The organism is Pseudonocardia zijingensis, from assembly GCF_042657305.1.
Taxonomy (GTDB): domain Bacteria; phylum Actinomycetota; class Actinomycetes; order Mycobacteriales; family Pseudonocardiaceae; genus Pseudonocardia; species Pseudonocardia zijingensis.
In genome coordinates, this window is sequence record NZ_JBHSKO010000023.1 from 55,780 (window position 1) to 142,038 (window position 86,259).

The window sequence follows — 86,259 nt, forward strand, 5'->3', positions numbered from 1 at the left end:
GAACCGGCCTGCGCGGCGGCGTCGCCGAGGTGCTTGCGCATGCCGGCGTGCACGAGGTGGGTGGCCGAGTGCGACCGCGAGACGGCGCCGCGCCGGGTGGTGTCGACCTCGGCCTGCACCGTGGCGTCCACGAGGGCCTCGCCCTCGCTGACGGTGCCCCGGTGCACGATGAGGCCCGGCACCGGCGACTGCACGTCGTCCACGTCCACGGTGAACCCGTCGCCGCGGATCCAGCCGGTGTCGGCCAGCTGCCCGCCGCCCTCGGCGTAGAAGGGCGTGCGGTCGAGCACGACCTCCACCTTCGTGCCCGCGCCCGCGGCGGGCACGCCCACCCCGTCGACGACGAGCCCGACGACGCGGGCCTCGGAGGTGAGGTCGGTGTAGCCGAGGAACTCGCTGCCACCGGCCGCGTCGAGCACGGCGCGGTAGACGGAGGCGTCGCCGTGGCCGACCTTGTGCTTGGCGGCGTCGGCCTTGGCGCGGGCGCGCTGCTCCTCCATCAGGGAGCGGAAGCCCTGCTCGTCGACCGACAGACCGGCCTCGGAGGCCATCTCGAGCGTGAGGTCGATCGGGAAGCCGTAGGTGTCGTGCAGCTGGAAGGCCTTGTCGCCCGCAAGCTGGGAGCCACCGGCCTGCTTGGTGGCCGCCACGGCGGTGTCGAAGATCCGCGAGCCGGCCGTGAGCGTGGCGAGGAAGGCCTCCTCCTCGGCGCGCACGACCGCGGAGATCCGCTCGAAGTCGGTGACCAGCTCCGGGTAGGCCGGCGCCATCGCGTCGCGGACCACCTCGGCGAACGAGTGCAGGACCGGCTCGTGCACGCCCAGCAGCCGGGCCGAGCGCACGATTCGGCGCAGCAGGCGGCGCAGCACGTAGCCCCGGCCCTCGTTGGACGGGGTGACCCCGTCACCGATGATCATCACGCCCGAGCGGGCGTGGTCGGCGATCACGCGGAACCGCACGTCGTCGGTGTGATCGGCGCCGTAGCGGCGGCCCGAGAACTCCTCGGCGCGGGCGATCACCGGCCGCACGAGGTCGGTCTCGTAGACGTTGTCGACGCCCTGGAGCAGGTAGGCCACCCGCTCGACGCCCATGCCGGTGTCGATGTTCTTCTTCGGCAGGCTGCCGATCGGCGGGTACCCCTTCTTCGGGGAGAGCTCACCGCGCTCGTCCTGCATGAAGACGAGATTCCAGATCTCGAGGTAGCGGTCCTCGTCGGCGACCGGGCCGCCCTCGCGGCCGTGCTCCGGGCCGCGGTCGAAGTAGATCTCCGAGCACGGGCCGCCGGGACCGGGCACGCCCATGTCCCAGTAGTTGTCCTCGCCGCCGCGGCGCTGGATCCGCTCCTCCGGCAGGCCGGCGATGCGGCGCCACAGCTCGATCGCCTCGTCGTCGTCCTGGTAGACGGTGACCCAGATGCGGTCCGGGTCGAAGCCGTACCCGCCCGCGTCCTGGCTGCCCGTGACCAGGTTCCAGGCGTGCTCGATCGCGCCTTCCTTGAAGTAGTCGCCGAAGGAGAAGTTCCCGGCCATCTGGAAGAACGTGTTGTGGCGGGTGGTCCTGCCGACCTCGTCGATGTCGCCGGTGCGCACGCACTTCTGGATCGAGGTGGCCCGTGGGTAGGGCGGCGGCACCTGGCCGAGGAAGTACGGCTTGAACTGCACCATCCCCGCGTTGACGAAGAGCAGGTTGGGGTCGTCGAGGATCAGCGAGGCGCTGGGCACGCGGGTGTGGCCCGCGGCGACGAAGTGGTCGGTGAAACGACGGGTGATCTCGTGGGTCTGCACGGTTGGCTTCCAAGGGTCGAACGGGAGGCAGGTGCCGGCTCGCGGTCAGTCTCCCGCAGCGAACGGGACGCGGAACGGCAGGGGGACGGCGCGCGGGCGCGCGCGGTCAGGCCCCTGCCCTGCGCGCTCGCGGGCGCGGCGTGGGCCGGGCGGGCGGCGCGGGCTCGGCCAGCGCGTCGGCCACCGTGGGGACGTGGGTGCCGGTGCGGCGTTCGACGAGGTCGGCGAGCTCCTGCTCCCGCTCGGTCATCCCGGCGCGCACCTCGGCGCCGAACGCGCCGAGGCCCGCGCCCAGTTCCCGCAGGCCCTCGGCGATGTTCGCCCCGACCCCGGCCGGGGTGAGGGCGTGGGCGGCCTCGGAGGCCCGCCGGGTGGCGTACACACCGACGGCGAGCCCGAGGCCGAGCCAGAACAGCCTCCTCACCGCCGGCGCCCCTTCCGCGGCCGCGAGTGGGCGCCCGCGTCGCGACCGGCGCGGCGAGCCTTGATCGCCTTGTTCACCCCGTAGCTGAACGCCGCCGCGCGGACGAGCGGGCCGCCGAGCGTGGCGGTGAACAGCGAGGTGAGCACGGAGACGTTGCTCGACACCGTGCGCGCGTTGGACGTGATGCCGTCGACCCGCTCCAGCTGCGTGTTCACCTGGTGCAGCGTGGTCTGGGCGTCGCGCAGCAGCGGGTCGCCGCCCTCGTGCGCCTTGCGGATCGCGATGGTGGCCTCGTCGAGCGTGCGCCCGAGCTTGAGCAGCGGGACGGCCAGCAGCAGCACGAGGACCACGAAGGCCCCCGCGGCGACGAGAGCCGCGATCTGGCCAGCCGACACGGAGCCTCCCCGAGCACTTGCGATCGCCGGTGTGTGATCCGCGCCAGATTACTCCCCGACGGCCCGAATGCGCGGTCAGGGCGCGCCGCCCGCAACCGGACGGCCACGCCCCGTCACCCGTCCGCGCAGGGCCGGTGGGTCACTCCTCGTCGTCCTCGTCCACGTCCGCGTCGCCCGCCGTGACGACCTGGCGGCGCAACCGGTTGAGCGCACGGTGCTGCGTGACGCGCACCGCGCCCGGCGTGGACCCGACCGCCGCGGCGGTCTCCTCGGCCGAGAGCCCGACGGCGATGCGCAGCACGAGCACCTCGCGCTGCCGCGGGGTGAGCAGGTGCAGCAGCGCCCCGAGCCGCTCGGTGAGCTCGACCTGCAGGAGGTGCTGCTCCGGCCCGTCGTGCGCCAGCGGCGTGTCCGGCACGTCGGGGACCGGCTCCGACCGGTTGCGCCCGATCGCCCGGAACGCGTCGGTGACCTTGTGCGCGGCGATGCCGTAGACGAACGCCCGGAACGACAGCCCGCGCAGCGTGTAGCCCGGCAGGGCGTTGACGACGGCGAGGCAGACCTCCTGGGCGACGTCGTCGGCCGAGCCCATGACGGTCTCGTGCCTGCCCAGCCGGGCCCGGCAGTACCGCAGCACCAGCGGGTGGATCTCGGCGAGCAGCCGCTCCCGTGCGCGCGGCTCGCCCGCGATCGCGGCGCGCAGGAGGCCCTCGAGCAACTGGGGGTCGGTCTCCGCGGCGGAGGCGCCGAGCACCGGCACCGCGGGATCGGGCAGCGACAGCGCGGTCTGGTCGACGACCGGTGCGGCGGCGACGGCGGCTTCGGCGTCGGCGGCCACGGCGAAGGCGGTCATCGTGCGACTGCCGGGACGACCGCGGCGTCGAGCCGGCGGGAGCTGTCGAAGAAGTGGTGGGCCAACAGGATGGACGCGATCATTCGGGTTCCCCTCCCCTGCGCCGGCGGCGCCCCGCCGGCGGCTGCGCGCCCCCCGGTCGGCTGGAGGTCGCGTACTGCGTTCGTGCTGTGCGGGTGCGCGTGTTACTGCCCGGCTCCCGCGGCCGAGAGGAGTCCGAATTGCCCGACCGAGCCTGCTGCGTCCCCCGACCGCGGCTGGTCTTTCCGGATCCCCTCGACTGCTCCGATCGTCGCCGTGCCCTGCGGTGATCGAAGTCGTTCGACGTTCAATCACGGAGTTTGGGTCCAACCCAAGTTGGAGTCAAGAGCAGTTCGGCCTGAAAAGGGTTACGCTGCGCCGGATGGCAGTTTCGAACCCCGCTCTGCCGGACGAGCCGCGCGCCCGGGCGGCCCGGACGAAGCGCGACCGCACCCGGCGGGCGCTGCTCGACGCCGCCGACGCGACGTTCGGCAGCCGGGGGTGGGCCCACACGCGGATGGAGGACGTCGCGGCGGCCGCAGGGGTCAGCGCAGCCACGGCATACAACCACTTCCCCTCCAAGCACCTGCTCGTCGGATGCGTGTACGCACCGCTCGTGCTCCCACTGCTGTCCGAGGCCGAGCACGACATCGCCACCGGACGGTCGGTGGTGGCCGCGCTCACCGACCAGGTCAGGGCCCTCGCGCGGATCAGCCAGCGCAACCGGAAGCTCACGGCGGCCTTCTGGTCGGCCGTGGAGGAGTACACGATCAAGGTCTCGGCGCCGCCCAACCCCGACGACGATGTCGACCCGCGCACGCTCGCGCCCGTGCCCACCCCGCTGCGCAAGCTCGTGGAGCACGGTCAGCGCACGGGTGAGCTGCGCCCGTTCCCGAGCGCGCTGGAGGTGAGCGGGATGGTGGTGAACCTGCTGCTGCTGCGCAGCATCAACCGGCCCGACGAGCCCGCGGAGCTCACGGCGGAGCTGCTGCTCACCGTGCTGTTCGGGATGCTGCGCCCCGAGCTGCTCACCGAGGCCGGCGTGGACGGGCGGCCGTTCCGCCGCCCCACCTGAACGGCCCGATCGGCACCGTCCGGTGGGACGGCCCGACCGGGCCCGGGCTCAGGCCCGGCTCTTGCGGCCGGTGACCTTGTTGTAGACCACCAGCACGATCACCGCGCCGATGATCGAGCCGATCCAGCCCGCGGGGTCGAACCCGCGCAGCCCGCCGGTGAGCAGCCCGAAGATCAGGCCGCCGACGATGGAGCCCACGCAGCCGAGGACGATGGTGCGCACGATGCCGATGTCGTCCTTGCCCGGCACCAGCGCGCGGGCGATGTAGCCCGCGACCAGCCCGAACACGATCCAGCCCACGATCGTCCAGAACATCCGGTTTTCCCCTCTCGGCCGATGCGCCGCCGAGCCTACCGGGGGAAGATCAGCTCTCCGCCAGGTCGGCCAGCGCACCCGCGAGCGCGTCCACCGCGAAGCGGATCTCGTCCTCGGTGACCACGAGCGGCGGCGACAGCCGCACGGTCGACCCGTGGGTGTCCTTGACCAGCACGCCGCGCCGCGCCATCGCCTCGCTCACGGCACGCCCGGCGCCCAGGCGTGGGTCGACGTCCACGCCGGCCCACAGGCCCGCGCGGCGCACCGCGACGACGCCGTGGCCGACGAGCCCCGCCAGCCGGTCGCCGAGCACCGCACCGAGCCTGCCGGCCGCGGCCAGGACACCCCCGGGCCCCTGGTCGGTGAGCAGGCCCACCACCGCTCGGCCCACCGCGCACGCGAGCGGGTTGCCGCCGAAGGTGCTGCCGTGCTGTCCCGGCTGCAGCACGCCCAGCACCTCGTCGTCGGCGACCACCGCCGAGAGCGGCAGGATCCCACCGCCGAGCGCCTTCCCGAGCACGTACACGTCGGCGTCGGTGCCCGCGCCGCGCGTGGCGAGGACGTGCCCGGTGCGGCCGAGCCCGGACTGCACCTCGTCGGCCACGAACAGCACGCGGGAGGCGTCGCAGATCGCGCGGACGGCGGCCAGGTAGCCCGCGGGCGGCACGATCACGCCCGCCTCGCCCTGCACCGGCTCGAGCAGCACGGCCACCGTGTCCGGGGTGACGGCCGCGGCGAGCGCGTCGCGGTCGCCGTAGGGCACCACGTCGAAGCCGGGGGTGAACGGGCCGAACCCGCCGCGCGCGTCCGGGTCGGTGGAGAAGCCGACCACGCTGATGGTGCGGCCGTGGAAGCCACCGGCGGCAACGATGATCCGCGCCCGGTCCTGCGGCACGCCCTTGACCTCGTAACCCCATTTGCGGGCAACCTTGAGCGCGCTCTCGACGGCCTCGACGCCGGTGTTCATCGGCAGCACCCGCTGCTTGCCGATCAGCTCCGCGAGCTCCGCGCAGAACGGGCCGAGCTGGTCGTTGCCGAAGGCCCGGCTGGTGAGGGTGAGCCGGTCGAGCTGCCGGTGCGCCGCGGCCACCAGGTCGGGGTGGCGGTGGCCGAAGTTGAGGGCGGAGTAGCCGGCGAGGCAGTCGAGGTAACGGCGCCCCTCGACGTCGGTGACCCAGGCGCCCGCGCCCTCGGCCACGACCACGGGCAGCGGGTGGTAGTTGTGCGCCGAGTGCTCGAGCACGAGCTCCTCGTGCGCCTCGGTGGCCGACCGCATCAGCGTCATGAACGCACCTCCAGCGTGCAGCACTTCGGTCCGCCGCCCCCTTTGAGCAGCTCTGACAGGTCGACGGGAGCGGGCTCGTACCCGCGCTCGCGCAGCGCGGCGGCCAGCCCGGTGGCCTGTGCGGGGAGCACGACGTGCCGCCCGTCGCCCACGGCGTTGAGGCCGAGCACGGCGGCGTCGGCCTGCTCCGCGACCACGGCGTCCGGGAACCGCGCCCGCAGCACCTCCCGGGACGCCGCGTCGAAGGCCTCGGGCAGCCAGGCGATCGTCGCGTCGTCGAGCACGGCGATCGCCGTGTCCAGGTGGTAGAAGCGCGGGTCGACCAGCCGCAGCGGCACCACCTCGCGCCCCAGCACCGCCGCGGCCTCGGCGTGGGCGCGCGGGTCGGTGCGGAAGCCGTGCCCGGCGAGCACGACGTCGCCGACGACGAGGAGGTCACCCTCCCCCTCGTTCACGAACTCCGGTCCGACGACGGGGTAGCCCGCGGCCTCGAACCAGGCGCGGTAGGCGCCGGCCTCCGCCGCACGCTCGGGGTGGCGGAACCGCGCGCCGAGGACCTTGCCGTCCACGACGGTGGCGCCGTTGGCCGCGTACACCATGTCGGGCAGGCCCGGGACGGGATCGATCAGGTCGACGCGGTGGCCGAGGTCCACGTAGGTCTGCCGCAACTCCTCCCACTGCGCGAGCGCACGGTCGCGGTCGACGGGCTCGCCGGGCCGCATCCACGGGTTGATCGCGTAGCGGACCTCGAAGTGCTCGGGGCGGCACATGAGGTAGTGCCGGGGGCGGGCGATTCGCTCGCCGGTGGTGGCCGCAACCGGCCGGGGCAGGACGCTGGTCACATGATCAACGGTAGGAACGGCGACGGGCGCCGGCAATCGCGGAATGCTGACCGCTCGCGGTGGATCGTTGCGTGTTTCCGTGGGATCACGCACGATCCCTGCGCAATCGTCAGGGGGTGCCGAACCCGGCGTCCTCCAGGGTCTTCCTCCCGAACTCCCCCGTCGCCAGCGCGACGAACGAGGCTGCGAGCTCGGGCTGCGGCGCACTCGACAACGCCGCGATCGGGTAGTCGTTCACCGCCTGATCCGCCTCGGGGAAGGCGACCCCCTGCACGGAGTCGCCTGCCGACCGGACGTCGGTGACGTAGACGAGCCCCGCGTCGGCGTTACCGGTGGACACCTTCCCGAGCACCGACCGCACGTCCGGCTCCTCGCTCACCGGGCTCAGCGTCACCCCGGTCGCACGCTCGATCTTCTCCGTGGCGGAGCCGCAGGGCACCTGCGGTGCGCACACCACCACCGTGACGTCCGGCCTGGCGAGGTCGGCGAACGTGGCGACGCCCTTGGGATTGCCGGGCGGGGTGGCGATCTGCAGGACGTTGGTGGCGAACGGGGTGGGCTCGCCCGCGACCTGGCCGGCGTCGACGACGGTGGTCATCGTGGACTCGTTCGCGGCCGCGAACACGTCCGCCGGCGCCCCGTTCACGATCTGCTGGGCCAGGTCGGACGAGCCTGCGAAGTTCAGGCGCACCTCCACGCCCGGGTTCTCGGTCTCGAACTGCGCCTTCAACGCCGTGAACGTGTCGGTGAGCGAGGCCGCCGCGAAGACGTTGAGCTCCCGCGTCTCCGGCGCCGCCCCGCCGCATCCGGACAGCAGCGCCACCACCACGGCGGCGAGCAGCACCTGCAGTCGCGTCCGCACGATCAACCTCCCTCGCTCGCACCTTCTCCGCATCCGCGGAGATGCACAGCGAATCTTCCCGCATCTGCACGTCACGAGAGTCCATCGCCACGCAGTCGAGACGGGGATCACCGGTGGGTCCCGTCAATGCGGGGGCGGGGCGGACGCGCGGCGCAGCAGCGGCGAGAGGACGAGCACCGACTTCGTCCTGGCCACGAACGGCTGGGCGCCGATCTGCTCGAGGACCTGCTCGAAGTGGCGCATGTCGGTGGCGACGATGCGCAGCACGGCGTCGGCGTCCCCGGAGACGGTGCTGGCGTCGACGACCTCGGGGAAGCGGTCCACGGCCCGGCGGATCACGGCGGGCGCGGTGCTGTTGCGGCAGTACAGCTCGACGTAGCCCTCCACCGTCCAGCCGAGGGCGCTCGGGTCGAGCCGCACCGTGAAGCCGGTGATGGCCCCGCCCGCGCGCAGCCGGTCGACGCGCCGCTTCACCGCCGACGCCGAGAGACCGATCCGCGCGCCCACCTCGGCGTAGCTGCGGCGCGCGTCCTCGACCAGCAGGGCGATGATCTCGGTGTCCAGGTGGTCCAGCTGCACGCGGACATCGTCCCCCGCACGGGGAGGGCGTGGCGCGGCAGGATGGCGGGCATGTACCGGGTGGACTCCGAGGTCGGCGCCCTGCGCGAGGTGATCCTGCACCGGCCGGGCCTCGAGCTGAAGCGCCTGACGCCGGGCAACAGGGACCGGCTGCTGTTCGACGACGTGCTGTGGGTGGCCCGCGCGCAGGAGGAGCACGACCGGTTCGCGGCGCTGCTGCGCGAGCGCGGCGTCGAGGTGCACCTGTTCGGGGACCTGCTGCGCAGCACGCTGGAGATCCCCGAGGCCCACAAGTACGTGCTCGACCGCATCTTCGACGACCGCGTGTACGGGCCGCTGGCCATCGACGCCCTGCGCAACTGCTTCGACGCGATGGACCCCGTCACGCTCACCGACCACCTCGTCGGCGGGATCACCAAGCGCGAGGTGCTGGACCGGATCCCGGAGCCGCGCTCGATCGCGTTCCACGTGCTCGAACCCGACGACTTCGTGCTCGAGCCGCTGCCCAACCACCTCTACACGCGCGACACGTCGGCGTGGCTCTACGGCGGGGTTGCGATCAACAGCATGCGCAAGAAGGCCCGCATGCGCGAGACCGTGCACTACGAGGCCGTCTACCGCTGGCACCCGCTCTTCGCGGGCGCGGACTACGCCGTGTGGTCCGCGGGCACGGTGAACGGGCCCGCCACCACCGAGGGCGGCGACATGCTCGTCCTCGGCGGCGGCGCGGTGCTGGTGGGCCTGTCCGAGCGCACCACCCCGCAGGGGGTGGAGCGGCTGGCGCGGCGGCTGTTCGCAGGCGGCGAGGTGGACCGCATCGTGGCGCTGCGCATGCCGCAGGCGCGCGCGTTCATGCACCTCGACACGGTGCTCACGATGGTCGACCCGGAGACGTTCACGCAGTACGCGGGGCTCGGGATGCTGCCGGCGTACACGATCCGGCCCGGTGACAGCGAGAAGGAGCTGCACCTCACCGATCACCGGCCCGAGGACATGCACCGCGCCATCGCCGAGGCGCTGGGGCTGCCCTCGATCCGCGTGCTCACCCCGGAGCAGGACGTCCACTCCGCGGAGCGCGAGCAGTGGGACGACGGGTGCAACACCCTCGCCGTGGCCCCGGGGGTGGTGGTCACCTACGAGCGCACCGTCACCACCAACCGGTTCCTGCGCCGCCACGGCATCGAGGTGATCGACATCCCGGGCGGCGAGCTGGGCCGCGGCCGTGGCGGGCCGCGGTGCATGAGCTGCCCGATCGTGCGCGAGGCGGCGTGAGGGGAGCGGCGCACCACCCGGCCGGGTGATCGTCGGCCACCCGGGAGCGCCATGGTCGTCGCGAAACGGCGCGGGCGCGCGCACCCCGCAGCATGATCGTCCGGGTGAGGATGCCGCGCCCCGCCCCGACCCGAAGCCCGCTCCGGTACGCGCTGCGCGCCACGGCCACCTGGTCCGCGGTGGCCGCGCTGGCACTGCTGCCCGCCGCCCCCGCACCCGCGGTCGAGCTCGTGGGCGCCGCCGCCCCGGAGCAGCCCGTGGGGCGGATCGCGCTGGCCGCCGACGGCAACCAGCACGACGAGGACGACTGGGCCTCCTCGGCGATGACGCTGGCGATCCTCGGCCACGGGGGGTTGCAGCGCAACGTCGTGAACTACATCTACAACAACCACATCTGGGACTCCGACGACCGGCACCGCCGGAACATGACCGAGAGCGTGCTGGAGGCGGGCAGGCGCTTCGGGTTCGACACCTCCCGCTTCTACGACGGGGCCGACCCCGGGGCGCTCGCCGCGGGCGTCGCGGCGCTCACCCGCGAGATCAACGCCTCCGGCCCGGGCAACGAGCTCACGATCGTGCTGGCCGGGCCGATGGAGACCACCTGGATGGCCCTCGACGCCGCGAACCCGCAGGCGCGCAGGCACGTGCGGTGCGTGTCGCACGGCGACGGCACCTTCAACCAGACCCACGGCCGCACCGACCACGACGGCCACGACTACGACGACGTGCTCGAGCTCGGGTGCCAGCGGGTGCAGATCCCCGACCAGAACGGCAACCTCGGCCCGACCGACCTGTCCGACTGGGACTACCTGAACGAGCTGGGCCCGGACATGCAGTGGCTGCGCTCGCGGCTCGAGGTGGCCGAGAAGGGCGACGTGTCCGACGCGGGCATGGCCTACTTCGTGATGACCGGCGACGAGCGCGTCACCCGCTCCGAGCTGCGCGAGTTCCTCTCCTCCCCACCGCCGGGGCGCTCCGCCTGAGGAGGTTCGGCCAGGATGGGCCGGGTGAGCGCCCTGCCCGACGGCGTGCCGGCACTCGACGGTGCGCTGCACACCGACCTCGCCACCCGCACGCGGTTCGCCACCGACGCCGGGCGGATCGCCACCGCGCTCCCGGCCGCCGTGCTGCGCCCCGGCTCGGCCGCCGACGTCGCCCGCGTGGTGCGGTACTGCCGGCGCCACCGCATCCCGATCGCGGCCCGCGGCCTGGGCAACACCACCGGCGGGCAGTCGCTCGTGGCCGGTGGTGTGGTGGTCGACGCCCGCGCGCTGTCCGGCATCCGGTCGATCACGCCGTCCGCCGCCGTGGTCGGGGCCGGCACCACCTGGCTGGAGCTGGCCCGGGCCGCCGCAGGCCACGGCCGCGCGATCCCGGCCGCCACCGGCTACCTCGACCTCACCGTCGGCGGCACGCTCTCCGTGGGCGGCGTGCCGCCCGCCGTCGCCGCCGGCGCCCAGGTCGACCACGTCCACGAGCTGGAGGTCGTCACCGGGGACGGGGAGCTGCGGCGGTGCTCGCCCGCGGCCGACCGCGACCTGTTCGAGGCCGTGCTCGCGGGGCTGGGCCGGTTCGGGATCATCACCGAGGCCGTGGTGGGCCTCGGGCCCGCCCCGGCGACGGTGCGGGGCTGGTCGATCCCCTACACCGACCAGGGCGCGTTCTTCGCCGACCTGCGCACGCTCGTGCGGCGCGGCGAGGTCACCGAGGTCTTCGGCGACTGGTGGCGCCCGGGCGAGGCGGGCGAGGTGCACCACCTCAACGCGTTCGCGTTCGCGGGCACCGAGGGCCCACCCGGCACCGCCCACGTCCTGCGCGGGCTCACCGCCGCCCCGGCCGCGGCCGAGGTCCGGGAGTCCGGCTACCTCGAGCACGTCACCCGCATCGACACGGCCGTCGCCGACCTGCGGGCGGCGCTCGGGTGGGACGCGCTCGTCAAGCCCTGGGTCACCACGTGGCTGCCGGACTCGCGGGTGGAGGAGGTGGTCGGCGCCGTCCTCACGGGCCTGACCCCGGCCGACGTCGGCACCGGCGGATTCGTGCTGCTCTACCCGCACCGGCGGGCGGCCCTCACGCGGCCGTCGCTGCGGCTGCCCGCGCCCGACGCCGGCGACCCGGACGGCAGCGATCTCGTGCACCTGTTCACCCTCATGACCGCGGGCCCACCGGGCGCGAACGCCGCGTTCGCGACCGCGATGGCCGAGCGCAACCGGGCGCTGCTCGACCGCGCCCGCGCCGCGGGCGGCACCCGCTACCCGATCGGCACGGTCGCGTTCGGCCCCGCGGACTGGCGTGCGCACTACGGCGAGCGGTGGCACGAGCTGGCCGCGCTGCGCCGCCGCTACGACCCCGCGGGCATCCTCACCCCGGGCCACGGGGTGTTCCCCGGGTGAAAGGGGCGGCGCCACCGACGATCCCCGGCTATCGTCATCCGGTGCATTCCGTCGCGGAACAAACTCCGGCATCCGCCGACTGGAGCGCGCTCGACGGCAGCCACCAGCGGGTGGCGGTCGAGGTCCTGCGGTTCGGCCCGCTCCCCCGCGCGCAGCTCGCCCGCAGGCTCGGCCTGTCCCCCGGCTCGCTCACCCGGCTCACCCGCCCGCTCGTGGACTCCGGGCTGCTCGTCGAGGGCGGCCCGGACAGCGGCCCGAAGGACCACCCGGACCAGGTGCGCACCGGGCGCCCGTCGCTGCCGCTGGACGTCGGGCCCTCCCCCCACCGCTTCCTCGGCGTGAAGATCACCGGCGACGCGCTGTTCGCCGTGGTCACCGACCTGCGCGCCCAGGTGCTGGCCGAGCACACCCGCCCGCTGCCCGGCACCGACCCCGACGCCGTCGTGGGCGCCGTCGCCGACGTCGCGCGGCTGCTGCGGGCCGACCACCCCGACGTGGCCGGGCTCGGCGTCGGCATCGGCGGGTTCGTCGTCGAGCGCCGCGACGTGGCCCGCGCCCCCTTCCTGCGCTGGCAGGAGCGCGTGCCGCTCGCCGGCCTCCTGCAGGGCGCCACCGGCCTGCCCGCCGTCGTCGACAACGACGTGCGGGCCCTCACCGCGGCCGAGCACTGGTTCGGGGCGGGCCGCGAGGTCTCGTCGATGCTCGTGATCACGATCGGCACGGGCGTCGGCTGCGGCATCGTCGTGCACGACCTCGTGGTCGAGGGCGCGCACGGGGGCGGCGGGTCGATCGGCCACCGCCCGGTGCTGAGCTCCGTGGTGTGCGAGGACGGCCACCGCGGCTGCGCGCAGGGCCTCGTCTCCTCCGGTGCCATCTCCGGCGCTGTCGCGCAGGCGCTGGGCCGCCCGGTCGGCTACGCCGAGGCCCTGCGCCTCGCGGCCGAGGGCCACCCGGCCGCCCGCCGCGTCGCCGACGACGCCGCCGGGGCGCTCGGCGTGCTCGTGGCCGACATCGCCAACCTCATCGACCCGGAGCTCGTGATCCTCACCGGCGACGGCATCGGCCTGCTCGACGTCGCCCGGCCCGCGCTCGACGCCGCGCTCGCGGAGAACCGCAAGGCGCCGCTGGGCCCGCTGCGGATCGACGTGCGGCCCTTCCCGTTCACCGAGTGGGCGCGCGGCGCCGCCGCCGTGGCGGTCCAGGAGCACGTGCTGGGCCGCTCCCGAGCCGTCAACCCTGCATGAACTAACCCTGCGTGAACAGGGCGTTGACCTGCTCGTTGGCCGCGGTGAGCGACGACGGGTCGGCGCTGCCCGCCATCACCCGCTCCATCGCCGACTCCATGATCGAGTCGACGTCGGCGGCGTGGTGCGCCGCCGGGAACGGGAACGCCGTGCCCTCGTGCAGCTGCCGGGTGAACGGGGTGATGTCGAGGCCGTGCGCCCCGATCGTCGCCTCCGCGGTGGGCACCACGGACGCGATCGCGGGTACCACCACGCCGCCCCGCGCCACCATCTCCTGGCACTCCGGCGAGGCGAGGTAGCGCACCCACTTCCACGCCGCTCCCTTGTTCGGGGAGCCGGCCGCGATCGAGTCGGCGAGCGAGTTCGTCATCGCCGCCCGGTGCCCCTGCGGGCCGATCGGGGTGGGTGCGGTGGCCAGCTCGATGCCGCCCAGCTTCGCGAACGTGCTGATGTTCCACGACCCCTCGGAGACCAGCGCGACCCGCCCGGCCTGCATCAGCTGCGACAGCTCGGTGCCGACCGACTGCTCGACCGGCGGCATGTAGCCCTTGTCGATCAGGCTGCGCCACCAGGCCACGGTCTCCTGGAAGCGCGGGTCGTCGTAGTTGAAGCGGGTGCCCCACAGGGGCTTGTCGGTGTGGCTCCAGCCCAGCGTCGCGGTGAGGAACGACCACTGCGTCTGCCCCGACCCGCCGCCCGGCGGGTAGTCGATGCCCAGCCCGTAGGTCTCGACGTTGCGGGGGTCGAAGCCCGGCTCGTCGCCGCGCACCCCGTTGCGGTCGACGGTGAGGCGCGCGAGCACGTCCCCGTAGGTCCCGCCGTCCTGCGGGTTCCAGGTGAGGTCCTGCATCTGCTCGGGCGTGATGCCGGCCTCGCGGGCCATCGCCGCGTTGTAGAACAGGCCGACCGCGTCGAAGTCCTTCGGCAGGCCGTAACGCCGGCCGTCGTCCCCGACCCAGAGGTCGCCCGTACCCTCGACGTACTGCGCGAGGTCGGGCCCGTCGCGGGCGATCAGGTCGTCGAGGGGCTCGATGAGCCCGCGCGTGGTGTAGTCGCCGTACTTGGACGTGTGGTCGACGAACACGTCGGGCGCGGAGTTCGCCACGAACGCCGTGAGCAGCCTGCCCCAGTAGTAGTCCCACCCGACCTGCTCGATCGCGATGTCGACGTCCGGGTTGCGGGCCTCGAAGTCGTCTGCGCACCGCTGGTAGGCGGGCAGCTGGTTGGCGTCCCACATCCAGTAGGTGACCTCGCCGGTCTCGTCCCACCCGCCCGAGTCCGCGGGCGGGCGCTCGGCGGCGCACCCCGGCGCGAGTGCGAGGAGGAGGGCGGTCGCGGCGACCGTGAGCCTGCGCTTCATTTGATCCCCGAGAAGCCGATGGAGTCCACGATCCTGCGCCCGAAGGCGATGAACAGCAGGAGCACCGGGAGCGCCGCGATCAGCGTGGCGGCCATGAGGCCCGGCCAGTCCGGGTTGCCCTGCGGCGTCTGGGCGCGGAACACCCCGAGCGCCACGGTGAGGGTGCGGACGCTGCGCTCGCTGCCCACCAGCAGCGGCCAGAAGTACTCGTTCCACGCCTGCACGTACTGCAGCAGCGCGAGCGTGGTGATCGGGCCCCAGCTCATCGGCACGATCACCCGGAAGAACGTGCGCACGTGCCCCGCGCCGTCCAGCCGGGCCGCCTCCTCGATCTCGCGGGGGATCCCGAGGAGGAACTGGCGCAGGAAGAACACCGCGAACGGCGTCATGAAGAAGAACGGGAGCACCAGCGCCGCGTAGGTGTTGACCAGCCCGAGGTCGCGCATCAGCAGGAAGTTGGGCAGCTGGGTGAAGATCGGCGGCACCATGAGCGCGGTGAGCACCACGAAGAACACGGCGTCGCGGCCCGGCCAGCGCATCCGGGCGAACGCGTAGGCGGCCAGCGCACCGAAGAACACCTGCCCGGCCGTGATCAGCGCCGCCACCAGCACCGAGTTGCGCAGGTAGACCCAGAAGTCCACGGCGGAGCCGGTGCCGCCCTCCGCCTGCGCCTCCTCCAGCGTCGCGAGGCCCAGGACGCGCCGGAACGCACCCCAGGTGAAGTCGACCGGGAGCCAGGACGAGCCCGCCGTGGCGAGCGTCGTGCCGTTGGACAGCGCGGTGCGCAGCATCCAGTAGAACGGGAACAGCGTGATCAGGACGATCACGACCAGGCATGCCCAGGCCAGCACCCGCCCGGGGGTCAGGCGGCCCGCCTCCTGCGCGGGCACGCGGCCGGTCGGGACGGCGGCGTCGACGGCGACCATCTCGGGCTCCTCAGTCCTCAGGAGAGGTCCGACTCGTTCGCCCGCATCAGCCGCAGCTGCACGAAGGCGATCACGGACAGGATCACGAGCAGCACCACCGACACGGCCGAGGCGTAGCCGTAGTCCAGGCGCTCGAAGGCGAGGTCGAAGATGTAGTACTGGATCACCCGCGAGGCGTCGGCGGGCCCGCCCATCGTGGTCACCGCGACCGTGTCGAACACCTGGAACGAGCCCACCACGGTGATCACCAGCACCAGCGCGAGCACGGGCCGCAGCAGCGGCAGCGTGATCCGCCAGAACATCTGCCACTCGCTCGCGCCGTCCACGCGCCCGGCCTCGTAGAGCATCCGCGGGATCATCACGAGGCCCGCGAAGATCAGCAGCGCGGTGTAGCCGAGGTGGCGCCAGGTGTTCACGAACGCGATCGTCGGGATCGCCCAGGCCTCGCTGCCGAAGAACGAGATCGGGCCGAGCCCGACCCAGGACAGCACCTGGTTCACGATCCCGATCTGCGCGTCGAGCATCCAGAACCACAGCAGCGCCACCACGACGTTGGCCACCAGGTAGGGCATCAGCACGAGGCCCCGGATCACCACCGAGCGCGTGAGCCGGTGCAGCAGCACCGCGAGCAGCACCGCCAGCACGGTCTGGAAGCCGATGTTGAGCACGACGTACCAGACCGTCACGGCCATGGCGTTCCAGAAGGTCTCGTCGGCCAGCAGGCGCTGGTAGTTGGCGAGGCCGACGAACGAGGTCTCGGAGAAGAACGTGTAGTCGGTGAGGCTCAGGCCCAGGCCGCGCAGCGACGGCCACAGGTAGAACACGACGAAGCCGAAGATCGTCGGCGCCACGAACCCGAGCGCCACCCAGGTGTCGCGGCGGCTGCGCCGGGTGCGCGTAGCCGCCGCGGGCGCCTCCGCCACGGGCGCCGCGACGGCCGAGGTCACGGCTCCACCTCGGTCGCACGCAGGAGCAGCAGCTGCTCCGGGTTGAGCGCGGGTGCGCGCAGCCCCGCCCCGGCGAGCACCCGTCCCGGCAGCTCCACGCCGCGGGCGAGCCAGCCGGGCGCCTGCCGCTGCCGCAGCACGGGGCGGTCCCCCGGCGGCTGCACGGTGACGCGGTAGCGCCGGTCCGGGTCCAGGCCCGGCAGGCGCAGCCGCCCCGGCACGGCCGTCAGCGGCGTGGCCAGCTGCACGAGCGCGTAGAGCGCGTCGGAGCGGTCCCGCGCCACGGCCCCGTGCAGCGCGAACGACGGGTCGTGCTGGTCGGCCCGCACCATCGTGCCGGTGTGGATCAGTCCGCGGACGTCCTTGTAGAGCTGCACCCACGCGGCGAGCTCCTTGCGCTCCTCCGGACCGGTGGTCGTGACGTCCCACTCGATGCCGAACGAGCCGAAGAGCGCGGTGCCCGCGCGGAAGGACAGGTCGTGGGTGCGCGCGGTCGAGTGCGACCGCGGCGCCGCGACGTGCGCGCCGATCAGCTCGGGCGGCAGCAGCTGCGTGGTCCACCGCTGGATCTGCTGACGTTCGAGGGGGTCGGTCATGTCGCTGCCCCAGACCCGGTCGGTGCGCTCCAGGATCTCCAGGTCCACCCGCAGACCACCCGACGAGCAGGACTCGATCTCCACGCCCGGGTGCCGCGCCCGCAGCTCGTCGATGAGGCGGTAGACGGCCACGGTCTGTGCGTGCACGCCGGGCACCCCGGACGGGCCGTGCCCCGCATCCACCAGGTCGCGGTTGTGGTCCCACTTCAGGTAGTTGATCGGGTACTCGGTGAGCAGCGCGTCGAGCCGCTCCAGGATGTAGGCGTACGCGTCCGGGTGGGCGAGGTCGAGCACCTGCTGGTGCCGCGACGGGATGGGCATCCGCCCGCCCGTCCGCAGGATCCAGTCGGGGTGGGCGCGGGCGAGGTCGGAGTCGGGGTTGACCATCTCCGGCTCCACCCACAGCCCGAACTCCATGCCGCGCTCGCGCACCTCGCGCACCAGCGGGTGCAGCCCCTCGGGCCAGACCCCCTCGTCGACGTACCAGTCGCCCAGGCCCGCGGTGTCGTCGCGGCGGTGGCGGAACCAGCCGTCGTCGAGCACGTAGCGCTCCGCGCCGACGTCGGCCGCCACACGCGCGAGCTCGACGAGCCGCTCGAGGTCGTGGTCGAAGTAGACGGCCTCCCACGTGTTCATCACGACGGGACGCGGGTTGGCGGGGTGGTGGGGCCGGGCGCGCAGCATCGTGTGGAACCGGGCCGCGACGCCGTCCAGGCCCGCGGTGCTGTGCGCGGCGTACACCCAGGGGCCGGTGTAGGACTCCCCCGCAGCCAGCCGCACCTCGCCGGGCAGCAGCAGCTCCCCGCCGCCCAGCACGGCCGCCCCGGTGGAGAGGCGCTCGGCGTAGCTCACGTGGTTGCCGCTCCACGCGACGTGGACGGCCCAGACCTCGCCCGCGGCGAACCCGAAGCCCGCCGCGCCCGCGGCCAGGATCAGCGGGGCGTCCGGGCCGGTGCGGCCGCGGCGGTTCTCCCGCGAGTGGACCCCCACGACGAACGGCGCCCGCTGCGGCGCCCGCTCGCGCCCCCAGCGCCCGGCCATGTCGAACAGTTCCGTGGCCTCCGGCGGCACCGGCAGGGTCACGCCGAGCCCGTCCACCACGAACGGCTCCGCGGGCGCGTCGCCCGGCACCTCCACCGTCGCGCGCTGGCGCAGCACACCGGAGGCGAGCAGCTCCACCTCCAGACGCACCCGCAGGCCCGCCTCCGCGTCGTGGCCGGTGGCGCGCACCCGGCCGCCACCCGCGGCCGAGTGCTCGACGTCCAGGTCGGTGAGCGTGAACAGCGGCGACCACGCCTGCCCGGCGCGCTGGCCCGCGAGCCCCGGCCGGCCGTTCCAGCCCGCGGCGTGCTCGGCGAGGATCCCGGCGCGGGTGACCTGGTCGAGGTCGTTGGGCACGGTGGCCGCCGCGGCGGCCTGCCCGAGCTCGACGAGGTCGGCGGGGGTGAGCTCGCCGAGGTCGGCTCCCCAGTGCAGCACCGCGGGCAGGCGGCCCCCGGCCGTCCCGAGGACCACGCTCACCCCGGCCGCCCGAAGGTGGACCGGGTCTGCCGGGGGCTGGCTCATCGCACGCTCCGTTCACGACGTCGTGGGCGAGTAAGTTCTACGGCAGAACTATCGAGGCGTCAAACGGAGGGGGGCCCGCCGACGGACGGAGGCGGGGGGCGAGGCCCCGGAGGTTCAGGAAAGCCACATTGAGGGCCGCTCCGGCCCTGAATGTGGCTTTCCTGAACTCCCCCCGGGAGGCCCGCCTAGCCCTCCCGGACCTCGTCGGCGAGGCGGTCGAGCACCGCCACGAAGGTGTCGCGCTCCCCGGGGCTGAGGTCGGCGAGGAACTCCGCCTCGACGGCCCGGATCGCCTCCCGGCAGGAGGCCGCGAGCTCACGGCCGGCCGCTGTGAGGGCGACGACGCGGTTGCGCCGGTCGGCCGGGTCCGGCGTGCGGCGGAGCAGGTCGCGGGCCTCGAGGCGGTCGAGGATCGGGATGAGGCGCGTCTTGTCGCGCCCGACGGCCGCGGCGAGCTCCGACTGGGTGGGGGCCGGGCCGCGCTCGAGCGTGGTGAGGACGGCGTAGTCCCACATCTCGACGTCGTGCGCCCGCAACACCGGCTCCTCGGCCTTGATCATCGCGCGGGCGAGCCAGGCGAAGGCCGCGCCCAGGTCGTGCCGCTGCTCGCCCACCCGGAGACGATATCTCTTGACCAATGATAAACAGCGGTAGATTATCTACGCATGAAGAAGATTCTCGCACTGCACCGGCGGTCCGTGGAGGGCATCCGCCCCGTCCTCGCCCCGATCGGCCTCCCCGACCTCGACCGCCCCACCCCGTGCGCCGGCTGGGACCTGCGCGCCCTGCTCGAACACATGACCGGCCAGGACCACGGGTTCGCGCGCGCCGTCACCGCGACGCGCACGGGTGCCGAGATCGACCCCGGCGCATTTGCCCCCCGCCCGCTCGATCCCTCCCCGGCGGCCACCCTCCGCGCGGGCCTCGACGACGTGGTGGCCGCGTTCGCCGCGGGCGCCGCCGGCCCCGTCCCGATGCCCGAGTTCGGCGCGCAGCTGCCCCTGGACGTCGTGGTCCAGATGCACCTCGTCGACACGCTCGTGCACGGGTGGGACGTCGCGGCCACGCTGGGCGTCCAGGACGACTACGCGGCGCGGCTCGACGCCGAGGTGGTCGGCGCGGCACTCGCCATGTGCGAGCAGATCCCGGACGACGCGTCGCGCGAGCGTGCGGGCGCCCCCTTCGCACACGCGCTCCCGGCCGCGCGGGACGCGGATGCCTGGACCTGCGTCCTCACGTCGCTGGGCCGCGACCCGGCGTGGACGGCAGGCAGCCTGGTGGGGTAGCCGGGCCGGACGACGGTTCAGCCGGTCAGGGGCGCTCCCCGCGCACGACGCGCCGCAGCCGGGGCAGCCGCTCGGCGAGCGCGCGTTCGGCACCGCGGGTGGTGGGGCGGTAGTAGTCGCGGCCCACGAGGCCGTCGGGCGGGTACTGCTGGGCGAGCACGCCGTCGGGGTCGCCGTGGGGGTAGCGGTAGCCCACCGCGTTGCCGAGCTTCTGGGCGCCGGCGTAGTGGCCGTCGCGCAGGTGCGGGGGCACCGCGCCCGCCGCGCCCGCGCGCACCTCGGCCATGGCCTCGTCGATGCCGGTGATGACGGCGTTCGACTTGGGCGCGGTGGCGAGGTGGACGGTGGCCTGCGCGAGTGCGAGCCTGCACTCCGGCAGCCCCACCAGCTGCACGACCTGCGCCGCGGCCACGGCGGCCTGCAGCGCGGTGGGGTCGGCGAGCCCGATGTCCTCGCTGGCGTGCACCATCAGCCTGCGCGCGATGAAGCGCGGGTCCTCCCCCGCCACCAGCATGCGGGCGAGGTAGTGCAGGGCGGCATCGGGGTCGGAGCCGCGGATCGACTTGATGAACGCGCTGATCACGTCGTAGTGCTGGTCGCCCTGGCGGTCGTAGCGCACCGTGGCCTCGGTGACGGCGCGCTCCACCGCCGCGACGTCGATCACGGCGTCGGGTGCGCCGGTGCCCGTGACGCCGTCGGCAGCCGCCTCCAGCGCGGTGAGCGCACGCCGGGCGTCGCCGCCCGCCAGCCGGACCAGCGCGTCCTCGGCGTCGGGTGCGAGCGACACGCTGTCGCCGAGCCCGCGCGGATCGGTGACGGCGCGGCGCAGCAGCGCGCGGACGTCGTCGTCGGTGAGCGACTGCAGCTGCAGCACCAGCGACCGCGACAGCAGCGGCGACACCACCGAGAACGACGGGTTCTCCGTGGTGGCCGCGACGAGCAGCACGAGCCGGTCCTCGACCGCGCCGAGCAGGGCGTCCTGCTGGGTCTTGGAGAAGCGGTGCACCTCGTCGATGAACAGGACGGTCTGCTGGCCCAGGTGGTCGCGCCTGCGGCGGGCGTCGTCGATGACGGCGCGCAGCTCCTTGACGCCCGACGAGAGCGCCGACAGCGCCACGAAGTGGCGGCTCCCGACCCCCGCGAGCAGCCGCGCCATCGTGGTCTTGCCGGTGCCGGGCGGGCCGTAGAGCAGCACCGACGCCGCAGCTCCCCCCTCCACGAGCCGCCGCAGGGGGGCGCCGGGGCGCAGCAGGTGGCCCTGCCCGACCACCTCGTCCAGCGTGCGCGGGCGCATGCGGACGGCGAGCGGCGCCGTGGCGCGCGCCCCGGCGTCCTCGGCCGGCGCCGCCTCCGGCTCGCCCAGCTCGAACAGCCCGTCGGCCTCCGTACTCATCCCGTCCAGCCTGCCACCCGCGTCCGACAACCTTCCCGGGCGGCCCGTTTTTGATCTTTCCGTGTCGGGGAAGAGCCGTGGTCAACGCCCGCCGCCGTCGCGTAGACCGGCGAGAGCCAGTCGAGGGGGGGCGCATGACGGGATACCGGCGGATCGCGACCGAAGAGGCCTTCGCCCCGCCGGAGTTGCTGCAGCTCTACCGCGGCCTGCTGCGCGACGGCGACGGCGACGTGCCGCGCGACCGCGGGTTCGAGAGCCTCTGGGGCTTCTACCTCGGCAGCGCGGCGGAGCGGCCGCGCGCCGTGGTCCGCAGGCTGACCGACCTCGGGGCCGGGCGCATCGCCGACATGGACGCCGCCGGCATCGACCACCAGGTCCTCGCGCTGACGGCACCCGGCACGAACGTCCTCGACGCCCCCACCGCCCGCACGATGGCCACGCTCACCAACGACATGGCCGCGCAGGCCGTGCGCGACCACCCCGACCGGTTCACGGCGCTCGCCACGGTGGCGTGGCAGGACGCCCTCGACGGCAACGCCGACGCGGCGGTGGCCGAGCTGGACCGCGCCGTGCGCAGGCTCGGGATGTGCGGCGTGATCGCCAACTCGCACGTGCAGGGCACCTACCTCGACGACCAGCGGTTCTGGCCCGTGCTGGAGGCGGCGGAGCTGCTCGACGTGCCCGTCTACCTGCACCCGAACACCCCGAACGACCGGATGGTCGAGCCGCTGCACGAGGCGGGCCTCGACGGTGCGATCTACGGGTTCGCCGTGGAGACCGGCATGCACCTGCTGCGGATCGTCACCTCGGGGGTGTTCGACCGGTTCCCGCGGCTGCGGCTGGTGGTCGGCCACCTCGGCGAGGCGCTGCCGTTCTGGCTGCCGCGCATCGACCACTTCCACGCCGCCCAGGTCGCGTCCGGCCGCTACCCCGCGATGAAGGCGCTGCAGCTGCGGCCGAGCGACTACCTGCGCCGCAACGTCTGGTACACGACGAGCGGGATGGCCTGGCAGCGCGGGATCATGTTCGTGCGCGAGGTGGTGGGCCCCGACCGCGTGCTCTACGCGATGGACTACCCGTACCAGTACGAGCCCGACGAGGTCCGCCACCAGGACGAGCTCCCTCTCGACGCGGCGGCGAAGCGCGAGTTCTTCGAGGGCATCGCCACGCGCCTGTTCCACCTCACCGTCTGACCGCGTCCCGCCGCGCCTCCCCCACGGCCGTCGGGCTCCCGTGGGACGGTCGGCCCGTCAGCGGAAGGAGACGGCGATGACCCTCTCGTGGCCCAACCACCCGATCACGCTCGAGGAGTGGGAGGCACTGCCGGAGGACTCGGCGAACAAGCTCGAGGTCGCCGAAGGGATGCTCGTGATGTCGGCCAGACCCCTGTCGCGACGCCAGAAGGCAGCAACGCGTCTCGAGACGGCGCTCGACGACCAGTTGCCGCAGGAACTCACGGGTCTCACCGTCGTCGAGGTGCTGATCGCACTCGACCCGCTCACGATCCGGGCACCAGACGTGCTCGTCACCCGTACAACGCTCTTCGAGACCGACCCACCTCGGTACGAGGCCGCCGAGGTGCTCCTCGGCGTGGAGATCCCTTCCACCGGTACCCGGCGGATCGACCGCGTCCTGAAGTTCTCCGAGTACGCCGAGGCCGGCATCCCGCAGTACTGGATCGTCGACCTCGACGAACCCACCAGCCTGCTTGCCTACGTGCTGGCCGACGGCACCTACGAGCTGTCCGGCGGGCACACCGGCAAGGCCGACCTCGACGTCGCGGGCCACCGGGTCCAGATCGACCTCCCCGCCCTCACCCGCCGCGAGCGGGAGCGCTCAGCCGAAGCGGACGTGCCGCAGGCTCACCGCGTAGCGGCGCAGCCGCCGCCGCACCCGCCCGTCGAGGTTCGGCGCGATCGGCAGCCCGGCGGACGCCGCGATGCGCGTCGCGACGTCGGGCACGGGCAGGTGGTCGGTGCGGATGTGCTCGGTGAACTCGGGCGCCCGGAGCCGGTCGAGGCACTCGTCGAGCTTGGCCACGGCGAAGCTGTCCCGCTTCACCCCGCGCCCCCACCCGCGCTCGCGCAGCCGTGCCAGCACCGTGGCCCGCTCGGCCAGCAGTGCGAAGTGGCGCACCTCGTGCCCGTCCTCGCGCAGCCGCCCCACCACCTCGTCGAAATAGCCGGGGTGCACGAGCGTCATCGGCGCGATCACCGGCCCGTCGTGCTTGCGGAGCACCAGGTCGAGCACCTCCCGCACCCCGATCCGCCACGCCGTGAGGTCCTGGAAGTCGCCGCGCAGCGGGCGCGGGGTCATGCGGTGCAGGCCGAAGCCGACGTCCTCCGGGTCGCACACCACGCTCCCCGGCATCCGGCGGTGCAGCTCGTACGCGGTCTGCGTCTTCCCGCCACCGAACGGCCCGTTGATCCACAACAACACCCGCCAGACCCTAGGGGCTCTCAGCATCCGGGAATCGGGTTCCGCATCCCAGGATCCGTCCGGCATGCTCGGGGCGGGTCCCACCCGGCCCGCCGCTCCGCTCGCCCTGCCGACCCAGGACGACCGTTCTCCTGGATCTCCGCTGGACCTCTCCTGCATCGGCACCGCGAAGGCGACCCGCATGACCCTCACCCTGTCCGCACGGCTGCGCGACGTGCGCGGCTCGGCCATCCGCGACCTCCTCGCCCTCACCGCCCGCCCCGAGGTGATCTCCCTGGCGGGCGGCCTGCCCGGCACCGACCTGCTCCCCCGCGAGCGCATCGCCGCCGCGCTCGCCGAGGCGATGACCGATCCGGCGGCCGTGCAATACGGCGAGACCGCCGGCCTGCACCGGCTGCGTGAGGCCGTGGCGGCGCACGAGTCGGGCCGGATCGGGCGCCCCGTCGGCGCCGGCGACGTCGTCGTGACCAGCGGGTCCCAGCAGGCGCTCGACCTCCTGGCGCGCGCGGTGCTCGACCCCGGCGACGCCGTGGTGGTCGAGGACCCGGTCTACGTCGGTGCGCTGCAGGTGTTCCAGGCCGCGGGCGCGGCGCTGCACCCGGTGCCCGTGGACGCCGACGGCATGGCCGTCGACGTGCTCGCCGAGCGGCTCGCCGCCGGCCTGCGGCCCCGTCTGGTCCACACCGTGTCCAGCTTCCACAACCCGCGCGGGGCCACGCTCACCGCGCCGCGCAGGGCGCTGCTCGCGCAGCTCGCCGAGCGCTACGGCTTCCTCGTGGTGGAGGACGACCCGTACGGGCTGCTGGCCTTCGACGGCCCGCCTCCGGTGCCGGTGGCCGCCCACGGCGATCGGGTCGTGCGGCTGGGCAGCGCGTCGAAGGTGCTCGCCCCCGCGCTGCGGGTCGGCTGGCTCACCGGGCCGGCCGCTCTGTGCGCCGCCGTGGAGCGGCTCAAGCAGTGCACGGACCTGTGCTCGTCCAGCCTCACCCAGCTCGTCACGGCCGACCTGCTCACCGACGAGGCCTGGTTCGCCGGGCACCTCGACGGGCTCCGCGCAGCCCTGCGCGAGCGCGCCAGCGCGCTCACCGGCGCCGTGTCGGCGGAGTTCGGCGACACCGTCACCTGCTCCGTCCCCACCGGCGGCATGTTCTGCTGGCTGGAGTTCACCGACGGCACCCGCCCCGCCGACCTGCTGCCGGGCGCGCTGGACCACGGCGTCGGCTACGTGCCGGGCACGGCGTTCGCCGTCGGGCAGGACCTCTCCGCGGCCGCACGGCTCTGCTTCGCCTCGAACGATCCCGCCCGGCTGCACACGGCCGTGGCTCGGCTCGGCGCGGCCCGGCGCGCCGCAGCGTCGTAGGGTTCCGGCGTGCGCGAGATCCTCGAACTGCTGGAGCGCGACGCCCAGCTGTCCCACGACACGATCGCCACGATGACCGGGCTGCCGGTCGCCGAGGTCAGCGAGGCGATCGCCGGCTGGGAGGCGTCCGGGGCGATCCGCCGCTACAAGGCCGTGGTCGACTGGGACCTCGTCGACGAGGACCCGACCAGCGAGAACGTCACCGCGTTCATCGACGTCTCGCTCGCCCCCGCCCGGGGGGTCGGGTTCGACGACGTCGCGGCCCGGATCGCGCGGTTCGACGAGGTGCGCAGCGTGTACCTCGTGTCCGGCAGCCACGACCTGCGCTGCACGGTGAACGCCCGCACGATCCGCGCGGTGTCCGACTTCGTCTCCCAGAAGCTCTCGACGATCGACCGGGTGCAGTCGACCGCCACCCACTTCGTCCTGAAGACCTACAAGCGCGACGGTGACGCATTCACCCCGCAGGAGGCCGACCACCGGCTGCCGGTGACCCCGTGAAACCGCTCAACAGCGTGATCGCCGCCTGCCCGCCGTCGGGCATCCGGCGGTTCTTCGACATCGCCGCCGAGATGGACGACGTGATCTCGCTCGGTGTCGGCGAGCCCGACTTCGTGACGCCGTGGCGGGTGCGCGAGGCGGGCATCTACGCGCTCGAGCAGGGCTACACCACCTACACGTCCAACGCCGGGCTGCCCCGGCTGCGCGAGCTGATCTGCGCCGACCTCGCGGCGCGCTACGGCGCCGCGTACGACCCGGGCACCGAGTGCCTGATCACCACCGGGGTGTCGGAGGGCCTGGACCTCGCGCTGCGCGTGCTGCTCGACCCGGGCGACGAGGTGATCGTCCCGGAGCCCTGCTACGTGGCATACGAGCCGTGCGTCGCGTTCGCGGGCGGCACCCCGGTGCGGGTGCCGACCCGGCCCGAGGACGGCTTCGCCGTCGACGCGGATCTCGTCGCGGCGGCGATCACGCCGCGCACGAAGGCGGTGCTCATCGGCTCGCCCGCCAACCCGACCGGGGCCGTGCAGCCGCGGGAGGCCCTGGAGGCCCTCGTCGCGCTCGCCGAGGAGCACGACCTCTACCTCGTGTCCGACGAGATCTACGCCCGGCTCACCCACGTGGGCGCGCACACCTGCCTCGGCGCGCTCCCCGGTGCCCGCGAGCGCACCGTGGTGCTGGGCGGGTTCTCCAAGGCACAGGCGATGACGGGGTGGCGCGTGGGCTGGATCTGCGCTCCGGCCCCGGTGGCCGAGCTGGCCGTGCGGGTGCACCAGTACACGATGCTGTGCGCGCCGCACATCTCCCAGCTCGCGGCGGTGGAGGCGCTCTCGGCGCCCGACGACGAGGTCGACGCCATGGTCGCCGACTACGACCGGCGCAGGCGCGTGTTCGTCAAGGGCCTGCGCGAGACCGGCCTCGACTGCCCGGAGCCCGGCGGCGCGTTCTACGCGTTCCCGTCGATCCGCTCCACGGGGCTGGACTCGGAGACGTTCGCCGAGCGGCTGCTGCACGAGGAGCACGTGGCCGTGGTGCCCGGCAACGTCTTCGGGCCGTCCGGCGAGGGCCACGTGCGCTGCTCCTACGCCACGGCCCTGCCGCTGCTGGAAGAGGCCCTCGTGCGCATCGACCGGTTCGTCCGCAGACAGCAGGGACCCCAGTAGTCGGACGTCCACGGAGCGTAACCGTCACCACGGCTTCACCGGTCTGCAACTCTGGCCCGGGAGCCTCGGCGACATGGACAACGCCGCACAAGACAGCACCGCCTGCCCGCTGTGCGCGCTCGAGCGCACTCCGGCCGATGCCGCCGGACTCGCCTGGAGCAGCCAGCACGAGCTCGACGGTTCGATCACCTGGATCTGCCCCACCTGCACCCGGGCCCAGCTGTGGCGGATCGAGTCGCTGCTCACCGTGGCCTCGCCCACCGCACCCGTGGCCCCACTGCCCATGCGGCCCGCCGCCTGATCACCCTGCTCGATCGACCGCCCCGTGGGGCAGCGCCGCCCGCGGGCTGATCCGTCCTCAGGCCACGGAGCGGAAGGCCGGGTAGAGCGGCAGGGTGCCCGGCGCGTCCGGGAACCGCTTCGCGAGCGCCCCTGCCACCGCGACGCCGAGCTCGGCGGTGGCGGGCAGCCCGCCTTCCTCCGCGGACCGGGCCATCTCACGCCAGTAGTGGCCCAGCGCGCTGCTGATGCGCGGGGAGCGGGTGGCGTCCGGGCCGATCGGGCGGTCGCGCTCCCGGATCCGCGGCAGGAGCCACCACGTGGTGAGCCACACCCACAGCAGCTGCGCGTGCAGCAGCCTGCGCTCGAGCACGACGGGTTCGTCCAGGTCGGGCCAGACCGGGGCGATCTCGTTGCGCCACGCCTCGAGCATCGTGTCGGCCAGGCCGGCGGGCAGGGCGAAGCTCGCCTCGCAGCCCGGGAACGGCACGCGGAAGTAGGCCGCGTCCAGCGCGACGTCGCGGAAGCAGCCCCACTCGAAGTCGACGAACCGGACGCCCCGGCTGGTGACGAGGTTGTTGTCGGGGCAGGTGTCGGACGGGCTGAACGCGCGGTAGCGGGTGCCACCGAGCAGCCGGGCCGTCTCGTGGGCCTCCAGCACAGCCGCGGACGAGGCGTCGACGCCGAGCTCCCGCGCGAGCAACGCAGGCCCCTTGGCCAGGGCGACGCGCGCGTCCTCGGCCACCGGGTCGCGCCAGGCGCGCTCACCCAGCCGCCGCAGCAGCGCGCCGAAGTCGCCCTCCCGCCCCGCGGTGGCGGCCTGCATCCGGCCGAGCGCCCGCGCCCAGCTGAGCATGTTGCTGCGCGCGGCGGCCGGATCCGGCCCGAAGAGCTTGTCGGCGAGCGTGGAGCTGCGGCCCAGGTCCTCCAGCACCAGCAGGCGGGCCTGCTGGTCGTGGGCGATGAGCACGGGACTCGGGCGCGCGTCGGCGGGGAGCGCGGTGAACAGCTGGCAGCTGGCCACCTCGTAGTGGAAGGGGTCGGGCCGGTCCGGCTCGGGCTCGCCGAGGTAGTGCTTCACCACGATCGTGCGCGGCAGCGAGAACGGGTTGCGCGCCAGGCGGGCGCGCGCCACCACCGACCGCTCGCTGCCCCCGAGGTCCTCGGGATCCGCGAGCACCACACCGGCGCCGGACCGGCGGGTGAGCAGTCGCTCGGCAGCAGCCAGCGCAGTGAGCACCGGCCTGGGGAAGCTGCCCAGGTCGCGAACCATCGTGTCGACCCTACCCCGCAGACAGCTTCCGTCTGCCCTGCCGCGATCTGCTTCTGGCGAGCAGGAGCACGGCGGCGGCCGCGACGACGATACCGAAGAGGTTGACGGCGAGCTGGACCCCGGACTGCATCGCCTGCACGTAGCGACCTTCCACCAGCGCCACGGAGGCGAACGCCGCGGCCGGCACGGTGGTGACCGAGATGAACACCCCGACCAGGGTGGCCGACTTCGCGGAGGTCAGCGACAACATGCCGGCCGCACCGGCGAGCAGCGCGACGATCAACGAGAACGGGCCCACCTCGTAGATGAACCCGACCTGGTCGAGGTCGGCCAGGTCGGCGGTGGACAGCAGGCCGACCGCGTCGAGCAGCAGCGAGGCCAACGCCGTGATGGTCATGGCGAGCGGGAAACCCACGGCCAGCGCGACCGCCCCGCGCCGCACCAGGTCGCCCCGGCGCAGGACGAGACCCACGGCGACGGCCGCGAGCGGCCCGAACTCCGGCCCCAGCACCATCGCGCCCACGACGGTGACCGGCGAGTTCGTGATCGCGCCGATCGCGGCGAGCAGGCAGGCGATGGTCAGGAACATCTGGTAGGTCACGGAGAGCCGGGACTCCTCGCCCGTGCGGGCCACGACCTCGTCCCAGATGACGGCGTCCTGCGGGTCGCCGGGCGCCGCCTCCTCCGCGGCGTCGCCCGCGTCGGACAGGCTGGTGTCGATCACCTCGAGCGTGACGCCACCCGCCCGGTCGACACCCAGCGCGCCCAGCCTGCCGAGCAGGTCATCGGCCACCTCGCGCGCGACGTCGGCCTCCACCAGGTCACCGGACGGCTGCACAGCGACCCCGGGCAGCATCGTGACGTGCGTGGCGCCCGGTTCGGCCACCAGCAGGTCACGCACCGCCTCCGACCGGTCCGGCGGCACGATCACCCTCATGTGCAGCACGGGACCACCCCCGCGGCTGCACCGCTCACAGCTTCGTGGGCGGCTCGTCCGCGGCCGGGGACGCGGCCGCGGCAGCGGGCGGCGGCACCGCGTCGACACCCGCCTCCTTGCGCTGCTCGGGCGTGATCGGCGCGGGCGCCGCGGTGAGCGGGTCGTAGCCGCCGCCGGTCTTCGGGAAGGCGATCACGTCGCGGATCGACTCGCCGCCCGCCAGCAGCATGCAGGTGCGGTCCCAGCCGAACGCGATCCCGCCGTGCGGCGGCGGGCCGTAGGCGAACGCGTCGAGCAGGAACCCGAACTTCTCCCGCTGCTCCGCCTCGTCCATCCCGAGCAGCGCGAACACCCGCTGCTGCACGTCCGAGCGGTGGATACGGATGGACCCGCCACCGATCTCGTTGCCGTTGCAGACGATGTCGTAGGCGTAGGCCAGTGCCTTGTCCGGCGCCTCCTCGAACCGGTCGAGCCACTCCGGGTTCGGCGAGGTGAACGGGTGGTGCACCGCGGTCCAGCCGATCTCGTTGCCCTTGTCGTCGCGCACCCGCTCGAACATCGGCGCGTCGACGACCCACACGAACGACCACGCGCTCTCGTCGACCAGGCCGCACCGGCGGGCGATCTCGCCACGGGCGGCGCCGAGCAGGTCCCGCGCGTCCGACGGGTGACCGGCGGCGAAGAAGATCGCGTCGCCCGGGGCGGCGCCCACGGCCTTCGGCAGCCCCTCGCGCTCGGCCTCGGACAGGTTCTTCACCACCGGGCCGCGCTCGCTCACGGTGCCGTCGTCGTCGACCAGCACGTACGCCAGGCCGCGGGCCCCGCGCTGCTTGGCCCACTCCTGCCACGCGTCGAGCTGCTTGCGCGGCTGCGACGCCCCACCCGGCATGACGACCGCACCGACGTAGGGCGCCTGGAACACGCGGAACGAGGTGTCGGCGAAGTAGTCGGTGAGCTCGGTGAGCTCCACGCCGAAGCGCAGGTCGGGCTTGTCCGAGCCGTAGCGGGCCATCGCCTCGGCGTAGGTGAGCCGCGGGATCGGGAGCGGCACCTCGTAGCCCGCGAGCTCCTTCCACAGGGCCGCGACGATCGACTCACCCAGCTCGATCACGTCGTCCTGCTCGACGAAGCTCATCTCGATGTCGAGCTGCGTGAACTCGGGCTGGCGGTCGGCGCGGAAGTCCTCGTCGCGGTAGCAGCGGGCGATCTGGTAGTAGCGCTCGGTGCCCGCCACCATCAGCAGCTGCTTGAACAGCTGCGGGCTCTGCGGCAGCGCGTACCAGGAGCCGGGACGCAGGCGCGCGGGCACCAGGAAGTCACGCGCCCCCTCGGGGGTGGAGCGGGTGAGCGTGGGCGTCTCGACCTCGACGAAGTCGCGCTCGTGCAGCACCGTGCGCGCGATCCGGTTGGCCTCGCTGCGCAGCCGCAGCGCGGCGGCGGGGCCGCTGCGGCGCAGGTCCAGGTAGCGGTGCTTCAGGCGGATCTCCTCGCCGGTGTCGCCGCTGTGCTCGTCCAGCGGGAACGGCAGCGGCGCCGACTCCGACAGCACGGTGAGCTCCGTGGCCGTGACCTCGATCGCGCCCGTGGCCAGGTCGGGGTTCTCGTTGCCCTCCGGGCGGCGCACGACCTCACCGGTGACCTGCACGCAGAACTCCGCGCGCAGCCGGTGGGCGCGCTCGGCCATCTCGCCCTCGCGGAACACCACCTGCGCCGATCCCGACGCGTCGCGCAGGTCGATGAAGATCACGCCGCCGTGATCGCGGCGGCGCGCCACCCACCCGGCGAGTGTCACGGACTGTCCGGCGTGGTCGGCACGCAGAGTGCCGGCGGGGTGGCTGCGCATCACGACCGAGAAGGCTATCCGGAACAGGCCAGCGGGTTTCCCGCACCCCGCTACAGGAGCGCGAGCTGTTCGGCCGGAGGGGTGCGCGCCCCCTCGACCGTGGGTGTGCGGGGCATGCCCACGCCGCGGTCGAGGCCGTGGCTGCGCAGCAGCGGGCGGACGCGCTCGGCCAGCGCCCGCCGGTACTCCGCGTGCACGTACGCACCCCGGCGGTAGAGCCGGGCGTAGGGCTCGACCAGGCCCGGGTGCTCCCGGGCGAGCCAGGCCAGGAACCACTCGCGCGTGCCGGGGCGCAGGTGCAGCGCGAGGACGCTCACCCCGCTCGCCCCCGCCGCCGCGATCTCGGCGAGCAGCGCGTCGAGCGCCTCGGCCGAGTCGGTGAGCAGCGGCAGCACCGGCGCCACCATCACCCCGCAGTCGAGGCCGGCGTCGGCGATGCGGCGCACGAGCTCCAGCCGCGCCGCCGGGGACGGGGTGCCCGGCTCGAGCCGGGACTGCAGCGACCGGTCGAGCAGCGCGATCGACACGCCCAGCGAGACCGGCACGTCGGCGGCCGCCGCGGCCAGCTGAGGGAGGTCGCGGGCGAGCACCGTGCCCTTGGTGAGCACGGAGAAGGGCGTGCCCGAGCGCGCCAGCGCCCCGATGATCCCCGGCATCAGCCGGTAGCGGCCCTCCGCGCGCTGGTAGGGGTCGGTGTTGGTGCCCATCGCCACCGGCTCCCCCGCCCAGCGCGGCGACCGCAGCTCGCGCTCGAGCACCCGCGCCACGTTGACCTTGACGACGATCTGGTGGTCGAAATCGGCGCCCGCGTCGAAGTCGAGGTAGGTGTGCGTGTTGCGGGCGAAGCAGTAGGTGCACGCGTGCGTGCACCCCCGGTACGGGTTGACCGTCCACGTGAACGGCATCCGCGAGGCACCCGGCACCCGGTTCAGCGCCGACTTGGCCTCCACCTCGTGGAACACCGTGCCCGCGAACTCCGGCACGCGCACCGACCTGAGCAGCCCGCGCATGCCCGGCAGGACCGGCGCGGCCCCGAGGCCCTCGTCGAGCACCTGCTGCCCGCTCCACCGGAATTCCGCAGCCATGCCACCATCGAACACCTGTTCGACTCCGTGCGCAAGCCGGTCGCGATGCGCGAAGCTGCCCCCATGACTCGCACGTTGGTGGTGATGGGGGTGTCCGGCGTCGGCAAGAGTTCGGTGGCCGCCGAGATCGTGGCGCGCACCGGCTGGGCTTTCGTCGAGGGCGACGACCTGCACCCGGAGGCCAACCGCGCCAAGATGGCGGCCGGCACGCCCCTCGACGACGACGACCGCTGGCCGTGGCTGCGCCGCATCGCCGCCTGGATCGGCGAGCAGGAGGCCGCGGGCCGCGACGCCGTGGTCACCTGCTCCGCGCTCAAGCGCAGCTACCGCGACCTCCTGCGCGACGGGCACACCTCGGTGCGGTACGTGCACCTGCTCGCCTCCCGGTCCCTGCTGCAGGCCCGCGTCGACAACCGCCGCGGGCACTACATGCCCCCCGCCCTCCTCGGCAGCCAGCTCGCCACGCTCGAACCGCTCGACCCGGACGAGCCCGGCTTCGGTGTCGACACCGACCGCTCCCCCGCCGACATCGCCGACGACGTGCTCGCCCACCTCGCGGACGGCGACCGGACCAGCGCCGATGCGCCGAGCGGCGGAGGGCGCTGACGATCGCACCCCACGACCGCTCACCCGCAGCCGACGGGCCGGTGGCCGCGCGACGCCCACCGGCGACAGGACGGATCGGGCGAACCGCCCGCTTGCGTTGCAAGACTGTGACCCGTGCCTGCTGACGAACCGGACGAGCCCACCGGGGCGGTGCGGGGCCGACGCCCACCGGGTCGGCACCGCACCGACCGTCCCGACGCCGCCCCGCGCACCCCGGAGGTCGGGTTCCCCGCCGTCCACCGGCCCGGGCAGCGGCCGCCCGACCGCCCCCGGCACGCGCGCGGCGGCGACCGGTACACCGCGCGCGGAGGGTCCAGCGGTGGCGGGGCCGCCTGGGACGACCCTGCATGGAACGGGGCGGCCCGGAACGACGCAGCCCCGGACGACGCAGCGTGGAACGACCCGACCTGGGATGACGCACCGTGGACCGGCGAGCAGCCCCGGAGCGACCGGCTCGGGGACGAGCAGCTCTGGGACGACCGGCGCGGGGACGACCGGCCCGGGGGCGGGGACGATCACGATCGGGGCCTCACCCGCGTGCGTCGCGACGCCGCCCCACCACCCGGGAGCCGGATCCAGGACGCCGACCCGTACGCCGGGCCACTCCCGGCCGATCCCCAGCCCGCTCCGCCGGGCCGGTCCACCGCCCGCCGGGCCGTCCCGGACCGGTACGCCGCCCCGTCCGGCGACCAGGCGGACGGGTCGTACGCAGCCGATCCGCACCCCGCCGAACCCTTCGCCGCCGAACCGCAGCCGGCGCCCCCGGGCCGGTCCGCGTTCCGCCGGACCGCCCCCGACAGCCACGCCGCCGAGAGCTACGGCCAGGCGGACCGCGACCGGCCCCGCGACGAGCCCCATGGCGCTGCGCTGTTCTCGCCCGATCCCCACGCCGCCGACCAGCAGCCGCCACCCCCGGGCCGAACCCCGGACGACCGCGCCGCCGAGCGGTACGCGGCCGCCCCCGGCCGCGACCAGCCCGGCGATTCCCGCGCCGATGGCGCGTACTCCGGCGAACCGCCGGGCCGGTCCACTTCCCGCGGGGCCGGCCGGTACGAGGCGTACGCGGACGATCCCTACCGCGACCAGCCCGCCGACCCGGGCGACGTCGACCCCTACGCCCTCGAGCGGCCGGGACGGCCCGCCTCCCGCCGGGGCACCCCCGACCGGAGCGCCGGTCCCACCGGCGAAGACCCGGTCGAGGCGTACCCAGCGGATCCGTTCCGCGACCGGTCCGCCGTCGCCCATGACGGCGACCCGTACGGCGCACCGCAGTCGGCGTCCCCGGGCCGATCCACGCCCCGCCGGGCCACCTCCGCCGACCAGGCGGACCACGCCGCCGAGGGGCACCCGCACCGCGACCGGCCCCGCGACGACGACGTGTACGGCGAGGAGCTCTTCGCGGCCGATCCCCACCCCACCGAGCAGCGGCCCGCACCCCCGCACCGGAACGCCGGCGACCGCGCCGACGAGGGGTACGCGACTGCCCCGTACCGGGACGGGCCCCGCATCCCCCGCGACGACGACCCGTACGCCGCCGAGGCGGAACCCGTTCCCCCCGGCCGGACCGCCTTCCGCCGGGCCGACCCGTCCGGCGACCCCGCGGACGAGGGGTACCGGCCCGACGTCCCCCGCGAGGACGACCGCGTCCCGGGTGGGGAGCGCGGCGCCGCACCTCCCGGGCGGGGACGGCCGGGACCCCCCGCGGGCCCGGTACTGCCGGCGCTGCCGGACCGCAGGCCGGGCGACCCGCCGGGTGCGCCGGCGGAGCTGTTCGTGGAGACCACGGCCGAGACGCCCGCCCTCACCCCCGAGCTCCTGAGCCGGCACGCCAACTCGCTGAAGCGGCAGGCCCCCGCCGACGAGCCGGCGCCGGAACCGGCACAGCCGGAACGCAAGCGGGTGCTCGGGGTGCCGCTGCCCGCGCTGCCCGGGTGGGCCGGGCGGCTGCTACCGGGTGCGCAGGCCGGGCAGGACGCCCACGGGCACGGCCACGGGCACGGCCCCGCCCGGCCCGCGGGGCGGCGGGTGCGCATCCTCATCGCGGCCCTGCTGGTGCCGTGTGCGCTCGCCACGCTCGCCGGGCTGGCCCTGCTCTGGCCCACCGGTGGCCCGCCGGCCACGGCGCAACCGATCGGCCAGGACCTGGTGCACGCGCAGGTCACGGCCACCCGCATCGCAGACTGCTCGGGCGGCGACGGCTCCGGCGGCTGCGTCGCGCTGGTCGTCCACATGGCCGATGGACCGCGGGCAGACCGCGACCTCGTGCAGATGGTGCCGATCGAGCCGAGCACCCCGGAGTTCGTCGTGGGCGACCAGGTCGTGCTGGCGTGGTCGGGCGCCGACCCGGACGAACCGGGCTCCTACCAGGTCGTGGACTTCCAGCGCGACGTGCCGCTGGCCTGGCTCGCCGGCCTGTTCGCCGCGGCGGTGCTCGTGCTGGGGCGGTGGCGCGGCCTCGCCGCGCTCGCGGCGCTCGGGCTCAGCTTCGTGGTGCTGCTGTTCTTCGTGGTGCCCGCGATCCTCGCGGGGCGCGACCCGCTGTCCGTCGCGGTGGTCGGGGCCTGCCTGATCATGTTCGCGGTGCTGTACCTGACGCACGGGCCGTCCGCGCGCACGTCCACCGCCGTGCTCGGCACGCTGCTGTCGCTCGCGCTCATCGGGGCGCTCGGCGCAGGGTTCTCCGCCGCCGCGGACCTCACCGGCCTCGACGACCAGACGACCAACCTCATCGCCACGCTCGGTACCGGCGTCGACGCCCGCGGGCTCCTGCTCGCGGGGGTGGTGATCGGCGCGCTCGGGGTGCTCGACGACGTCACCGTCACCCAGACGAGCGCGGTCTGGGAGCTGCGGTACGCCAACCCGGAGCTCGGGGCCCGGAGCCTGTTCACGTCGGCGATGCGGATCGGGCGCGACCACGTCGCGTCCGCCGTCAACACCCTCGTGCTGGCCTACGCCGGTGCCGCGTTGCCGCTCCTGCTGCTGTTCTCGTTGTCCGGGCGTGGGTTCGGCGACGTCGTCACGTCACAGGAGGTGGCCACCGAGATCGTGCGCACCCTCGTGGGCAGCATCGGGCTGGTCGCATCGGTGCCGATCACCACCGCGCTCGCGGCCGCCGTCGCCTCCCGGGAGGCGGTGCGGCCGGCCTCCGCGTGAACCGCACCACGCGGACAACGCTTGCCCGAACGTCGTCCAGCAGTGATCCTCGACCCGTGACTCCCCTTTCCGTTCAGCTCTACACCGTGCGCGAGCTGCTGGCCGAGGACCTGCCCGGCACCCTCGACCGGCTCGCCGCGCTGGGACTCGCCCACGTCGAGCCCTTCCGGCTCACCGACTACGCGGCGCAGCTCGGTCCCGCGCTCGCGGCGAGCGGGCTGACCGCGCCGACGGCCCACCAGCACGTCGTCGGCACGGGAGCGGAGGACGAGATCTTCGCCACCGCCGCCGAGCTCGGCGTGGCCACCGTGTTCGACCCGCGGATCGACCGGGAGCGCTTCGAGACCGCGGACGGGGTGGCCGCGGTGGCCGACGACCTCAACGCCGCGGCGGCCGTCGCCGCCCGGCACGGGGTGCGGATCGGCTACCACAACCACGCCCAGGAGCTGGAGATCCTCCACGACGGCACACCGGCCTTGGAGCTGCTCGCCGAGCACCTCGGCGACGAGGTGGTGCTGGAGGTCGACACCTACTGGGCCGCCGTCGGCGGGCAGGACCCGGTGGCCCTGCTGAAGCGGCTCGGGGACCGGGTCACGGCCGTGCACGTCAAGGACGGGCCGGCCACGCCCGACCCGATCGACCAGGTGGCGGTCGGGCAGGGCGGCCTCCCCGTGCGGGAGATCCTCGCCGCGGCCCCGCAGGCGCTGCGGGTCGTGGAGCTCGACGACACGCGCGGCGACCGCTTCCAGGCCGTGGCCGACAGCTGCGCGTGGCTGCGCGCCGAGGGCCTGGCATGAGCGCGAACGGCTCGGGGCCGGTGCGGGTCGGCGTCATCGGCGCCGGCGTGATCAGCACCGAGTACCTGCGCAACCTCACGGCCCTGCCCGACCTCGACGTCCGCGCGGTCGGCGACCTCGACCCGGAGCGGGCCCGCGCGCAGGCGGCCGCCTTCGGCGTGCCGCGCGGCGGCCCGGTCGCCGACGTCCTGGCCGACGACGCGATCGAGCTCGTCGTCAACCTCACGGTGCCGCAGGCCCACGTCGACGTGGCGCTGCAGGCGCTCGCCGCGGGCAAGCACGTGTGGAACGAGAAGCCGATCGGGCTGGACCGCGAGAGCACGCGCACGCTGCTCGACACGGCCGGTGCGAGGGGGCTGCGCGTGGCCACCGCACCGGACACGTTCCTCGGCCCCGGCATCCAGACGGCGCGCCGCATGCTCGAGTCGGGCGTGATCGGCACCCCGCTCACGGCCCTCACGCTGTTCCAGACGCCCGGCCCGGAGTCCTGGCACCCCAACCCCGACTTCCTCTTCCAGGACGGCGCCGGGCCGCTGTTCGACCTCGGGCCGTACTACATCACCGCGCTCGTGCAGCTGCTCGGCCCGATCACGCAGGTCTCCGCGGTCACGTCCCGCGCGCGGGCGAAGCGCACGATCGGCTCCGGGCCGCGCGCCGGGCAGCAGTTCGACGTCACCGTGCCCACCCACGTGGCCGCGATCTACCGGTTCGCGGGCGGCGCGAGCGCGCAGAGCCTCTTCAGCTTCGACTCCGCGGTGAAGCGCCGCACGATCGAGATCACCGGCACCACGGGCACCCTCGTCGTGCCCGACCCCAACACGTTCAGCGGCGACGTCGTGGTGCACGGGCTCGACGGCGAGCCGGTCACCACGCCCGCCGCCCCCGCGCCCGCCACGCGCGGCACGGGCGTGCTGGAGCTCGCCCGCGCGGTGCGCGCCGGACGGCCGGAACGCGCGTCGGGCCTGCTCGGCGCCCACGTCCTCGACGTGATGATCTCCACGATCGAGGCCGCCGAGCGGGGTGCCCCCGTGGACGTCACGAGCCCGGTGGAGCTGACCGCGGCCCTCCCGCAGGACTGGGACCCGACCTCCGCCACCCTGGTCGGATGACGCAGGGCACGGCGCCTTCGGGCAACACAGCGCCTTCGGGCAACACAGCGCCTTCGGGCAACACAGCGCCTTCGGGCACGCGGATCGCGGTGGCGAGCTTCATCGGCACGGCGATCGAGTTCTACGACTTCTACATCTACGGCACGGCCGCGGCGCTCGTGTTCGGCGCGGTGTTCTTCCCGTCGTTCTCCCCGCTGGCCGGCACGCTCCTGTCCCTCGGCACGTTCGCCGTGGGGTTCGTCGCCCGGCCGCTGGGCGCCATCCTGTTCGGTCACTTCGGCGACCGGATCGGGCGCAAGCGGATGCTCATCGTCTCGCTGGTGACGATGGGCGGGGCCACCGTGGCGGTCGGGCTGGTGCCCTCCTACGACACCATCGGGGTGCTCGCCCCGATCCTGCTGGTGACGGCCCGGTTCCTGCAGGGCATCGGCCTAGGCGGCGAGTGGGGCGGGGCGGTGCTGCTCGCCACCGAGTACGCCCCGCCCGGGCGGCGCGGGCTCTACTCGGCGTTCCCGCAGCTCGGGCCCGCGGTGGGGTTCCTGCTCGGCAATGCGCTCTTCCTGCTGCTCGCCGCCACGATGTCGGACGAGACGTTCCGCAGCGTCGGCTGGCGCATCCCGTTCCTCGCCTCGGCCGTGCTGCTGGTGGTGGGCTACTACATCCGGATGCGGATCGCCGAGACCCCGGTGTTCCAGGCCGCGATGGACCGCCAGGAACGCGCCCGGGTGCCCTTCGTCGACCTGCTGCGCAGCCAGCCGCTGGTGCTGGTGCTCGCGACGCTGTCGTTCATCCTGTCGCACACGCTGTTCTACACGGTCACGACGTTCGCGCTGTCGTACGGCACGGGCACCCTGGGCCTCGACCGCACCACGATGCTGGGAGCGGCGATGGTGGCCGTCGCGGTGATGGGGGCGGCCACGCTGTGGTTCGCGGTGCGCTCCGACCGCGTCGGCCGCAAGAAGCTGTGCCTCGCCTCCGCGGTGTGCGCAGCGGTGTGGGCGTTCCCGCTCTTCTGGCTGATCGACAGCGGCAGCCCGGTGCTCATCGCGCTCGGCATGACCGGCGGGTTGCTCTGCTTCGCTATGCTCTACGGCCCGATGGGCGCGTTCCTGCCCGAGCTGTTCCGGGTGCGCTACCGCTACTCCGGCGCCTCGTTCGCCTACAGCGCGAGCGGCATCGTCGGCGGCGGCATCAGCCCGCTGGTGGCCACCGACCTGTTCGCCCGCACCGGGTCGAGCGCGGCGGTGTCGGCGTACGTCGTGGTGATCGCGGTGATCTGCTTCGTCAGCCTGCTGCCGCTGGGCGAGACCAAGGACGCCGACTTCACCGACGGGCTGCGGGCGAAGCCGGCTTCCTGACCACCAGGCTCGCCTCGCCGTCGCGTTCGACGTGGTGGAGCACCTCGAGGTGGCCGAACGCCGCCCGCAGCTCCCCCGCGGGCGCGCGGAACGGCCCCGGCCCCTCCCCCACCTCGGACAGCACGGTCACGACCAGCAGCCCGCCCGGGGCGAGGCGATCCGCCAGCTGCGGGTACCACCGCGGGTCGCGGAAGCGCTGGCAGACCACCACGTCGTACGGTCCGCCCCCGGCCGGCAGGCCGGCGTCGAGGTCGTGGAGCCGCCAGTGGACGTCCACGCCTTCCCGGCGGGCCAGCGCCCGCCCGGCCTCCAGCGCCACCGGGGAGACGTCCAGCGCGTCCACGGTGAACCCGCGGGCCGCCAGCCAGACGGCCACCGTGCCCCGCCCGCACGCCACGTCCAGCGCGCGCCCGCCCGCCGGGAGCAGCTCGGTGCGCCCCCGCAGCGCGTCCGGCGGCGCGGGCTCGCCGGCGCCCGCCACGGCGTGCCGCGCGTCCCAGCGCTCACGATCGGCGTCGGCCACGGTCAGGCCAGCGCCGTGACCACCGACTCGACCGCGGCGTCGAGGGCCACGTCCTGCTGCTGCCCCGAGGCCAGGTCCTTCACCCCGATCGTGCCGGCCTCGAGGTCGCGCTCACCCAGCACGAGCGCGAGGCGCGCTCCCGAACGGTCGGCGGCCTTCATGGCGCCCTTGAGGCCGCGGCCGCCGTAGGCGAGGTCCACGCGCACGCCGGCGCGGCGCAGCTGCGCGGCCAGCACCACCAGCCTGCGTTTGGCCGCATCGCCCAGCGGCACCCCGAACACGTCGCAGCGCGCCTCCGACCACGGCGCCACGCCCTCGGCCCGGCACGCCAGCAGCGTGCGGTCGACGCCGAGGCCGAAGCCCACCCCGGACAGCGGCTTGCCGCCCAGCGTGGCCATCAGCCCGTCGTAGCGGCCGCCCCCACCGATCCCGGACTGCGCGCCGAGCCCGTCGTGCACGAACTCGAACGTGGTCTTCGTGTAGTAGTCCAGGCCGCGCACCATCCGCGGGTTCTCGGTGTAGGGCACGCCGAGGTCGTCGAGGTGCTGCAGCACCGCGGCGTGGTGCTCGGCCGAGGCTGCCGACAGGTGGTCGATCAGCAGCGGCGCGTCGGTGAGCAGCTCCCGCACCTCGGGCCGCTTGTCGTCGAGCACGCGCAGCGGATTGAGCTGCGCACGGGCCCGGGTGGGCTCGTCGAGCGGCAGCCCGGCCAGGAACTCGCGCAGCAGCCGCCCGTACTCGGGACGGCACTCGGCGTCGCCGAGCGAGGTGATCTCCAACCGGTAGCCGGTGAGCCCCAGTGCCCGGAAACCCTCGTCGGCGACCGCGATCACCTCGGCGTCCAGCGCCGGGTCGTCCACCCCGATCGCCTCGACGCCCACCTGCTGCAGCTGCCGGTACCGCCCCGCCTGCGGCCGCTCGTAGCGGAAGAACGGGCCCGCGTAGCGCAGCTTGACCGGCAGCCCGTGCCGGTCGAGACCGTGCTCGATCACCGCCCGGACGACGCCCGCGGTGCCCTCCGGCCGCAGCGTGACCGACCGGTCGCCGCGGTCGGCGAACGTGTACATCTCCTTGCTCACGACGTCGGTGGACTCGCCGACGCCCCGGGCGTACAGCCCGGTGTCCTCGAAGATCGGCAGCTCCAGCAGCCCGTACCCGGCCCGCTCGGCCGCCCCCTCCAGCGTGGCGCGCACGTGGGCGAACCCGGCCGACTCCGGCGGGACGTACTCCGGGATGCCCTTGGGCGCGGAGAAGGGCTGTGCCTTCCGCTGCTCCTCCACGGCCGTCACAGCCCCCGTCCTTCCGCCGGCACCCCGAGATCCTGCAGGAACGGGTTGCTCGCCCGCTCCCGCCCGATCGTGGTGGTGGGACCGTGCCCCGGCAGCACGAGCGTGTCGTCCGCGCGGGTGAGCAGCTTGTCGCGCAGGCTCGCGAGCATCTGCTGGTGGTCACCGCCGGGCAGGTCGGTGCGCCCGATCGAGCCGGCGAAGAGCGTGTCGCCCGCCAGCACGACCTCGACGCCCTCGTCCGTGGGCGTGCTGAACACCACCGAGCCGCGGGTGTGGCCCGGCGTGTGGTCGACGGTGAGCGTGAGCCCGGCGAGCTCCAGCGCCGCGCCGTCGGTGAGCTCGCGGACCTCGCGGGGCTCCCGCATCTCCAGCCGCCCGCCGAAGAACGCGGAGGACTCGGCCGACACGCCCTTGAGCGGGTCGGAGAGCATCTCCCGGTCGTCCGGGTGGATCCAGGCGGCGATGTCGTTGCCGTCGCACACCGGCGCCACGCTGAAGGTGTGGTCGAAGTGCCCGTGGGTCAGCAGCACCGCCACCGGGGTGAGCCGATGTTCGGCCAGCAGCGCGTCCAAGGGCTCGACGGCGTCCTGACCCGGATCGACCACGACGCACGCCTCGCCCGGACCCGCCGCCACGACGTAGCAGTTGGTCTGGAACGAACCGGCTGGAAAACCTGCGACGAGCACCTCATCAGCCTAGAGGGGCCCGTTCACACCTCACCGGGGCCTCTCAGGTGGGGTCGCTATCCTGCCGCCGATCGGTGGATGCGAGGGAGTTGCGGTGACGACCAACCAGATGCGGCGCGAGGCGGCCAAGCGAAAGCTGGAGAACCAGCAGAAGCGGCGGGCCGAACGTGCCCGTCGGCGCCAGCGCACCGCGATGATCACCTCCGTCTCGGTCGTGGTCGTGGTGGTCGTGGCCGTCGTGCTGCTCTCCACCGTCGGCCTCCCCGGTGGCGGCGACGACACCGCGGCGCCGCCCGCGGACGCCCCCACCACGTCGGCGCCCCCGGCCGCGGCCGGCGTGCCCGAGTCGATCCCGACCGAGATCGCACCCGCCCCGGCGCGCCCCACACCGCTACCCGCCTCTGTGACCTGCGACTACCCGACGGGCGGCGAGACCGCGTCGAAGCCCGTCCAGCCGCCCGCGGGTGGCGACGTCAGCGCCACGGGCACGGTCGCCGTCACCCTGGAGACCGGCGACGGCGCCATCCCGCTCACCCTCGACCGCGCCCTCGCCCCCTGCACGGTGAACAGCTTCGAGAACCTCGTCCGGCAGGCCTACTTCGACGGCACCGAGTGCCACCGGCTCACCACCGGCGCCGGGCTGCAGGTGCTCCAGTGCGGTGACCCGTCGGGCACCGGCGCCGGCGGGCCCGGGTACACGTTCGCCGACGAGGTCTTCCCCGAGCTGACCTACGGGCGCGGTGTGCTCGCCATGGCGAACGCCGGCCCGAACACCAACGGCAGCCAGTTCTTCATGGTCTACGGCGACGCCCAGCTGCCGCCGCAGTACACGGCCTTCGGGACGATCAGCCCGGAAGGGCTGCAGGTCATCGACCAGATCGCCAACCGGGGCCAGGACCAGAGCAGGGACGCCACGGACGGCGCGCCCGTCCAGCCGGTGACCATCGAGCGGGCGCTCGCGAGCTGACCCGCACTGCACCGCCCATCGAGTCACCCCGGCCGCCCCTGGACGCCCGCGACCACGGGCGGCCGCGTGTTGCGCTGCGCCGCCGGGCTGGCCCTCGCCCTGGTGGCTGCCGCCTGCACGGCGCCACCGCCGGCCGTCCCGGAGCCGCTCGGCCGGCTGGTGGCCGTCGACCAGGGTGAGCTGCTCGGCACCACCGACGGCGACGTGCTGCGCTACCGCGGCATCCCGTACGCGGCCCCGCCGGTGGGCGAGCACCGGTTCGAGCCGCCGGGCCGCCCCCACGCGTGGAGCGGCACGCGGCCGGCCACGGAGCCCGGAGCCCGCTGCCCCCAGCCTGCCGCAGGTGGGGCGGGCCGTACCAGCGAGGACTGCCTCACCGTCGACGTCACCGTTCCGGCCGGCACCACCGCAGGCGCGCGACTGCCCGTGCTGGTGTGGCTGCACGGCGGCGGGTTCACCTCGGGCGCGGGCACGGAGGTCGACCCGCGCCGCCTCGCCCTGGCCGGCCCGCTCGTCGTGGTCACCGTCAACTACCGGCTCGGCGCACTGGGGTTCCTCGGCCTGCCCGGGCTGGAGGGCTCCGGCTCGTTCGGGCTGCTCGACCAGCGCGCCGCCCTCACCTGGGTGCGGCACAACATCACCGCGTTCGGCGGCGACCCGGACCGCGTCACCCTGGCCGGCCAGTCCGCGGGCGCCGACAGCGTGTGCGCCCACTTCACCTCACCCGCGTCGGTCGGGCTCTTCCACCGCGCGATCATGCAGAGCGGCGAGTGCGCCGCCACCGACCTCGTCGACGTGATCCGGCCCGGCACCGGCGCGGCAGGCGACACCTGGAAGCCGCTGCCCCTCGTCGAGGCCGCAGGCATGACGATCGCGGCCTCGCTCGGCTGCCCCGCCCCGCCCGGTGACGGCCCCGACGCCTCGGCCGTGGCGGCGTGCCTGCGGGCGCTGCCGGTCGCGCAGCTCGTCGACGGCAGTTCCCCGGCCGCCACCGGCTACTACTGGAGCCCGGCCACCGGCACCCCGACGCTCCCCCGGCGGCCGTCGGACATCCTCCTGAACCGCGACGCCCGCCCCGGCATGCCGGTGCTCGCCGGCACCACCGCCGACGAGGGCACGCTCTTCACGGCCCTCTTCTTCGACGGGGCGGGCATCCCGGTGACGGACGCGGGGTTCGACGCCCTGTTCGCGGCGGCAGGCGGCACGGGCACTCCCGAGGCCTACCGGTCCCCCGACCGCTCCCCCGGCCGCGCCTGGTCGGACGTGATCACCGACCGCGCGTACGCCTGCCCCGGCCTCGTCAACCACCGGGCGCTCGCCGACCGCGGCCCGCTCTACGCCTACGAGTTCACCGCCCCGGCCCCGACCGGGCCGTACGCAGGGTTGCCGCCCGACCTGGCGGGCGGCGCTCCCCACGCCGCCGAACTGCCCTACCTGTTCGACCTCGTACCCGGGCAGCCCGAGCTCTCCGAGGGCCAGCGGGCCCTCGCCGACGAGCTGGTGCGGCGGTGGGCGAGGTTCGCGACCACCGGCGAGCCCGCGGCGGACGGCGCCACCCCCTGGCTGCCCTGGACCGGCGAAGGCCGGCTGCTGACGATCGGCGGCCCCGGGCCCGCGTCGACGATGACGCCCGCCTCCGCGTTCGCCGTTGCGCACCGCTGCGGGCTCTGGGGAGTGCGCTGACACACCACCACCGACGCTCACACACCACCTCCAGCGCTGACACACCGACTGCAACCGATGTGCCGACACCACCACCGATGTGCGAGCAGCCGGACGACCCCCGGCGACGCCCACACACCACCACCAGTGCCCACACACCGACTGCAACCGATGTGCCGACACCACCACCGATGTGCGAGCAGCCGGACGACCCCGCCGCTGAGGCCTCGCAGCGGCGGTGCGAGGCCTCCTGGTGGCGCCGCGCATTCGCCGGGGCGGCTTCGCGGGCAGGCCAGGGGCCTGCCCCGTTGGCGCGCGGCGCCGCCAGGAGCCGGCCTTCCTCGGAGGGGCGGAGCCGGAGGTTCGCGGCGATCAAGGCGAAATGGTCGCTCCCGAAGATCATCTAGCGGCCATTCCCCCTTGATCGATCCCCGGAGGGCCTCTCCCGGCCCAAGATCGGAGAGTTGGCACATTCCCGGGTCGAAAACGCCCGGGAACGCGCCAGACCCGTGATCATGCCCGCCGGGCCGGCCTCCGGGGGCGTCACGCGCCCACCCGGCAGGCCCCGCAACCGATGTGCGAGCGGCCGGACCAGCCCCTGCGACGCTCACACACCACCACCAGCGCCCACACACCAACTGCAACCGGTGTGCCGGCAGCACAACCGGTGTGTGAGCGCCCCGGGACGGCCCCGGGGCGGCGCAGTCAGTCCTCGGCCACCGGCGCCGGGGCGACGAGGTCGCGGTCGACGCGGCGGTGGTAGCGCATGCCGGCCAGCCCGCCGAGGACCGCGCCGACCAGCGTCACGACGAGCAGGCCCACCACGAGCGCAGCAGCACCCGCGGACAGCACGCCTCCGCTCATCGGGAAGCGGAACAGCTCGTCGAGCGGCAGGTTCGGGAGGGCGCCCGTGAGCGCGGCGGCCACGGCCGCGACCACGGCGAGCAGCAGCGTCCACAGCCAGACGGCCACGCCCTGGCGGGCGCCGGCGAACCGGGCCATCCGGCCGGCGACGTACCCGCCGCAGTAGTAGCCGGCGAGGACGGCGACCAGGAGCACGACAGCACTCGCGATGCCGGTCGTCAGGAGCGCGGCGGGGTCGAGGGCCGGTCCGACGAGGCCGAGCGCGGTGCCCGCCACCCCCGCGAGGGCCAGGAACAGCGCCGTCATGGTCATCGCGATGACCCAGCCGAAGAACGCCGAGCCCCACCGGATGCCGCCGAACCGGCGCGACTGCGCGGCCGTCAGGTGGGAGCGGGCCCGGGCGAGGTCGGGCAAGGGCTGGGTGCGTTCCGCGTCGGGGACCGTGCTCATGGGGTCTCCTCCCTCTGTGGGGAGGATGTACCCCGATCAGCTCGCGGGCACTCAGCTGGCGCTCGTCACCCGGTACACGTCGTACACGCCCTCGACGTTGCGCACGGCGCGCAGGACGTGGCCGAGGTGCTTCGGGTCGCCCATCTCGAAGGTGAACCGGGAGACCGCGACCCGGTCGCGGGAGGTCTGCACGGACGCGGAGAGGATGTTGACCCGCTCGTCGGCGAGCACCTTGGTGACGTCGGACAGCAGGCGGTGCCGGTCGAGGGCCTCGACCTGGATGGCCACGAGGAACAGCGAGCCGGGCTGCACCGACCAGGCGACCTCGACGAGCCGTTCCGCGCGCGCCTGCAGGTCCTTGGCGTTGGTGCAGTCGGTGCGGTGCACGCTGATGCCGCCGCCGCGGGTGACGAAGCCGAGGATGTCGTCGCCGGGCACGGGGGTGCAGCAGCGGGCGAGCTTGGTGTACATGTCGCCGATGTCGCCCTCGGGCCCGCGCACGACGACGCCCGCGTCGCCGCTGGTGCGGCGCAGCCGCACCGTGGACGGGGTGGCCCGCTCGGCGAGGTCCTCCTCGGCCTGCTCCTCGCCGCCGGAGAGCGCGACGAGCCGCTGGACGACGTGGCGGGCGCTGGCGTGGCCCTCCCCGACGGCGGCGTAGAGCCCGGAGACGTCGGGGAAGTGCATCTCCCGCGCGAGGGAGGCCATGGCGTCGGCCGAGACGAGCCGCTGCAGCGGGAACGAGGTGCGCCGGGCCTCGCGGGCGATGGACTCCTTGCCCGCCTCGATGGCCTCCTCGCGCCGCTCCTTGGCGAACCACTGCTTGACCTTGGTCTTCGCCCGGGGCGACGCGACGAACGACAGCCAGTCGCGGCTGGGGCCCGCGCTCTCCGCCTTGGAGGTGAAGATCTCGACGACGTCGCCGGACTCCAGCTTGCGTTCGAGGGCCACGAGCTTGCCGTTGACGCGGGAGCCGATGCAGCGGTTGCCCACCTCGGTGTGCACGGCGTAGGCCAAGTCGACGGGCGTGGACCCGGCGGGCAGGGTGACGACGTCGCCCTTGGGCGTGAACACGAAGATCTGCTGCGCGCCGAGCTCGTTGCGCAGCGACTCGAGGAAGTCGCCGGGGTCGGCGGCCTCCCGCTGCCAGTCGAGCAGCTGGCGCATCCACGCCATCTGCTCCACCTCGACGGCCTGGCCGTTGTGGGAGCCGCGGGTCTCCTTGTACCGCCAGTGGGCGGCGATGCCGAACTCGGCGGTGTTGTGCATCTCGCGGGTGCGGATCTGCACCTCGAGCGGCTTGCCGTCCGGCCCGATCACGGTGGTGTGCAGCGACTGGTACACGCCGAACCGGGGCTGGGCGATGTAGTCCTTGAACCGGCCCGGCATCGGCTGCCACAGCGCGTGGACCATGCCCATGGCGGCGTAGCAGTCGCGCACCTCGTCGACGAGCACGCGGACGCCGACGAGGTCGTGGATGTCGTCGAAGTCGCGGCCCTTGACGATCATCTTGCGGTAGATCGAGTAGTAGTGCTTCGGCCTGCCCTCGACGGTGGCCTGGATCCGGGCCGAGTCGAGCTGCTGCATGACCTCGTCGATGACCTGTTTGAGGTACGTGTCGCGCGACGGCGCGCGCGTGGCGACGAGGCGCACGATCTCGGAGTACTTCTTGGGGTGCAGGATGGCGAAGGACAGGTCCTCCAGCTCCCACTTGATGGTGGCCATCCCGAGCCGGTGGGCCAGCGGGGCCAGCACCTCGAGGGTCTCGCGGGCCTTCTTCGCCTGCTTCTCCGGCGGCAGGAAGCGCATCGTGCGCATGTTGTGCAGCCGGTCCGAGAGCTTGATCACCAGTACGCGCGGGTCGCGGGCCATCGCGACGACCATCTTGCGGATGGTTTCCGCCTCGGCGGCGGTGCCCAGCTCGACCTTGTCGAGCTTGGTGACGCCGTCGACGAGGTGGGCGACCTCCTCGCCGAAATCCTGGCGCAGCCGGTCGAGCGAGTAGTCGGTGTCCTCCACGGTGTCGTGCAGCAGCGCCGCCACGAGCGTGGTGGTGTCCATGCCCAGCTCGGCCAGGATGCTGGCCACGGCGAGCGGGTGGGTGATGTACGGGTCGCCCGACTTGCGCTTCTGGCCCGCGTGCTTGGCCTCCGCCACGTCGTAGGCGCGCTGCAACAGGCCCAGGTCGGCCTTCGGGTGCAGGGCGCGGTGGACGCTGGCGAGCGGTTCCAGCACCGGGGCGACGACTGCCACCCGCTGGGGCGTCATCCGCCGCGCGATTCGCGCACGCACCCGCCGGGTGGCCGACGGCCGGGCACCGTTGCTGCCCGCCTCCGGTGTGGGAGCGGCCGGGGGCGCGGGCTGCTGCAGTTCAGTCATCCCGTTGTGCCCTCCACCCACGCCAGTCTAGGCCTCGTGCGGTCAGACCGTCAGCAGGGCGTGCACCGGGAGGTCGTCGAGTCGTTGCCTGCCGTTCAGGCCGGTGAGCTCCAGCAACGCGCCGAAGCCGACGACGGTGGCACCCGCCTCGCGCAGCAGCTCGGCGGACGCCGCGGCGGTGCCGCCGGTGGCGAGCACGTCGTCGACGAGGAACACCCGCGCGCCCGGGAAGACCGTGTCGGCGGGCAGCTCCACCGTGGCCGTGCCGTACTCCAGCTCGTACGTGCGGGTGGCGGCCACCAGGGGGAGCTTGCCCGCCTTGCGGATCGGGACGATGCCGGTGCCCGCCACCACCGCCACCGCGGCGCCCAGCAGGAACCCGCGCGCCTCGATGCCCGCCACCAGGTCGGCCTCGCCCACCAGCGACGCCAGTTCGGTGGTGACGGCCGTGAAGGCCTCCGCGTCGGCGAGCACCGGCGTGACGTCGCGGAACAGGATGCCCGGCGACGGGTAGTCGGGCACGTCGCGCACCAGGCCCGCCACCCGCTCCAGCTCGGGCGCCGACCCGTCGGCGCCGGCCACCGCGACGGGCCCGGTCACCGCTGCCGCTTGGCGGAGGGCCGGCCCGACTTCCCGGACGGCCGCGCGCCGCGGGTCCCACCGCGGGCGTGGCGGGCCGGCACGGCGCCCGCCGCCGCCATCGCGCGCTCCTTGCGCAGCTCCCCGGCGAGCACCGCGTCGTCGGCCAGGTCCGGCGACTCGTCGTCGGTGGCCGTGGCGTCGGCGCCCACGGCCGCCTTCCGCCGCCGCAACGCCACCCGCTGCGCCTGCTCCTGGAAGCGCGGGTCGCGCATCTTGAGGTCGACGAGGATCGGTGTGGCCAGCAGCAGCGACGACAGCGCGCCGGCGATGATGCCGACCATCTGCACGAGCGCCAGGTCGGCGAGCGTGCCGACGCCGAGCAGGCCGACACCGATCACCATCAGCGCCACGACCGGCAGCACCGCGAACAGCGACGTGTTGACCGACCGGATCAGCGTCTGGTTGACGGCGAGGTTGGCCGTCTCGGCGTAGGTGCGGCGGGTGAGCCCGAGCAGGCCGCGGGTGTTCTCCTTGACCTTGTCGAACACCACGACGGTGTCGTAGAGGGAGAACCCGAGGATCGTCAGCAGGCCGATCACCGTGGACGGGGTGACCTCGAACCCGATGATCGAGTAGATGCCGGCCGTGACGATCACGTCGTGCAGCAGCGCGACCAGCGCGGCGAGCGCCATCGCCCGCTCGAAGTAGAACGCCAGGAAGATCGTGACGAGCACGAGGAACACGCCGAGCGCGATGAGGGCCTGGCGCGTGATCTGCCCGCCCCAGCTGCCGCTCACCGCGCTGTCGCTGATCGCATCGATCGCGGGGGTGCCGCCGGAGCCGATCGGCTGGAACGTGTCGAACAGCGCCTGCTTGAGCGTGATCAGCTGCGCCGGGTCCAGCGCCTCCGACCGGATCAGGATCGATGCGGCGTCGCCGCTGCCGGCGGACTGCACGGCCTCGGGCTCGAAGCCCAGCGCCTGCTCGTAGACCGCGCGCACGGCCTCCACGTCGGCGGGCGCGGCGGCGGTGGCGGCCGGGAACTGGAGCTGCGTGCCACCGGTGAAATCGATGCCGAGGTTGAACCCCCGGAACACGATCGATCCGATGCAGATGAGCACCAGTACCGCGAACCCGATGTACCAGATGCGCTTGCGCCCGACGATGTCGAACGCACCGGTGCCCGTGTAGAGCCTGGTGAGGACCCCGGCCACGTCAGGCTCCCTTCGATCGGCCGGCTGCGGCGGCGGTGGCCCGCCTGCGGGCGGCGCCCGCGCGGGCGGCCTCGCCCAGCCCCGAGAGACCGGGGCTGCTGAACACGCGCGACTTCGCCGCGAGCGACACCAGCGGGTGCGTCACCAGGAACACGACGATCAGGTCGAGCACCGTGGACAGGCCGAGGGTGAACGCGAAGCCGCGCACCTGGCCGACCGCCAGCAGGTAGAGCACCGCGGAACAGAGGAAGCTCACGGCGTCGGCGGACAGGATCGTGCGCCGGGCCCGCACCCAGCCCCGCGGCACCGCGGAGCGGAAGGTGCGGCCTTCGCGCATCTCGTCCTTCAACCGTTCGAAGAAGATGATGAACGAGTCGGCCGTGATGCCGATGGCGAGGATGAAGCCTGCGACGCCCGCGAGGTCGAGCGTGAACCCGATCCAGCGCCCGAGCAGCACCAGCACCGGGTAGACGATCGCCGCGGACAACGCGAGCGACAGGACCAGGAGCAGCCCGAGCACGCGGTAGTAGAACAGGCCGTAGATGAACACGAGCGCCAGCCCGACGCCGCCCGCGATCAGCCCGGCCTCCAGCGAGGCCAGCCCGAGCGTGGCCGACACCGTCTGCGCCTCCGACGACTCGAACGACAGCGGCAGCGAGCCGTAGCGCAGGACGCCGGCCAGCTGCTCGGCCTCCTCCTGGTTGAACTGCCCCTCGATCTGGGTGGCGCCGAAGATCGGCTGGTTGATCCTCGGCGCCGAGACGACCTCGCCGTCGAGGGTGAACGCGACGAGCTTGCCGACGTTGTTGGTGGTGTACTCGCCCCACGTCTGCGCGCCCTGCGCCTCGAACGTCAGGCTGACCACCCAGCCCACACCGGTGGTGTTCTGCTGGGCCTGGGCGCTGGCGATCTCGGTGCCCTCCAGGAACGCGGGCCCGAGGACGTACTTCTCGGTGCCGTCCTGGTTGCAGGCCACCAGCGGCCGCGTCGGGTCGTCGTAGCCGCGCAGCGGGTCGCGGGTGGCGCAGTCGAGCGTGAGCAGCGCCGTCTCCTGGACGGTCGGGTCGGTGCTCTGGCGCATCTGCCGCGCGGCGTCGACCTCGGCGGCCAGCCGCGGGTCGGCGGGCGCGGCCGTGCCCGGCGCGGGCTGCGGCGACGGGGGCACCGGGTCCTGCGGCGGGGGCGGCGGGTCCTGCAGCGGCCTGCTCATCGCCACCGGGGCCACGGCGCGCTCCACGGCGTCACCCGCGCCCATCCCCTGCGGCTGCCCGGTGGGGGGCGCCTGCTCCGCGCCGGGCGCCGGCGCCTGCTGGTCTGCGGGCGGGGCGCCGGGGTCTGCGGGTGGGGCGCCGGGCTGCTGCGGCGGTTGCTGGGCGGCGTAGGGCCCGCCGATGACCTCGCGGAAGCGCAGCTGGGCCGTCTGGCCCAGCGACCGCGCCTGGTCGCCCTCGCTGCCGGGGACGGTGATCGTCAGGTTGCTGCCGTCGATCACCACCTCGGCGCCGCTCACGCCCAGGCCGTTGACGCGCTCCTCGATGATCGCCTGCGCCTGCTGGAGCTGCTCACGCGGCGGCTCGGCGCCGGTCTCGGTGCGGGGCTGCAGCGTGACGCGGGTGCCGCCCTGCAGGTCGATGCCCAGCTTGGGGGTGGGACTGCCGTCGCCGGTGAAGAACACCAGCGCGTACAGCGCGGCGATGATGGCGACGAATGCCGCCAGGTGACGCCAGGGGCGGATCTGCCCCGGGGTGGATGCCACTGCTCGCGTTCTCTTCCTTCTCCGGTGCGACCCGCCGGGTGCTGCGGCCGCGCGGCGCCGTCAGCTGCGGGGCGTGCCGTTCGACGACTCGTCCTTCTCCACCGTGCTCTTCTCCAGCGACGGGGCGCTCTCGGTGGCGGGTGCCACCTCGGCGGCGTCGTCGGAGGTGGTGGCCACGGTGTCGGCGGTGGTGTCGGCGGACGTGTCGGCGGGGGTCTCGGTGGCGTCGTCCTGGACCTTCTCGCGGATGGCGCCCCGGATCCAGGTGGTGACCACGCCGTCGGCGATCTCCAGGTCGATCGTGTCCTCGTAGGAGGCGTCGACGACCGTGGCGCGCAGACCGGAGGTGGTCATCACGACGTCACCCGCCTCGAGCGCCGCCTGCATCTTCTGCATCTCCTGCATCTGGCGCTTCTGGCGTCGCCCCGACAGGAAGATCGGGATGAACAGCAGCAGGATCAACAGGGGGAACAGCAGTTCCATGGTCTTGGTCTCCGAATCTCCGCACGTCGTGGAGCCACCAGAGTCTGCCAGCCCCCGGTTCAGAACAACGCGGGAGGGCCACCCGGAGTGACGTCCGGTGGCGCAGCGATGCCCAGATGTGACCAGGCGGCTGCGGTGGCCACCCGGCCCCGCGGCGTGCGCGCCAGCATGCCGGCGCGCACGAGGTAGGGCTCGCAGACCTCCTCGACGGTACCCGGTTCCTCCCCGACCGCCACTGCCAGCGTGGACACCCCGACCGGCCCGCCGCCGAACGAGCGCACCAGCGCACCGAGCACGGCGCGGTCGAGCCGGTCGAGGCCGAGTTCGTCGACGTCGTAGACGGCGAGCGCGTCGCGGGCGACCGTGCGGGTGACGGCGCCGTCGGCGCGCACCTCCGCGAAGTCGCGGACGCGGCGCAGCAGCCGGTTGGCGATGCGCGGGGTACCGCGGGAGCGCCGCGCGATCTCCTCGGCGCCGTCCGGGCGCAGGTCGACGTCCAGGATGGTGGCCGCGCGCCGCAGCACGAGCTCCAGCTCACCGGGCTCGTAGAACTCCATGTGGGCGGTGAAGCCGAAGCGGTCGCGCAGCGGGCCGGTGAGCGCGCCGGACCGGGTGGTGGCCCCCACCAGCGTGAACGGGGCGATGTCGAGCGGGATGGAGGTGGCGCCGGGCCCCTTGCCCACGACGACGTCGACGCGGAAGTCCTCCATCGCGAGGTAGAGCATCTCCTCGGCGGGACGCGCGGTGCGGTGGATCTCGTCGATGAACAGGACGTCGCCGGGTTCGAGGTTGGACAGCATCGCCGCGAGGTCGCCCGCGCGTTCGAGCGCGGGCCCGGACGTCAGCCGGATGGCCGCACCGAGCTCGGCCGCGACGATCAGCGCGAGGCTCGTCTTGCCCAGGCCGGGCGGCCCGGACAACAGGATGTGGTCGGGTGGCTGGCCGCGGCGGCGCGCGCCCTCGAGCACGAGTTCCAGCTGCTCGCGCACGCGCGGCTGCCCGATGAACTCGGTGAGCGTGCGGGGACGCAGCGAGGAGTCGGCCTCGAGGTCCTCCGGCTCGGGCTCGGGTGTGAGTGCGACCTCGCTCACCGCCCCTTGCCACCCAGCCTGGTGAGCGCGGCCCGCAGCAGCGCGCTGGCGTCCGCGGTGCCGTCACCGGCGAGCACGGCGTCGACCGCACCCTCGGCGGGCTTCGCGGCGAAGCCGAGACCGATCAGCGCCTCCACCACCTGGTCGCGGCGCGGGTTGCCACCGTTCGCGGCCACCGGGGCCGTCGCGGGCGACGCGGCGGGCGCCACGACCTTGTCGCGTAGTTCGAGGGCCAGGCGCTCGGCGCCCTTGCGGCCGATCCCGGGCACGCGGGTGAGCGTGGTGATGTCGCCGTCGACGAGTGCGCGGCGCAACGCGTCGGGGCTCAGCACGGCCAGCGTGGCGAGCGCGATGCGCGGCCCGATCCCGCTCACGGTCTGCAGGAGGCCGAACAGGTCCCGCTCCTCCTCGTCGGCGAACCCGAACAGGGTGAGCGAGTCCTCCCGCACGACCAGCGCCGTGGCGAGCCTGCCCTGCTCGCCCCGGCGCAGCCGGGACAGGGTGCCCGGCGTGGCCTGCACCGCGAACCCGACCCCGCCGACCTCGACCACCGCGTGGTCGAGGCCGATCTCCAGCACCTCACCGCGCACCGAACTGATCATGACGCCTCTCCGCTCGCCTTCCTGGCCGCCGCGAGCCGGGCCCGGTGGGCGCGCGCGAGTTCCGCCGAGCGCGCCTGCGCCTGGGCCATCCGGTCGAGCATCGGTGCCCGCCAGCAGTGGCAGATGGCCAGGGCCAGCGCGTCGGCCGCGTCGGCGGGCCGCGGGGCCTCGTCGAGCGCGAGCAGCCGGGTGACCATGGCGGTGACCTGCTGCTTGCCCGCGCGCCCCTCCCCCGTGACCGCAGCCTTCACCTCGCTGGGCGTGTGGAACGCGACCGGCAGCCCCGCGCGCGCCGCGAGCATCGCGACGACCCCGCTGACCTGGGCGGTGCCCATCACGGTGCGGACGTTGTGCTGGCTGAACACCCGTTCCACCGCCACCACGTCGGGCCGGTGCCGTTCGATCCAGCGCTCCACCTCGGCCCCGACCTCGAGCAGGCGCTGCGGCAGGGGCGCGTCGGGCGGCGTGCGCACGACGTCCACCGCCACGGCCCGCACGCGCCGGCCACCCGCGCCGTCGACGACCCCGAGCCCGCACCGGGTCAACCCCGGGTCGACGCCGAGCACCCGCACTCCGTCTCCTCTCGCAGGTCGCCGACCGGACGGTCCGCCCGCGAACAGCCGTTCGAGGAGGCAGGCTACCGGCGTGCCGGCGACGGGCCGCGGGGGCGCGCCGGTCGCCGGCCTCCCGGTCAGGCCACGGGCTCCTGCGCGGGCGCCCCGGAGCTGCGCCGGTCCCACTCGGCGAGCACGCCGTCCGCGGTGGGCCGCGACGCCAGGCTCCCGGCCACGAAGGCGACGAGCCCGGTGCCCAGCCCCACGTAGATCGGCTGGTTGGCGTAGATGTCGCCGACCACCGCCATCGTGGCGAGCGTGGCCACCGTGCCGACGGCCATCGCCGCCACCGCCCCGACGATCGTGGCCCGCCGCCACAGCAGGCCGCCCAGGATCGGCACCAGCAGGCCGCCGACGAGGATGTCGTAAGCGATCGTCAGCGCGGCCACCACGTCCTGCAGCAGGCAGGAGATCACGATCACGACCGCACCGAGCGCGATGATGAGCAGCCGGTTGCCGCGCACGTGGTCCTCCTCGCCGCCCGCGGGCGCGCGGCCGCGCAGCCGCTGCAGGATGTCCTGGCCGAGCACGGTGGCGTTGGCGATCAGCGCGCCGCTCGCGGTGGACATGACGGCGGCCAGCGCCGCCGCGAGCACCAGCCCCGCCAGCACCGGGGGCATGGTCGCGTCCACCACGGCGGTGAAGGCGTCGTCCCGCTCGGCCAGGCCGGGCACGAGCACGCTCGCGCCCATCCCGACCAGGGCGCCGGCCACGCCGTAGAGCAGGCAGTAGACGCCGGCCGCCGCGCCTCCCCAGCGGGCGACGCCGGGGCTGCGCGCGGTGAAGACCCGCTGCCAGATGTCCTGCCCGATGAGCAGGCCGAACGTGTAGATGACGAAGTAGGTCACGATCGTCTCGCCGCCGATCGTGGTGAGCGAGAGCGCCTCCGGCGCCACTTCGGTGAACCCGCCGGCCTGCGTGAGCACCACCGGCAGCAGGATCAGGAAGATCCCCACGGTCTGGATCAGGAACTGCACGAAGTCGGTGAGGGTGATCGACCACATCCCGCCGAGCGCCGAGTAGACCACCACGACGAGGCCGCCGATGACGATCGACGGCACCCGCGGCAGGTCGAGCAGCGCCGCGAAGATCGTGGCGTAGGCGATCGTCGAGGTCACCGTCAGCATCAGGGTGTAGCCGAACATCACCACCCCGGACAGCACGCTCGCGCCCGGCCCGTACCGCAGCTCGAGCATCTGGCTCACGGTGTAGACGCGCAGCCGCTGCACCCGGCCCGCGAACAGCAGGGACAGCAGCAGGACGCCGGCACCGATGGCGACCACGAGCCACATTCCCGACAGGCCGTACTCGTAGCCGAGGCCGACACCGCCGATCGTGGACGCGCCCCCGAGCACGAGCGCGGACATCGTGCCGGCGTAGAGCAGCGGGCCGAGCCTGCGGCCCGCCACGAGGAAGTCGGCCTCGGTGCGGGCGCGCCGCTTGCCCCAGAAGCCGAAGGCGATCATGGCGACGAGGTAGGCCACGACGATGGCGACGTCCACGTCTCACTCCCGGTGGATGAGATGGATGAGGGTCGGGCGGTCGGCCGACAGGGCGTCGGCCACGAGCGCGGTGAGTGCGCCCGGGTCGGACGTGCGCACGCCGTGGGCGCCGAAGGCCCCGGCCAGCGCGGCGAGGTCGGGCACGGGCAGGTCCACCCCGGTGGGCGGGATGCCCCGTGCCACCTGCTGGTCGCGGATCTCGCCGTAGCCGCCGTTGTCGACCACGACGATCGGCAGCGGCAGCCCCAGGTCGACGGCGGTGGCGAGCTCCTGCACGGAGAAGAGGAACGCCCCGTCCCCGAGCAGGACCGCCGCGGGCCGGCCGGGCCGCGCGAGCGACGCCCCGATCGCGGCGGGCAGCCCGTAGCCGAGGGTGGCGTAGCCGGGCGTGCAGCAGAACCGCCGCGGCGCCGGGACGTCGAAGAAGTGCACGGACCCGAGGTAGGTGACCTGCGAGCTGTCGCCCGCGAGGACCGCGTCGGCGGGCAGCGCGGCCCGCACGGCGCCGTTGATCCGCTCGTGGCTCCCGGCGTCGGCCCGCGCCTCGGCGCGGCAGGCATCGCGGAGCTCGCCGGCGTCGCCGGGCGCGTCCGGTCGCCGCGGGAGCTCCGCGAGCAGCGCGCGCAGGGTCGTCGCGGCGTCGCCGAGCAGCGCCACGTCGGCCTGGCAGTTCTTGTGCAGCTGGGCGGGGTCGACGTCGCAGCGGATCACGGTCCCGCCGCCGATCCGGCCCTCCCACAGGTCCGAGTCGCCGAGCTCGCTGCCCACCACGAGCAGCGCGTCGCTGCCGGTGGCCGCCTTCTGCAGGGCGCGCAGCCGCACCGCGGCGCCGACGGCCAGCGGGTGCGACTCGTCGAGCACCCCCTTGCCGTTGACCGTGGTGGCCACCGGGGCGCCGAGCGCCTCGGCGAGCGCCCGGACCTCGGCGGCCGCGTCCACCGCACCCCCGCCTGCGATCACCAGGGGCCGGCGCGCGCCGGCCAGCAGCGCGGCGGCGCGCCGCACGTCGGCGGCGTCCGGCGCGGGTGGCGCGGTCACCGCACCGACCCACGGGCTGCCGCCCCAGTGCGCCTCGAGCACGTCCAGGGGGATCTCGACGTGCACCGGCCGCGGCCGGGCGCCGCGGAACGAGGCGAACGCCTCGGTGACCGCGTCGGCGGCCTCCTCCGGGCTGCCGACCCGGCGGCTCCGGCGCACGAGGTGCGCCATGGCACCGCTCGCGTCCTTGGTCTCGTGGAGCCTGCCGAGGTCGGCACCCTCGGTGCCCGTCGGCACCCCCGGGGAGAGGAACAGCACCGGCTGCGACTCGGCGTAGGCGGTGGCCGCCGCGGTCATCGCGTTGGTCAGCCCGGGGCCGCTGGTCGTCAGCACGACGCCGGGCCGCCCGCTCACGCGCGCGTACCCCTCCGCCGCGTAGCCGGCCCCCTGCTCGTGCCGGGGCGTCACCGCGCGGATCCCGCACGCCGCGAGGTGGCGGTAGAGCTCCAGGTTGTGCGTGCCGGGGATGCCGAAGACCGTGTCGACGCCGTGGGCGGCAAGGGTCTCGACCACGGCGGCACCGCCGTTGTGCGTGCTCACGACGGCGCCTTCGTGGCCGCCAGCACCGCGAGCAGCTCGTAGGCCACGTGCGCCGCCGCGATCCCGGTGATCTCCGCGTGGTCGTAGGCCGGGGCCACCTCCACGATGTCGGCCCCGACGATGTCCACCCCGACCAGCGCGCGCAGCGTGTGCAGCAGCTCCCGGCTGGTCAGCCCGCCCGCCTCGGGGGTGCCGGTGCCGGGGGCGTGCGCGGGGTCGAGCACGTCGATGTCCACCGAGACGTACACCGGGCCGTCGCCGAGGCGGGCGCGCATCCGTTCCACCACCGCGGTGAGCCCGTCCACCTGGTAGTCGTCGGAGCCGATCACCTGGAACCCCAGCCGGGTGTCGTCGGCGAGGTCGCTCGCGCCGTAGAGCGGCCCCCGGATCCCGACGTGCAGGCACCGCTCCGGGTCGAGCAGGCCCTCCTCGCTCGCCCGCCGGAACGGGGTGCCGTGGGTGTACGGGGCGCCGAAGTAGGTGTCCCAGGTGTCGAGGTGGGCGTCGAAGTGCAGCACCGCGACCGGGCCGTGCGTGCGGTGCACCGAGCGCAGCAGCGGCAGCGCGATCGTGTGGTCGCCGCCCACCGACAGCAGCCGGGCGCCCCCGCCGCGCAGCGCGTCCGACGCCCGCTCGACGGCGGTGATCGCCTCGCCGAGGTCGAACGGGTTGATCGCGACGTCGCCCGCGTCCACCACCTGCTGGGCCGCGAACGGCGACACCCCCAGCCCCGGGTGGAACGGGCGCAGCAGCTTCGACGAGGCGCGCACGTGGGCGGGCCCGAACCGGGCGCCGGGCCGGTAGGACACGCCGGAGTCGAACGGCATGCCCAGCACGGCGACGTCGACGTCGGTGACCTCGTCGAGCCGCGGGAGGCGCGCGAACGTCTCCGGCCCGGCGAAGCGGGGCACGGCGGTGGCGTCGACGGGTCCCTGCGCAGCAGCCATCGGCACAGGGTGGGAGGTGTGGCCGCGGCCGGGACATGGCCGGAAGGGCTAATCTAGATCACCCCGCTTCGCCGAGTCGTACAGGAGCGCTCGTGCTGACCGTGGCCGACCTCGTCGCCGACCCGGCGCTGCGGCTCGCCGTCGCCGCCTGCCCCGACGAGCTCGGGCGCGAGATCGAGGCCGCCGCCGTCTCCGAGCTCGCCGAACCGGGCCCGTGGCTGCAGGGCGGGGAGCTCCTGCTCACGATCGGGCTGCTGCTCGACGAATCCGACGCGGGCTGCACGGCCTACGTAGCGGGCCTGCGCGCCGCGGGCGTGCGCGCGCTCGGCCTCGGGCTCGGCGCCGACCTGCGCTACCAGTCGGCCCCACCGTGCCTCGTGCGGGCCGCACAGGAGGCGCGCCTGCCGCTGCTCACCGTGCCGGACGGGGTGCCGTTCATCGCCGTCACGAAGGCGGTGTTCGCGTGGCGGGCGCGCGAGGAACGCCGGCAACTCGAGTGGGCGCTGCACACCCAGCGCGCGCTCACCGCGGCCGCCGTCCAGCCCGGCGGGCTCGCGGGCATCCTCGCCGCGTACGAGCGCGCCACGGGCCGGGCCGCCCTCGTCGTCGACCTCCTCGAACGGCCCATCGCGAGCTCCCGCCCCGGCCACGAGCCCCTCGCGCGGGAGTTCACCGACCTGCTCGCCCGCGTCCGCCCCCAGGGGCTGCTCGGCGCCGCCGTCGACACCACCGCCGCCCACCGCCGCGAGGTGCACCCGCTCGGTTCCCGCCGCCTGCGCGCCTGGCTGCTCGTCGCCGGGCCGGCCGACCGCGCCGGGTCCGGCATCGTCACCGGCGACCTCGTCTCGCTGCTGTCGCTCGAGCTCGAACGCGTGCGCGGGCTCGGGGCGAGCCGCCACCGCGACCGCGCGCAGCTGCTGGCCCGGCTGTCCCGCGGCATCGTCGACGACCTCGTCGCCGTCCGGTGGCTCGAGTCGGCAGGCCTGCCCGGGGACGAGCTGCGCGCCGCCGTGGTGGCCGCCCCGCGCGCCGCGGAGCTCGCCGCCGACCTCGCCGACGCGCTCCCCGATGCGCTCACCCGCGTCGCGGGCAGCCCGGAGGAACCGGTGGTGGAGCTGGCCGTCCCCGACGCCGTGGACGTCGCGGCGGCGCTCGCCACCCTCGCGCCGGCGCGACCGGCGGGCATCGGCATCGGGGTGCGGCCGGGCGCGCTGGCCGTGTCGCTGCGCCAGGCGCACTCGGCGCTGCCGGAGAGCCGCGTCAGCGGACGGCACGTGCACGCCGCCGACCTGGCGAGCAGCAGGCGGCTGCTCGCGGCCGTGCCCACGGAGCACCTGGCCGGCTTCGCCGACGCCGTGCTCGGCCCGCTCGACGCCGACGCCCGGTCCGCCGACCTGCTGCGCACGCTCGCGGCGTTCCTCGAGCACAACGGCCACTGGGAGTCGGCCGCGGCGGCGCTGCAGGTGCACCGCCACACCGTGCGCAACCGGATGGCCACCGTCGAGGAGCTCACGGGCCGCCGGTTCGGCTCGGCCCAGGACCGCCACGAGCTCTGGCTCGCGCTGCGCGCCCGCGACGCCACCGGCACCTGACAGGGTACGAACGGCACCTTCGTCCGATAGAGCGGTACGGAGGTGCCGTTCGTACGGCGGAGCGTTCCTGACAGCCTGTGTCAAGGTTGGGCCGTAGCGTCGGCAGCCATGAGCACCTGGGACGAGTTCACCGCGGGCGCCCCGCGCATCGCCGAGGTCTTCACCCGCCGCCACGCCGCCACCGGGAACCTGTGCATGCTGGCCACCCTGCGCTCCGACGGGTTCCCGCGGATCAGCCCGATCGAGCCGCGGATCTTCGAGGGCAGGCTGTTGCTGGTCGGCATGCCGGGCACCACGAAGTTCCACGACCTCGCCCGCGATCCGCGGTTCTGCCTGCACACCGCCACCGTCGACACCCACGTGGCCGAGGGTGACGCCAAGCTGTTCGGCCGCGTGCGCGACGAGCAGGACCAGGCCCTGCACCAGCGGTTCGCCGAGGCCCTCTTCGCGGAGACCGGCTTCGACCTGCGCGGCCGCGAGTTCCGCCCGTTCTACGTGGCCGACCTGACCGGGGCGTCGTCTGTGGGGATCGCCGACGGGGCGCTGGAGGTCACCATCTGGAAGCCGGGTGAGCCGGAGCGGGTGGTGCGCAAGTAGCGCCCCGTAGCGTGGGGCCGTGCGGCCGGAGCTGGGTGTCGAGCTGGCGGTGGAGATCGTCGGGCTGCTCGTCTCCCCCGTCCACGCCTACGAGGGCCGCCCGGGCGACGGCCCGCGCCCCGACCCGGACGGCAGGCACCCCGCGTCCGTGCAGGTACGCGCCGGCCTGGGGCTCGTCGGCGACCGCTACTTCGCCCGGCCCGCCCACCGCCACGCGGCCGTCACCCTGTTCGCGGTCGAGTCGCTCGACGCCGTCGCCCGTGAGCTCGCCCTCCCCGCCGTGCCCGACCCACTGCTGACCCGGCGCAACATCCTGCTCCGCGGAGCCGACGTCGACGCGCTCGCCGCGGGCCGCGACCGCGCGGGCGCGGTGTTCGCGCTCGACTCCGGCGACGGCCCGGTCCGCTTCCGGGCCCACCGGGCAGCCAACCCGTGCCGCTGGATGGACGTGGTGCTCGCACCCGGCGCCTTCCGGGCCCTGCGCGGCCGCGGCGGGGTGCGGTGCGAGCCGCTCGACAACGGCGTCCTGCGGCCCGGCCCGGCCCGGCTGCGCGTCCTCGAACCCGGGTAGCCGGTATCGGGCAGCCGGCGCCGTCCGGCCCGGCCCGCAGAGCGGCCGAACGGCAGACGCCGCCGGCCACGCACGGCGCGATCCTGGGCCTGCGTCCCGACACTGCGCAGGAATCCGGGAGGGAGCGCCATGAAGGCCTTGCGACTCCACACCTACACGCAGCAGCCACGGCTCGAGGACGTGGCCGAACCGGCGGTCCGGGGTCCGCACGACGTCGTGGTCCGGGTCGGGGGCGCCGGCCTGTGCCGCACCGACCTGCACATCCGGGACGGGTGGTTCGCCCCGGCGGTGCCCACCGAGCTGCCGATCACGCTGGGGCACGAGAACACCGGCTGGGTGCACGAGATCGGGCCCGAGGTCGAGAACGTCGCCGTGGGCGACGCGGTCATCTGCCACCCCCAGCTGTCGTGCGGGAACTGCCCGGCCTGCCGGATCGGCGACGACATGCGGTGCGCCCGCGGCCTGCGCTTCTCCGGCCTCACCCGCGACGGCGGGTTCGCCGAGCTGCTCGCCACCACCGACCGCGCCGTCCTGCCGCTCCCCGCGGGCCTCGCGCCGGCCGACGTCGCACCGCACGCGGACGCCGGCCTCACCGTCATCCACGTGGTGCGCAAGGCCCTGCCGCTGCTCGGGCCCGGCACCCGCGCGGTGGTGATCGGGGTCGGCGGGCTCGGCCACATCGCCGTGCAGTGCCTGCGCGCCCTCACGGCCGCCGAGATCATCGCCGTGGACCGCGACCCCGACGCGTTGAAGCTCGCGGGCGGCTGCGGCGCCCACCACGTCGTGGCCGCCGACGGGAGGGAGGCCGACCACGTGCGCGACCTGACCGGCGGCGCGGGCGCCGAGGCCGTGCTCGACTTCGTCGGCGAGGGTGACGCCCCGGCCGCCGCGCTCGGGATGGTGCGCCCGCGCGGCACCTACTTCGTGGTGGGCTACGGGGGCGAGCTGCGGGTGCCCACGTTCGCCGTGGTGCTGCCGGAGATCAGCATCGTGGGCAACGCCGTGGGCACGCACGACGACCTGCGCGAGCTCGTGGCCCTCGCGGCCACCGGGGCGGTGCAGGTGCACACCCGTACCTACCCCCTCGACGCGTTCGCCGACGCCATGGCCGACCTCGAGCAGGGCCGCATGCACGGCCGGGGCGTGCTCGTGCCCTGACCCACCTCAGTGGGCCGCGTCGTCCCAGCTGCGCCCGTACCCGACAGACACCTCGAGGGGCACCGACAGCTTCGCCGCGGCCCCCATCTCGCGCCGGACGAGCTCCTCGACGCGCTCCCGCTCGCCCTCCGCGACCTCGAGCACGAGCTCGTCGTGGACCTGCAGCAGCATGCGGCTGCGCAGGCCCTCCGCGGCCAGCGCCCGGTGGACGCCCAGCATGGCCACCTTGATGATGTCGGCGGCGCTGCCCTGGATCGGCGCGTTGAGCGCCATCCGCTCGGCCATCTCGCGGCGCTGGCGGTTGTCGCTGGTGAGGTCGGGCAGGTAGCGGCGCCGGCCCATGATCGTGGCCGTGTAGCCCTCCTTGCGGGCGACGTCGACGATGCTGCGCAGGTAGTCGCGCACCCCGCCGAAGGTCTTGAAGTACTCGTCCATCAGGCCGCGGGCCTCCTCGGTGGAGATCCGCAGCTGCCCGGACAGGCCGAACGCGGACAGGCCGTAGGCCAGCCCGTAGTTCATCGCCTTGATCTTCGCCCGCTGCTCGGGTGAGACGTCGGTGGGCTCGCACGCGAAGACCCGCGCGGCCGTCTCGGCGTGGAAGTCGTGGCTGGACCGGAACGCCTCGATCAGCGCCTCGTCCTCCGACAGGTGCGCCATGATCCGCATCTCGATCTGGCTGTAGTCGGCCGTCATCAGCTCGGCGTGCTCCGGGCCCACCACGAACGTGCCGCGGATCCGGCGGCCCGCGGCCGTGCGGATCGGGACGTTCTGCAGGTTGGGCTCGGTGGACGACAGCCGGCCCGTGGCCGCGATGGTCTGGCTGTAGGTGGTGTGGATGCGCCCGTCGTCGGCCACCGACTTGAGCAGGCCCTCCACCGTGACCTTGAGCCGGGTGGCGTCGCGGTGCAGCAGCAAGTGGGACAGGAACTCGTGGCCGGTCTGCTCGTGGAGCGTCTGCAGCGCGTCGGCGTCGGTGGTGTAGCCGGTCTTGGTGCGCTTGGTCTTCGGCATGCCCAGCTCGTCGAACAGCACGACCTGCAGCTGCTTGGGCGAGCCGAGGTTGATCTCCTTGCCGATCACCGCGTAGGCGTCCTGGGCGGCCTGGCGGACCTGCGCGCCGAACTCCGCCTCCAGCGCGGAGAGCGCCTCGACGTCGACCGCGATGCCCGCGGTCTCGAGGTCGGCGAGCACGTACTCCAGCGGCAGCTCCAGCCCGGCGAGCAGCTCGGTGCCGCCGCGCTGCGCCAGCTCGGCGTCGAGCGCGTCGGCCAGCTCGGCGACGGCCGATGCGGCCACCATCTGCACCTGCGCGTGGGCGGCGTCGGCCTCCTCCTCACCACCGAGCAGCGACAGCTGGCCGCTCTGCGCCTCGCTGTCGGAGCGCAGCTCGCGGCGCAGGTAGCGCAGCGCCAGGTCGGCCAGGTCGAAGCTGCGCTGCCCCGGCCGGGCGAGGTAGGCCGCGAGCGCGGTGTCGCTGGTGAGCCCGGCGAGCGTCCAGCCGCGCCCGCGCAGCGCGTGCAGCGCGGCCTTCGCGTCGTGGGCGGCCTTCGGCACCGTGGCGTCGGCGAGCCACTCACCCAGCGCGGCCTCGTCGTCGGGGGTGAGCCGGGTGACGTCGAGGTAGCCGGCCTGCGGCACCCCGGCGGCGGCCCCCTCGGCACGTGCCTCCACTGTGGGCTCGCCGACGGCCAGCGCGATGCCGGACAGGTCGGCGGTGGTGATGCCGCCCTTGACGCCGGCGAACGCCACCCCGACGCGCCTGCCGTCGCGGGCGTGCTCGGTGAGCCAGGCCCGCACCGCCCCCGGCTCGATCGGGCCGCCCTGCACCTCGATGCCGCCCTCGGCCTCGGGCTCGGCGCTCTGCAGCGTGGCGAACAGCCGCTCGCGCAGCACCCGGAACTCCAGCTCGTCGAACAGCCGGTGCACCGCGTCGCGGTCCCACGGCCGCACGGCGAGGTCCTCGGGGCGCGCGTCGAGCGGCACGTCGCGGACCAGCTCGGTGAGCTGGCGGTTGAGCAGCACGCCCGCCAGGTGGGCGCGCAGCGCGTCGCCCGCCTTGCCCTTCACCTCGTCGACCCGGTCGGTGAGCTCGGCGAGCGAGCCGTACTCGCGCACCCACTTCGCCGCGGTCTTCTCCCCCACGCCCGGGATGTTGGGCAGGTTGTCGCTGGGGTCGCCCCGCAGCGCCGCGAAGTCGGGGTACTGCGCCGGCGTGAGCCCGTAGCGGTTCATCACCTCGGCCGGGTCGATCCGGCTGATCTCCGAGACACCGCGCTTCGGGTACAGCACGGTGACGTTGTCGGTGACCAGCTGGAACGTGTCGCGGTCGCCGGTGCTGATGTAGACCTGGAAACCCTCGGCCTCGGCCTGGGTGGCGAGGGTGGCGATCAGGTCGTCGGCCTCGTAGCCCTCGACACCGAACTCCGGGATGTTGAGCGCGCGCAGGACCTCCTTGATGAGGTCGACCTGGCCCCGGAAGTCGTCAGGCGTGGTGGTGCGGTTGGCCTTGTACTCGGCGTAGCGCTCGGCGCGGAACGTCTTGCGCGAGACGTCGAAGCACACCGCGAGGTGGGTGGGCTGCTCGTCGCGCAGCATGTTGATCAGCATCGAGGTGAAGCCGTAGACCGCGTTGGTGGTCTGCCCGGTGCCCGTGCGGAAGTTCTCCGCGGGCAGCGCGAAGAACGCGCGGTAGGCCAGGGAGTGGCCGTCGAGCAGCAGCAACCGCCGTCCCGTCGACGGTGACGCGGTCTGCCCCGCGCCGGACTTGCTGGACGTGGTGGTGGCGGTGCTCACGGGAGGCGAGTGTAGGACCGGACACCGACAGTGCCGCCGGGCCTCCGGATGCCGGCACGGACGGGTGACGCGCGCGTCCGGGAACCGAGTGACGGGGCCTGTCGTTGGCGATGTGACGTGCGTGGCACAGAGTCCGGTTCATCCCGTTAAGCTCTGCCGCGCCCAGCTCGGAACAAGGGGGGTTCGAGCCCCTCGTGACAGATGCGGAGCAGTAGTTGAGCGTCAGCCTCACCAAGGGTGGAAACGTCAGCCTCAGCAAGGAGGCACCCGGTCTGACGAACGTGGTCGTGGGCCTCGGGTGGGACGTCCGCACCACCACCGGAGCGGAGTTCGACCTGGACGCCTCCGCGATCGTCGCGGGCCCCGACGGCAAGGTCCTCTCCGACCAGCACTTCATCTTCTTCAACAACCGGACCAGCCCCGACGGCACCATCGAGCACACCGGCGACAACCTCACCGGTGAGGGCGAGGGCGACGACGAGCAGATCAAGGTCAACCTGGCCGCGCTCAGCAGCGACACCGACAAGATCGTCTTCATGGTGAGCATCTACCAGGGCGACGAGCGCGGGCAGAACTTCGGCCAGGTCCGCAACGCCTTCATCCGGGTCGTCAACGCAGGCGACAACAAGGAGATCGCGCGCTACGACCTGTCCGAGGACGCCTCCACCGAGACCGCGATGGTGTTCGGCGAGGTGTACCGCAACGGCCCGGACTGGAAGTTCCGCGCGGTGGGCCAGGGTTACGCCTCCGGCCTCGCGGGCATCGCCCGCGACTACGGCGTCAACGTCTGACCCGCCCGGTGGCGATCGACTACACCAAACGGCCGAAGGCGCAGCCGCCCGCGGGCGACGGCGGCGGCGTCTCGCTCTCCAAGGTCACGCTCACCAAGTCGGCGCCGAGCGTCTCGCTCACCAAGCGGGGCACCACTGGCGGGCAGCTGCGCGTCAACCTCCAGTGGAGCACCGGCGAGCAGCAGAGCCGCGGCCTGTTCGGCAGGCGCCGGGGCAACGCCGTCGACCTCGACCTCGCCTGCCTGTGGGAGTTCTCCGACGGCAGCAAGGGTGTTGTCCAGGCGCTGGGCAACGCCTTCCAGGCGCCCTACCACGGCGCCCCGATCATCCGGCTCGACGGCGACGACCGCTCCGGCTCGGCCGCGGGCGGCGAGAACATGGTCATCGACCTGGCCCGGATCGACGAGATCCGCCGCATCCTCGTGTTCACCTTCATCTACGAGGGTGTGCCGAACTGGGCCAGCGCCGATGGCGTCGTCACGCTCCACGCGGCGGGCGGGCCGGAGGTCGAGGTGCGGCTCGACGAACCGGACCCCAGCTCGCCCACCTGCGCCATCGCCATGCTGGAGAACCAGGGCGGCGAGCTCGTGGTGCGCCGGGAGGTGCGCTACATCCGCGGCGGCCAGGCCGACGTCGACGCGGCGTACGGCTGGGGAATGGAGTGGGCGCGCGGGCGCAAGTAGGCGCCCGCGTCACACCGATCGCAGTCGTGCCACACGGGGGTGGCGAAGTCGAGGGGGGCTCCGCCGTGCGTCACTTCGGGTACTTGAGCGCGTCCGACACCGACGCGCTGTTCGAGGCACCACCGGAGCAGTTCGGGCGCGACAGCCCACCCGAGCTGCTCTCGGTGGCCCTCGGCGCCACCTTGTACATGCCGGCGAGCCGTCCCGCGCTCGCCGCCGACGTCACCAAGCAGGCGGCGGCCGGGGTCACCTCGGTCGTCGTCTGCCTGGAGGACGCGATCGCCGACGAGGACCTCGTCGAGGCCGAGGCCAACCTCGTGTCGGCGTTCGCCGACCTGTGGGAACAGGCCGGTTCGGAGCTGCCGCTGCTGTTCGTGCGGGTGCGGGCACCCGAGCAGATCCCGGCGCTGGTGGCGCGCCTCGGGCCCGCGGCGGGCCTGCTCGACGGCTTCGTGCTGCCGAAGTTCACAGCGGCGCTCGGCGCGCGGTACCTCGCAGCGGTCGACGCGGCCGACGCGCTGCGCGGCTCGGCAACCGACCGGGGTGCGCCGCCGCTGCGACTGATGCCGGTGATCGAGTCCGGTGCGGTGCTGTACGCCGAGACCAGGGTCGAGGAGCTCACGCGGCTGCGCGACCTGCTGCACGGCGCCCGGCACCGCATCCTCGCCGTCCGGCTCGGCGCCACCGACCTCTGCGCGCTCTACGGCCTGCGCCGCTCACCCGACCTGTCCATCTACGACGTCAAGGTGGTCAGCGACCTGATCGCCGACGTCGTCAACGTGCTCGGCCGGGCCGACGGCAGCGGGTTCACGGTCACCGGCCCGGTCTGGGAGTACTTCGGCCAGGAGGCGGGCGGCCCGGAGCGGATCTTCAAACCGCAGCTGCGGCAGTCGCCGTTCCTCGAGCACGACGAACCCGACCTGCGCGGCCACCTCGTCTCCCGGGCGATCGACGGGCTCATCCGCGAGGTCACGCTCGACCGCGCCAACGGGCTGCACGGCAAGACCACCATCCACCCCAGCCACGTAGCCGTCGTCAACGCGCTGTCGGTGGTCTCCCACGAGGAGCACCGCGACGCGGCGGACGTCCTCGGCTCGGGGCGGGCGGGTGGCGTCCTCGCGTCGGTGCACCGCAACAAGATGAACGAGGTGCGGCCGCACACCGCATGGGCGCGGGCCACCATGCTGCGGGCCCGGGTGTTCGGGGTGGCGGCCGACGGGGTGTCGTTCGTCGACCTGCTCGCCGCGAGCCTGCCCCGATGACGGGCCTGGCAGCGGGCGTCATCGACCGGCTGGGGGTGCGGCTGCACCCGGCCGGGCCCGGCGCCGACCCGCGGGTGCTGCTCGGGCTCGCGCTGCGGCGCAACCCGCGGCGCGCCCAGCTGCTCGTCTCGCGCGTGCTCGGCAAGCACGTGCCCACCGACCCGCGGCTGGTGCGCGCGGCCGGCCTGCTGCTGGGCGGGCTCGTGGCCGACGTGCTCGCCGACCGCCCCGCGCGGGAGCTGCCGGTGCCGCTGCTGCACGCCGCGGTGGGCGGTGACCGGGCCGCGGCCGCCGCGCTGCACCGGGCCGCGCTGGACGCGATCGGGGAACCGCCCGACGCGCTGGTGCTCGGCTTCGCCGAGACCGCCACGGCGCTGGGCCACTGCGTCGCCGAGGGCCTGGGCGGCGCCGACGTCCTGCACTCCACCCGGCGATCGGTGCCCGGGTTCGCCCTGGCCGGCGGCTTCACCGAGGAGCACTCGCACGCCACCGACCACCTGCTCCTGCCCCGCGACGCCGGCCTGCTGCGCGGCGGGCGCCCGCTCGTGCTCGTCGACGACGAGCTGTCCACCGGCCGCACCGCCCTCAACACCATCACCGCGCTGCACCGCGCCGCACCGCGGGAGCGCTACGTCGTGGCGGCGCTCGTCGACGTCCGGCCGCCCGGCGGGGAGCTCGCCGCCGGGGTGGCCGCGCTCGGCGCGCGGCTGGACGTGGTGGCGCTCGCGCGCGGGGCCGTCGACCTGCCCCCGGACGTCGCCGACCGCGCGGCCACCATCCGCGCCGAGCTCGACGGCCGGGGTCGTGAGCGGATACGGGTGCCGGAGCACTCGTATCCACGCACGGGTCGGGTGGCGCTGGGTGAGCTGGGCTGGCTGGCCGGGCTGCCGGACGGTGCCCGCCACGGCTTCGGGGCGGCCGAGCACCGCGCCCTCGCGGCCACGCTGCCCGCGCTCGCGGCCGGCGTCGCCGGCGCGGCGGGCCTGCGCCCCGGCCACCGGACGCTGGTGCTGGGCACCGAGGAGCTGATGCAGCTGCCGCTGCGGCTGGCCCAGACCCTCGCCGACGCCGGGCACGACGTGGCGTTCTCCACCACCACCCGCTCCCCCGCCGTCGTCGTCGACGAGCCGGGGTACGCCCTCACCAGCGGGATCACCTTCCCCGCCCACGACGACCCCGCCGACGGGCCGGGGCCGCGCCACGCCTACAACGTCGGCGCCGCGCACTGGCACCACGTGCTCGTCGTGGTCGACCCGCCCGCCGACACGCCCGCGCTGCACAGCGGGCTGCTCCCGGCGCTCGCCCCGCACACCGACCGCACGACCCTGGTGGTGACCCCCTGAACACGCCGGACCCGCTGCGCGGACCCGCCTTCGGCAGCTATGCCCCCGACGAGGTCGCGTGGCTGCTCACCGACCTGTCCGGCGTGGCGCTGGAGGCGCCCACCGAGGAGCGGGAGGAGGCCGTGCAGCAGGGCGGGGCGCATTACTCCGAGTCGCTGCCGCAGGAGTACCAGCCCGACGCGGAGTACCTGCGGCTCTACCGGGACGCGCTGGCCGCGGGCGCGTCGCGCATCGCGCAGGCCGTGGCCACCGTCGCGGAGCTGGTGCTCGCCGAGCGGGGCCGCGACGTCGTGCTCGTGTCGCTGGCCAGGGCGGGCACCCCGGTCGGGGTCCTGCTGCGCCGCTGGGCCGCCCACGCCCACGGGCTCGACCTGCCGCACTACGCCGTGTCCATCGTGCGCGGGCGCGGCATCGACCGGCAGGCGCTGCGCCACCTCGCCGCCCACCACGACCCGGCGCGCGTCGTCTTCGTCGACGGGTGGACCGGGAAGGGCACGATCGCCCGTGAGCTCGCGGGCGCGCTGGCCGAGCACGAGCGCGACACCGGCGTGCGGTTCCACCCCGGCCTCGCGGTGCTCGCCGACCCGGGCCGCTGCGCCACCACCTTCGGCACCCGCGCCGACTGGCTGATCGCCTCCGCCTGCCTCAACTCCACGGTGTCCGGGCTGGTCTCGCGCACCGTGCTCAACCCGCGGCTGCTCGCACCGGGCCAGTACCACGGCGCGAAGTTCTACCGCGAGCTCGCGCCGGCCGACGTCTCGCACGACTTCCTCGACGCCGTCAACGCTCGGTTCGCGGACGTCACCGCCACCGCGCCGCCCGCCGACCGCACGGCCGACTTCGCGGGCCGCGCGGCCGTGGACCGGATCGTCGAGCGCTACGGCGTCGGCGACGCCCACCTCGTCAAACCGGGCGTCGGCGAGACCACCCGCGTCCTGCTGCGGCGGGTGCCGTGGCGGGTGCTGGTGCGACCGGACGCGCCCGCGGCGGACCTCGCGCACGTCCGGCTGCTCGCGCGCCGCCGGGACGTGCCGGTCGAGGAGGTGCCCGGCCTGCCCTACAACTGCATCGGCCTGATCCACCCGCGGTTCACCCGCGGCGCAGACGGCGCCGCCGGCTGGGCGGCGGTGCCCGCGTGAGCGCCCCCGTCGTCTGCCTCGACCTGGACCGCACCACCATCTACTCGGCCGCGGCGCTGGACCTGCGCGTGCCCGACCACGAGGCCCCGCGGCTGCTGTGCGTCGAGATCCTGAAGGGTGCACCGCAGTCGTTCGTCACCGAGGAGGCGGCGACCACCCTGCGGGAGCTGCAGGACGTGGCCACGGTGGTGCCCACCACCACCCGCACCCCGGCGCAGCTCGCGCGGGTGCGGCTGCCCGGGCCGCCCGCGCGCTACGCGATCGCGAGCAACGGCGGGCACCTGCTCGTCGACGGGGTCGCCGACCCGGAGTGGGACGCCGCGGTGCGCCGCAGGCTCGCAGCGGGCGCCCCACTCGCCGAGGTTCACTCGCACATGCGGGCCCGCAGCGGCCCGTTCGTGCTCAGCCTGCGGGAGGCGAGCGAGATGTTCGCCTACGCCGTGGTCGACCGCGCGGCGCTGCCCGCCGGCTGGGTGGACGAGCTCGGTGCGTGGTGCGCCCAGCGGGGCTGGGCGGTGTCGCTGCAGGGCCGCAAGGTATACGCCGTGCCCGCGGGCCTCACGAAGTCCTCCGCGGCGCTGGAGGTCGTGGCCCGGTGCGGCGGCGGGCCGCTGCTCGCCGCGGGCGACTCGCTGCTCGACGCCGACCTGCTCGAGGCCGCCGACGCCGCGATCCGTCCCGCCCACGGCGAGCTCGCCGCCACCGGGTTCACCCGTGCCCACGTCGCGGTCACCGCCGCCACCGGGGTCGCGGCGGGCGCCGAGCTCCTCCGCAGGCTGCACGCCTGGGCGACTGCGCCCCGGATGTCCGTTTCTGGCAGTCTGTGATCTTCTGATGATCAAGGAGAGGACCCACCCATGGCGCTCTGGGACCAGCTCAAGTCCCGGCTGCAGGGGCTGACGGCCGACACGAAGGTGCAGGTCGGCAAGTTCCAGAACAAGGACTTCGCGAAGGCGAGCATGGCGATGTGCGCCCTGATCGCCGCGGCGGACGGCACGATCTCCGCCGAGGAGCGCAGCAGGATGGTGCGCTTCATCTCCAGCAACGACGCGCTGTCGGTGTTCGAGCCCTCCGAGCTGCAGCAGCACTTCGAGTTCTACGCCTCGAAGCTGGAGAAGGACTTCGAGTTCGGCAAGCTGGAGTCGATCGCGACGATCGGGAAGCTCAAGGCCAAGCCGGAGGCCGCCCGGGCGGTGATCCAGGTCGGGATCATCATCGGCGGCGCCGACGGCTTCTTCGACGAGCACGAGAAGCGCGCCGTGCGCGACGCCTGCAACGCCGTGAACATCCCGCCCGCGGACTTCGACCTGTAGGGATACCCAGGCACGCGACGGCCCCGGCGCACCACCGCGCCGGGGCCGTCGACGTCCGTGCTCAGAGGTGCGCGGCTCAGAGGTGCGCGCTCGTGGCCGGCAGCAGGTCCTGGAACGTGCGGCCGCTGGCGACCTCCCCGATGGCCGTCATGCTCCACGCCCCCGCGCCGTCCCGGCTCACCTTCGCCATGATCTGCGCGTTGTGCCGGCCCGATCCCGTGAGCTGGTAGCGGGCCAGCTCCTCGTTGGTGGTCTCGTCGACCAGCCGGCAGAAGGCGTTCTCGATCTGCGAGAAGTCCTGGCCGGTGAACGAGTTGACCGTGAAGACGATCTGCGTGGTGCTCGGCGACAACCGGTCGAGGTCCACCAGGATCGCCTCGTCGTCACCCTCTCCCGCGCCGGTGAGGTTGTCGCCGGTGTGCTGCACGGCGCCGTCCTGGCTGCGCAGCTGGCGGAACCACACGGCGTCGACCAGGTTGCCCGTGCCGTCGAACAACAGCGCCGAGGCGTCCAGGTCGATCGACTGCGACTTCGAGCCGAACAGGCCGCGCTTCTTCACCGCGTCCCATCCGAGACCCATCCGGACCAGGGTCAGGGTGCCGCCCCCGCTCTTGGCGAGCGACACCTTCTGGCCCTTGGTCATGTTGATACCCACACGTACCCCCTCGTCGACGTGGAACCGGTCAAACCGTACCGAGTCGCCCGGTGCGCGCCGCGCGCCACGGTCCCCGGCCGGAGTCAGCCGTCCGAGCGCACCTCCGCGGACCGCTCACCGTGCGCAGCGGCGCTCACCGCGTACACCGGCAGGGCTCCCGACGCCGGCACGCCGCCGTCCTCCACGGACAGCGCCCGCGTGCGGCCGACCACCCGCCACCGCCCGTCCGGGGTCAGGCAGCGCACCCGGTACTCGACGTCCCCGCCCGACCCCGCGCCCGACCCCACCCAGCTCACGCGCACCGCCCCGCTCGCCGTGCGCTCGGCGCGGACGTCCCGCGGCGGCAGCGGACCCCCGGGTATCGGTGCGACGGGCACCGGGGCGACAGGCCCCGCACCGTCGGAGCGGGTCTCCGCGGACGAACGGCCCGCGTGCACCGCGGCCACGGCGTACACCGGCACCTCGACGCCCACCGGGGCACCGCCGTCGTCGAGCGAGGTGGTGTCGGTGCGCCCCAGCACCTGCCAGCGGCCGTCGGGGCCGCGGCGGCTCACCCGGTAGGCGACGCCGGGGGTGGTGGACGCCGCCCACAGCACGAGCACGTCGCCGCGGGCGTCGCGGGCGGCGCTCACCCAGGCCGGGGCGGCCACCGGGATCGCCTCCAGCGCGGCGGTGGCGCCGGGGTGGCCGGGGCACTCGGCCAGCACCGCCGACAGGGCACGCGCCCGCTCGCCCGCCGGTCCGGACACCGCGGCGGCCACCGCCCGGTCGGCCCGCTCCAGCGCGGCCCGCGCCTGCGCGAGCAGGTCGGCGGCGGACTCACCGCGCGGGCCCGGCACGTCCGCGGCGCTCGCCTGCAACTGCTCCAGCAGCTCGACGGCCTCGCTCCAGCGCCGCGCCTCCCGGGCGGACACGGCTCCGCGCCAGCGCGCGGCGGCCCCGTCGAGCACGGCGGTGACCTCATCGGCGACAGCCCGCACCTGCGTGACCCCGTCGGTGCCCGCCTGCTGCTCCGCGGCCCGCACCAGCCGCTGCGCCTCGGCGGGCCGGCCGGCTCGCAGCGCGGCCCGCGCCGCCTTGAGCGGCTCCTCCCACGCCCGCGGCTGACGAGAGGGAGCAGGTGCGGGCGGTGCTGCCTCCACCTGTGCACCCAGCTCCTCCGCGAGCGCGGCGACCACCGCGGCCGCCCGGGACCGGTCCAGCCCGAGCTCCAGCGCCTCCCCCACGAGGTGCTGCCGGTCCTCGGCCACCAGCCGGTCCTCCACGAGCACCGCGGCGCGCACGTGTGGACGCAGGTGGTCGGCGACGTCGGCGGCCACCGCGTCCAGGTAGGCGTCCACGGCCTCGCGCCCCGGCTCGACCAGCTCGGCGACGTGCACGAGCAACTCGTCCACCACCGCGCGCAGGCGCTCCGGCGGCAGCTCCCGGGCCCGCGCCCGCCACGCGGCCGCCAGCGCCCGCACCTGCTCCGCGGACGCGTCCGGCCCGACCCCCAGCAGCGCGAGCAGGGTGGGCGGGGCCGGGTCGCCGGTGAGCCGGCCGAACTCGTCCAGCAGGGCGCGCACCTGACGGCGCCGCTCCGGCCCGATGCCCGGCGGCCCGCCCGGCGACCCGGCGGGCAGCAGCCGGTGGCGGCGCAACCGCGCGTCGACCTCTGCGCGGCTCAGCCCGGCCATCGCACCGACCTCGTGCAGCCCCTCGACCTTGTCGGCCGGGATGCCGCGGTGGCGCTGCACGAGCCGGCGGATCGCGGCGTCGAGCAGCTCGAACCGGGCGGCGTCACGCTGCTCGCGCTGCGCGCGCACCCGGGCCGCGGCCCCCCGGCGGCGCCCGGGGTCGAGCAGCTCGGCGCTGCGCCGCGCGTGCTGCTCCACGAGCAACGCCACCAGCACGCGGTACTTCGGGTGGTCGCGCTGGCGCTGCCACGCCCCCCACACCAGCTCGACCCGCTCTGCCACGGCGGCGTCGTCGAGGTCGTCGTCCGGGGGCAGGTCGTAGAGCTCGAACGGGTCCGACGCCTCCGGCTCGCCGCGCTTCTCCACGGCGGCCAGCACCCGCTTGCGGTAGCCGTTGGGGTCGAAGGGCGGCAGCTCACCCACGGCGGCGCAGCCTCCCCAGCTGGTCGCGCTCCCGCGCGACCTCGGCCTGCGAGAGCGTGGCCCCCGTGGTGGCGGTGAGCTCCAGCGGGAGGCCGGCGTCCACGTGGAACGCGGTGACGTGCAGGACCCCGTCGAAGCCCATCTCGAAGGTCACGCGCACCTCGCTGCCCTCGTCGTAGCCGGGCGGGATGCCGGTGATCTCGCCCGCGATGAGAACCTTGACGTCCTCGGGGCGCGCCGACTCCGCCTGCCCCTGCTGCTCGACCACGGTGACCTGGATGACGTCCTGGTCGGCGCGCATCGTGCCGTACGAACGGCTGGTGCGGATGGGGAGCCGGTCGTTGCGGTGCACGAGCCACGACGCCTCCAGCCGCCCGGCCAGCGCGTTGATCGCGAGCACCCCGAACCCCCGCGACACCACCGTGTCGACCTGGATCTCCACCGCGCGCCGCACCTGCGCCAGCGGCACGCCGTACGCGTCGGCGACCCGGCGGCACGCGTCGTCAAGGTCGGGGGCCGCGGCCTCGTCGAGCGGCACACCGTCGCGCAGCCGCCCGCGGGTGCGCAGGTCGGCGGTGACCATCCGCTCGAGCTCCTTCTTCTCCCCGTGGAGCGCCGCACCGCGGGCGACGGCGAGATCGGGGTCGTGCAGCTGCGGCTCCAGCCCCAGCTCGTCGCGCAGGACGGCCGCGATCGCCGGCATCCGGGACGCGCCGCCGACCAGCAGCACCCGGTCGACGCGGGGCACCCCCCGGCGCGCCGCCTCGGCGAGGCAGGCGCGGGTGAGCTCCACGGTGCGGCGCAGCAGCGGCGCCGTCATCTCCTCCAGCTCGGCGCGGGTGAGGCGCACGGTGGCGCGGGCCCCGTCGTGGGCGACGACCACGTCGGTGCTCTCCGCGTCGGTGAGGTGGTGCTTGGCCCGTTCCGCGGCGAGGACGAGCGCCTGCGACCCGGCCGAGTCGTCCAGCGGGTCCTCGGCGTCCGGGTTCTCGGCGCAGAAGCGGCGCGACAGGTGCAGCGCCACGCGCTCGTCCCAGTCGGCACCGCCGAGCTGGTGGTCGCCCTCCACCGCGAGCACGGAGATCCGCCGGTCCGCCAGCTCGATGACGGTGGCGTCGAACGTGCCGCCGCCGAGGTCGTAGACCAGCACGGTCTCGTGCCCCGGCCCCGTGGCCGCGACCGCCGCGCCGTCGAGGCGCCCGAACCCGTACGCGAGCGCGGCCGCGATCGGCTCGGACAGCACGTCCACGACGTCCAGGCCCGCGTAGGAGCCCGCGAGCACGGTGGCGCGCCGCTCCTCGTCGCCGAAGTAGGCGGGCACCGTGATCACGGCGGCCGTGGGCGTCTGCCCGGTGGCGTACCCGGCGTCCGCCACGAGGCTCTCGAGGATCAACGACGACACCGCGGGCGCCGACCACCCGCTGCCGTGGGCCACGAACCGCCACTCGGCGTCGCCCATCCGGCGCTTCACCAGCGCGCAGACGTGCTCCGGGTCCAGCCGGGCCTCCCGCCGCGCCCCCTCCCCCACGACGTGCTCGTCCGGGCCGGCGAACAGCACCACCGACGGCGTGGTGGGCGCACCGGACAGGCCGGTGAGCACCTCGGGCTGCCCGTCGGGTCCGGTCCGGGCGATGGCGGAGTTCGTGGTGCCGAGATCGATCCCGTGGACGGCCACGATCGCAGAGTAGCGATAACGTCACCCAGGTGGTCGACGCCTCGCTCCAGGACATCACGGACAAGCTGGACGACCTGACACGGCTCGTCACACGCCAGTCCGCCACCGTCGCGCGGCTGGCCGACGGCGGCGCCCGCACCGGCCCGGACGTCCCGCTGCTCGTGGAGCTGCACGCCCTGCGCTCCGACGCCCTGACCTGCGCCGCCACCACCCGCACCCGCAAGGACCGCGCCGCCTTCGAGGCGCTCGCCGCCGGGCTGGAGCGCCTCATCGCCGGCCGCGGCGGCACCCTCGTCTCACCGCGTCCCGGTCACCCGTTCAGCGCCGCCATGATGGAGGCGGCGGAGGTGGTCACCACCGGCGACGCGGCCCTCGACCGCACGGTGGCCGCGCTCCTGGAACCCGGCCTGGAGGTCGAGGGCCGGTCCGTGCGACCGGCGCGGGTGGCGGTGCACCGCCACCGCACCGGGTAGGGGCCGGGTCAGCCGACCTCGGCCATCACCTCGTCGGACACGTGGAATCAGGCGCAGCGCGTACGCGAACGTCGATCAGGCGTTGACTTCCTCGAGCACCTCGTCGGACACATCGAAGTTCGCGTAGACGTTCTGGACCTCGTCGGAGTCCTCGAGCGCCTCGATCAGCCGGAACACCTTCTTCGCCGCCTCGGCGTCCAGCGGCACCGACATCGACGGCAGGAAGGTGGGCTCGGCCGAGTCGTACTCGATGCCGGCCTCCTGCAGCGCGGTGCGCACCGCCACGAGGTCGGTGGCCTCGCAGACCACCTCGAAGCTCTCGCCGAGGTCGTTGACCTCCTCGGCACCGGCGTCGAGCACGGCGAGCAGCACGTCGTCCTCGGTGAGCCCGTTCTTCGGGACGATCACCACGCCCTTGCGCGTGAACAGGTAGGAGACCGAACCCGGGTCGGCCATCTGGCCGCCGTTGCGGGTCATCGCGAGGCGCACCTCGGTGGCAGCCCGGTTGCGGTTGTCGGTGAGGCACTCGATCAGCACCGCGACACCGTTCGGGCCGTAACCCTCGTACGTGATGTTCTGGTAGTCGGCGCCGCCGGCATCGGCGCCCGAGCCACGCTTGACCGCGCGCTCGATGTTGTCGTTGGGCACAGAGCTCTTCTTCGCCTTCTGGATGGCGTCGTAGAGCGTGGGGTTGCCGTCGGGGTCACCGCCGCCGGTGCGCGCGGCGACCTCGATGTTCTTGATCAGCTTTGCGAACATCTTGCCGCGCCGGGCGTCGATGACGGCCTTCTTGTGCTTCGTGGTAGCCCATTTGGAGTGGCCGCTCACCGTTCGTCCCTTCGCCGTGCACAGATCCCGTCGATGGTACCGGCGGCGGTCCTCCCGGGGCCCCGGGGCTCAGCCCTCGTTGCCGGACGCCAGCAAGGTGGCTTTGCTGGCGCAATACGCCAGTATGGCCACCTTGCTGGCATTACGGGGCGGGGGCCGCGGGGCCGAGTTCGGCCGAACCCGCCCATCGCGGGGGCGCGCCGGCGCATGATCCGGGTATGCGGAGACGCGCCGGAAGCCCGGACCCCGACGACCTGCTCGCCGCCGCCCTCGACGGCGTGATCCGCGCCCGCACGCTCGTCGAACTCGGCGTCGAGGAGACCACCGTGTACCGGCGTTGTCGCGACGGCGGCCCCTGGCAGCGGCTGGCGCCGGGGATCGTGCTGATGGCCACCGGCCACCCCACGCCCGACCAGCTCGCCACCGCCGCCCTGCTGCACGGCGGGCCGGAGGGCCTGATCACAGGCCTGCACGCCTGCCACCGGCACGGCATCCGCCGCGGCCCACAGCTGCCGGCGACCCTCCACATGCTCGTGCCGCACGTCCGCCAGGTCCGCAGCACCGAGCTGATGTACGTGGAGCGCACGAAACGCCTGCCCCCTCCCGTCGTCCGGGGCGGCTTCCCGCTCGCACCGCCCGCGCGCGCCGTCAGCGACGCGGTGCGACGGCTTCGTTCCCGCCGGGACATCACCGAACTCGTGTCCGACGCCGTGCAACGCGGCCTGTGCACGGTGTCGGAGCTGTCCACCGAGCTGACCGAGGGCGGGCGGCGCGGGTCCTCCACCCCGCGGAGCGTCCTCCTCGACGTCAGCGCCGGTGTGCTCTCCGCCGCGGAAGCGGACGCCAAGAGGCTGTGGGCGCGCTCCGGGCTGCCCGAGCCGTGGTGGAACGCCCGCGTCCACGACGCCGACGGGAACCTGCTCGGGATCGCCGACGCCTGGTGGGACGACGTGTGCCTGGCCTGGGAGATCAACTCCTTCGCCTGGCACCTCGCCCCGGAGGACTACGCGCGGGAGCAGGAGAAGCGGGCGCGCTTCGCCGCCGCGGGCGTCAACGTGCTCCCCACGCTCCCCCGGCGCCTGCGCGCGAACAGCAGGGAGGTCCTGGCGGAGCTCCGCAAGGCCTACGAGGCGGCCGCGGCGAGCCCGCGACCGCGGGTGTGGGCCACGCCGCGCGCCTCCGAACGCCAGCAAGGTGGCCTTACTGGCCCATTACGCCAGTAAAGCCACCTTGCTGGCATTACGGGGCGGGGGCGCCGCGGGGGCACGCGGGGCCGCGGACCCTAGCGGGTCGCGGCCTTCACCATCTCGCAGAAGAGGCCGTGGACGCGCAGGTCGCCCGTGAGCTCCGGGTGGAACGCCGTGGCCAGCACCGAGCCCTGGCGGACAGCGACCGCGCGGCCGGCGGCGGCGCCCGCGTCGGCGCCGGTGAGGGTGCGGGGCGGCACGGTGGCGAGCACCTCGACGGCCGGGCCGACCTCCTCCACCCAGGGCGCCCGGATGAACACGGCGCGGACCGGTCCGCCGGTGAGGCCGCCGAACTCCAGGTCGGTCTCGAACGAGTCGACCTGGCGGCCGAAGGCGTTGCGCCGCACCACGACGTCCAGGCCGCCGAGCTGCTGCTGGTCGGGGCGCCCGTCGAGCACCTCGCTCGCCAGCAGGATCATGCCGGCGCACGAGCCGTAGGCCGGCATGCCGTCGACGATGCGCTTGCGCAGCGGGTCGAGCAGGTCGAACGTCTGCAGCAGGCGGCTCATCGTGGTGGACTCGCCGCCCGGGATCACGAGGGCGTCCACGGCGTCGAGCTCGGACGGGCGGCGCACCGCGACCGCGCGCACGTCGCCGCAGGCCTCCAGGGCCGCCGCGTGCTCGCGCACGTCTCCCTGCAGGGCGAGCACGCCGATCACCGCATCCACGCCCTCCAGCCTACGTCGCGGCGGCGACGGCGATCCCCGGAACGGCTTTGAGCTCCGCCACGAGCGCGGCGCCGGCCGCCACCGGGTGCTGGTCGAGCGCGAACAGGCGATCGCCCACCCGGACCCGCACGGGGACGTCGCCGGGGTGCGCGAGGAGGGTGCGCCGCAGTTCGTCGGCGGCGTCGGCGTCGAACCGGTGGGGCAGGCACGTCAGGACGAACGGTTCGGGGCCGGTGGCGGCCAGGTCGAGCACGGTCAGGATCTCGCCCACCACCGACGTCCGGTCGTCGCGCCTGCTGACCCGCCCGGTGACGGCCACGGCGGTGTCGGGGACGAGCCGCTCGCCGAACGCCGCGTACGTGCGCGCGAAGAACAGGACCTCCAGGCTCGCGTCGAGGTCCTCGAGGGTGCAGATCGCCCACGGGGCGCCCCGCTTGTCGACGCACCGGTCGACGGCGGTGATCAGCCCGGCCAACGCCACGTCCCCGTCCTTCGGCGGGTCGGCGAGCAGGGCGGCGAGGGGGCGCCCGGCGTGGCGGCGCAGCAGGTGCTCGGCGCCGTCCAGGGGGTGCGCGGTGACGTAGAGGCCGAGCATCTCGCGCTCGTGGGCGAGCAGTTCGGCGCGCGGGTACTCGGTGGCGACGAGCGGCAGGTGGGCCAGCGGGGAGGCGCAGTCAGCCGGGGCGGGTTCGGCGCCGAAGAGGTCGAACTGGCCCGCGGCGGCGCGCCGCTTGAGCGGCACGATGGCGTCCACGGCGGCCTCGTGGACCTCGACGACGGCCCGGCGGGTGGCGCCGAGGGACTCGAACGCCCCGGCCTTGGCCAGGGACTCCAGCGCACGCTTGTGGCAGACCGCGAGCTCGGCGCGCTCCAGGAAGTCGGCGAACGACCGGTACGGGCCCGCCTCGCGCGTGCGCAGGATCGACTCGACGACGGCGCCGCCGACGTTGCGCACGGCCTCCAGCCCGAACCGGATGTCGTCGCCGACGGCGGCGAAGCGGCGGGCGGAGGAGTTCACGTCGGGCACCAGCACGCGGATGCCCAGCTTGCGGCACTCGGCGAGGTAGACGGCCGACTTGTCCTTGTCGTTGCCCACCGAGGTCAGCAGGGCCGCCATGTACTCCACGGGGTGGTGGGCCTTGAGGTAGGCCGTCCAGTAGCCGACCAGCGCGTAACCCGCGGCGTGCGACTTGTTGAACGCGTACCCGGCGAACGGGAGGATCGTGTCCCACAGCGCCCGCACGGCCTCGTCGGAGAACCCTTGGGCGCGCATGCCGGCGCGGAAGCCGTCGAACTCCTCTTCGAGCACTTCCTTCTTCTTCTTGCCCATCGCCCGGCGCAGGACGTCGGCGCGGCCCATCGAGTAGCCCGCCACGCGCTGCGCGATCTGCATGATCTGTTCCTGGTAGACGACCAGGCCGTGGGTCTCGGCGAGGATGTCGCGCAGCGGCTCGGCGAGCTCGGGGTGGATCGGCTCGACCTGCTGGCGGCCGTTCTTGCGGTCGGCGTGGTTGTTGTGCGTGTTCATGGCCATCGGCCCGGGCCGGTACAGCGCGTTGACGGCGATGATGTCGCCGAACCCGGTGGGGCGCATGCGCCGCAGCAGCTCCCGCATCGCGGCGCCGTCGAGCTGGAAGACGCCGAGGCTGTCGCCGCGCGCGAGCAGCGCGTACGTGTCCGGGTCGTCGAGCGGGAGGTTCTCCAGGTCGACGTCGACGCCGCGGTTGGCCCGGACGTTGTCGATCGCGTCGCCGATCACCGTGAGGTTGCGCAGGCCGAGGAAGTCCATCTTCAGCAGGCCGATCGCCTCGCAGGACGGGTAGTCCCAGCCCGTGATCAGGGCGCCGTCCTCGCGCCGCCACAGCGGCACGGTGTCGATCAGCGGGGCGGCCGACATGATCACCGCGCACGCGTGGACGCCCGCGCCGCGCACGAGGCCCTCGAGCCCGCGCGCGGTGCCGACGATCGCGGCGACGGTCTCGTCGCGCTCGACGAGGGCGCGCACCTCGGCCGCCTCCGGGTAGCGCTCGTGGGCGGGGTCGACGATCCCGGCGAGCGGGATGTCCTTCGCCGCCACCGGCGGCGGCAGGGCCTTGGAGATCCGGTCGGCCACCGCGAAGCCGGCCTGCCCGAGGTGGACGCGGGCGGCGTCCTTGATCGCGGCCTTCGTCTTGATCGTGCCGAACGTGATGACCTGTGCGACCCGGTCGGCCCCGTACTTCTCGGAGGCGTAGCGGACCATCTCGCCGCGGCGGCGGTCGTCGAAGTCCATGTCGATGTCGGGCATCGAGACGCGCTCGGGGTTGAGGAAGCGCTCGAACAGCAGGCCGTGCTCGATCGGGTCGAGATTGGTGATGCCCAGCGCGTACGCCACGAGCGATCCGGCCGCCGACCCGCGGCCGGGGCCCACCCGGATCCCGACGTCGCGGGCGTGTGCCATGAGGTCGGCCGTGATGAGGAAGTAGCCGGGGAAGCCCTTCTGCACGATCACGTCGATCTCGAAGTCGGCGCGCTCGCGGTAGGCGTCGGGGACACCGCCGGGGAGGCGCCGGCGCAGCCCCTCGGCCACCGTGTGGCGCAGCCAGGACGCCGCGTCGTGCCCGTCCGGCACGTCGAACACCGGCATCCGGTCGCGGTGCTCCCAGACCTGCGCGTAGGACCCGATCCGCTCGGCCACCTCCAGGGTGTTGTCCGCCGCGCCGGGCACCTCGCCGTCCCAGCGGGCGCGCATCTCGGCCGGGGACGCGAGGTGGTAGCCGTCGCCGTCGAACCGGAACCGCGTCGGGTCGGTGAGGGTCTTGCCGGACTGCACGCACAGCAGCGCCGCGTGCATCGCCGCCTGGTCGCGCGTGACGTAGTGCGCGTCGTTCGTGGCCAGCGGGGGCAGCCCGAGCGACCTCCCGATCTCCAGGAGGCCCTCGCGCACCGACCGCTCGACCGCCAGGCCGTGGTCCATCAGCTCCAGGTAGAGGTTGCCCGCGCCGAACAGGTCCTTCAGGTCCGACGCCGCCTGCAACGCCTCCGCCCGTTGGCCGAGCCGCAGCCGCGTCTGCACCTCGCCCGACGGGCACCCGGTGGTGGCGATGACGCCGGTCGCGTGCCGCGCCAGGAGCTCGTGGTCCATCCGCGGCTTGCGGTAGTGACCCTCGATGCTGGCCAGCGACGAGAGCCGGAACAGGTTGCGCAGGCCGGTCGCGTCCTGCGCGAGCAGGGTCAGGTGCGTGTAGGCGCCCGCGCCGGAGACGTCGTCGCCGCGCTGGTGGACCTGCCCCCAGAACACCGGCTTGCGGTGGAAGCGGCTCGCCGGCGCCACGTAGGCCTCGATCCCGATGATCGGCTTGACGCCGCTGCGCCCGGCGATCCGGTGGAACTCGTCGGCGCCGAACAGGTTGCCGTGGTCGGTCATGGCCACCGCGGGCATGCCGAGGCGCTCGGCCTCCGCGACCAGCGCCGCGATCTTCGCGGCGCCGTCGAGCATCGAGTACTCGGTGTGGACGTGCAGGTGGGCGAACGAGTCCACGTACGCTCCTCGGTGGTGGCCCGGCGGTCTGTCGAGCGGCATTCCAGCCGGCCCGAGGGCCTGCGGTCCAACAGCGGACACGCCAAACGCCACAACCGTCAGTTGTCAGGAGAGGTGATCGTGGAGCTCGACCTCGCCGCGGTGCGCGCGTTCGTCGCCGTGGCCGCCTGCCGCCGCTTCGGCGAGGCCGCCGACGAGCTCGGCGTGTCCCAGCAGGCCGTCTCCAAGCGGATCGCGAAGCTCGAGTCCGACCTCGGGGCCACGCTGCTGCGGCGCACGCCCGGCGGGGCCGAGCCCACCGACGACGGGGCGGCGTTCCTGCTGGCGGCCCGGGCGCTGCTCGCCACGGCGGACCAGGCCGTCGACGCGGTGCGGTCGCGCCGCAGGGCGCTGCGGGTGGACGTGCTCGGCACCCGCCTCGCGCCCACCGAGCTGGTCCGGCGGTTCCACGAGGCCACCGGCACCCCCGTGGAGATCCTCACCTCCGACGGCCTGCGGACCGCGGCGCCCGCGGTGCTGCACGGCTCCGTCGACGCGGCGTTCGTCCGGGTGCTCGGGCCGCTCGACCCGGCGCTGGCGCACACGCCGGTCTGCCTCGACCCGCTGCACGTCCTCGTGGGCGCCGCACACCCGCTGGCGGGCAGGCGGCAGGTGACCATGGCCGACCTGGCCGGGGTCACGGCGTGGATGCCCGGCAACACCCCCGGCACGGAGTGGACGGCCTGGTTCGCCGACCTCGCCGACGCCTTCGCCCTGCGCATCGAGACCCGCGGGCCGAACTTCGGGTTCGACCACCTCCTGGACGAGGTCGCCTGCTCACCGGACACGGCCACCTTCGCCGGCGAGGGCGTGCGCGTGCCGTGGCACCCCGACCTGGTGCGGATCCCGGTGGCACCGCCGGTACCCGTCTACGCCCATTCCGTGATCTGGCGGCACGACAACCGCCACCCGCACCTCCCGGCGTTCGTCGCGCACCTGCAGGCCGGCTACCGGCAGCCGAGCCGCGCCCGGTGCTGGCTCCCGCTCGCGGAGCAGCACCTCTACGCCGGGTGAGGGCTCACCCCGCCGCCGGGGCGCGCAGCCCGGCGACGAGCAGGTCGAACAGCCGCCCGACCTGCTCGGGATCGTCGGTGGCCAGCAGCACGCCCACCAGTGCGGCCACGAGGTCCTCGGGGAGTACGCCGGCCCGCAGCTCGCCCGTGCGGACGCCTGCGGCGAGCAGCCCCCCGACGGCCGCGTGAAGTCCCTCCCGTGCGCGGGCGGTGGCGCCGTCGTCGCCGGTGATGATCACCTTGAGGGTCTCGGCCATACCGCGCTTGGTCGCCACGAAGTCGGCGTAGCAGTCCATCCACGCGCGCAGCGCCACGACGGGCTCGTGGCCGGCGAGCAGCTGCTCGGCGCGCGCGCAGAGCTCGGCGCGCTCGGCGCCGAAGACCGCCTCGACCAGCGCCTCGCGCGTGGGGAAATGCCGGTAGAGCGTGCCGATCCCGACCCCGGCCGCGCGCGCAACGTCCTCGAGCACGAGGGGCCTGCCGCTCGTGCAGGCGACCCGAGCCACCTCGAGGAGGCGCTCCCGGTTGCGCCGGGCGTCCGCTCGCATGCGCCGCTCCCGTCCTGTGGATCGTGCTAGGTTCCGGAGGCACCTCCGTTTAATGCCAACATACCAGGGAGCCCCGTGACCACCACCGACCGCAGCCCCTGCCCGGGCGGCATCGCCTCCCTCGACGGCCACCCCGTCGCGCGCGTCGGGTACGGCGCGATGCAGCTCGAGCACGGTTCCGACGAGGCCGCCACCACGGTGCTGCGCCGGGCCGTCGAGCTCGGCGTGAACCACATCGACACCGCCGACTTCTACGCGGCGGGCCTCGTCAACCGCCGCATCCGCGCCGCGCTGCACCCCTACCCCGAGCACCTGGTCCTGGTCAGCAAGATCGGCGCCACGAGCGATCCGACCGGCGCCTGGGGGCTGCGACCGGCGCAGACCCCGGCCGAGATGCGCGCCGAGGTGGAGGCGAACCTGCGGACCCTCGGTCTGGACCGGCTCGACGTGGTCAACTTCTACCCGATGGCCACGACCCCGGGCGTCGCCGACGACCAGCGGGTGGACCTCGACCATCAGCTCGCCGAGCTCGTCGCCCTGCGCGACGCCGGGCTGATCGGCGGGTTCGGCCTCAGCCACGTCGACGCGGGCCGGTTGCGCCGCGCGCTCCCGGCCGGTGTCGCCTGCGTGCAGAACGGCTACAGCCTCGTCGACCGCTCCGCCGAGCCCGTGCTCGAGCTCTGCCGCGAGCACGCCATCGCCTGGGTGCCGTACTTCCCGCTCGGCTCGGGGGTGCCCGAGCTGCCGAAGGTCGTCGACCTGCCGCAGGTGCGACAGGTCGCGGCGCGGATGCGCCACACCCCGGCCCAGGTCGGGCTGGCGTGGGTGCTCGCCTCCTCGCCGCAGACGCTGCTCATACCCGGCACGCGCAGCGTCGCGCACCTCGAGGAGAACGTCGCGGCGGGCGACGTCATCCTCGACGACGACGCCCTGCACACTCTCGCCGGCGCCGGGGCGTGATCCGCCCCCGGGCCGCCCGGCGCCGCGCTCAGACGGGTGCGACGTCCTTCTGCCGCGTGGCCTCCCGAACGGCCTCGGCGACGGCGGGGGCGACGGACGCGTCGAACACGCTCGGCACGATGAACGACGGGTTCGGCTCGGAGACGACGTCGGCGATGGCGTGCGAGGCCGCGATCAGCATCGCGTCGGTGATGTCACGGGCCTGGGCGTCGAGCAGCCCGCGGAACACGCCGGGGAACGCGAGCACGTTGTTGATCTGGTTCGGGTAGTCCGACCGGCCGGTGGCCACGACCGCGGCGTGCGCGGTGGCGACCGCGGGGTCGATCTCGGGGTCGGGGTTGGCCAGCGCGAAGACGATGGCGTCGGAGGCCATCGTCTGCAGCTCCCGCTCACCGAACAGGTTGGGCGCCGACACCCCGATGAACACGTCCGCCCCGACCAGCGCGTCGGCCAGCGTCCCGGTGGCGCCCTCGGCGTTGGTGTGCTCGGCGATCCAGCGCAGGTTGTCGTCGAGCCCCGCGCGGCCGCGGTGGACGATCCCCTCGATGTCCACGGCCACCACGTCGCCGGGCCCGCCGTTGGACTGCAGCAGGCGGATGATCGCCGACCCGGCCGCGCCGACACCGCACACCACCACCTTGCAGGCGGCGATGTCCTTGCCGACCACGCGCAGCGCGTTGCGCAGCGCACCCAGCACCACGACGGCGGTGCCGTGCTGGTCGTCGTGGAACACGGGGATGTCGAGCATCTCGCGCAGCCGGGCCTCGATCTCGAAGCAGCGC

Annotated in this window: 77 protein-coding genes and 1 pseudogene (1 of these 78 only partly in view); 34 read left to right on the forward strand and 44 right to left on the reverse strand. The window is 74.3% G+C overall.

Annotated elements, in window-relative coordinates:
* The 4 genes from alaS to shbA form a co-directional block, all read right to left on the reverse strand.
* Positions 1-1,784: the 5' portion of an alanine--tRNA ligase gene (gene alaS, locus ACFPL3_RS32335; RefSeq protein WP_379589984.1), read on the reverse strand. It extends 877 nt beyond the left edge of the window; the window shows 1,784 of its 2,661 coding nt (coding positions 1-1,784); its start codon is at positions 1,782-1,784; its stop codon lies off the left edge, out of view.
* 106 nt (positions 1,785-1,890) lie between these two features.
* Positions 1,891-2,208, reverse strand: a complete 318-nt coding sequence (locus tag ACFPL3_RS32340; protein WP_379589986.1) for a hypothetical protein — start codon at positions 2,206-2,208, stop codon at positions 1,891-1,893.
* Entirely contained in the window at positions 2,205-2,603 is a 399-nt protein-coding gene (locus tag ACFPL3_RS32345; protein ID WP_343939539.1) for a DUF948 domain-containing protein, read from the reverse strand. Before ACFPL3_RS32345 ends, ACFPL3_RS32340 begins: the two co-directional genes overlap by 4 nt.
* A gap of 139 nt (positions 2,604-2,742) precedes the next feature.
* Positions 2,743-3,456, reverse strand: coding sequence for an RNA polymerase sigma factor ShbA (gene shbA / locus ACFPL3_RS32350; RefSeq protein ID WP_343939541.1), 714 nt, complete (start codon positions 3,454-3,456; stop codon positions 2,743-2,745).
* Between the two features lie 403 nt (positions 3,457-3,859).
* Between shbA and ACFPL3_RS32355 the strand changes: the two genes are divergently transcribed.
* The gene (locus ACFPL3_RS32355; protein ID WP_343939543.1) at positions 3,860-4,552 is read left to right on the forward strand and encodes a TetR/AcrR family transcriptional regulator; all 693 of its coding nucleotides are present in this window, start codon (positions 3,860-3,862) and stop codon (positions 4,550-4,552) included.
* Between the two features lie 48 nt (positions 4,553-4,600).
* Here ACFPL3_RS32355 and ACFPL3_RS32360 read toward each other — a convergent pair whose 3' ends face one another.
* From ACFPL3_RS32360 to ACFPL3_RS32380, 5 genes are all read right to left on the reverse strand, one after another.
* On the reverse strand, positions 4,601-4,867 hold the full coding sequence (locus ACFPL3_RS32360) for a GlsB/YeaQ/YmgE family stress response membrane protein (protein ID WP_343939545.1): 267 nt from the start codon (positions 4,865-4,867) through the stop codon (positions 4,601-4,603).
* Between the two features lie 49 nt (positions 4,868-4,916).
* Positions 4,917-6,152, reverse strand: a complete 1,236-nt coding sequence (gene rocD / locus ACFPL3_RS32365) for an ornithine--oxo-acid transaminase (protein WP_343939547.1) — start codon at positions 6,150-6,152, stop codon at positions 4,917-4,919.
* Positions 6,149-6,994, reverse strand: a complete 846-nt coding sequence (gene ddaH, locus ACFPL3_RS32370) for a dimethylargininase (protein WP_343939549.1) — start codon at positions 6,992-6,994, stop codon at positions 6,149-6,151. Before ddaH ends, rocD begins: the two co-directional genes overlap by 4 nt.
* 109 nt (positions 6,995-7,103) lie before the next feature.
* A complete protein-coding gene (modA, locus tag ACFPL3_RS32375; protein ID WP_379589990.1) occupies positions 7,104-7,889 on the reverse strand; it encodes a molybdate ABC transporter substrate-binding protein in 786 nt (261 codons plus the stop codon).
* Positions 7,890-7,979: 90 nt separating this feature from the next.
* Positions 7,980-8,435, reverse strand: a complete 456-nt coding sequence (locus ACFPL3_RS32380; RefSeq protein WP_343939553.1) for an Lrp/AsnC family transcriptional regulator — start codon at positions 8,433-8,435, stop codon at positions 7,980-7,982.
* Between ACFPL3_RS32380 and ACFPL3_RS32385 the strand changes: the two genes are divergently transcribed.
* From ACFPL3_RS32385 to ACFPL3_RS32400, 4 genes are all read left to right on the forward strand, one after another.
* On the forward strand, positions 8,421-9,707 hold the full coding sequence (locus ACFPL3_RS32385) for an arginine deiminase (RefSeq protein ID WP_343939555.1): 1,287 nt from the start codon (positions 8,421-8,423) through the stop codon (positions 9,705-9,707). The genes ACFPL3_RS32380 and ACFPL3_RS32385 overlap by 15 nt on opposite strands.
* A gap of 104 nt (positions 9,708-9,811) precedes the next feature.
* Positions 9,812-10,690 carry a hypothetical protein gene (locus ACFPL3_RS32390; RefSeq protein WP_343939556.1) on the forward strand — a complete coding sequence of 293 codons (879 nt, stop codon included), beginning with the start codon at positions 9,812-9,814 and terminating at the stop codon, positions 10,688-10,690.
* A 24-nt stretch (positions 10,691-10,714) separates the two neighbouring features.
* Positions 10,715-12,100 carry an FAD-binding protein gene (locus tag ACFPL3_RS32395; protein ID WP_343939558.1) on the forward strand — a complete coding sequence of 462 codons (1,386 nt, stop codon included), beginning with the start codon at positions 10,715-10,717 and terminating at the stop codon, positions 12,098-12,100.
* A 41-nt stretch (positions 12,101-12,141) separates the two neighbouring features.
* Positions 12,142-13,344: an ROK family transcriptional regulator gene (locus ACFPL3_RS32400; RefSeq protein WP_343939560.1), complete on the forward strand. Its 1,203-nt coding sequence runs from the start codon at positions 12,142-12,144 to the stop codon at positions 13,342-13,344.
* Position 13,345: 1 nt separating this feature from the next.
* Here ACFPL3_RS32400 and ACFPL3_RS32405 read toward each other — a convergent pair whose 3' ends face one another.
* The 5 genes from ACFPL3_RS32405 to ACFPL3_RS32425 all read right to left on the reverse strand — a co-directional run bounded on the left by ACFPL3_RS32405 (position 13,346) and on the right by ACFPL3_RS32425 (position 19,353).
* Positions 13,346-14,704 (reverse strand): ABC transporter substrate-binding protein, encoded by a 1,359-nt coding sequence (locus tag ACFPL3_RS32405; protein WP_343939562.1) that lies wholly within the window; start codon positions 14,702-14,704, stop codon positions 13,346-13,348.
* Positions 14,701-15,630 (reverse strand): carbohydrate ABC transporter permease, encoded by a 930-nt coding sequence (locus ACFPL3_RS32410; RefSeq protein ID WP_343939564.1) that lies wholly within the window; start codon positions 15,628-15,630, stop codon positions 14,701-14,703. Before ACFPL3_RS32410 ends, ACFPL3_RS32405 begins: the two co-directional genes overlap by 4 nt.
* A gap of 17 nt (positions 15,631-15,647) precedes the next feature.
* Positions 15,648-16,577: a carbohydrate ABC transporter permease gene (locus tag ACFPL3_RS32415; RefSeq protein ID WP_343939566.1), complete on the reverse strand. Its 930-nt coding sequence runs from the start codon at positions 16,575-16,577 to the stop codon at positions 15,648-15,650.
* Positions 16,574-18,739, reverse strand: coding sequence for an alpha-galactosidase (locus ACFPL3_RS32420; RefSeq protein WP_343939567.1), 2,166 nt, complete (start codon positions 18,737-18,739; stop codon positions 16,574-16,576). The genes ACFPL3_RS32415 and ACFPL3_RS32420 overlap by 4 nt, the downstream gene beginning before the upstream one ends.
* Before the next feature lie 185 nt (positions 18,740-18,924).
* Positions 18,925-19,353 carry a MarR family winged helix-turn-helix transcriptional regulator gene (locus tag ACFPL3_RS32425; RefSeq protein ID WP_343939569.1) on the reverse strand — a complete coding sequence of 143 codons (429 nt, stop codon included), beginning with the start codon at positions 19,351-19,353 and terminating at the stop codon, positions 18,925-18,927.
* 51 nt (positions 19,354-19,404) lie between these two features.
* Between ACFPL3_RS32425 and ACFPL3_RS32430 the strand changes: the two genes are divergently transcribed.
* Positions 19,405-20,025: a TIGR03086 family metal-binding protein gene (locus ACFPL3_RS32430; protein WP_343939571.1), complete on the forward strand. Its 621-nt coding sequence runs from the start codon at positions 19,405-19,407 to the stop codon at positions 20,023-20,025.
* Between the two features lie 25 nt (positions 20,026-20,050).
* Here the strand turns inward: ACFPL3_RS32430 and ACFPL3_RS32435 are convergent, their stop codons facing one another.
* Positions 20,051-21,418 (reverse strand): replication-associated recombination protein A, encoded by a 1,368-nt coding sequence (locus ACFPL3_RS32435; RefSeq protein ID WP_379589996.1) that lies wholly within the window; start codon positions 21,416-21,418, stop codon positions 20,051-20,053.
* A gap of 134 nt (positions 21,419-21,552) precedes the next feature.
* Between ACFPL3_RS32435 and ACFPL3_RS32440 the strand changes: the two genes are divergently transcribed.
* Together ACFPL3_RS32440 and ACFPL3_RS32445 are read left to right on the forward strand one after the other, a co-directional pair.
* Positions 21,553-22,611 carry an amidohydrolase family protein gene (locus ACFPL3_RS32440; RefSeq protein ID WP_343939575.1) on the forward strand — a complete coding sequence of 353 codons (1,059 nt, stop codon included), beginning with the start codon at positions 21,553-21,555 and terminating at the stop codon, positions 22,609-22,611.
* A gap of 169 nt (positions 22,612-22,780) precedes the next feature.
* Positions 22,781-23,122: pseudogene (locus ACFPL3_RS32445) on the forward strand (Uma2 family endonuclease); the annotation flags it as partial.
* Positions 23,123-23,254: 132 nt separating this feature from the next.
* Here the strand turns inward: ACFPL3_RS32445 and ACFPL3_RS32450 are convergent.
* Positions 23,255-23,857: an AAA family ATPase gene (locus ACFPL3_RS32450; RefSeq protein WP_343939577.1), complete on the reverse strand. Its 603-nt coding sequence runs from the start codon at positions 23,855-23,857 to the stop codon at positions 23,255-23,257.
* A gap of 64 nt (positions 23,858-23,921) precedes the next feature.
* Between ACFPL3_RS32450 and ACFPL3_RS32455 the strand changes: the two genes are divergently transcribed.
* The 4 genes from ACFPL3_RS32455 (at position 23,922) to ACFPL3_RS32470 (ending at position 27,182) form a co-directional block, all read left to right on the forward strand.
* Positions 23,922-25,217 (forward strand): aminotransferase-like domain-containing protein, encoded by a 1,296-nt coding sequence (locus ACFPL3_RS32455; protein WP_343939579.1) that lies wholly within the window; start codon positions 23,922-23,924, stop codon positions 25,215-25,217.
* 9 nt (positions 25,218-25,226) lie between these two features.
* Positions 25,227-25,718 (forward strand): Lrp/AsnC family transcriptional regulator, encoded by a 492-nt coding sequence (locus ACFPL3_RS32460; RefSeq protein WP_343939581.1) that lies wholly within the window; start codon positions 25,227-25,229, stop codon positions 25,716-25,718.
* Complete coding sequence (locus tag ACFPL3_RS32465; protein WP_343939583.1) at positions 25,715-26,881, forward strand: aminotransferase class I/II-fold pyridoxal phosphate-dependent enzyme; 1,167 nt, start codon at positions 25,715-25,717, stop codon at positions 26,879-26,881. Before ACFPL3_RS32460 ends, ACFPL3_RS32465 begins: the two co-directional genes overlap by 4 nt.
* A gap of 73 nt (positions 26,882-26,954) precedes the next feature.
* Complete coding sequence (locus ACFPL3_RS32470; protein WP_343939585.1) at positions 26,955-27,182, forward strand: hypothetical protein; 228 nt, start codon at positions 26,955-26,957, stop codon at positions 27,180-27,182.
* A gap of 57 nt (positions 27,183-27,239) precedes the next feature.
* Here ACFPL3_RS32470 and ACFPL3_RS32475 read toward each other — a convergent pair whose 3' ends face one another.
* Genes ACFPL3_RS32475 through ACFPL3_RS32490 form a run of 4 tightly spaced genes read right to left on the reverse strand, consistent with a single transcriptional unit; the run spans position 27,240 to position 32,298 of the window.
* Positions 27,240-28,433 carry a hypothetical protein gene (locus tag ACFPL3_RS32475; RefSeq protein ID WP_343939587.1) on the reverse strand — a complete coding sequence of 398 codons (1,194 nt, stop codon included), beginning with the start codon at positions 28,431-28,433 and terminating at the stop codon, positions 27,240-27,242.
* Positions 28,434-28,443: 10 nt separating this feature from the next.
* Positions 28,444-29,379: a DUF389 domain-containing protein gene (locus ACFPL3_RS32480; RefSeq protein ID WP_343939589.1), complete on the reverse strand. Its 936-nt coding sequence runs from the start codon at positions 29,377-29,379 to the stop codon at positions 28,444-28,446.
* Between the two features lie 25 nt (positions 29,380-29,404).
* Positions 29,405-31,216, reverse strand: coding sequence for an aspartate--tRNA ligase (gene aspS, locus ACFPL3_RS32485; protein WP_343939591.1), 1,812 nt, complete (start codon positions 31,214-31,216; stop codon positions 29,405-29,407).
* 47 nt (positions 31,217-31,263) lie between these two features.
* On the reverse strand, positions 31,264-32,298 hold the full coding sequence (locus tag ACFPL3_RS32490) for an Rv2578c family radical SAM protein (RefSeq protein ID WP_343939593.1): 1,035 nt from the start codon (positions 32,296-32,298) through the stop codon (positions 31,264-31,266).
* A 63-nt stretch (positions 32,299-32,361) separates the two neighbouring features.
* On the opposite strand from ACFPL3_RS32490, the gene ACFPL3_RS32495 reads away from it, so the two are divergent.
* From ACFPL3_RS32495 to ACFPL3_RS32515, 5 genes are all read left to right on the forward strand, one after another.
* Positions 32,362-32,904 carry a gluconokinase gene (locus ACFPL3_RS32495; protein ID WP_343939595.1) on the forward strand — a complete coding sequence of 181 codons (543 nt, stop codon included), beginning with the start codon at positions 32,362-32,364 and terminating at the stop codon, positions 32,902-32,904.
* A gap of 114 nt (positions 32,905-33,018) precedes the next feature.
* Complete coding sequence (locus ACFPL3_RS32500) at positions 33,019-36,057, forward strand: YibE/F family protein (protein ID WP_379590002.1); 3,039 nt, start codon at positions 33,019-33,021, stop codon at positions 36,055-36,057.
* Between the two features lie 56 nt (positions 36,058-36,113).
* The gene (locus ACFPL3_RS32505; protein WP_343939597.1) at positions 36,114-36,854 is read left to right on the forward strand and encodes a sugar phosphate isomerase/epimerase family protein; all 741 of its coding nucleotides are present in this window, start codon (positions 36,114-36,116) and stop codon (positions 36,852-36,854) included.
* Entirely contained in the window at positions 36,851-37,963 is a 1,113-nt protein-coding gene (locus tag ACFPL3_RS32510) for a Gfo/Idh/MocA family protein (RefSeq protein WP_343939599.1), read from the forward strand. The genes ACFPL3_RS32505 and ACFPL3_RS32510 overlap by 4 nt, the downstream gene beginning before the upstream one ends.
* Positions 37,960-39,321, forward strand: coding sequence for an MFS transporter (locus tag ACFPL3_RS32515; RefSeq protein ID WP_425564162.1), 1,362 nt, complete (start codon positions 37,960-37,962; stop codon positions 39,319-39,321). Before ACFPL3_RS32510 ends, ACFPL3_RS32515 begins: the two co-directional genes overlap by 4 nt.
* Here the strand turns inward: ACFPL3_RS32515 and ACFPL3_RS32520 are convergent.
* Genes ACFPL3_RS32520 through ACFPL3_RS32530 form a run of 3 tightly spaced genes read right to left on the reverse strand, consistent with a single transcriptional unit; the run spans position 39,287 to position 41,819 of the window.
* Entirely contained in the window at positions 39,287-39,844 is a 558-nt protein-coding gene (locus ACFPL3_RS32520; RefSeq protein WP_379590005.1) for a class I SAM-dependent methyltransferase, read from the reverse strand. The two genes, ACFPL3_RS32515 and ACFPL3_RS32520, sit on opposite strands and share 35 nt — an antisense overlap.
* A gap of 2 nt (positions 39,845-39,846) precedes the next feature.
* On the reverse strand, positions 39,847-41,124 hold the full coding sequence (gene hisS, locus ACFPL3_RS32525) for a histidine--tRNA ligase (RefSeq protein WP_343946314.1): 1,278 nt from the start codon (positions 41,122-41,124) through the stop codon (positions 39,847-39,849).
* Between the two features lie 5 nt (positions 41,125-41,129).
* Positions 41,130-41,819: an MBL fold metallo-hydrolase gene (locus tag ACFPL3_RS32530; RefSeq protein ID WP_343946309.1), complete on the reverse strand. Its 690-nt coding sequence runs from the start codon at positions 41,817-41,819 to the stop codon at positions 41,130-41,132.
* 94 nt (positions 41,820-41,913) lie between these two features.
* Between ACFPL3_RS32530 and ACFPL3_RS32535 the strand changes: the two genes are divergently transcribed.
* A complete protein-coding gene (locus tag ACFPL3_RS32535; RefSeq protein WP_343946310.1) occupies positions 41,914-42,786 on the forward strand; it encodes a peptidylprolyl isomerase in 873 nt (290 codons plus the stop codon).
* A gap of 66 nt (positions 42,787-42,852) precedes the next feature.
* Entirely contained in the window at positions 42,853-44,469 is a 1,617-nt protein-coding gene (locus ACFPL3_RS32540; protein WP_343946311.1) for a carboxylesterase/lipase family protein, read from the forward strand.
* 684 nt (positions 44,470-45,153) lie between these two features.
* Here the strand turns inward: ACFPL3_RS32540 and ACFPL3_RS32545 are convergent.
* The 12 genes from ACFPL3_RS32545 to speB all read right to left on the reverse strand — a co-directional run bounded on the left by ACFPL3_RS32545 (position 45,154) and on the right by speB (position 58,510).
* Positions 45,154-45,762 carry a hypothetical protein gene (locus ACFPL3_RS32545; protein WP_343946312.1) on the reverse strand — a complete coding sequence of 203 codons (609 nt, stop codon included), beginning with the start codon at positions 45,760-45,762 and terminating at the stop codon, positions 45,154-45,156.
* A gap of 51 nt (positions 45,763-45,813) precedes the next feature.
* Entirely contained in the window at positions 45,814-48,141 is a 2,328-nt protein-coding gene (locus ACFPL3_RS32550) for a RelA/SpoT family protein (protein ID WP_343946313.1), read from the reverse strand.
* A 42-nt stretch (positions 48,142-48,183) separates the two neighbouring features.
* Positions 48,184-48,741 carry an adenine phosphoribosyltransferase gene (locus ACFPL3_RS32555; RefSeq protein WP_379590009.1) on the reverse strand — a complete coding sequence of 186 codons (558 nt, stop codon included), beginning with the start codon at positions 48,739-48,741 and terminating at the stop codon, positions 48,184-48,186.
* Complete coding sequence (gene secF / locus ACFPL3_RS32560) at positions 48,738-49,937, reverse strand: protein translocase subunit SecF (RefSeq protein WP_379590011.1); 1,200 nt, start codon at positions 49,935-49,937, stop codon at positions 48,738-48,740. The genes ACFPL3_RS32555 and secF overlap by 4 nt, the downstream gene beginning before the upstream one ends.
* Position 49,938: 1 nt before the next feature.
* Complete coding sequence (secD, locus tag ACFPL3_RS32565; RefSeq protein ID WP_379590013.1) at positions 49,939-51,693, reverse strand: protein translocase subunit SecD; 1,755 nt, start codon at positions 51,691-51,693, stop codon at positions 49,939-49,941.
* Positions 51,694-51,753: 60 nt separating this feature from the next.
* Positions 51,754-52,176: a preprotein translocase subunit YajC gene (gene yajC, locus ACFPL3_RS32570; RefSeq protein ID WP_343941260.1), complete on the reverse strand. Its 423-nt coding sequence runs from the start codon at positions 52,174-52,176 to the stop codon at positions 51,754-51,756.
* 59 nt (positions 52,177-52,235) lie between these two features.
* Positions 52,236-53,267: a Holliday junction branch migration DNA helicase RuvB gene (gene ruvB / locus ACFPL3_RS32575; RefSeq protein WP_343941261.1), complete on the reverse strand. Its 1,032-nt coding sequence runs from the start codon at positions 53,265-53,267 to the stop codon at positions 52,236-52,238.
* On the reverse strand, positions 53,264-53,869 hold the full coding sequence (gene ruvA / locus ACFPL3_RS32580; RefSeq protein ID WP_343941262.1) for a Holliday junction branch migration protein RuvA: 606 nt from the start codon (positions 53,867-53,869) through the stop codon (positions 53,264-53,266). Before ruvA ends, ruvB begins: the two co-directional genes overlap by 4 nt.
* Positions 53,866-54,441, reverse strand: coding sequence for a crossover junction endodeoxyribonuclease RuvC (gene ruvC, locus ACFPL3_RS32585; RefSeq protein ID WP_343941263.1), 576 nt, complete (start codon positions 54,439-54,441; stop codon positions 53,866-53,868). Before ruvC ends, ruvA begins: the two co-directional genes overlap by 4 nt.
* Before the next feature lie 119 nt (positions 54,442-54,560).
* Positions 54,561-55,949, reverse strand: coding sequence for a sodium:solute symporter family protein (locus ACFPL3_RS32590; RefSeq protein ID WP_343941265.1), 1,389 nt, complete (start codon positions 55,947-55,949; stop codon positions 54,561-54,563).
* 39 nt (positions 55,950-55,988) lie between these two features.
* A complete protein-coding gene (locus ACFPL3_RS32595; protein ID WP_379590018.1) occupies positions 55,989-57,563 on the reverse strand; it encodes a 5-guanidino-2-oxopentanoate decarboxylase in 1,575 nt (524 codons plus the stop codon).
* Entirely contained in the window at positions 57,560-58,510 is a 951-nt protein-coding gene (speB, locus tag ACFPL3_RS32600) for an agmatinase (protein WP_343946641.1), read from the reverse strand. Before speB ends, ACFPL3_RS32595 begins: the two co-directional genes overlap by 4 nt.
* Before the next feature lie 92 nt (positions 58,511-58,602).
* On the opposite strand from speB, the gene ACFPL3_RS32605 reads away from it, so the two are divergent.
* From ACFPL3_RS32605 to ACFPL3_RS32620, 4 genes are all read left to right on the forward strand, one after another.
* Positions 58,603-60,102: a PucR family transcriptional regulator ligand-binding domain-containing protein gene (locus ACFPL3_RS32605; RefSeq protein WP_379590021.1), complete on the forward strand. Its 1,500-nt coding sequence runs from the start codon at positions 58,603-58,605 to the stop codon at positions 60,100-60,102.
* Between the two features lie 108 nt (positions 60,103-60,210).
* Entirely contained in the window at positions 60,211-60,699 is a 489-nt protein-coding gene (locus ACFPL3_RS32610; RefSeq protein ID WP_343946644.1) for a pyridoxamine 5'-phosphate oxidase family protein, read from the forward strand.
* Positions 60,700-60,718: 19 nt separating this feature from the next.
* Positions 60,719-61,270: an MOSC domain-containing protein gene (locus tag ACFPL3_RS32615; RefSeq protein WP_343946645.1), complete on the forward strand. Its 552-nt coding sequence runs from the start codon at positions 60,719-60,721 to the stop codon at positions 61,268-61,270.
* Between the two features lie 129 nt (positions 61,271-61,399).
* Positions 61,400-62,428, forward strand: a complete 1,029-nt coding sequence (locus tag ACFPL3_RS32620; RefSeq protein ID WP_343946646.1) for an NAD(P)-dependent alcohol dehydrogenase — start codon at positions 61,400-61,402, stop codon at positions 62,426-62,428.
* Between the two features lie 6 nt (positions 62,429-62,434).
* On the opposite strand, the gene polA is transcribed toward ACFPL3_RS32620, so the two are convergent.
* Positions 62,435-65,221: a DNA polymerase I gene (gene polA / locus ACFPL3_RS32625; protein ID WP_379590024.1), complete on the reverse strand. Its 2,787-nt coding sequence runs from the start codon at positions 65,219-65,221 to the stop codon at positions 62,435-62,437.
* A gap of 215 nt (positions 65,222-65,436) precedes the next feature.
* On the opposite strand from polA, the gene ACFPL3_RS32630 reads away from it, so the two are divergent.
* The 7 genes from ACFPL3_RS32630 (at position 65,437) to ACFPL3_RS32660 (ending at position 71,752) form a co-directional block, all read left to right on the forward strand.
* On the forward strand, positions 65,437-66,012 hold the full coding sequence (locus ACFPL3_RS32630; RefSeq protein WP_343946647.1) for a TerD family protein: 576 nt from the start codon (positions 65,437-65,439) through the stop codon (positions 66,010-66,012).
* 8 nt (positions 66,013-66,020) lie between these two features.
* The gene (locus ACFPL3_RS32635) at positions 66,021-66,695 is read left to right on the forward strand and encodes a TerD family protein (RefSeq protein WP_343946648.1); all 675 of its coding nucleotides are present in this window, start codon (positions 66,021-66,023) and stop codon (positions 66,693-66,695) included.
* 83 nt (positions 66,696-66,778) lie between these two features.
* A complete protein-coding gene (locus ACFPL3_RS32640) occupies positions 66,779-67,957 on the forward strand; it encodes an HpcH/HpaI aldolase/citrate lyase family protein (protein WP_343946649.1) in 1,179 nt (392 codons plus the stop codon).
* A complete protein-coding gene (locus tag ACFPL3_RS32645; RefSeq protein WP_379590027.1) occupies positions 67,954-69,300 on the forward strand; it encodes a phosphoribosyltransferase family protein in 1,347 nt (448 codons plus the stop codon). Before ACFPL3_RS32640 ends, ACFPL3_RS32645 begins: the two co-directional genes overlap by 4 nt.
* A 14-nt stretch (positions 69,301-69,314) precedes the next feature.
* Positions 69,315-70,439, forward strand: a complete 1,125-nt coding sequence (locus ACFPL3_RS32650; RefSeq protein ID WP_343946015.1) for a cysteine protease StiP family protein — start codon at positions 69,315-69,317, stop codon at positions 70,437-70,439.
* Complete coding sequence (locus ACFPL3_RS32655) at positions 70,436-71,266, forward strand: HAD family hydrolase (protein WP_343946011.1); 831 nt, start codon at positions 70,436-70,438, stop codon at positions 71,264-71,266. Before ACFPL3_RS32650 ends, ACFPL3_RS32655 begins: the two co-directional genes overlap by 4 nt.
* A gap of 30 nt (positions 71,267-71,296) precedes the next feature.
* Positions 71,297-71,752, forward strand: a complete 456-nt coding sequence (locus ACFPL3_RS32660; protein ID WP_343946012.1) for a tellurite resistance TerB family protein — start codon at positions 71,297-71,299, stop codon at positions 71,750-71,752.
* Between the two features lie 76 nt (positions 71,753-71,828).
* Here the strand turns inward: ACFPL3_RS32660 and ACFPL3_RS32665 are convergent, their stop codons facing one another.
* The 3 genes from ACFPL3_RS32665 to ACFPL3_RS32675 all read right to left on the reverse strand — a co-directional run bounded on the left by ACFPL3_RS32665 (position 71,829) and on the right by ACFPL3_RS32675 (position 76,181).
* Complete coding sequence (locus ACFPL3_RS32665; protein ID WP_343946013.1) at positions 71,829-72,395, reverse strand: TerD family protein; 567 nt, start codon at positions 72,393-72,395, stop codon at positions 71,829-71,831.
* 95 nt (positions 72,396-72,490) lie between these two features.
* Positions 72,491-74,506, reverse strand: coding sequence for a hypothetical protein (locus ACFPL3_RS32670; RefSeq protein ID WP_379590030.1), 2,016 nt, complete (start codon positions 74,504-74,506; stop codon positions 72,491-72,493).
* Positions 74,499-76,181, reverse strand: a complete 1,683-nt coding sequence (locus ACFPL3_RS32675; protein WP_343943063.1) for an Hsp70 family protein — start codon at positions 76,179-76,181, stop codon at positions 74,499-74,501. Before ACFPL3_RS32675 ends, ACFPL3_RS32670 begins: the two co-directional genes overlap by 8 nt.
* A 29-nt stretch (positions 76,182-76,210) precedes the next feature.
* Here ACFPL3_RS32675 and ACFPL3_RS32680 point away from each other — a divergent pair, with 29 nt between their 5' ends.
* Positions 76,211-76,654, forward strand: coding sequence for a nucleotide exchange factor GrpE (locus ACFPL3_RS32680; protein WP_343943064.1), 444 nt, complete (start codon positions 76,211-76,213; stop codon positions 76,652-76,654).
* Positions 76,655-76,729: 75 nt separating this feature from the next.
* Here ACFPL3_RS32680 and ACFPL3_RS32685 read toward each other — a convergent pair whose 3' ends face one another.
* Positions 76,730-77,482, reverse strand: coding sequence for a YebC/PmpR family DNA-binding transcriptional regulator (locus ACFPL3_RS32685; RefSeq protein WP_343943065.1), 753 nt, complete (start codon positions 77,480-77,482; stop codon positions 76,730-76,732).
* A gap of 218 nt (positions 77,483-77,700) precedes the next feature.
* Between ACFPL3_RS32685 and ACFPL3_RS32690 the strand changes: the two genes are divergently transcribed.
* Entirely contained in the window at positions 77,701-78,705 is a 1,005-nt protein-coding gene (locus ACFPL3_RS32690) for a hypothetical protein (RefSeq protein WP_343943066.1), read from the forward strand.
* A 59-nt stretch (positions 78,706-78,764) separates the two neighbouring features.
* Here the strand turns inward: ACFPL3_RS32690 and pdxT are convergent, their stop codons facing one another.
* Both pdxT and dnaE read right to left on the reverse strand, forming a co-directional pair.
* Positions 78,765-79,406 carry a pyridoxal 5'-phosphate synthase glutaminase subunit PdxT gene (pdxT, locus tag ACFPL3_RS32695; RefSeq protein ID WP_379590041.1) on the reverse strand — a complete coding sequence of 214 codons (642 nt, stop codon included), beginning with the start codon at positions 79,404-79,406 and terminating at the stop codon, positions 78,765-78,767.
* 1 nt (position 79,407) lies between these two features.
* Positions 79,408-82,917 carry a DNA polymerase III subunit alpha gene (gene dnaE, locus ACFPL3_RS32700; RefSeq protein WP_343943068.1) on the reverse strand — a complete coding sequence of 1,170 codons (3,510 nt, stop codon included), beginning with the start codon at positions 82,915-82,917 and terminating at the stop codon, positions 79,408-79,410.
* Between the two features lie 120 nt (positions 82,918-83,037).
* Between dnaE and ACFPL3_RS32705 the strand changes: the two genes are divergently transcribed.
* The gene (locus tag ACFPL3_RS32705) at positions 83,038-83,970 is read left to right on the forward strand and encodes a LysR family transcriptional regulator (RefSeq protein WP_343943069.1); all 933 of its coding nucleotides are present in this window, start codon (positions 83,038-83,040) and stop codon (positions 83,968-83,970) included.
* Positions 83,971-83,974: 4 nt separating this feature from the next.
* Here the strand turns inward: ACFPL3_RS32705 and ACFPL3_RS32710 are convergent, their stop codons facing one another.
* Positions 83,975-84,517, reverse strand: coding sequence for a TetR/AcrR family transcriptional regulator (locus ACFPL3_RS32710; RefSeq protein ID WP_343943070.1), 543 nt, complete (start codon positions 84,515-84,517; stop codon positions 83,975-83,977).
* A gap of 75 nt (positions 84,518-84,592) precedes the next feature.
* On the opposite strand from ACFPL3_RS32710, the gene ACFPL3_RS32715 reads away from it, so the two are divergent.
* Positions 84,593-85,477: an aldo/keto reductase gene (locus tag ACFPL3_RS32715; protein WP_343943071.1), complete on the forward strand. Its 885-nt coding sequence runs from the start codon at positions 84,593-84,595 to the stop codon at positions 85,475-85,477.
* Positions 85,478-85,505: 28 nt separating this feature from the next.
* On the opposite strand, the gene ACFPL3_RS32720 is transcribed toward ACFPL3_RS32715, so the two are convergent.
* Positions 85,506-86,259, reverse strand: a 754-nt coding sequence (locus tag ACFPL3_RS32720) for an NAD(P)-dependent malic enzyme (protein ID WP_379590035.1), incomplete at its 5' end; no start/stop codon positions are given.

Excerpts from the sequence above, each read along its gene's own strand:
- ACFPL3_RS32455 (WP_343939579.1), top strand. The coding sequence starts at position 23,922 with ATGCTCGGGGCGGGTCCCACCCGGCCCGCCGCTCCGCTCGCCCTGCCG.
- ACFPL3_RS32360 (WP_343939545.1), bottom strand. The coding sequence starts at position 4,867 with ATGTTCTGGACGATCGTGGGCTGGATCGTGTTCGGGCTGGTCGCGGGC.
- speB (WP_343946641.1), bottom strand. The coding sequence starts at position 58,510 with ATGGCTGCTGCGCAGGGACCCGTCGACGCCACCGCCGTGCCCCGCTTC.
- ACFPL3_RS32420 (WP_343939567.1), bottom strand. The coding sequence starts at position 18,739 with ATGAGCCAGCCCCCGGCAGACCCGGTCCACCTTCGGGCGGCCGGGGTG.
- ACFPL3_RS32490 (WP_343939593.1), bottom strand. The coding sequence starts at position 32,298 with ATGGCTGCGGAATTCCGGTGGAGCGGGCAGCAGGTGCTCGACGAGGGC.
- ACFPL3_RS32645 (WP_379590027.1), top strand. The coding sequence starts at position 67,954 with ATGACGGGCCTGGCAGCGGGCGTCATCGACCGGCTGGGGGTGCGGCTG.
- ACFPL3_RS32475 (WP_343939587.1), bottom strand. The coding sequence starts at position 28,433 with ATGGTTCGCGACCTGGGCAGCTTCCCCAGGCCGGTGCTCACTGCGCTG.
- ruvA (WP_343941262.1), bottom strand. The coding sequence starts at position 53,869 with ATGATCAGTTCGGTGCGCGGTGAGGTGCTGGAGATCGGCCTCGACCAC.
- ACFPL3_RS32510 (WP_343939599.1), top strand. The coding sequence starts at position 36,851 with ATGAGCGCGAACGGCTCGGGGCCGGTGCGGGTCGGCGTCATCGGCGCC.
- ACFPL3_RS32495 (WP_343939595.1), top strand. The coding sequence starts at position 32,362 with ATGACTCGCACGTTGGTGGTGATGGGGGTGTCCGGCGTCGGCAAGAGT.
- ACFPL3_RS32610 (WP_343946644.1), top strand. The coding sequence starts at position 60,211 with ATGAGCACCTGGGACGAGTTCACCGCGGGCGCCCCGCGCATCGCCGAG.
- ACFPL3_RS32665 (WP_343946013.1), bottom strand. The coding sequence starts at position 72,395 with ATGACCAAGGGCCAGAAGGTGTCGCTCGCCAAGAGCGGGGGCGGCACC.
- ACFPL3_RS32430 (WP_343939571.1), top strand. The coding sequence starts at position 19,405 with ATGAAGAAGATTCTCGCACTGCACCGGCGGTCCGTGGAGGGCATCCGC.
- ACFPL3_RS32620 (WP_343946646.1), top strand. The coding sequence starts at position 61,400 with ATGAAGGCCTTGCGACTCCACACCTACACGCAGCAGCCACGGCTCGAG.
- shbA (WP_343939541.1), bottom strand. The coding sequence starts at position 3,456 with ATGACCGCCTTCGCCGTGGCCGCCGACGCCGAAGCCGCCGTCGCCGCC.
- ACFPL3_RS32710 (WP_343943070.1), bottom strand. The coding sequence starts at position 84,517 with ATGCGAGCGGACGCCCGGCGCAACCGGGAGCGCCTCCTCGAGGTGGCT.
- ACFPL3_RS32410 (WP_343939564.1), bottom strand. The coding sequence starts at position 15,630 with ATGGTCGCCGTCGACGCCGCCGTCCCGACCGGCCGCGTGCCCGCGCAG.
- rocD (WP_343939547.1), bottom strand. The coding sequence starts at position 6,152 with ATGACGCTGATGCGGTCGGCCACCGAGGCGCACGAGGAGCTCGTGCTC.
- ACFPL3_RS32690 (WP_343943066.1), top strand. The coding sequence starts at position 77,701 with ATGCGGAGACGCGCCGGAAGCCCGGACCCCGACGACCTGCTCGCCGCC.
- ACFPL3_RS32590 (WP_343941265.1), bottom strand. The coding sequence starts at position 55,949 with ATGATCGCCTTCGGCTTCTGGGGCAAGCGGCGCGCCCGCACCGAGGCC.
- ACFPL3_RS32545 (WP_343946312.1), bottom strand. The coding sequence starts at position 45,762 with ATGAGCACGGTCCCCGACGCGGAACGCACCCAGCCCTTGCCCGACCTC.
- ACFPL3_RS32660 (WP_343946012.1), top strand. The coding sequence starts at position 71,297 with ATGGCGCTCTGGGACCAGCTCAAGTCCCGGCTGCAGGGGCTGACGGCC.
- ACFPL3_RS32435 (WP_379589996.1), bottom strand. The coding sequence starts at position 21,418 with ATGAGTACGGAGGCCGACGGGCTGTTCGAGCTGGGCGAGCCGGAGGCG.
- yajC (WP_343941260.1), bottom strand. The coding sequence starts at position 52,176 with ATGGAACTGCTGTTCCCCCTGTTGATCCTGCTGCTGTTCATCCCGATC.
- ACFPL3_RS32405 (WP_343939562.1), bottom strand. The coding sequence starts at position 14,704 with ATGAAGCGCAGGCTCACGGTCGCCGCGACCGCCCTCCTCCTCGCACTC.
- modA (WP_379589990.1), bottom strand. The coding sequence starts at position 7,889 with ATGCGGAGAAGGTGCGAGCGAGGGAGGTTGATCGTGCGGACGCGACTG.
- ACFPL3_RS32470 (WP_343939585.1), top strand. The coding sequence starts at position 26,955 with ATGGACAACGCCGCACAAGACAGCACCGCCTGCCCGCTGTGCGCGCTC.
- ACFPL3_RS32550 (WP_343946313.1), bottom strand. The coding sequence starts at position 48,141 with ATGACTGAACTGCAGCAGCCCGCGCCCCCGGCCGCTCCCACACCGGAG.
- ACFPL3_RS32440 (WP_343939575.1), top strand. The coding sequence starts at position 21,553 with ATGACGGGATACCGGCGGATCGCGACCGAAGAGGCCTTCGCCCCGCCG.
- ACFPL3_RS32515 (WP_425564162.1), top strand. The coding sequence starts at position 37,960 with ATGACGCAGGGCACGGCGCCTTCGGGCAACACAGCGCCTTCGGGCAAC.
- ACFPL3_RS32355 (WP_343939543.1), top strand. The coding sequence starts at position 3,860 with ATGGCAGTTTCGAACCCCGCTCTGCCGGACGAGCCGCGCGCCCGGGCG.